The sequence below is a fragment of the Caulobacter sp. GW822-FHT07D08 genome (genome assembly GCF_058798735.1).
In genome coordinates this window covers 337749-446268 of sequence record NZ_JBXAKU010000002.1, presented here as the reverse complement: position 1 = coordinate 446268, position 108520 = coordinate 337749, and the positions used below count along the sequence as shown (strand labels likewise).

The following is a 108520-nucleotide window of genomic DNA, read 5'->3' as shown; positions in this document are numbered from 1 at the left end:
TGCGGCGCCATTCCGGAGAACCTCGTGGAGTCGATCCTGTTCGGCCACGAGAAGGGCTCGTTCACCGGCGCCAGCGACAAGCATCTGGGCAAGTTCAAGGAAGCCGACGGCGGCACCCTGTTCCTGGACGAGGTCGGCGAACTGCCGCTGGACGTCCAGGTCAAGCTGCTGCGCGCGCTGCAGGAGGGCGAGATCGATCCGATCGGCTCAAAGCGTTCGCTGAAGGTCGACGTCCGCATCGTCTCGGCGACCAATCGCGATCTGCAGCAGGCCGTTTCGGTCGGGCATTTCCGCGAAGACCTCTACTACCGCCTGAACGTCTTCCCGCTGGAAGCCCCCAGCCTGCGCGAGCGCCGCGAGGATATCCCGGCCCTCGTCGAGGCGTTCATTCGCCGCTTCAACGTGGAAGAGGGCAAGCGCGTCATCGGCGCCTCGCCCGAGACCCTGCAGCTGCTGACCGCGTTCGACTGGCCCGGCAATGTTCGCCAGCTGGAGAACACGGTCTATCGCGCCATCGTGCTGGCCGACGCGCCTTACCTGCAGCCCTACGACTTCCCGGCCATCTCGGGGCTCGCCGCGCCAGTCGAGGCCGTCGCGACCCCGCCCGCGCCGCCGCCGGCCGCCATGCTGCAAGCCGCCCACGCGGCCATGGCCGCCCCGACGGGCGCGGCCGAGGCGCCCGTGCGCATCCTCGACGACCGCGGCCACCTGCGGACGCTGGAAGACATCGAGCGCGACCTTATTCAGCACGCCATCGACGTCTATGCCGGCCATATGAGCGAAGTCGCCCGCCGCCTCGGCATCGGCCGCTCGACCCTCTATCGCAAGGTTCGCGAGCAGGGCATCGAGGTCGACATGAAGGAGGCTGGCTGATGGCTCTGATGATCTTCCGTCCGGTCTCGCGCGAACAGCGCCTGAAGGCGCTGCTGAAGCCGGCGCGCCCGGCGGTGTCGGCGAAGCCGGCGCGCGCCTGAGGCGTTCAAGACCGAACTAATGTCCGGGAGCGGCCACGCTGAAGCTTGGCCGCTCTTCGACATTCTGGGGGGCCTCCTCGATGCGGACCCATCCCGCGCCGGACCGCCGGGCCATGCCCTCGATCTCCATCTGCTCCAGCTCGCGCCCGACCTGGGCGGGGGTCACCGGCCGGCTCCAGCGGTGATCCAGCTGACGGGCGATCTCCGCCTCGTTCAGGCCCGGCGCCTGGGTCAAGGTGATCAGGATCATGTCGCGGGTGGAGCGCCCCCGTCGGCCACGCTTGCCCGGAGCTGGCGGCGCGAACGGCGCCGGCTCGCCGGCCGACAGCCGCTCGGACATGCCGGCCTGCTTAAGGGCCTCCAGCGCCACGATGATCGCTCGTAGCTCGCCCTCGAACGGCGCCTGGGCGCGCTTCTGAGCCTCAACCATGCGGGTTTCCAACTCCGCCTTGCGGCGCAGCAGATATTGATAGGTGGTCGCCATTATCCTTGATCCACGGAGCCGTGCAGCTCGCTCGACGCCGATCCAGGCTTTCGCCCGCGTACGTCGAGGCTGGAGCCGCGACCCGCCCGCGACCCAGAACCTCACAGCGATGAGTATTTAACTCTTTACAATTATTCACATTTTCAGCCGAGACTCTTACCAAGATCTTAACGTCACTCGGTGAACAATAGTTTTTGGTAAGCCTTTGAGACAAATCTCAGGCTGTTTTTGTCATCTTTTCTCGTGACGCCGCGATCAGGGCGATGGGCGCGCCGACCATGAACAGATGCGCGCCCAGATTGTTCACGAAGGTCGACAGCACGAAGGGTCCGCCATGCGGGGCCCGCGACAGCGGCAGGACCGCATAGTTCATCACCGCATAGGTCGCCAGGCCATAGGCCAGGCCCATGACGATCGGGCGCTTGGTCAGGATCGGCAATCTCGGGCCGGCCAGCACATAGCAGGCGACCATCACCGCCATGATGCCGAAGTGGGCCGCGAGCCCTAGCGCCGCCGCCGGCGCGCCGCCGGTGAAGGCCGCCTTGCCCAGCAGGCCGCTGGCCACGCTCTGGAAGACCCGCTCCGGCGCCACGCCCTTGGTCACGCCCCAATAAACGCAGGCCTCGGTCATATCCAGGGTTCCGGCCACCGCCGTTCCCAGCAGGATGGTCAGCGCGACGTGGCGCGGCGACTTGGTGTCTGCCATGGTTTTCCTCCCGGTTTCCTGGGGAGGAAGGCTAAGCGCGAACCGCGCGTCTCCAGGCCTGGCTTGGTCGCGTCGGAATCAGTCTTCGTCGCTTTCCGGCGCGGGTTCTGGCTCGCGACCGCGCCGCGCAAAGCCCTTGCCGCGCTTCATCGGCTTGGCCTCGCCCTTGGCCTTGCGGGCGATTTCCTTGAGCTTGATGGCCTGGTTGCCCGACAGGGCCTGACCGCGCGCGCCCTTCTCGGGATCGGCGAAGGCCCGCCCATAGGTCTCGACGCGCTGGGCGACGCTGGTCAGGAACTCGCCCTCCCATTCGGAGAGTTCAACGCCCGACTTCTCGGCCGCGCGCCGGGCCCGCTTGAGGGCGTTCAGCGCGGCCTTCTTGGCCTGTGCTTTCGGATCGGGCGGCTTGGCGCGCATGTCGCGAGGACTATCCCCGACCCCGCGCGCCAAAACACTACCTAAAAAATGCGCGCCCGGTAAAAACTCAGATCTCGCCGATGGCCGAGAGGTACAGGTCGAGGATCGCGTCCTCTTCCTGGCGCTTGGCGCGGTCCTGCTTGCGCAGACGAACCACCTTCTTGAGGATCTTCACGTCGAAGCCATTGCCCTTGGCCTCGGCATAGACCTCCTTCATCTGCTCCATGATCTCGGTCTTTTCGACCTCGAGGCGCTCGACGCGGTCGATGATCGACTTCAGCTGACCCTGGGCGGTCGAGTTCAGAACGTCGGCGTGGGGAGTGGCGTCGTCGGCCATGCGGAAAGTCTCGCGAGAGGCTGGAATTGGGAGGCGCGGAACCTAGTGCGAACGCGCGCCCCTGGGAAGCGCGATTCAGCGACCTTCCACTACCTTCCTTCGACCCTGGCTCGCGCGACTTCGGCGAGAGCGGCCAGGTCGAGGTCCTTGTCCGGTCCGCCCAGCAGGGATTCCAGGCTGGCCTCGGCCAGATCGGCCAAAGGCATCGACAGGCCCTTGGCCTCGGCGGCGTCCAGCACCAGGCGCACGTCCTTGAGGCCAAGCTCGGCGGCGAAGCCCGGCGGGCTGTAACGGCGCTCGGCGATCATGGCCCCGTAGATCTTGTAGATCGGCGCTGCGAACAGGGTGCTCGACAGCATGTCCAGCAACTCGGGCGCCTCGACGCCATAGGCTTCACCCAGCGCCACGGCCTCGCCCATGCTCTCGATGGCCGAGACGATCATGAAGTTGCCGGCCAGCTTCAGGGCGTTGGCGCGGACGGGATCCTCGCCCAGCGGCCAGACCTTGGCGGCCAGCAGCTCCAGCACGGGCATGGCGGCGGCCACGGCCTCAGGCGCGCCGGCGGCCACGACGTTCAGCCCCCCGGCCTGGGCCACGGGCGGACGGCCGAACACCGGCGCGGCGACATAGCCCAGACCCAACTCGGCGTGCAGGACCGACAGCTCGGCGGCCAGGGCGGTCGAGATGGTGGCCAGGTTGATGTGGACGACGCCCTTGCGGGCCTTGGCCAGCGCGCCGCTGTCCAGCAGCACCTCACGCACGGCCTGGTCGTGGGCCAGCATGGTCAGCACGATATCGGCGGCGAAGGCCTCGTCGACGCTGGCGGCCGGGTTCGCGCCCTCGGCGGCCAGTTCGTCGACGATCGTGCGCGAGCGGTTCCACACCGTCACCTGGACGCCCTTGCCCAGCAGGTTGCGCACCATGGCCGCGCCCATGGCGCCGAGGCCGATGAAACCGACGTTCATGCGAGATCTCCCTGACTTGGGAACTAGAGCAGACCGTGCCGCTCGACGGCGGCGCGCAGCTGCGCCGGATCGGTGAAGTGGTGGGTGTGGAAGCCGATGTCCATGGCCGCCTGGATATTGGCGGCGCTGTCGTCGATGAACAGCAGGTCCGAGGCCCGCAGGCCCGTCCGCTCCAGTACGATCTCGTAGATCCGGCGGCCCGGCTTGATCACCTGCTCGTCGCCCGAGACGATCGCATCGCGGAAATGGCCGAAATGGGCCGGCGACATCGCCTGGACCGCGGGCCACTTGCTCTGGGGCATGTTGGTCAGGGCGAATTGCGGCACGTCAGCGGCCGCCAGGGCTTCGATCACGGACGCCGTTTCAGGGATCGGCCCCGACAGCATCTCGCCGAACCGCTCGTCCCAGGCCCGGATCTCGGCTTCATGCTCGGGGAAGCGCGCGATCAGCGGCGCGGCGTTCTCCGGAAAGCCGACGCCCTTGTCGTGCTCGACGTGCCAATCCAGCGTGCAGACATGCGAAAGGAACCGGTCGAGATCGGCCGGTTCCTTGAACATCTTCGCGTACAGTGCGCGGGGATCCCAGCGCACGATGACGTTGCCGACATCCCAGAGAACGGCTCTGGGAGACGACAAGGTCATTAGCCTTGCTTGGCTTTGAAGCGCGGGTCGGTCTTGTTGATGATGTAGATGACGCCCTTGCGACGCACCATCTTGCAGTCGCGGTGGCGACCCTTCAGCGACTTCAGCGAGCTGCGAACCTTCATGACCGGTCTCTGTACTTCGGCGGAGAGGTTCGGGCGCGCAGAATACGGCCAGAACTTCCGGGGTGTTTCGGAGGCGGTGCGTATAAGTGCGACGCGGACCGGAGTCAATGCGCTCGACGCCCTTTCGCCCAAATGCGCGTGGGGATTTCGCGGGAACTTCACCCGTCTGGCGCGCTTGTGATTGAAGGCTTTACTCGAACCCCGGTAGCTTCCCCCGCATGGCCATCGATCGTCGCGTCTTTCTCGTTCTCCTGCTCGCCGGTTGCGCGGACACGTCTCCACAAGGTCCGCTGACGGCGATCACCCCGCCGCAACCCGCGCCCAAGCCCCAAACTCCGGCCGCGCCGCAGCCGGTTCCGGCGACGCCCGTGCCCGCCGGCGAGCTGGCCTTCGACACCTGGCTGCGGGACTTCCGAGGCCGCGCCCTGGCCGCCGGCCTGTCGCCCGCCCTGCTGGATCGCGAGCTGGCCGGCGTGACGCCCGATCCCAAGGTCATCAGCCTGGACAGCCGCCAGCCGGAGTTCTCCAAGCCGGTGGGCGACTACATCAAGGGCGTGATCAGCGACGACCGCGTGGCGGTGGGCCGCCGCAAGCGGGAGGAGTTGGCCTACCTGCCGACCATCGAGGCCCGCTACGGCGTGCCGCGCGACATCCTGCTGGCCGTCTGGGCCATGGAATCGGCGTTTGGCCAGCTGCAGGGCAATTTCGACGTCGTCCGCTCGATGGTCAGCCTGGCCGCTGACGGCCGCCGCCGCGCCTGGGCCGAGGGCGAGCTGATCGCCGCGCTGAAGATCATCGATTCGGGCGAGGTCGCCCGGGCCCAACTGCGCGGCTCGTGGGCCGGGGCGATGGGCCAGACCCAGTTCCTCCCCTCCAGCTACCGCTCGACCGCCGTCGACTTCGACGGCGACGGCCGCCGCGACATCTGGGGTTCGGACGCCGACAGCCTGGCCTCGGCCGCCAACCTGCTGGTCAAGGGCGGCTGGAAGCCCGGCGCGGGCTGGGCCAAGGAGGTGATCCTGCCGGCCGGCTTCGACTATTCGGTGACCGAAGTCGACAAGCAGATCCCGGCCTGGTGGGAAGCGCGGGGCGTGCGCCGCGCCGACGGCCTGCCCTGGACGGCGGCCGACGCCGCCTCGCCGGCCATGCTGCTCCTGCCGGCGGGCGCGGCGGGTCCGGCCTTCCTCGCCCTGCCGAACCATTTCGCGATCCGCACCTACAACAACTCGACGTCCTACGCCCTGGGCATCGGCCTGCTGGCCGACCGCTTCGGCGGCGGCGAGGCCCCGATCACGCCCTGGCCGGTCGAGACCCCGTTGTCGATGTCGGACCGCATGGCCGCCCAGATCGCCCTGGCCCGCGTCGGCTTCAATCCAGGTCCGGCCGACGGCGTCATCGGCGCCGGCACCCGCAAGGCCCTGCGCGCCTGGCAGCAGAGCCAGCAACTGCCGGCCGACGGCTACATGTCGAACGACATGGTGAGCAGGCTGAAAGCCCAGGCCGGGATTACGCCGTAGCCACTTCCATCCAGATCGACCGGCTCTCACCGGGCTGAAGCGTCACCACGCCAGTCTCCCCTTCCCCGAACGGATTGGGGCGGCTGGCGCAGGGCTCGACGCAATAGTGGTCCTCCCCCGGCGGGACGTAGACGTGCAGCCAGCGGCAATCGGCCGAAGCGGTGACGACCGTATCCCGCTGGCCCGGCGCGCTCAGCACCGCTCGCTGGTCCCAGCCTGTGTAGCAATGGTCGATCAGCGCGTGGCCCTCGACCACGGCGCCAGCGGCCCAATCCGGTCCCCAGACGCCCGGATGGCGCACCGTCGGCAGCACGTCGGCGTCGATCATCCAGACGCCGTCATTGGCCGCCGTCAGGACCTCGCCCTCGCGACGCGGGAAATAGGGGTGGAAACCCAGGCCGGCCGGCATGGCCGCGTCGCCGGTGTTGGTCACGGTCAGCTCGATGCGCAGCCCGCTCTCGGACAGCACGAGGCGCTGCTCGGCGCGATAGGCCCACGGCCAGGCGTCCGCCGCGTGTTCATAGGAGAGCACCGCTTCACCCCCCTGCGCCTTCTCCACCGTCCAGGCGTTGCGCCAGCCCTGTCCGTGCAGGGTATGCGGATGGCCGGCCAGGTTCGGCGGCAGCACGACCTCGCGGCCTTCGAACGCGAAGCGGCCGTTCGGGATGCGGTTGCAGAACGGGACCAGCGGAAAGCTCGCCGTCAGCAGGGCGTCGGTCGCGCCAGCCGCCATCGGCCGCAGCACGTCCCGGCCGCCGATCGTGAACGCGGCGATCGCGCCGCCGACCTCCGGCGCGAGCGCCAGGCGGGCCGGGCCCCGTTCGATCACGGTCATGATGGCTCCTCCCTAGATGTTAGCGGTCTCACTGCCTTGCGCCCGGTCCCGACGCAAGTTCAACTAGAGCCATGGCCGAGACCCTCTCCGCGAAGGACGCGCGACGCATCGCGCTGGCGGCGCAGGGCTTCGGGCGACCGCGCCCGACCGCGCCGGGCAAACGCCACCTGCTCTCGACGATCGAGAACCTGGGCGTCGTGCAGATCGACTCGGTCAATGTCGTCTCGCGCTCGCACTATCTGCCGCTGTTCTCGCGCCTGGGGGCCTACGACCGGTCGCTGCTGGAGGCGATGGCCTGGGGCAAGACGCCGGACCTCGCCGAATACTGGGCGCACGAGGCCTCGCTGACGCCGCTCTCGACCCACCCCCTGCTACGCTGGCGGATGCAGGACGCCCTTGATGGCGTCGGGGTCTGGAAAAATGTCTCGGGCTTCCTGCGCAGCCACGCGGACTTCATCGACAAGGCCCTGGCCGCCGTCGCCGAGCGTGGCCCGCTGGCGGCCTCCGAACTGGAGCTGGGCGCCAAGGGCGAAGGCGGCTGGTGGGGCTGGAGTGAGGGCAAGCGGGCCATGGAATGCCTGTTCTGGACCGGCCGCCTGACCACCGCCACCCGTCGCAACAGCTTCGAGCGCGTCTATGGCCTGCCCGAGAAGGTGCTGCCCAGCGCGATCGTCGAGACCCCCACGCCCGACCGCGCCGAAGCTTGCCGCGAACTGCTGAAGATTTCGGCCCGCGCCATGGGCGTGGCCACCGAGCGGGACCTGCGCGACTACTTCCGGCTGGGCGTGACCGACGCTCGCGACGGCGTGGCCGCGCTGGTCGACGACGGGACCCTGACCCCGGTCGCCGTGAAGGGCTGGGAGCAGCCCGCCTATCTGTGGCCGCAGGCGCGGCGGCCACGTGCGGTGAAGACCGCCGCCCTGCTCTCGCCGTTCGACAACCTGATCTGGTTCCGCGAGCGCACCGAGCGGATGTTCGGCGTCCGCGTGCGGCTGGAGATCTACACCCCCGCCCACAAGCGCACCCACGGCTACTACGTCCTGCCGTTCCTGCAGGACGAGGCGATCACCGCGCGGGTCGACCTGAAGGCCGATCGCAAGGCCGGCAAGCTGCTGGTCCTGGCCGCCCACGCCGAGCCTGACGCCGATGACGAGACCGCCGACCGGCTCGCCGGGGAACTGGCGCTGATGGCGTCCTGGCTGGGACTTTCCGGCGTCGAGGTTCGCCCCACGGGCGATCTCGCCCCCAAGTTGGGTTCGATCATCCGGGTCGCCGCATGAATGCTCGCTCGACCCGAGTGTAAAGCATTGTAAAAATGCCGCCTGAAGGCGAGCAACCGGGGGCGGGGCGCGATAACAATGAATAGCTGGTCGCCTGCTCGTCACCCCACCGACATCGGGCGTCCCGCGGCGCGTTCCGCTCCCCCGCGGGACGCGCCACTTCCCAGTATAAGTGAGCGCATGAAAGTCGCCCTGCTCGACGACGACCAAAGCCATAATGCGCTTGTCGCTTCGGTTCTGGATCCTGCAGGCTTTGTCTGCACCAGCTTCACGACGCCCTCGCGCCTGTTGGCCGAGCTGCGCAAGCAGACGTTCGACCTGATCATTCTCGACTGGAACATGCCGGAGCTGTCCGGTGTCGAGACCCTGCGCCTGCTGCGCGAGGATCCGACCACCGCCCCGCCGGTGCTGCTGCTGACCAGCCGCTCGGTCGAGGCGGACCTCGTGGAAGGCCTGAACGCCGGCGCCGACGACTACATCGTCAAGCCGCTGCAGCCACAGGTGCTGCTGGCCCGCGTCAACGCCGTGGCCCGCCGCATCCACCGGCCGCCGGTCTCGCCCCAGGTCGAGCAACATGGTCCCTATCGCCTGGACCCGGGCGCCCAGACGGCCAGTTGGGCCGGCCATGTCGAGGCCCTGACGCCCAAGGAATTCCAGCTGGCGTCCCTGCTCTTCAACAACCTGTCCCGCCCCCTGTCGCGCGAGTACCTGCTCCGGCGCATCTGGGGCCAGCGGCCGGATCTGGAGACCCGCACCCTGGACGCGCACGTCTCGCGCCTGCGCGCCAAGCTGCACCTGCGGCCCACCAACGGTTTCCGACTCAGCACGGTCTACGGTTTCGGCTATCGTCTCGAGGCCTGCGATCCCGAGACGGCGGGCGGGGGAGAGTAGACATGACCAGGGCTGCCGGAGCGGGCCTCCTTTTTCTGGCGGGGCTGATGCTCGCGAGCGCGGCCAACGCCCAGACCGCCGCGCCGGAGCCGCCGGTGGCCTATGTGGTCAAGCCGGGCGACACGCTGATCGGTCTCGCCAGCCGCTACATGAACCGGCCTGGCGACTACCGGGCGGTGCAGAAGGCCAATCGCGTGACCCAGCCCACACGCCTGCGGCCGGGCTCGCAGCTGAACATCGACCCGAACCTTTTGAAGTCGACGCCGATCGCCGCCAGCCTGTCGGCGTTCACCGGCCCCGTCACCGTCGAGACCAACGGCCAGCGCACGCCGGCGCGGGTCGGCATGCCGCTGTCCGAGGGCCAGGTGATCAGCACCGGCCCCGGCGCTTTCGCCACCTTCGAGCTGGAGGACGCCTCGCGCGTCACCCTGCCGTCGAACACCCGCGTGCGGATCTCCAAGCTGCGTCAGGTGATGATCAACAATGCGCCCCAGCGGGTGTTCCAGCTGGACCAGGGCAAGAGCACGATCTCGGCGACGCCGACCCAGACGCCGGGCGCCCGGTTCGAGGTGCGCACCCCTGTCTCGGTCTCGGCCGTGCGCGGCACCGAGTTCCGGGTCGGCGCCAGCGGTGACGGAGCCCAGACGGAAGTCCTGAAAGGCGCGGTCGGGGTCGACGCCGGCCAGGTGGCGACCGGCGGACCGCCGGTGGCGGCGGGCTTCGGCGTCAGCGCCTCGGCCAGCGGCGTCGGCGCGCCCGTCGAACTGCTGCCCGGACCGAAGATGGGTCCCGGCGGCCAGACCCAGAACGAGGCGATCGTCCGCTTCACCGTCGAGCCCGTCCAGGGCGCGGCCGCCTATCGCCTGCTGCTGGCCCGCGACGCCGGCTTCATGGACGTCTTCGCCGAGGCCAGGACCCAGACCACGACCCGCGAGCGCCCGACCGCCGATTTCAGCCAGCTGGCCAACGGCACCTATTTCGTCCGCCTGACCGCGATCGACCCGGGCGGCCTGGAAGGCTTCCCGTCCGACTACAGCTTCGATCGCGACCTCAACACGCTGGAAGCCGGCGCGCCGTCCGACAGCCGCGAGGGCAAGCATCGCAAGTTCCTGTTCCGCTGGAGCGCGGCGGGCGACGGGGTGCGCAACTATCGCTTCCAGCTGTTTTCCGACGCCGAGGCCAAGGTCGCGATCGTCGACCAGCCCGGCCTGACCGAACCCCAGCTGACCCTGACCGACCTGCCGCCCGGGAGCTATTCCTGGCGCGTGGCCGCCGTGCGCTTCAAGGATGGCGCGGTGACCGAGAAGGTAGGGACGCTGCAACAGCTGCAGATCGGGAAGTGACGAACGACGCGCCCCGCGCGCCGCGCCCGAGCGGGCGGCTGCTGTCCTGGCTGCTGCTGGCCATCGTCTCCAGCCTGCTCATGGTGGTCTTCGCCGTCCTGCCGCCCAAGCGGCTGGACAACGTGCTCTACGACATCCTGGCCCGCGCCAACGGCCGGCCGGCCGATCCCTCGATCCTGATCATCGACATCGACGACCGCAGCCTGGCCCAGCTGGGCGCTTGGCCGTGGTCGCGCGAGACCCACGCCAGGATGGTCGACCGCCTGACCGAGGCCGGCGCGCGGACCATCGTCTACGATGTCCTGTTCAGCGAAGCTGGCGATCCGGCCCAGGACCAGGCGCTGGGCGAGGCCATCAAGCGCTCGGGCCGGGTCTACCTGCCGCAATTCCTGGCCGACGCGGGCGCGGACGCCCCACCGCGCGTCGTGGGCTCGGTGCCGGCCATCGCCCAGGGCGCGGCCGGCGTCGGTCTGGCCCATGTCCGCTTCGACGACGACGGCGTCGTGCGCCGCATGGCCCCGTTCGAGATCAACGGCGCCAGCCTGACTCCGGACCTGGTCACCGTCGTCCATCGCGCCACCCGCCCGGCGGGCGGGCGCGACGTCACCCGCGGCTTCGACCAGACCCTGCTGATCCCGTTCGCCGGCCCGCCGTCGATCTATCGCCACGTCAGCTTTTCCAGCGTGCTGGACGGCGAGGCGCCGCCGTCGCTGATCGCCGGCCGCACCGTGTTCGTGGGCCTGACCGCCCCGGGCCTGGGTCCCGCCTTCCCGACGCCGGTGACGCCCGACGCCGCCAGCATGACCGGCGTGCAGTTGCAGGCCAGCATCCTGGACGGCCTGCGCAGCGGCCTGATGGTCAAGCCCGCCGGCCCGTGGAGCCGCGCGGCCTTCACACTCACCCTGCTGTGGCTGCTGATGGTCGGGTTCCTGATCCTGCCGCCGCGCGCCAACCTGATGCTGACGATCGGCCTCTGCCTGGTCGGTGTGGCCTATTCGGCGGCGATGTTCTGGCTGGGCCAGGTCTGGCTGTCGCCGATCGCCACCGTGCTGGGCCTGCAGATTATCGCCCTGGTCTGGGGCTGGGGACAGCTGGGCCGGGTCAACGACCTGCTGAGCCGCGAACTTGCGCGGGTGCGTGGCATCGTGCGCGGACGCGGAACCGCTCCGGCCGACTTCGAAAGCGACGTCGTGGCGCGCCAGGCCTCGAACCTGGGCGAGGCCATCACCCGCATGGACGACCTGCGCCGCTTCTCGGCCGACGCCCTGTTCAGCCTGCCCGACGCCACCCTGGTCGCCGACGCCCACGGCCGGGTGATCGCCGCCAACGCCGCCGCCCAGGCCCTGTTCAAGCCCGGTCAGATTCAGCTGACGGGCTCGTCCCTGGCCGATCTGATCAACGCTCTGGAACCGCTGGGCCATCGCTTCGAGCTGGACTGGCCCCCCACTCCCCCCCCTTTGGCCAACGAGCGGCACGAGCCGATCGACCTGCATCTGCCCGACGGCCACGCCTTCCAGCTGCAGACCGTGTTCCGCAGGGACGAGGCCGGCGCGCCGGCCGGCTGGATCGTCCGCCTGGCCGATATCTCGATCCTCACGGCCGCCATGCGCCAACGCGAGCAGGCCCTGCAACTGCTGACCCACGACATGCGCTCGCCGCAGACCTCGATCCTGGCCCTGCTGGCCACGACGCCGGACGTCCCGCCCGAGCTGTCCGACCGCATCGCCGCCTACGCCAAGCGGACCCTGGCCCTGGCCGACGGCTTCGTGCAGCTGGCGCGGGCGGAGGTGACGCCGGTCCATCTGGAGCCAGTCGACCTGGCCGACATCGCCGTCGAGGCCATCGACGAGGTCTGGCCGCAGTCGGTGCAGCGCAAGATCCGTATCGAGCAGGTCGGCGACGACGCGCCGCTGACCGTGCTGGGCGACCGGGGCGTCCTGGCCCGCACCCTGGTCAACCTGCTGGGAAATGCCGTGAAGTACAGCCCGGAGGGCTCGACCATCACCGTCAGCCTCTCGGAGCAACCTTCGGCCAGCGGCCCGACCGCCAATGTCTCCATCGCCGACCAGGGGCCGGGCTTCTCGCGCGAGGAGGCGGCCACCGCTTTTAGGCCCTTCCAGCGGTTCGAGCGGCCGGGTCACGACTTCACGGTCAATGGCGCGGGCCTGGGCCTGGCCTTCGTGCAGGCCGCCGTCGCCCGCCACGGCGGCGAGGTTTCGTGCCGCAGCGCGCCGGGCGTCGGGGCGGAGTTCACCGTCCGCCTGCCGCGCCACACCGTCGGGCTGGCGAACTAGCTGTCGGAGCCTAGCCCTTGGTGGAAGGCCGCAGGGCCGCGACCAGCAGGTCGGCCACGGCCGCCGGCTCGCCTTTGCGCACCCGGATGGAGGACCAGGCGACGGTCTTGCCCGTACCGGCCTCGACCACCGCCAGGGTGACGGTGCGGGCCGGACCCTTGCCCTGCCACGGTCGCCACCAGGGACGGCGCTCGGCAGGACTGCGCCAGGCCTTGTCGTCCAGAGTCCCGGCGGCGCTGGAGACCCCGACGCTCAAAGGCGCCACCGCCACGCCGACCTGGACGAGGTAGGCGGGCTTGCCGCCGCCGCTTCCGCCCAGGGCGTCGATCGCCCGCGCCTGGACCGCCTTGGCGAAGGCCGCGTCGGCGCCGTCGGCCGAGCTGGAATAGGGGGCCAGACCCTTCAACCCGGTGACGTCCCCCTGTCCCATGGCGCGAGGCGAGGCGCAGGCGGCAAGCAGCGTCAGACAGGCTCCGACCAGCAAAAAGCCGCGTGCGCGCATGGTCGTTCGCCCCAGGTGGTCCAGCTAAAAGATGATAACGCCGCGCGCGCCGAAGGTCACGCGAGCCAGGCGCTCAGGGCGCACCAGGCCAGGATGATCATCGCCCAGCTCAGCACCGCCAGGCCCACGGCCACCACGAACCGGCCGGGGCGAAGGCGACGCGGTCGGAATCGGTGGCCGACGGTCGCGACCGTCGGCGCCATCACGCTGGACCGTTCCATGTTCCGCGCTCCCCAATCGCGTTTTTTCAACTTAGACGACAAGAGTTCGACGCCGACCAGGGACCACGTCTCTGATTTTACAATGGATTACATTGCCGACGTCGGCCGCATGCGGACGATCGCCTTGAAGCGACGCAAAAACTGATCGTTCCTTTCAAGTTTTCTTCGAGCCGAAGGCGCAAGGTGACGGGGTCTCGCAAGGACAAGGCCCGCCCCTCCCCCAAGCAGGGCCTGACATCGCCGCCCTTCTCCCCCCGTTCAGCGGAGGAGGGCGGTCCCCACTTCACGCGGAGATTTCGATGCGCGCTAAGACGGCGCCGCCTCACGCCGTCCGCGCCGCGACATTTCGCCACATAAGTCCAGGCATCGCCACCGTTCGTCGAGGACGCCGCCATTCAGGCGGCGAGACTTGACCATGAAAAGCCGCCGTTATTTGAACTTTCGCGGGTCTTTGGACCATCGACAGCCTCGCGCCCGCTCCGCGTCTGACTTGAGGATCGGTCGCAACAAACGATCGTCTTTCCGCCAAAAAGATGGATAGTGCTGCGCCGTGACGGGGCGGTTTTTGGCGGACGTGGGTGATCTTTTGGGCGTGACGAGCTCGGACAAGGCCACTCTGCTGGGCCTGTACGAGGAAAAGCGCGCCAATCTGGTGCGTTTCTTCTCCGCGCGCCTGGGCTCCCGCGCCGAGGCCGAGGACCTGGTCCAGGACCTCTACATCCGCATCAGCGGCATGGAGTCGATCGGCCCGGTCGACAATCCGTCGGCCCTGCTGCACCGGATCGGCTCGAACCTGATGCTGGACCGCCTGCGCAGCCAGAAGCGGTCGGGGACGCGCGACAGCGACTGGCGCAGCGTCAACACCACCGTGGTCGCCGGCCACGAGATCGCCGACGAGCCCACCGCCGACGAGGTGGTCGCCGGCCGCCAGCGGCTGAAGGCCTTGGTCGAGGCTGTCGAGGATCTGCCTGAAAAGACCCGTCAAGCTTTCCAGTTGCACAAGCTGGAGGGTCACAGTCACATGGAAACCGCCCGACGCATGGGCATCAGCGTCAGTACGGTGGAAAAGCACATTAGCGCCGCCCTAAAGACCCTGACGAGGCGGCTCCGGTGATTTATGCAAGTTCGCATGGGGGACGGGTCTCGTCGGCGCCGTCAGTTTTTAAGGGGATGATGGATCCTCGTCGGAGCACCACCGGATGAGCCGGTCAGCGCAACACCTGCAAGAGGCGGCCGATTGGCTGACCCGATTGCAGCGGCCGGAGGTCGAAGAGACCGACTGGCTGGCGTTTGACGCCTGGCTCGACGAGCCCGGTGCGCGGGAGGCGTATGACGCCATCCAGGCCGTCGACGAGGAGATCTTCCAGCGAGGCGCGGCCGTCCGGGGGGAATTGGCCGAGCCGAAGCGCGCCGCGGCGAAGCGTGTGTTCTCGATCGACTGGCGTTGGCTGGGTGGTCTGGGCGCCGCAGGCGCCGCGGCGGCCGTCGCCTTGGTCGTCGCGCCATGGAGCGAGCTCCTGCCCGCCTCCGACACGCTCTACACCACGGCCAAGGGCGAGAACCGCGCCATCGCGCTGGCCGACGGCAGCCACATCGACCTGAACACCGACTCGCATCTGTCCGTCCGCCTCGAGAAGGACGCCCGCCGCGTCACCGTCCATGACGGCCAGGCCCTGTTCGACGTGGCGCACGACGCCGCCCGCCCGTTTCTGATCACCGCCGGCGACGAGACCGTGCGCGTGGTCGGCACCAAGTTCGACGTCCGCCGCCGCGACGGCCAGCTCACGGTCACCGTGCTGCGCGGCCTGGTCGAGGTCTCGACCGATGGTGACGACACCCCCGTGCGGCTGCGCCCGGGCCAGATGCTGGAACATGTCGAGGGCGCTGCCGGCGTCAGCGTGCGCGGCGTCGCGGCCGAGGACCAGGTGGGCTGGCGCTCGGGCCGGCTGATCTATCGCAACGAGCCGCTGACGCGGATCGTCGGCGACATGAACCACTATTTCGACCGGCCGCTTCGCCTTGAAGGTGAAAACACCGCCAACCTTCGGTTCTCCGGCGTATTGATCGTGGATGGTCAGGATGCGATGGTCCGTCGCCTGACCAGCCTCATGCCGATTTCGGCGACGCCGAGCGATGATTCGATTGTCCTGCGCGGAAGGCCGTCCGCTCCCAACTGACGTTCTTGACCGGGTCCGACCCTGAATCGGGCTTCGCTACTGCTCGCCGCCAGTCTTCTGGGTCTGGGCGCCAGCGCGCATGAAGCCGCCGCGGCGGAATCGCGCGTCCGCCTAGACATCCGCAAGGCCACCGCCGCCGAAACCCTGATCGAGCTGGGCGTCCGCATGGGTACGACCATCGGAGGCGTCGAAGCCTGCAAGGGTCCAGGCGTCCCGCTGATCGGAACCTTCAGCCTGCGCGAGGCCCTGGATCGCGTCAGCCTGGGCAAGGGCTGCGCCTACAGCTTCGTCGACGCCCGCACGGTTCGCTTCTGGGTCGCTCGCCCGTCCCCGCCGGCGCCGCGCCCCGTGGTCGCCGGCCGGCCGGCCGTCGTCGCGCCAGAGCCGATCGCGCCCCTGACCCCGCTGGTCATCAACGCCGGCAAGCGCTCGCCGCGCCTCGGAGCCCTGGCCGGCGGCGTCAGCGTCATCGGCTCGCCGCAGCTGCAGGACACCGGGGTCGGCGAAACCGGCTCGGTGGCCCGCCAGACGGCCGGCTTCATGACCACCAACCTGGGCGCGGCGCGCAACAAGATCCTGCTGCGCGGTCTGTCGGACGGCACTTTCACGGGCCGCACCCAGTCGACGGTCGGCACCTATCTCGACGACATCCCCGTCAACTACAACGCCCCCGACCCGGACCTGCGGCTGATCGATGTCGCTCGGGTCGAGGTGATGCGCGGTCCGCAGGGGGCGCTCTACGGCGGCGGCTCGCTGTCGGGCATCTATCGTGTCGTCACCCGCCAGCCGGAGCTGGGACGCTATTCAGCCTCGGTCGGCTCGACCATCGCCACCACCGAATCCGGCTCGAACAGCTATCGCGCCGAGGGCGTGATCAACGCGCCGCTCGGCCAGATCTCCGCGATAAGGGCGGTCGCCTACTACGACGTCGACGGCGGCTATCTCGACGACGTCAATCTGCGCCTGTCCAACGTCGACAGGACCCTACGCCGCGGCGGCCGCGTGGCTTGGCGCGCGGACCTCGGGGATTGGCGGATCAAGCTGGGCACGGCGCTGCAGAGCGTCTCGTCCAAGGATACCCAGTACGTCACCCTGACGCCGGGCGGCCCGCGCCGCGCCAACCAGATGCGCGAGATCCACCGCAACCGCCTGTCCCAGACCTCCGTCAAGATTAGCGGCTCGGGCGACTGGGGCCAGTTCGAGTCGGTGACCGGCTATGTCACCCACCGCTACGCCAGCCGCTACGACGCCACCGTCTCGCTCAAGCAGTTCTCGAAGGAGGCGCTCGAGCTCGGCTTCTATGACGAAGCCGCGCGCGTGCGCATGGCGGTTGAGGACATGATCTACACCGCGCCCGCCCTGGGCCGGCTGCGCTGGATGATCGGCGGCTTCCTGGCCACCAGTATCGAGGACGGCGACGCCAATCTGCGCGCCCGCGCGGGCAATGTCACCCGCAGCTTCTACGACGAAAACCGCAAGGACCGGCTGAACGAGTACGCCCTCTATGGCGAGGCGACCTACGACCTGGGCGGCGACTGGAAGGTCGCGCTGGGTGGGCGGGCGTTCAAGACCACGGTCCACACCCGCTCCTACGTCCTGGCGCCGCCGCCAGGCCAGTCGCGCGACCTCGACCGCGAGGCCTCATTCAACGGCTTCTCGCCGAAGATCTCGATCCAGCGCGACTTGGCGCGCGGCGGCATGATCTACGCCCTGAGCTCGGAGGGCTATCGCGCCGGCGGCTTCAACTCAGGGGGCCTGACAACGCCGTCCGAGGCGAGGCGAGTGTTCCATCCCGACCATCTGCGCAACTATGAGGTCGGCGCGACGCTGAGTCCGCTCGACGGCCGGGTGAACCTGCGGGCGGCGCTGTTCTATGATGACTGGCGCGATATCCAGACCGACCAGTATTTCGCGTCAGGCCTGTCCTACACCGCCAATATCGGCGACGGTCGCAACCGGGGCCTGGAGATCGAGGCGGGCTGGAAGGCGACGCCGCGCCTGACCCTGAAGGCCAACGCTCTGTTCAACGAGCCGAAGCTGACCCGTATCGCGCCCGGCTATGGCATCACCAACACCGCCAGCCTGCCCGGCGTGCCGGACGTCTCGTTCGGCAGCCTGGTGACCTATCAGCGCCCCATCGCCGGCGCCACACTGATGCTGACGGCCGAGACAGGCTATATCGGCGAGTCTCGCCTGACCTTCGACCCGCGCTTCTCGCCGACCATGGGCGGCTACTACACCGGCAAGCTGTCGGCCCAAGTGATGACCGACCGCTGGCGCGCGGCCGCGTTCGTCAGCAATCCCTGGAACAGCTCCAGCGACACCTTCGCCTACGGCAACCCGTTCAGCTTCGGCCAGGTCCGCCAGGTGACGCCGCAGCGTCCGAGGACGTGGAGCCTGGCCCTGTCGGCCAACTTCTAGTCATCCCGACGCCCCAGGCCGCGCCGGTAGTTTGTTGCAAAGCTTACATATTTGTCATCCCCCGGGGGGAGGTCGCGCACGGCGGCGTCTTACTATCAAAGCGACCGCGGGGGCGTGGTCGTTCGGTCGAGGACATGTGATGGCCAAGCTTTCGGCCCTGCTCTGCGTGCACAACGAAGAACAACGCCTTCCGGCGTGTCTGGCGGCCCTGTCGTTCTGCGACGAGATCGTCGTGGTCGCCGACCGTTGCAGCGATGGCTCCGAAGCCATCGCCCGCCACTACGGCGCCAAGGTCGTTTCGGGCATCTTCCCGATCGAAGGCCCGCGCAAGCACGCCGGCATCGCCCGCTGCACCGGCGACTGGGTCCTTGAACTGGACGCCGACGAAGGCGTCACCCCGGCCTTCGCCGAGGAGATCCGCCAGACCATCGAGCGCGACGACGCCGCCGACTGGTACCAGATCCCGATCGACAACTATGTCGGTCAACAACTGGTCCGCCACGGCTGGGGCGGGTCCTTCGGCACCGCCTCGGCGGCCCGACTGTTCCGTCGCGGCGTCAAGTCGTGGAAGACCGAGCGCGTCCATCCGGGCGCCAAGCTCGAGGGGGTCTACGGCGGCCGTCTGACCCACCCCCTGCAGCACATGGTCGACGAGGACATCGCCGACATGTTCGCGCGCCTGGGCCGCTACACCGCCCTGAAAGCCCAGGACCTGGCCGACAGCGGCAAGATCACGAGCCTCGGCGACGACGCCTTCCGCGGCTTGCGCCGGTTCTTCAAGTGCTACGTCTCGCGCAAGGGCTACAAGGAAGGCGACCTGGGCTTCCTGATCTCGCTGATGGCCGGCCTGTATCCGATCCTGTCGAACCTGCGGGCGCGCGAGATCCTGCGCGCACGCGCCCAGGCGACCGAGGCCGGGCGTCCGGTGATCGCCCCCGCCCCGCTGCCGCTGCGCCGCGCCGAGGCCAACGGCCAGTAACGCTCAGCGCCAGTATGTCCCGACCGCCGCTCGCCTTCCGTCTGGTCCTGGGGCCCGAGCTCGCGCTCTGGACCAAGGCCGGCCATGCGCCGGTCCTGTGGTGGCGCGATGACGACGCCCGCGTGGCGACCGACGGGCTGGAGCGGCTGCTAGCCCTGTCGCGCCGTCACGCCGCCCCGCTGACCCTGGCGGCCATCGCCGGGCCCAGCCTGTCGCTGCTGGTGCGCCGCCTCGAGACCGAGCCGCACGTCGAGCTCGCCGTCCACGGCTTCAAGCACGTCAACCGCCAGCCGGAAGGCCAGGGCTCCGGCGAGATCGTCGACAGCGACGACGTCGACTGGGTGCGGGCCCAGTTGCGCGCCACCGTCGCGCTCTTCCATCGCGCGGGCGTGACGCCGACGCTGTTCGTGCCGCCATGGAACAATATCAGGCCTCGGCTTCTGGAGGCCTTGCCCGACTCGTCGATCGCGGTGGTGTCAGGCTTCGACCAGACCAGCGGCGTACGCGACGGCGTCACGCGCCTCGACGCCCACCTGGACGTGCTGCGCTGGAAAGGCGGCGGCCGGTTCCGCGGAACCTGGCGCTTCCTGTCACGGATGCGACGGCTGATGAGCCAGCGGCGCAAGACGGGTCAATGGAACGAGCCGATCGGCCTGCTGACCCACCACCTGGATCATGACAAGGCGACCTGGCTGTTCCTGGAGCGCTTCCTGGCGACGTTCCCCGTCACGGCGCGCCGTCAGCTGACGGGCGAAGCCGCCGTCCAGTCCGAAGCGCTCAGCGCTTAAGCCAGCTCGGGGCGGTCGCGCAGGCACTCGCCGATGGCGCGGGCGCAGCCCGGGATGCCGAGGGCCCCCACGAAGGACATGGCCACGGCGCAGACCAGCATGATCGGTTGGAAGATGCGCATCTTGGAATCTCCACGCGGGCGTTCGTCTTGGGCACTGTGCCGGAACTGTAAGACGGAAACTTGACGGTTGTTCCGCGTCCGAATGAAAAAACTCAGGGTGCGGTGTTTTTAGCGCCGTTCGGTCCAAGGGCGTAGGCCACGCGGGCGGCCTCGATCCGGCCAAGTTTCTCGGTAAGCGGACCCCAGTCATCGCTCTGCGCGATCGGCGCCCACAGGGCCTCGACCTCCTCGATGATCAGCTCCTCCGGCTCCGGACGCTGGAATACGGGATCGGCCAGGCGCTCGGGCCGATCGGGCTCGAAGGCGGCCAGCCGGCGACGGAACGTCTCGAACGTCTCCGTGCGGTAGAGGTCGGCGCGCGGACCGCCCAGCGCCCGCGCCTCGGACGCCGCCCCGCCGAACCAGTCGAAGAAGAACGGCTCCCAGCGCAAGGCGTCGCCCCCTTCGGCCAAGGCCCGGAACGCGCTGTTGACCAGTTCGACATCATCGTCCGGGTCGCGGCTCTTCACGGCCAAGCGGTCCAGCATCGCGCCGCGCAGGGCCAGACGATAGGCGTCGGAGAAGCCGTTCAGCGCCGCCAGCAGCCCGGCCTGGTCGGCGACCAGGGTCAGGCAGGCGGCCAGCTGCTGCAGGTTCCAGAACACCGCCTCGGGCTGGCGGCCAAAGCTGTAGAGCCCCTGGTGGTCGAAGTAGGCGGCCGTGAAGTTCGGATCGTTGCGGGGCAGAAACCGCCAGGGGCCGTAGTCGAAGCTCTCGCCCGTCACGACCATGTTGTCGGTGTTCAGCACCCCGTGCACGAAGCCCGCCGTCATCCAGCGCGACAGCAGCCTGGCGCTGGCGCTCACCGTCTCCCCCATCAGCGCCGCCGCCCGGTCGGGCGCGTCGGCCAGATGCGGGAAATAGGTCTCGACCACGTGATCCACCAACTGGACGATCAGGTCGCGCTGGTCGAAATAGGCCAGGCGCTGGAAGGTCCCGAAGCGGATATGGCTGTGCGACAGCCGGGTCAGCACCGCCGAGCGGGCCGGGCTGGGCTCGTCGCCGCGCGTCAGGGCTTCGCCGGTCTCGACCAGCGAGAAGGCGCGCGAGGTCGGAACGCCCAGAGCCTCCAGCATCGTCGCGGCCAGGATCTCGCGCACCCCGCCCTTCAGGGTCAGACGGCCATCGCCGGCCCGCGACCACGGCGTCTGGCCCGAACCCTTGGTGGCGAGGTCCAGCAGACGATCCGTTCCCCGTTCGCGAAGCTGGGCGAACAGGAAGCCACGGCCGTCGCCGAGGTCGGGATTGTAAACGCGGAACTGGTGGCCGTGATAGCGCATGGCCAGCGGGACGGGCTGGTTGTCCGACAACGGCGCGAAGCGGCCGAAGTGGCGGACCCAGTCGACGTCGGTCAGGCCGTCCAGCCCGACGCTGGCCGCCGCCCTCTGGTTGCGGAATCGCAGGATCGTTTGTGGAAAGTCGGCCGCCTCGACGGGATCGGCGAAATCGCGCCCCAAGGTCTGGAGTCGCGGATCGGGACGGTAGGCGGGCGAGAGGCTCATGAGTGGCCAGATGAGACCCGCCCGCCCCGCGCGCAAGCCTCTTTCGAATTTCGATGACGGCCGGCCAATGCTGTCGCTTCCCGGCAACAGGAATCGCTCGAACCTAGTCGCGACAAGGGATTTTGCTTGCCGAGCGCGCCTGTGGCGCCTAACCCTTGGCTATCCATTCGAACAATCGTTCGACGGAACAACAAAAAAAACGAGCCGGGGGCGGGCAAGCGCTGTCGGCCGACAACCGAGAGGTAGGAAATGCGCTTCACCCAGGTGCTTTGCGGCACTGCGTCCGCTGTTGTCCTCGCCGGCATGGGCGCGGGCGCCGTCCAGGCCCAGCAGGCCGCCCCAGCCCAGAACGAGATCCCCACCGTCGACAGCATCGTCGTCACGGCCCAGAAGCGCGAGCAGAACCTGCAGGACGTGCCGATCGTGGTGACCGCGGTCAGCGCCAAGCAGCTGGAAGGCGCTGGCGTCAAGGACATCAAGGATCTGCAGATCCTGACCCCCGGCCTGAACGTGGCGTCGACGTCGAACGAGACCAACACCACCGTCCGCATCCGCGGCGTGGGCACGGTCGGCGACAACCCCGGCCTGGAATCCTCGGTCAGCGTCGTCATCGACGGCGTCTATCGCCCGCGTAACGGCGTGGCCTTCAACGACCTGGGCGAAATGGAGCGGGTCGAAGTGCTGAAGGGTCCGCAAGGCACCCTGTTCGGCAAGAACACCTCGGCCGGCGTCATCAACGTCCTGACCAAGGCGCCCGAGTTCGAATTCGGCGCCGAGGCCGAGGCGACCTTCGGCAACTACGGCTCCAAGGGCGGTTCGGTCGCCGTGACCGGTCCGATCATCGCCGACAAGCTGGCCGGCCGCCTGTTCGCCGCCAAGCGCGAGCGCGACGGCTTCTACACCATCAAGACCGGCGCGGGTCCGCGCACGGCCACCGACGACGCCAACCAGGACTTCTACACCATCCGCGGCCAGCTTCTGGCGACCCCGACCGACGAGCTGAAGTTCCGCTTCATCGGCGACTACACCAAGCGTGACGAACGCTGCTGCGTGGGCGTGCAGATCGTGACCGGCGCGACCGGCCCCATCCTCGACGCCCTGTCGGCCGACTCGGGCGTGTCCATTCCGGCCAAGCCCTTCGACCGCATTTCCTACGCCAACCGCCCGACCGATCAGCAGATCGAGGACAAGGGCGTTTCGCTGGAAGGCGAATGGACCACGCCGTGGCTGGGCGGCGCGACCCTGACCTCGATCACCGCGGCGCGTGAGTGGACGACCAACAACGGCCAGGACGTCGACTTCTCGACCGCCGACGTCGCCTACCGCAACGGCGACCAGTGGCGCACGCGCTTCAAGCAGTTCAGCCAGGAACTGCGCTTTGCCGGCCGCGCCGAAAAGGGCGAATGGCTGATCGGCGCCTTCTACGCCGACGAGGACCTCGATCAGTTGACGCCGTTCCGCTACGGCTCGGCCTACGAGACCTATCTGGGCCTGCTGCTTTCGGGCGGCGCCAGCCCCACCTTCGTGTCGGCGCTGACCGGCCGCGCGCCCGGCACCTCCTACACGGCGAACTCCGGCTCGCTCGACGCCTACGCGCAGAACTCCAAGAGCCTGTCGTTCTTCACCAACGACACCTACCACCTGACCGATCGGATCGACCTGACGATCGGCCTGCGCCATACGCATGAACTGAAGACCCTGGCGACGCAGTACACCAACCTGCCGGGCAACAACGGCTGCGCCGCCGCCCTGGGCCGCACCGGGACGATCGTCGGCATCGTCGGCGCCGCCAACGCCGCGACCGTGATCGGCAACCTCTGCCTGCCGTGGACCGATCCGGGCTTCAACAACTACAGCTCCAAGCAGAAGCGCAACGAGAAGGAATGGACCGGCACCTTCAAGGTCTCGGCCAAGGTCACCGACGACATCATGTCGTATGTGTCCTGGGCCAAGGGCTACAAGGCCGGCGGCTTCAACCTCGACCGCTCGCGCATCGGCCTGGGCGCGCCGAACCCCGACACCGGCTTCGCGCCGGAAACGGTCGAGTCGATCGAGGTCGGCTTCAAGACCAGCTGGCTGAACCGCCGCCTGTCGGTGAACTCGGCCTTCTTCCACCAGTCGTATGACGGCTTCCAGCTGAACACCTTCACCGGCGTCAGCTACATCGTCACCTCGATCCCGAAGGTGGAATCGTTCGGCGTCGACACCGACCTGCTGTGGTTCACGCCGATCCGCGGCCTCAGCCTGCAGGGCGGCGTCACCTACGCCGAGACCGAGTACGGCCCGTTCATCGCGCCGACCGGGGTCTCGCCGCGCCTGTCCGACGCCCGCCTGTCGTTCGCCCCGCTGTGGTCGGGCTCGCTGGCGGCCAGCTACGAGCATGACCTGGGTTCGTCGCTGCTGTTCCACGCCAACCTGAGCGCCAAGTACAGCTCCAGCTACAACACCGGTTCGGACCTGGCCCCGCAGAAGGTCCAGCCGAAGATGACGGTGATGAACGGCCGCATCGGCATCGGCAGCCAGACCGGCCTCTGGACGGTCGACGCCTGGGCCCAGAACCTGACCAACAAGAAGTACTATCAGGTCGGTTACGACGGCCCGCTGCAATCGGGCACCTACGACGCCTTCCTCGGCGCGCCGCGCACCTACGGCGTGACCCTGAAGGCCAGGTTCTAACCAGCCAGAGTTCTAGCCGGGAGGGGGAACCGGCGGCGGCCTCGAGCCTCCGCCGGCTTTCGGAAGAGGGGAAGGGCGATCCGGGCGACCGGGTCGCCCTTTTCTTTTTCCGTAGGCGAAGGGGTTTTCGATCGCCGCGCATCACCCCAGCATGGCCTTCGGGGGATTCGTTCAACGCCGGAGCCGCGCCCATGAAGACGATCCGCTTCCTCGGGTTCTGGATCTGCCTGGCCATCGGCCTGGCGCTGGGCGCGTGGAGCCAGAGAACCCCCGCGCCCGTACCCGCCAACGCCCCGGCCACGGCCTTCTCCGCCGACCGCGCCATGGCCGACGTCACGACCATCGCGCAGAAGCCCCACCCCACCGGCTCGGCCGAGATCGCCAAGGTCCGCGACCATCTGCGGGAGCGGATCGCGGAGCTGGGGCTGCAAGTCTCGATCCGGTCCGGCGAGGGCTTCTGGACCAAGTCCGACACCGGCCGCGCGCTGACCGTGGCCGCCGTCCAGAACGTGATCGGCGTCCTGCCCGGCAAGGATCCCAGCCTGCCGGCGATCCTGGTGATGAGCCACTATGACTCGGTTCACAATTCGCCCGGCGCCGCCGACGACGCCACGGGCGTGGCCGCCGCGCTGGAGATCGCCCGCGCCCTGAAGGCCGACGGCCCCCACGCCCGCGACGTCATCTTCCTGTTCACCGACGCCGAGGAAGCGGGCCTGCTGGGCGCCGACGCCTTCTTCAACCGCGACCCGACCCTGGAGCGCGTGGGCCTGGTGGTGAACATGGAAGCCCGGGGCGACGCCGGCCGCGCGGCCATGTTCCAGACCGGCCCCGGCAACGGCGCCCTGATGAGCGTCTTCGCCCGTCAGGCCAAGGGTCCGTCGGCCAACTCCCTGGCCTCGACGGTCTACGAGAAGATGCCCAACGACACCGACTTCACCCACGCGGTGAAGAAGGGCCTGCCGGGGCTGAACCTGGCCTTCATCGACGACCAGCTGGCCTATCACACGCCGCTGGCCAGGCCCGACCACCTGGAGCGCGGCAGCCTGCAGCATATCGGCGACCAGGCGCTGCCAACTATCCGCGCCCTGGCCGACGCCCCGACCCTGCCGGCCAAGGCTCCGAACGCGATCTATTCGGACGTGCTGGGCCTGTTCCTGATCAGCTATCCGCCGACCGTCGGCTGGGGGCTGCTGGTCCTCGCCGCGGGCCTGATCGTCTTCACCGCCTGGCGCACGCTCAGCCTCGGCGCCGCCAGCGGCTGGGAGATCGCCCGGGGGGTGGCCGGCCTGCTGCTCACCGCCACCAGCATCGCCACGGTGCTGCACCTGGCCGGCCGGCTGCTGATGATCACGGACGTGCAGCGCTACTACGGCGTCCTGACCCGCTTCGACATGCTGTTGTGGGGCTGCGGCCTGCTGGCCGTGGCGGTCGGCCTGGGCGTCGCCACCGCCCAGGCGCGGGGCGCGCGCCGGATCATCCCCTGCGCCGTCGCCCTGGCCCTGGGCGGGGCGTGCAGCCTGGTCGGCGGCTTCGATCCCATCGGCCTCGGCTTGGGCGTCGCCGCCTGCGTGCTGGCCGCCCTGTCCCTGGGCTTCAAGACCGACGTCCTGGGCGCCTGGATCGGCGGGATGATCGTGCTGCTGGTGCTGGCCACGGCCGCTCAGATCCTGGCCCCCGGCGCGACGGTGATGCTGACCTGGCCGCTGCTGGTCGCCGCCCTGGGCGCGGCCCTGATCATCGGCGTCGGTGGGACGCGCGACCGGCGGGTGGCGCTCGCGCTCACTTGCGCCGTCGGCCTCCTGGCCGTGCTGTCGACGGCCCAGCTGACCGCCTGGGGTTCCTGGACCTTCGCCGGTGTCGGCATGATGGAGCCGGCGGTCCTGGCCCTGTTCGCCATGCTGGCCGCGCCGGCCCTGTCGCCCCTGGCCCACGACTTCGCGGCCACGCGCTGGGCCTGGCGCGCCGCCGGCGTGCTCGCCCTGGCCGGCATCGCCCTGATCGCCAACGCCGCCCGCCTCGGCGGCGAGCCCGGCCGCCCGGCCGTGACCCAGGCCCTGCACGTCGCCGATCTGTCGACCGGCAAGGCCTGGCGGCTGACCGAGGCCGCGCGCCTCGACGCCTGGACCAAGGCCGTCCTGCCCGACGATGGCGGTTCGGCCGCCAAGCAGCAGCCGCTGGCCCCGTTCTGGCGCAAGCCCGTCTGGATGTCCGAGACCCGCGCCGTGCCGGTCGAGGCGCCGCAGTTGACCGTCGATCGCGCCGAGGACCGCCTGCTGGTCCGGCTGATCCCCGCGCCGGGGGCCGAGATGGTCACCCTGCGCCTGCGGCCCAGCGGCGCGCTGGCCTCGCCGCGCCTCAATGGTCGACCGATCACGCTGAAGACCGAAGCCGGCCAGTGGTCGGCCCTGACCTATCACGCCCCCGACCCGAACGGCGTCACCCTGAGCTTCACCACCCAGGGCGCCGGCAAGGTCGAGGTCGCGGCGCTGGAGTATCACGACGGCTGGCCCGCCCTGGCCAAGGCCCCGCCCGCCAAGCCGGCCGACCTGATGGCCATCGGCATGTCGGACAAGACCGCCGTGCTGGTGCGCGGCGGGATGAGCTGGTGACGCGCTAAACGGCGAACACGCCCTCGCCGGGCTGCTTGGCGTACAGCGCCTCCACCCGCTCGGCCCGCCGGTCCAGGGCGCAGCGCTGGTTGACATAGCCCTTGTCGGTGATCTCGCCGGCGTCGATCGAGGGCGGTTCGGTCAGGAGGGTGAAGCGACCGATCCGCCGCGACGAGCCGCCCGCCGCCGCGTTGAAGGCCGCAATTCGTTCCCGCACGATCGCCACAAGCTTCTCCAGCGGCGTCCCCGGCCCCGGATCGGCGACCAACGCCTGAAGGCCCGCCGGCGAGGGCCACAGCATGGCGCCGATGAACGGCTTGTCCTGGCCGGTGATCACCGCGTCGTGGATATAGGGGCTGCAGGCCGCCACCAGGTCGGGGCGCAGCACGCCGACGCTGACCCAGGTGCCGCTGTCCAGCTTGAAGTCCTCGGTCACCCGGCCGTCGAACACCAGGCCCTTGGCCGGGTCGTCCGGATCGACGAAGCGCGCCGCGTCGCCCAGCTTGTAGAAGCCCTCCTCGTCGAAGGCCGCCGCCGTGCGCTCCGGATCCTTGTGGTAGCCGGCCGCCACCGTCGCCCCCTTGACCCGGACCTCGTACTTGGAGCCGTTGGGGGCCAGCTTCAGGGCGATGCCCGGCAGCGGCAAGCCGACCAGGCCGACCCGCTCGGTGATCCAGTGGGTGACGGTGACGCCTTGCGTCTCGGTCGCGCCATACATGGTCGTCAGCGGGATCCGCTGCCCCGTCTCGGCCACGGCCAGGGCCTGGATGCGGTCATAGACGTCGTTGGACAGGGTCGCGCCGCCATAGCCCATGTAGCGCAGGTTCTTGAAGAAGGAGCGGCGCAGGGCCGGATCACTCTCCATCGCCTCGGCCAGCATCGAAAAGGCGATCGGGGCCGAGCCGAACACGATCGGCGAGACCTCGTAGAGGTTCTTGATCGTCGTCTCGAACAGGCCCGGCAGCGGCTTGCCCTCGTCGATGTGCAGCGTGCCGCCGGCCCACAGCACGCTGTTGAAGCCGATATTGCCGGCCGAGATGTGGCTCCAGGGCATCCACTCCAGGCTCTGGGGGACCTCATCGGTGAGCGCATCGGTGCGCAGGCCCTCCTGGCCGGCGATCACGCCCGCCATCATGCCGTGGGTCTGGGGCACGGCCTTGGGCAGGCCGGTGGAGCCCGAGGTGAACAGGTACTTGGCCACGGTCGCCGGACCGAGCGTTTCGCGGGACGCCGCGACAGCCGCGGTCGGCGTCGTCCCGGCGACCTCGGCGAAGGCGATCGTTCCCGCGCTCCCGTCGGCCGTGATCACCACGAGGGTCGGGTCGATGGCCTTCAGGGTCTCCAGCGCCTTGGCGAACATCGCCCCGCTCTGGGCGAAGACGACGCGGGGGGCGACCTTCTCGAAGCAGTGCTTCAGCTTGGCGTGGTCGGTCGAGATCAGGCTGTAGGCCGGGCTGATCGGCGCGGCCGGGACGCCGGCGGCATAGGCGCCCAGGGTCATCAGAGCGTGCTCGATCGAATTGCCCGACAGGATCATGACGCTGTCGGCGTGGGTCAGGCCGCGATCCAGCAACCCGCCTCCCGCCAATAGAAACTGGGCGACGCCCTCGACCGCCCGCTGGGCCTGGCCGTAGGTGACCTCGCGCCAGGGACCATGGCCGGGCTCGCGCTGCTTGATGTAGGGCCGATCCGGATGCTCGGCGGCCCTTTGCGCGATCAGGTGGGCGATCGAGCGCGGACCCTCGCCCGGCGGGTGGTTCGAGGTGATGACGATCGAGCCGTCCGGCCGCCGCTCGACGCTGACGTCGGGCCCCTTCATGGCCAGCGGCTTGAACGGAACCTCGGAGACGTCGCGCGAGGGCGACGCGCCGTCCGGCGGCGTCATGGTCTCACTCCCTCAGATTATCGTTGTTCTTTTGCAAACAACGGTAACGGAAAGCGGACGCGCGGCAAGGTTGCCGTTTGGGGAAGCCTCAGGCCCCGGCGGACTGGTCCAGGGCGCTGACGGCGACGCCGCCTTCCAGGACGCGGACGCCCAGGAAGTGCATCTCGCCGCCGCGATAGCTGATCTGCTCCAGCGGCACGGTGTCGTCGCGACGCAGGCGACGGCCGTCATTCAAGGTCAGCCGCAGGGTCATCTTCTTGGCCGAGGCGCCGGCGGCGATGGCCGCCTCGATCTCGCGACGGAACAGGACCGACGGGGCCTGCGGCGGCGGCTTGGGCGCGGGGCTCTTGCTCACGGGCGACCTCCGAAACCGTGTTCTCCGGTGATGCGGATCTGGCAGGCCTGGCCGGAGTCCTGCAGGCTCCGCGCGCGGCGATGCGCGGCGGCCTTGGCGACTTCCTTGTCGGCGGATTGGCCAAAATGCTCGCCCGCCAGCTCGACGCTCCACGCGCCCTCATGTCGGGCGACAGTGAGAACGGCTCGATTGGTAATTTCTCGCATTTCAGAAGATTAACACAAAATCGAACCCTCCGGGGAATTAATCGTTCGCGATTGGAACCCGACGATTTTCTTGATTGTCCAAAATATTTCAGCCGCCGAAACTCTCGCGAAAACAGACGGAAATCTTGAAATATCCTCCGGACCGCCCCTTGGCTTTCCGTCGAGATTCAGAAGACGCGCGCCTCCCCGGTCGAAACGTGGTATGCTGACGAGGTTCATGTCGACCTGGCGGCTTCCCCAGGCGCCCGGGTTCCCCGGCCGATCGGCGGCTTCGATCACCGATGCATCGGAACGACATGACCCAGGATCCCCCCGTCAGCGACACCCTGTCCGACAGCCAGCTCAACGCCTTGCGGAGCCTGGCCGAACGCCAGCCGGGCCAGGACTCCAACTTCGTCAACATCAGCGCCGCCCAGGCCCTGACCCAGCTGGGCCTGGCGCGTCGCGGCGGCGGGGGCTGGGAGATCACGCCCCAGGGCCGCAACCACCTGCTGCGGGCCGTCTCACGCGACGACGCCGGCGGCGCGGCCAACGCCCGCTAGAGTCAGCGCCGCCCGCGTCGCGCGGGCTTGGCCGCCGCCTCGGCCCGCGTCACCTGGGCGCTGAACGTCTCCAGATCGACGCCGAAACGCCCGCCGCACGCTGGGCAATCCAGCACCGGCAGCACGCGCACGACCTTGATGGTCGCGTGCGCGTGACCGCCGCAATGCGGACAGGGAAATTCGAGTTCTACGCCACCAACGTCCACGCCCGCCATGCCGGTCGCTCCGCTCGTTTCGACTCACACAAGACGTGCAAACGATGACAGTGGCGACCACGGCCGGGCATGTGACGTAACGCCTCCCTGCTCAGCGCTTTTTCCCGAGCTCGGCGGCGATGTCCTTGGTCATCCGGCCGACCTTGCGGTGGGCGGCGGTGATCTGGTCACGAGTGACGCCCCAGCGCTTCATCCAGTACTCGACGGCCTGGCGTTCGGTGAGATCCAGGCGGTCCTTGTCGATGAACCCGCGCTTGTCCTTGAGTCCGGCCATTATTTCTTCATCCAGGGTTTGGAGTCGCCCGCCGCGATGCGCGCGGACTGCTGTCGCTGAAACTTCCCGCCGCGCGGCGCCTTGGGCCGGGCGTCGAGCGCGGCCTGCTTGAGGCGCAGGGCGCGCTGCATGGGGGTTTCGTCGAGAGGCGCTTCGGGGGGCGGCGTGTCGGTGGTCATGGGCGGAGGGTAACTGAATCCCTCTTCCATAGGGAGAGGGAGGGGCCCACCGCGAAGCGGTGGGAGGGTGAGGGGTTACATCCTGTCTGACCGGAGCACGGCTAGGACCTCATCCGCCACCCCACCAGGATCAGTCAGCACCCGCTCGTTGCGGAATCTCAGCACCACATACCCGTACAGCTCCAACACTGCGGTTCTTCGCTCATCGTAGTCTTCCCTCCCCTCGTGCGCCGCCCCGTCCAGCTCCACGATCACCTTCGCCTGCTCGCAGACGAAGTCCGCGAAGTAGCGGTCGATCGGGACCTGCCGCTTGAACTTGAATCCACCCACGCGGCGGTTGCGAACGAGGGTCCAGAGCGCCTTCTCCGCCAGGGTCTGGTCCTGGCGGAGGCGACGGGCGTTGGCGGTCGTGTCCATGGCGGGAGCATGAACTCGGCCCTTGAGTGCGCTCAACAGAAGGAATCAGGATTTTCCGGTTGACGGTGAAACCCCTCACCCTCCCACCGCCTCCGGCGGCGGGCCCCGCCCTCTCCCTATGGAAGAGGGTTTCCGGTGGGCATCCTGCTCGATCTGAAAAGACCTTCCTCCCAGGAAGGGCGCCAGCCTTACATCTCACGGCGAGACGATCGCCGGACTGTCCAGGTCACTCAAGGACGACGCTCCGCGTCGCCGCGGCGCGGCCGCTCGGAGAGCGGTCCTTGACTGACCTGGTCAGTCCGGCACGCTGCAGCCTCCAAGAGATGTAAGGTGGGCGCTGATCCAGCAGGGGTGGATCAGAGCAAGGGGGATACAGGTGCGAGCGCTCAACTGGCTAATCTGGGTATGCGCTGGCTTGCTGATCGCAGTCGCTCTTATTCCAACGCTTACGTATCAAGCTTTTTGGCTACTTTTTACAGGCAAGGACGCCGCCGCTTGGGTTCAAGCATTCGGTTCAATAGCCGCCATTCTGGGCACCGGGCTACTTGGCGTCTTTCAAATCCGCGAAAATCGCAAGGCCGCAAATAGAATTCGCGCTCATGCGCTGGAAGATCAACACAAAGCCTTAGCAGGAATTTGGTCGAGCGCCATTGGGCTCATCGTTAGAGCCGAAGGCTCACTAACCCCGCTTATTGAGCATGCTCGAAACACTGAAGAACGGAAACGCTGGGCGCACGATATCGAGCCAATTGTCGCGACACTTGTCGATGTTCAGGCATTATTGCGCGGATTTCCGAGCTACCTTTTTGCGAACGCCCGCGCAACGCTTGAGCTAACTGCGGTAGTCACCAATCTCCACACCGCTGAAATGGCCACTCGGCGAGTAGGCAAAACGGTAACCCACGAGGCAGACGAAGATGGCAAAGCTCTAGAGGCTATTCTTACTCAGGCTCGTAGTCACATAACCAAGGCCATCGCGAATTTGTACGAGGAATGGGCGGCGGTTGAAGAATCTCATAGGATTTCAGTCGAACAATCTCGCCAATATCTGAACATGAGGTAGTGTACCCCTTAACAAATTCGCGGAAAAAAGGCGGAACCTCCCGGCTCCGCCCTCTCCAAATTCACCTAGCTCAGTACAAACCTACTCCGCCGCCGCCTTCGCCGAGTACCCGAGGATCGCCTTGGTCTCCAGGAACTCCCCGAAGGCGTGATCCCCCCACTCGCGACCGTTGCCGCTCATCTTGTAGCCGCCGAACGGGGCCATCAGGTCGGGGCCGGCGCCGTTGAGGTTCACCTGGCCGGCGCGGAGCTTGCTGGCCACCTTGCGCACCGTCTCCAGGTCGCCGCCCGAGACATAGGCCGCCAGGCCATACTCGGTGTCGTTGCCGACGGTGACGGCTTCATCCACCGTGTCGTAACCGAGGATCGACAGCACCGGGCCGAAGATCTCTTCCTTGGAGATCGTCATGTCGGGCTTCACATTGGCGAAGACGGTCGGCTTCACATAGTAGCCCTTGTCCAGGCCTTCCGGACGACCGACGCCGCCGGTGACCAGGGTGGCGCCCTCGTCGATGCCCTTCTGGATCAGGCCCTGGATCTTGTTCCACTGCGTCTCGGAGACCACCGGGCCCATCTTGTGGTTGCCGTTCGGGTCGCCGACCGTGTGGCTCTCGGCGGCGGCCTTGGCGATGGCGATGACCTCGTCCATGCGCTTGCCCGGCACCAGCATCCGGGTCGGGGCGTTGCACGACTGGCCCGAATTCATCATCATCGAGGCCACGCCGCCGCCCACCGCGCGGGCGAAGTCGGCGTCGTCGAGGATGATGTTGGGGCTCTTGCCGCCCAGCTCCTGGTGGACGCGCTTGACGGTCGGGGCGGCGTTCTTGGCCACCTCGATGCCGGCCCGGGTCGAGCCGGTGAACGAGACCATGTCGACTTCCGGATGGCTGGACAGGGCCGCGCCGACCGTGGGGCCGTCGCCATTGACCAGGTTGAAGACGCCGTGCGGCACGCCGGCGGCGTGCAGGATCTCGGTCCAGATATAGGCGCTGAACGGCGCGATCTCCGACGGCTTCAGCACCATGGTGCAGCCGGTGGCCAGGGCCGGGGCGACCTTGCAGGCGATCTGGTTCACCGGCCAGTTCCACGGCGTGATGAAGGCGCAGACGCCGATCGGCTCCTTGACGATCCGGGTCGTGCCCCGGTCTTCCTCGAACTTGTAGTCCTTGAGCACGGCGACCGCGGTCTGGACGTGGCCGATGCCCATGGCGGCCTGGGCGCGCTGGGCCAGCCAGGCGGGAGCGCCCATCTCCTCGGTGATGGCTTTCGCCATGTCCTCGAAGCGCTTCTGATATTCGGCGATGATGCGCTCGAGCACGTCGATGCGCTCTTCGCGGCTGGTCTGGGACCAGCTGTCGAACGCCTTGCGGGCGGCGCGGACGGCGCGGTCGACATCGACCTCCGAGCCCATCGAGATCACGCCGGCGACCTCTTCGTTGGCCGGGTTGATGACGTCCAGCGTCTTCGGGGCGGCCGGATCGACCCAGGCGCCATCGATATAGAACTTGGTGTACTCGCGCATGCCGTTCTCCTGCCCTTGGATGGTTTGGATAGCCCGCTCTAGTTGGAGAGGCGGCGGGCGGTTTCAAACAAGCATTTAATGTGATCGGCGTTCAGGTGGCTAGCCCTCACCACATCACATCTGCTTCCGCCCCACCCAGCGCCTCGGCGATCCGCCGCCGCGTGGCCTTGGTCGTCTCCTCCGGAAGGTCGTCCGGATCGAACCAGCCGACCGCGTGGATCTCGCCCTCGGCGTCCGAGGCGCAGGGCTCCCAGGTCTCGATACGGTAGAGCAGCACGTGGTCGCCGCGGTGCAGCGCCTCGTTGCTGTGGGCCGAGACCAGGCGCGGCCGCGACAGGGCGCGCACGCCCGCCTCCTCCTGAAGCTCGCGGGCCACGGCGATCTCCGCCGTCTCGCCCCGCTCGACCCCGCCGCCGGGCAGGTACCAGCCCTTGATATAGGTGTGCTGGATCAGCAGGACCTTGCCGGCGTCATTGGTGACCACCGCCCGCACGCCCAGGGTCAGTCCCCGGGTCACGCGGAAGAAGGCGTAGACCAGCGGGCGGGTGAAGGGTTCGATGCGACGGCGCCAGAGCATGAATCCTTGTAGCCATATCGCCGACCCCGAGGGACCGAAAACCTCGTCCTTCGACAAGCTCAGGATGAGGTTTCCTACTGAGCGGCTCAAAAGCAGCCCTCATCCAGAGCCCCGTCGAAGGACGAGGGCGGCCCCACCCTTGCGGTCAGCGGCGCCGGAGGCTAAAGCCGGCTCGACCTTTGTTTTTCTCTTTCCGGAGCCGCGCCATGATCGCGATCGGTGTCATCGCCATTTTCCTGGCTGTCATCCTCGGCCTGAACTTCTTCGAGTTCGGCCGCATCGACTAGGCGATGACGGGCCCCTTCGACTGGCAGACCGCCGCGCCGCACCAGGTTGCGGTGCTGGAAGGCGTCGAGGTTCTGGTCCGTTGCGGGCTGCACCCGTGGGAGCGCCATCCCGAGCGCCCCAACCGGCTGCGCGTCAGCGCGCGGCTGTATTCCCGGACCGAGTTCACCGGTCCGGGGACCTATATCGACTATGATCCGCTGCGCGCCCTGATCGTCGGCTGGCAGGGTCGCGACCATGTCGACCTGCTGGAAACCCTGCTGCAGGAGGCCGTCGACGCGGCCTTCCTCGACCCGCTGGTCGACGCCTGCTGGGTCCGCGTCGTCAAGCCGGAGATCTTCCCGGAAACCCGCGCGGCCGGCGTCGAGTGGTTCAAGGTCCGGCCAGCTTGACGACCGCCCCGCCAAAAGTCGCCCTGGTCACTGGCGCGGCGCGGCGCATCGGCGCCGTCCTGGCGCGGGCGCTGGCCGAGGCGGGCTATGCGGTCGCCCTGCACTATCGCCACTCCGCCGAGGACGCCCAGGCGCTGGCCGACGCCCTGACCGCCGACGGCCATGCCGTGGCGCTGTTTCAGGCCGATCTGTCGACTCCCGCCGCGGGCCAGGCCCTGGTCGCCGCTGTCCGGGCGCGGTTCGGCCGGCTGGACCTGCTGGTCAACAACGCTTCGCTGTTCGAGTACGACACCTTCGAGACCCTGACGGCGGAGCGCTGGGACCGGCATATCGCCACCAACCTGACCGCGCCGGTCTTCCTGATCCACGCCTTCGCCACGGCCCTGGGCGAGGCCGAGACCGGCCTGGTGGTGAACGTGCTGGACCAGAAGGTGCTGCGGCCCAATCCCGACTACTTCTCCTACACCGCCGGCAAGCTGGGCCTGGCCGCCCTGACGCCGGTGCTGGCCCAGGCCCTGGCCCCGAAGGTGCGGGTCTGCGGCCTGTCGCCGGGCGTCACCCTGCCCTCGGGCAAGCAGACGCACGACGATTATGTCCGCGCCGCCCGCGCCACCCCGTCGGGCGTCAGCAGCACTCCGGCCGACCTGGCGCGCGCCCTGCTGTTCATCGTCGACACCCCGGCCTTCTCGGGCCAGACCCTGACCGTCGACGGCGGCGAGAGCCTGCTGGGCCGGGCGCGGGACGTGGCCTACGATCCAGACGTCTAGCGGACTGAGGTCTGGCGAATGGCCGCCGCGCAACTATATTTTGCGCTGCACCTGCTGTTCATGATAAGGGCGCGGCCTCTCTGAAGCGCTCGACTATTCGTCACCGTCGTTTCGCCGAACCGCCCTTCCACATTTGACGCGTTCCGCGCCGCGCTTGGCCAACCCAGCGCAGCCGGTCCAGGTATTCCAGATGCTTAGCCTCGAATTCAATCGCCGGTACTCCATGGCCCACCGGCTGTTGAGCGAACCGTCGTCCAAGTGCAAGACCCCGCACGGCCACGACGAGTACGTGTTCATCCGCCTGCGCCCGGCCACGCGGCTGGACCTGGGCGGCTCGAACATGTCGGCCTCGTTCGAGCGGGCCAAGCGCGCCTGGCACGGCTGGATCGACAGCGCCGTGGACCACGCGTTCCAGGCCAATCTGGCCGACCCGCTGATCGGCTTCTTCCGCGAGCACGAGCCCGAGACCCTGGCGCGGGTCATGACCTTCGACGGCGACCCGACCACCGAGGCCCTGGCCATCGCCATGGCGCTGAAGGCCAAGGCTTTCCTCGCCATCGACGGCCTGTTCACGCTAGAGTCCCTCAGGATCCAGGAAACCCCGACCAACGCGGTCGGCCTGGACGCCACGGACATGGCCGGCCTCGCCGGTTGGGCGCCCGGTCAGTGGTGCCTGCGCGCGGACAACAGCATCAACGACTTCTAGCGAAACCGGATCGAATGGCCGCTCCCGCTTCCCTCGCCGACACCGCGCCCGCCGACGCTCCGACCGACGCCCCCTTGGCGCGGATCATCGTCACCAAGGTCTTCGTCCGTGGCCTGAAGGTCGACGCCGAGATCGGCGTCTATGACCACGAGCACGGTCGCATGCAGCCGCTGGTCGTCGATGTCGAACTCGACGTGGCCGCCAGCCACTGCGAGCGCCTGGGCGACACGGTCAACTACGAGACCATCGGCGAGGCCGCCCGCGCCATCGCCGCCGAGGGCCATATCGACCTGGTGGAGACCTTCGCCGAGCGCCTGGCCCAGGCCTGTTTCACCGATCCGCGCGTCACCCGCGCGCGGGTGCGGGTCGAAAAGCCCCTGGCCCTGGCCCCGCACGCGGCCGCCGCCGGCGTCGAGATCACCGCCGTCCGGTCCTAGTCCATGGCGATCACCCACTGCGCCCGACTGGCCCCCTTCCAGCCCGAGACGGTCTGGACCCTGGAAGCCGGCGCGCTGGTGGAAACGCGCGGCAAGGTCGAGCGCCGCTTTCCGCTGTCCAGCCTGACCCGCTACAGCCTGGCTGTCGACAAGACCGGCGGCCGGCGGCGCGGCCTACTGCTGACCTTCGGCCGGCGCCGCCTGAGCATCGCCTCGCAGAGCTATGTCGGACCCGGTCAGTTCGAGGACCGGCTCTCCAGCTTCTCGACCCTGGCCCGCGCCATCGCCGCCGTCGGCGCGGATCTGGCGCCCCGCGCCCGCTTCGGCCTGGCGCGGTTCGAGGCGCGCGCCGCCCTGACCTGGGTGATGGGCCTGACCGCCTTCGGCGCGGCGGCGATGCTGCTGTTCTCGCTCACGGCGGGCATGGCCTCGGTCGGCGTCGACATGGCCGCGCGGATGAGCTTCGTGCTGATCCTGATGTTCGCCGTCCTGCCCTGGCTGAACCGAGGGACGCCGTTCGATCCCCACGACCCGCCGAGCGATCTTCTGCCTTGAGACCGTGATGCGGGGGAGCATCCGGGTTACGTCGCCTTCATGACGCCACCTTCATTTGCATCCCGCCGCGATCGGCGCGACGATTGGGCCAACGACGTTCTTCTAGGCTCAAGCTCGTGTCCGACCCCACCGCCATCGACCCCGCCGTCCCGCCGCGTCTGCAGGACGACAAGACCCTGCCCGGCGTCGTCTACGCCCTGCACATCGCCGGCGGCGTGACCGGCGGCCTCACCAGCCTGATCGGCGCGATCATCGCCTATATCAGCCGCAAGGACGCGCCCGAGTGGCTGGCCAGCCACTACGAGTTCCAGATCCGCACCTTCTGGCTGGCGCTCGGCTTCAGCGTCGTCGCCCTGCTGCTGACCCCGGTCGGGATCGGCGTCTTCCTGCTGCCCGCCATCGGCGTCTGGCTGGTCGTGCGCGGCGTCGTGGGTCTGTCGAACCTGCTGAAGGGCCAACCCTATCCCACGCCCAAGAACTGGATGCTGTAAGACCATGACCGACACCACCGCCGTCACCACCCCCGACCCCATCGATTCGCGGGCCGAAGAGGACAAGGTCCTGCCGGCCGTCGTCTACGGCCTCTATCTGCTGGGCTTCACCAACGGCCTGACCTGGATCATCGGCCTGATCGTCGCCTATGCGAACCGCGACGCCGCCGGGCCGATCAACGAGAGCCACTACACCTTCGCCATCCGGACCTTCTGGCTGTCGATCGCCTGGTTCCTGATCGGCGGCGCGCTGATCTTCTTCGGCATCCCGATGCTGATCGTGCTGGTCGGCCTGCCGATGATCATCGCCGGCGGCCTCATTCTGGGGGCGGTCGGCCTGTGGTTCGTGGCCCGCTGCGTTGTCGGGATCTACTATCTGTCGCGCGGCGAGGCATATCCGCGCCCGCGCGCGTGGCTGATTTAGAGGCGCCGTTCCCGCCGGGCGCCCGCTGAAGAGCCATCCGCTCGCCCCGCTTCCCCTGCCAGTTGAGACGGCTCGACGGAAGCGGGGCCATCGGATGACCTGTGCGGCCTGGCGGCTGGGACGCCCCGTTTTTCGGGGTTGGCGCCCGTCTTGGGTGAACGTCTGGGGGGACGTGATGCTGGCGCGACTGGTTGGGATCATCTTGGGGCTGATCCTGGCGACGTCGGGATACGTGGTGGCGGGTTGGGGCTCGCTGGGGAATTGGGCCACGAATCTCGATCTCGGACCGTTCGAGCCGCATCGGCCCGCCGTCGGTGTGGCGGCGGCGATGGTGGGCGGGGCGCTCATCGTCGCCGCCCTGCTTCCCCGCCGCAAACCGAAGAAGCGCGCCGCGCCGATGGCCTTTGGCCTGGAGCTGGGGGAGCCGCGAGCCCAGCCGGCAGCCGCCTCGTCGGCTCCGGAGCCCGTTGTGGCCCCGCTGCAATCTCATCCCCAACCTGTGGCTCCGCCGGTCATGACAGTGGCCGCGCCCGTCGCCACGCCGACTCCTCAACCGGCCCCGCCGCCAAGGCCCGCGACCTTCGCCGAACTGCGCGCGCGCCTGGTCTCGCTCAGCCACGGTGAGTCCTGGCACGAGGCCGCGCGCACCCTGTCGGCGATGAAGACCACCGCCCGCACCGACGAGGAGCTGGCGATCGTCTATCGCGATCTCGGCGACTTCGCCCGCGCCCAGGGCCAGATGGACGACGCCGCCGAGGCCTATGACACTTCGGTTTCCTACGCTCGCCAGGTGCGCCAGACGCACGGCAATGACGAGAGCGCCGAGCTGCTGGCCGGTTCGCTGTCGGGCGTCGGCGACGTGGCCGAGGCCGAGGGCCGCCTGGACGCCGCCCTCGCCGCCTTCGAGGAAGCCCTGGCCCTGCGCCGCTCGCGCGGCGGCCGCGAGGCCGGTGACACGGGCGCTCAGCGGGCCTTGTCGGTGAACCTGGAGCGCCTGGCCGACCTGCGCGAGGACCGGGGCCACCGCATGCGAGCCCTGGATCTCTACCGCGAAAGCTACGACATCGCCGGCCGCCTCGCCGCCGCCGACCCGGCGCGGTTCGGACCGGACCTGGCGGCGACGCGCGCGCGCCTGAACGAGCTTGAAGCCAAGATCTCGAGCTGAGTATCTACCAGGTGAAGGTCGTCGCCGCCCGCGCCGGGATGCTGGCCTTGAAGCGGCGAGCGCCCTCGACGATCGCGAAGTCCGCCGGGGCCTTGCCGGTGTTCAGCACCAGCAGCACGCGGCCGCCATCCCGGTTCTGGAACGCCACCGTGCGCAGGTCGCCGACCTTTTCCGGCGAGCCGATCCGCACAGCGCCGGGCTTCACGAAGCGGCTCGCCTGGCCAAAGGCGTAATATTCCTGGGTGCGGGTGATCGCGCCGCTCGTGCTGTCGATCGTCACCACCGGACGACAGTCGCCGCAGCCGCCGGCGTGGGGGCCGAACTTTTCGTCCAGGGCCAGGTTCCACATCAGCACGCCGCGCGCGCCGCGACGGGTGGAGCCGATGATCAGCTGCTCGACCATCCACGAGAAGCTGTCGTCGAAGCTGGGGGCCCATTCGCCGCCCGAGCACTCGGTGAAGAACACATCCTTGTCCGGATGGGCCGCGCGCACCGTCTCCATGGCCTCGACCTGGCCGGCATAGCAGTGCCAGGCGACGCCGGCGACGAAGGCCCTGGCCTTGGCGTCGGCCAGCACGGTCATCGGCTGCTGCGGCTGGTCCCAGTTGTGATCCCAGTCGAGCACCTTGGTCGCGATCTTCTCGCGCTTGAAAACCGGCGCCAAGTTGTCGCCGAAGAACCTGGCGCGGTCGGCGGGCAGCCAGCGCATGCCGGGATAGTTGTCAGGCTCGAAGTCGGGCTCGTTCTGGATGCTCAGATAGTCGGTGGGGACGCCCACCTTCCTGGCTTCCTTGATGTAGCGGGCGAAGAAGTCGGCATAGACCGGATAGGCCTCGGGCTTCAGTTGCCCCTTCACCAGCGAGCCGGTGGTCTTCATCCAGGCCGGAGCGCTCCACGGCGAGGCCATGACCTTCAGCTCGGGATTGATCTTCAGGGCCGCGCGCACGGTCGGGAACACGAATTCCTGCGGCCGCTTCAGCGAGAAATGCTGCAGCGCCGGATCGGCCGCGCCACCCGGCGCGTCGTCCAGGCTGTAGTGGTCCAGCGAGAAGTCCGAGGCGCCGATCGTCACGCGCGTGAAGCTGAAGCCAAGGCCGCCCTCCCCGCGCCCATAGAGCTCGCGCAGCAAGCTGTCGCGCTGGGCTGGGGTCAGCTTGTTCTGGATCAGCCAGGCCGAGGCGTCGGTGATTGCCGCGCCGAACCCGACCATGGTCTGGTGGCGCTCCTTGGCGTCGACGGCGATGACCGGCAGGCTGGCGATCGCGTCGGCCGCCACCGCGACCGACGGCGCCTGGGCGGCCAGGAGCTGGCTCTTGTCGCCCGTGGTCGTCCAGCTGTGCAGCTTGGGCGCGGCGTGAGCGGGGGCCGCCGCGACGACCGCGGCGGCGAGGGTGAGGGAAAGGGTTCGCATCACGGCTTCCGCGACCAGGCCTTGAGGTTGGCCGCGCCGGTCAGGGCCATGTCCCCGGCGTGGCTGCCGACATACAGCGGATAGCTGCCGGCGGGGATCGTCCAGCCCGGCTTGGCGACGTCATAGTCGGCCAGCAGGCGCGGCTCGACGGTCAGGGTCACCCGCTTGGTCTGGCCCGGCGCCAAGTCTACCTTCTCGAAGCCCGCCAGGCGGACCATCGACTTGCGCTTGCCCGCCGTGACGTAGAGTTGCGGTGTGTCGGCGCCGGCGACCTTGCCGGTGTTGGTGACGTCGAAGCTGACCTTCAGCCCCGCCGCGTCCTCGACCTTGAGGTTCTTGTAGGCGAAGGCCGTATAGGAGAGGCCATAGCCGAACGGATAGAGCGGCTGGCGCTTCTCCTGCGCGTACCAGCGGTAACCTACGGCGGCGCCCTCCGGATACTGCACGGCGAAGCCCTTGATGCCGGGAACGGTTTGGCCGGCGCGGCGGGCGTCGTCGATGGCCGCCTGCTCGGCGAAGCCCGGCGCGCTGGCGCGCGGGGCCTGGTCGGCGGATTTCGGGAAGGTCATGGCCAGGCGGCCCGACGGATTGACCTCGCCGAACAGCAGGCGGGCGATGGCCTGGCCGCCGCGCTGGCCGGGATACCAGGCCTGCAGCACCGCGCCGACGCGATCCAGCCAGGGCATGGTCACCGGACCGCCGGTCTCCAGCACGACGATGGAATTCTTGTTGGCCGCCGCGACGGCGTCGATCAGGGCGTCCTGATTGTCAGGCAGAGCGATCGACGGGGCGTCCTGGGCCTCGGTCTGCCAGTGCCAGGCGAAGACGATGGCGACGTCGGCGTCCTTGGCGGCGGCGGCCGCGGCGACCGGGTCCTTGCCGTCGACATAGATCACTTCAGCGCCCGGCGCGGCGGCCTTGATCGCTTCCAGCGGCGAGGAGGCGTGCCAGGTGACCCGGACGAACGAGGCCGCCTCGCCGCCGTCCAGCGGGATCTCGACCGGCGCGCCGCCGACCGAACGCACCTGCGACGAGCCGCCGCCCGAGATCACCCCGACATCGGCATGGGCGCCGATCAGCACGATCTTCTTGGCGGTCTTGGCCAGCGGGAGAAGATTGCCCTCGTTCTTCAGCAGCACCGAGCCGCGCTCGGCCACGGCCTGGGCGACCTTGGCGTGGGCGGCGTAGTCGATCGGCTGGGCGGTCGTCGGGGTCGGGTTGTCCATCAGGCCCGAGGTGATCACCCCGTGCAGGATGCGGCGGACCATGTCATCGACACGAGCCTGGCTGACCTCGCCCTTGGCGACGGCGGCCTTGAGGTCGTCACCGAAGAAGATCTGGGTGTCCAGCTCCTGGCCCGACTGCTGGTCCAGCCCCGCCAGCGCGGCCTTCACCGTGCTGTGCACCGCGCCCCAGTCGGACATCACGAAGCCGGGATAGTTCCAGTCGCGCTTCAGCACCTTGTTCAGTAGGAAGTCGTTCTGGCAGGCCCAGTCGCCATTGACCTTGTTGTAGGCGCACATGACCGAGGCGGGGTTGCTCTTCTCGATCGCGATCTGGAAGGCCAGAAGGTCGCTTTCGCGCAGGTCCGCCTCGCCGATCTGGGCGTCCATCACGTGACGGCCGGTCTCCTGGGCGTTCAGGGCGAAGTGCTTGATCGTCGAGATGATGTGGTTGGACTGCACGCCCTTGATCTGCTCGGCGACCATCTCGCCGGCCAGCAGCGGGTCTTCGCCGAGATATTCGAAGTTGCGGCCCGCCCACGGGTCGCGGGTCAGGTTGACGCCGCCGGCCAGCAGAACGTTGAAGGTCTTGGCGCGGGCCTCGGCGCCGATCATCGCGCCGCCGGCATAGGCCAGCTTGGGCTCGAAGGTCGAAGCCAGGGCCAGGCCCGACGGCAGGGCGGTGGCGACGTCGCCCTTGCGCTGCTCGACCTGGTTGGCCACGCCGAGGCTGGCGTCGCTCTCACGGAGCGTCGGGATCTTCAGGCGCGGCACGCCCGGCACATAGCCGGCCGAGGGGATCATGTCGGCCGGCGCCGGCTTGGTGTTGGGCGGGAACAGCCCGTGCAGGTACGTGATCTTCTCGTCCATCGTCATCTGCTTGACGAGGGCGTCGGCGCGGGCCCAGGCCGGGTCGTTGGCGCGCGGGGCCAGCGGGGCGCTGTCCTTGGTCGGCATGACCTGGGCGAGCGCCCCGGATCCAAAGGCCAGGGACATCGGGGTCAGGGCGAGCAACGCCACGGCGGCGGTGGTCCGGCACAGGATCCGCAAGGCGGATGAAGGCTGGGCGGCGGTCGTCATGGCGTTACTCCGTCGAAAACGTCTAGGGGACTGGAACAGGGGTCGCCGGCAGCGGCGGGGCCTGGCACGCGCGGGCCACGAACTCGGCGTGGCTGGGCATCACGTTCAGGCACTTGCCGATGACGGTCTGGATATTGCCGAGATGGGTGGCGATGGCCTCGTCCGAGTGGACGCGAACCAGCGGGTCGTAGCCGCGCGGGATCACGCCCTGGCCCAGGAACACCTGGATCCAGCTCTCCTCGGTGAACAGCTCGTCGTCCTCGCGGAACACCCGGCCGTTGGCGCGGAACAGGTCCATCTTCCGCTGCAGGGTGGCGGGGACTTCCATGTCGCGGCAGTGGCGCCAGAACGGCGTGTCGTCGCGCTCGGTGGCCTTGTAGTGCAGGATGATGAAGTCGCGGATGCGCTCGTATTCGAAGTCGCTCTGGCGATTGAACTCGTCGACATTGGCCGGGTCGAAGCCAGCGTCCGGCAGCAGGCGAACCATGCGGATCACGGCCGACTGGATCAGGTGCAGGCTGGTCGACTCCAAGGGCTCCATGAAGCCGCTGGCCAGGCCGATCGAGACGCAGTTCTTGTTCCAGATCTTCTTGCGCTTGCCGGTCGTGAAGCGGATGCGCAGCGGGTCGGCGCGCTGGGCGCCGTCCAGGTTTGCCAGCAGGACGCGCTCGGCCTCGTCGTCGTCGATATATTGCGATGAGTAGACGTGGCCGTTGCCGGTGCGGTGCTGCAGCGGGATCCGCCACTGCCAGCCGGCGTCGTGCGCCGTCGAGCGGGTATAGGGCGTGAAGTGCGCCGAGCGCTCGGTCGGCACGGCGATGGCCCGGTCGGCCGGCAGCCAACGGGTCCAGTCCTCGTAGCCGGTCTTCAGGGCCTGCTCGATGATCAGGCCCCGGAAGCCCGAGCAGTCGACGAACAGGTCGGCGGTGATGACCTCGCCGTCGTCCATGGTCACCGACTGGACGAAGCCGTCCTCGGGCCGCAGCGTGACGTCGACGATCTTCCCCTCGCGCCGCTGGACGCCGCGCGCCTGGGCGTAGGTCGACAGGTGCTTGGCGTAGAGGCCGGCGTCGAAGTGGAAGGCGTGGGCGATGTGGCCGATCGGCGACTCGGCCATGTCGGCCCGGGCGCGCATGAACCTGTCCTGCAGCGCCATGGCGTTGTTGATCGACAGGGCGTCGAAGTCCGGGGCCTGGCCCAGCTCCCGCATCCGCAGCCAGTACTGGTGCACGCGCAGCCAGCCCAGGTCCTGGCCCAGCACGCCGAAGCCGTGCAGGTAGCTCTCGCCCTTGCGGAACCAGTCGCGGAACTCGATGCCCAGCTTGAAGGACCCTTGCGTCTTGCGCAGGAAGTCGTCCTCGTCGAGGCCGAGCAGCTCGTTGAATTTCTTGATGGCGGGGATGGTCGCCTCGCCGACCCCGACGGTGCCGATCTGCTCGGACTCGATCAGCACGATCTCGTAGAGACCCTGGAACAGCCGCGAGCACAGCGCCGCTGTCATCCAGCCCGCGGAACCGCCGCCGGCGATCAGTATTTTCTTGAGCGGTTGCAACCACCCGCCTCCCATTGAGCTCGAAGGTCGGGGCCGCCATAGGCGACCCCGCCTCCGTTGGTTCTTGCCTGGCGAGCCCAAGTCGCGGGGGAGCGCGGCTCGGCTCGGCCTTCTGCTTAGAACCGATAGTTCACGCCGAACAGGATCTGACGGCCGTACTTCTCGTAGGTCTCGGGCAGCGAACCGCCGTTCTGGGTCTTGGTGCCGCCGCCGTCGAGGCCCAGGCGCGTGCGGTACGGCGAGTCCGTCAGGTTGTTGACCTGCAACAGGACCCCGAGGTTCTCCAGCGGACCGTCGTTGAAGGTGTAGCCGATCTGGGCGTCCACCTGCTTGTCGGCCAGGATCTCGGTTTCGCCACGCTTGGCATAGAGTTGCACCACTTCGCCCTTGAAGGCCGAGCGGTAGCGCTGGCTGATGCGCGCCTGGAAGCCGCCGCGCTCGTAATAGCCGGTGACGTTGTAGACCGTGCCCGACAGACCTGGGATGCGGACTTCCTGCGTCGGATCGGGGTTGCCGGTCGGGTTCAGGTTCGATTTGGTCAGCGACAGGCTGCCCTGCAGGCCAAAGCCCTTCAGCATGTCGGCGAACTGGCCGAGCTCGACGGCGCCGCTGAACTCGACCCCCTTGACCACGCCGCCGTTGCCGTTGGCCGGCAAGGTGATCTGGCCGATCGGGCTGATGGTGACGTTCGACGGAATCTGGCTGGCCGCCGTGGGTCGCGGGATGCCCGTGAAGTCGAAGGTGCCGGACTGCTGATAGATGTAGGTGTCCAGCTTCTTGTAGAAGCCGGCGATCGAGAAATAGGTCGCGGGGCTGACATACCACTCGTAGGCCAGGTCAGCGGCCTTGGCCAACCACGGCTTCAGGTTCGGGTTCCCGCCCGAGGCGCTCCACGGATTGACCGTCGAGCCGGGGGCGCAGCCGCCCGGTCCAGTGCAAATCAGGGCGTCGAAGCCCGGCGTCACGTTGGCGCGCATGTCGTCCATGCGCGGCCGGGCCATGGTCTTGGACAGGGCCAGGCGCAAGCGATGCCCGCCGCCCAGGTCGTAGATCAGGTTCATGCTCGGCAGGACGTCGGTATAGTCGTCCTTTACCGCGATCTTGGTCGGGACGACCGGTTGGCCCGGCTCGGTGCCGTTGATAACCATGCCGCTCGATTCCTGCTTCTGCTGGACCACCTGGACGCCGACATTGCCGCGCAGGTCGCCGCTCTGGAAGTTGGCCTTGGCGAAGAAGGTCGTGACCTCCTCGGTGATGTCCCAGTTCTTGTCGTAGTAGTTGGCGTCCAGGATCGGGGAGGAGTTGTAGTACTTCTTCCAGACGTCGCCGATCTTGACCGAGAGGACATCGCCGAAGCCGGCGAAGCCGAGGTTGGTCGGCGAGACCAGATCGGCCTGGTCGACATAGACCTGCTGGCGGCCGTTCTTCAGGAACAGGTCGTTGTCCGAGACGGTCTTGCCCTTGTCGCGCTTGGTGTAGTTCACGCCGGCCGACAGCTGGGTGATGAAGCCGTCCATCTCGTGCTCGAGGCGGATGTCGACGGCCTTGACGTCTTCCTTGACGTGCGGATAGCGGATCGCGCCGTCGTGACCCCAGCCGCCCCACGGGGCGCGGTCGCCCAGGGTGACCTTGCTGGCGTCGGCATAGTTCAGGCCTTCGTCATATTGCGAGAACCCGTTGTCGGCGACCTTGAAGCCGATGGTGTCATAGGTGCGGCCCACGTCCGCCGTCGACCCGGTGACCCCGCCCACGCCACGGCCGTAGCCGGCGTAGGTCTCCATGATCTGTTCCTTCCGCTTGTTCGACGAATAGGACAGGTCGGCGACCAGCTTGGTGTTTTCGGTCAGCTGGAATTCGTTGTTGAAGCCGGCCGAGAACAGCTGGTCCTGGCGGGTGTTGTAGTCGTTGCGCACGATCGGCACGCCGTGATTCAGCGTGCCGCCGGTGGCGAACTTCGAGCCGCCCATGTCGGCGGTCGTGACGTTCGAATAGGTCACGCCGTCGGCGTACGGGTTCGAGAACCACTGGGCGCCGCGCGTCGTCTCCTTCTGCTTGAAGGTCGAGTAGTACAGGTCCAGCGTCGAGTGAATCCGGTCGTTCGGCTGGTACTCGAAGATACCGATGACCGCGTCGCGCTTGTTGTTGCGCGAGACGGCCATGATCTCCTGGCCGTTCAGCATCAGGGCGCCGTCGGCGCTGTCCGGCGAGGTCGATTCCGGCGGGAAGGCCTCGTAGCCATAGGCCTTGTAGCGCTTCACCTGCGACGGCGAATCCAGGTGGGCGTAGCCGAGGGCCACGCCGATCGTGCCGTCGGCGAACTGGTTGATGTAGCTGGCGCTGAAACGGCCGCCCGTGTTGCGGGAATCGTCGTTCAGCTTCTTGCCCGAGGTCTTCTCGCCGCGCAGGTTCAAGGCCAGGACGCGCTTGCCGTATCCCAGCGGGCGCACGGTGCGCAGGTCGGCGGTGCCGGAAAGGCCCATGCCCGAGACCTGGGCGTCCGGCGTCTTGTAGATCACCACGCTGGACAGCAGTTCCGACGGATACTGGTCGAACTCGACGGCGCGGTTGTCGCCGGAGCTGGCCTGCTGACGGCCATTCAGCAGGGTGGTGGTGAAGTCGGGCGCGAGACCCCGGATCGAGATCACCTGGGCGCGGCCGTTGACGCGCTGCGCGGCCAACCCGGGAAGACGCGCGATCGACTCGGCGATCGACACGTCCGGCAGCTTGCCGATGTCCTCGGCCGAGACGGCCTCGACGATCGAGGTCTCGTTCTTCTTGATGTTGATCGAGTTCTGGATGCCCGCGCGGATGCCGGTCACGACGATCGCGTCGACCGTGTCGTCGGCTTCCGGGGCCGGAGCAGCCGCCTGCTGGGCAAAGGCCGAGCCGGCCAGGGCCAGCGTGATCGCGGCGGTGGAAGCGGTGACGTAAAATTTCTGGATGGACGGACGCGCGCCGCTCTTGCGGTTTATCATCTAGCTCTCCCCTCTGAAGCCGCTCCTGCGCGAAGCGACGGCCTTTTTTGTCGTGAGGCCAACCTTGGCCGTGGAAGCGCTTCCATGGAAGCGCTTCCACTAGCATGGCAAGCGACAACGTTGTCAAGATCGAAACCGGAAAGCGGGTACGGTCGGCTGGAGCCCTTTAGCTTTAGAGGGAATCATCTAAAGCGGAAAAAGGGCTCTAAATGTTTGATCTAGAGCCTGTTTATCTCGTTTAGATGGTCCCATCCAAACGAGATAAACAGGCTCTAGTGCGCGGCCGTGGTCTGGCGGCGTACGACCGCGTGGTCCAGCTGCTGGAAGACCGGCTCGGAGGCGCTGTTGGTTCCGGTCAGGCGGGCCACCAGCATCTCGACGGCGCGCTGGCCCAGCACTTTCACCGGCTGGTGCACGGTGGTCAGAGGCGGCCAGACGATGGCGGCGACGGGGGCGTCGTCGAAGCCGGTGATCGACAGATCCCGAGGGATGCTGAGACCCCGCGCGTGGGCGGCCGACAGGGCGCCGGCGGCCATGTCGTCATTGGCGCAGACCAGGGCGCTGGGGCTCAGCGGATGGTCCAGCAGCCCCGGCGCCAGGTGTGTGCCGGAGCGGAAGGTGAAGTCGCCGCGCGCCATGATCCAGGCGTCTTCGCCCAGACCCTGCTCGGCCAGGGCGCGCTCGAACCCCTTCATGCGTCGGTCCGCGGAAAGGTGGCCCTCCAGCCCGGCGATGAAGCCGAAGCGGCGATGGCCCAGGCTGAGCAGCTCGCGCGCCATGTCGTAGCCGCCGGCCTCGTCGTCGACTCCGACTCCGTCGGCGATCCCGCGCCCCGGTCCGCCGGGCGACACCGTCACCACCTTGCAGCCCTGAGCCAAGGCCGCCTGGATCAGCGAGACGTCGTCGCTGTAGGGGGGCGACAGGATCAGGCCCTCGCAGCGCTGGCTGGTGATCAGGTCCAGCACCCGCTTCTCGCGGTCGGGCGTCTGCTGCGGGACGTTCTGGACCAGCACCTGGTAGCCCAGGGTCAGGCAGGCGCGCAGGGCCCCCAGCTCCAGAGCGGATTCATAGTAGGAATTCGGATCGTTCTCGAGGTCCGAGGCGAAGACGAAGGCCAGCAGACGGCTGGCCCCGCCGGCCAGGCTGCGGGCCTGCGGATTGACCTTGTAGTCCAGCTGCTCGATGGCTCGCATGACCCGGGTCCGAACCTCGTCGCGGACATTGGGGCCGCCGTTCAGCACTCGAGACACCGTCACGCGCGCCACACCCGAAACGCGGGCGACGTCGTCGATGGTCGGTCTCTTGCCGGTCAAATCACACTCCACTGGATACAGGACCATGGTCGGGAAGCCCCGGTCGCACAAGCGATAGGCGTTCCACAGGCAAGGGTTCGCGCGCAAGGGTTCGCACGAGATGGCTTGGCCGATCAATCAAATTGGTCTGACCAATATGAGGCGTGACATGCCCGTCGCGGCGAAACGCCAGCGCGACGCGCCCCGACTCCATAAGTTTTTGCGACAAAGCAACGACGAGGCCGCGCTAGCGACCCATACTCGACATTCGATAATTCATCATTCGATCAACGAATGCTGAGTATGCCGCCCAAACCCATTTCGCTTTTGCGAAATTGATAGATCCACTCTATCCCGTGGAGAAGTTTTATCAATTTGATCAATCTCGAGTCGGGCCTGTAACAGGGCTCATCTCTTCCAACTGGAGCGCCTCATGTCGCTGATCAACACCGAGATCAAACCCTTCACCGCCCAGGCCTACAAGGACGGCAAGTTCGTCACGGTCAGCGAAGCCGACACCAAGGGCAAGTGGTCGGTCTTCTTCTTCTACCCCGCCGACTTCACCTTCGTCTGCCCGACGGAGCTGGAAGACCTGGCCGACAACTACGACGTCTTCACCCGCCTGGGCGTCGAGATCTATTCGGTGTCGACCGATACGCACTTCTCGCACAAGGCCTGGCACGACAGCTCGCCGGCCATCGGCAAGATCAAGTACACGATGATCGGCGACCCGTCGGGCGTGGTGACCAACAACTTCGAAATCATGCGCCCGGGCGTCGGCTTGGCCGACCGCGGCACCTTCCTGGTCGACCCGCAAGGCGTGATCCAGTTCATGGAAGTCACCGCCGAAGGCATCGGCCGCAACGCCATCGAGCTGCTGCGCAAGATCAAGGCCGCCCAATACGTGGCCAGCCACCCGGGCGAAGTCTGCCCGGCGAAGTGGGAAGAGGGTGAAAAGACCCTGGCCCCGTCGCTCGACCTGGTCGGCAAGATCTAAAGCCTAAGAACTACTCGGACCGCCGGCCGTTCATTCGGACCGGTCGGCGGCCCGGCCTCGATCGTACGCCGCGTTCGATCCTCCTCCCCCGAAAATCGAACGCTACCTTTCTCTCCCCCTAGCCTTTTGGGAGCGCGCCATGCTGGACGCCGGTCTGAAGACCCAGTTGACCACCTATCTGCAGAACCTGCGCCAGCCGATCGAACTGGTCGCCTCCCTCGCGGACGACGCCGGTTCGAAGGAGATGCTGGCCTTGCTGGAAGACGTCGCCGCGACGTCGGACAAGGTCACCCTGAACCTGTCGGGCGACAACGCCCGCAAGCCCTCCTTCGCCATCACCCGCGCCGCCGGCGACGCTTCGGTGCGCTTCGCCGGCCTGCCGCTGGGTCACGAGTTCACCTCGCTGGTGCTGGCCCTGCTGCATGTCGGCGGCCACCCGCCGCGCCTCGACGCCGAGGTCATCGAACGGATCAAGGCGCTGGACGGCGACTACCGCTTCGAGACCTATTTCTCGCAGTCCTGCCAGAACTGCCCCGACGTGGTGCAGGCCCTGAACACCATGAGCGCCCTGAACCCGCGCATCAGCCACGTCGCCATCGACGGCGCCCTGTTCAAGGACGAGGTCGAGGCCCGCCAGGTCATGGCCGTGCCGACCATCCTGCTGAACGGCGAGGCCTTCGGCCAGGGCCGCATGGACGTCGAGCAGATCCTGGCCAAGCTGGACACCGGCGCGGGCGACCGCATGGCCGAGAAGATCAAGACCAAGGACGCCTTCGACGTGCTGGTCATCGGCGGCGGCCCGGCCGGCGCGGCCGCGGCGGTCTACGCCGCCCGCAAGGGCATCCGGACTGGGGTCGCGGCCGAGCGCTTCGGCGGTCAGGTGCTGGACACCATGGCGATCGAGAACTTCATCTCGGTCCCCCACACCGAGGGTCCGAAGATGGCCGCGGCGCTGGAGCAGCACGTCAAGGAATACGACGTCGACATCATGAACCTGCAGAAGGCCGTCGGTCTGGTTCCGGCCAAGACCCCGGGCGGCCTGATCGAGGTCAAGCTGGAGAACGGCGCCAGCCTGAAGTCGCGCACCGTCATCCTGTCGACCGGCGCCCGCTGGCGGAACGTCAACGTCCCCGGCGAAGCCGAGTACCGCAACAAGGGCGTGGCCTACTGCCCGCACTGCGACGGCCCGCTGTTCAAGGGCAAGCGCGTGGCGGTGATCGGCGGCGGCAACAGCGGCGTCGAGGCGGCCATCGACCTGGCCGGCATCGTCGCCCACGTCACGCTGATCGAGTTCGACAGCCAGCTGCGCGCCGACGCCGTGCTGCAACGCAAGCTGGCCAGCCTGCCGAACGTCACCATCGTCACCTCGGCCATGACCACCGAGATCCACGGCGACAACGGCAAGGTCTCGGGTCTGTCGTACAAGGACCGCAACCACGACAGCGTCCACCGCGTGGACCTGGAAGGCGTCTTCGTCCAGATCGGCCTGGTGCCCAACACCGAGTGGCTGAAGGACTCCGGCGTCGCCCTGACCAACCGCGGCGAGATCGAGGTCGACTATCGCGGCGAAACCTCGCTGCCCGGCGTCTTCGCCGCCGGCGACGCGACGGTCACGCCCTACAAGCAGATCATCATCGCCATGGGCGAAGGCGCGAAAGCCTCGCTGTCGGCCTTCGACTACCTGATCCGCCAGGTTCCGGCGAACGAGGAGGCGGAGGCGGCTTAAGCGCCGACGCGGGCGGCGGCGGCGACCATGGCTACGGGTCGCGGCGCCGCTCGGTCGCGGCCCCCTCGCTCCCGGTGGTCTCCACCAGTTCCTCCATGAACAACGCCATCAGCGCGGATTGCGAGCGCACGCCGGCCTTGGCGTAGACCCGGGCCAGTTGGGCGCGCACGGTGCCGGCGGCCGCGCCGCGAAGGGTGGCGATCTCGGCGACGTCACAGCCCTTCAAGGCGAAGAGGGCGACATCCGCCTCGGCCCCGGTCAGCCGCCAATCGGAAAAACGCAGATGCGCGAGGTCGGCCAGGGCGCCCTTGGCCGCGGCCACCGCCGCCTCGTCCCGGCGCGCCCGCAGGACGAGCCAGCGCACCTGGGTCGCACCGAACAGGACGCCGACCAGCAGGGCCAGCGCCGCGCCGCCCTCGGCCAGCAGGTGCGAACCCAGTCCGCCAGCGCGCAGATCGCCGGTGAAGTCGACCAGGAAGAAGATGGTCGCGGCCAGCTGCAGGATCACGATGACCGCGATCATCGTGATCCTGTGCTCGAGGGCTCGACGTCGATTGATCATCGCCAGAGACTTAGCGCCGCCCGGGAAGCATCGCCAAGACTATCCGCCGACCGCTCCGCCGCGTCTCGAAGACGACGCCCGCGATGTGCAGGACGATGAGGCCGTAGAGCAGGTTCACCGCCGCCTCGTGGATCTCGGTCAGCGGGCCCTCCTCGTGCTCTTCGCCGGCTTCCCCGGCCTCTTCGTGGTCATCCCCGTCACGATCGAGCGTCGCGACCACCGCGGCGGGAGAGGCGCCGGCGCGTTCCGGCGCGGCGGGGGCGCTGACCATCAGCACGCCGGTCACGACGATGACGGCCAGTACGCTCCAGATCGCATAGACCATCAGGGCGCCCAGCGGGTTGTGCGAGGCGTGCTCGGTGCGTCGACCGGCGACGATCTCCCGGACATGCGCCAGGGCGCGGCCCGGGCTGGGCGGGAAGGCCGAAAATCGGGCCTCGGCCGGTCCGATGACGCCCCAGATCAGACGCAGGATCAGGGTGGCGGCCAGCGTATAGCCGACCCACAGGTGCGGGGCCGAACCCGCCTCGGTGATCAGGCCGTTGGCGAGGACGGCGGCGACAACGGTCCAGTGCGTCAGCTTGACCACCGGGTCCCAGCGGCGGGGCGCCGGCGTGGTCTCAGTCCCGGTCATGGCGGCGCTCCGCGTCAGGCTTGTCGCCACGCTCGGCGTCGTCACGATCCCTGGACTTGTGGCTGCTGGCCTTGTGGCGGGCGCCATCGTCGTCCGGATCCTCGGCCTTGCCGGGCGCCGGCTTGGACGCGGCGGGGGCGAGCGAGACGACCTTGACCCGAGGAAGCCTGGCCTCCTCCGCGAGGGCGGGGGCGCCCAGGGCCAGGATCACGAGGCTGGCGCCGAATATGGCGAACGAGGGTTTGGTCACTTGCGGTTCTCCCGTGCTTGAGACGAGAGAAGGCGTGCGCCGCGCCAGCCGGCGCGGCCATAGGCGGGAGGCTTACAGGCGCGGGATAAGCGCCTGCTTACGGGCCTCAGGCCGTCTCCAACGCCTCGTTGCGCACCAGCGCCGCGTAGGTGTCCATCAGGTCCAGCGACAGCTTGCCCGGCGTGAACTTGAACTCACCGATCTCGGAGACCGGGGTCACCTCGGCGGCGGTGCCGACGATGAAGCACTCGGTGAAGGTCGACAGCTCTTCCTTCTGGATGTGGCGCTCGACGACCTCGATCCCCTTGCCGCGCGCGATGTCGATCACCGTGCGGCGGGTGATGCCGTCCAGGAAGCAGTCGGGCTTGGGGGTGTGCAGGGCGCCGTCCTTGACGAAGAAGACGTTCGCGCCCGTGGCTTCCGCCACATAGCCGCGATAGTCGAGCATCATCGCGTCGGCGTAGCCGTCCTTCTCGGCGGCGTGCTTGGAGATGGTGCAGATCATGTAGAGGCCGGCGGCCTTGGCCGCGACCGGGGCGGTCTTGGGGTCCGGACGCTGGTACTTGGCCCAGGTCAGGCGGATGCCCTTGGCCTTGGTCGCTGGATCGAAGTAGCTGGGCCACTCCCAGACGGCGATGGCGACGTGGATCTTGGTCTGCTGCGCCGAAACACCGATCATTTCGCTGCCCCGCCAGGCGATCGGGCGGACATAACAATCCTTGAGGTTATTCTTGGCCGCCGTCGCCTTGCAGGCCTCGTCGATCTCGGCCACCGTGTAAGGGATCTTGAAGTCGAGGATCTCCGCCGACTTGAACAGGCGCTCGGTATGCTCGGTCAGCTTGAAAATCTCGCCGCCGTACATCCGCTCGCCCTCGAACACGGACGAGGCGTAGTGAAGTCCGTGGGTCAGTACGTGCACCTTCGCCTCGCGCCAGGGAACGAACTGGCCGTCCAGCCAGATCCAACCGTCACGATCGTCGAAGGGAACCAGAGACATCGGTCCAAGACCTCCTTATTGGAAACCCGGCTCTTAGACGCCCCGAGGACGGGGGCGTCAAATAAAATGGACTCCTCGAGATGATAGCCCCGCTGCAGCCCGGTTCGGACGATCCCCGTCTGATCCTCCGCGAGGAGGAGCTGGACGGCGGGCTGGAACTGATCCTGCTGGCCGAGGCCTCGCTGTGGGCCGCCGTCGACACGGCGCTGGAGGCCGAGCCCCTGGGTCTGGGCCGCTCGCATTGGCGCGCGACCTTCCTGCTGCGCCGCCGGCCGGGCATTGGCGTGCAGGACCTCTCGAAGCTGACCAGCCTGTCCAAACAGGCCGCCAGCCGCACCCTTGCCGACCTGCAGAAGGCCGGCCTGGTCGAGCGCGGCGCGGGCGATCTGGACGGCCGTCGGCGTCCGGCGACCCTGACCCCCGAGGGCGTGGCCTTCGAGCAGCGCACCGCCGAGCGGCTGCGGGCGCTGCTGGCCCGCGCCTACCGCACCGGCGGTCTTGACGGCGTGGCCGGCGCGCGGCGGATCATGGCGGCGCTGGCCGGCCCGCGCCAGGGCGTCGGCGCCCCCCGCCGTCAAACCTGATAGTGTTACGCCATGAGTCCTGAAGAGCGCCGCGAGCGTCACATCCTGGTCGTCGACGACGACGACCGCCTGCGCAAGCTGATCAAGGAATTCCTGGGCCGCGCCGGCTTCCGGGTCACGGCCGCCTCGGACGCGGCCGGAGCCGACCGCCTGTTCGGCGCGCTGGACTTCGACCTGATGGTGCTGGACGTGATGATGCCCGGCGAGGACGGCTACGCCTTCACCAAGCGCCTGCGGTCCAAGGGCGGCGAAAGCGGTCGCACGCCGATCCTGATGCTGACCGCCCGCGACCAGACCGCCGACCGCATCGAAGGTCTGTCCAGCGGGGTCGACGACTATCTGGGCAAGCCGTTCGAGCCGCAGGAGCTGCTCCTTCGCATCGAGGCCATCCTGCGCCGCTCGTCGGCGCGCCCGGTGGGGCCCAAGGCGCTGCTGCTGGGCCGCTGCACGTTCGAGGCCGATCGCGGCGAACTGACCTGTGACGGCGAGGTCGTGCGCCTGACCGAGGCCGAGGTCACTCTGCTGCGCCGCCTGGCCCGCTCGGCTCACGAGCCGGTCGACCGCCTGGAGCTGGCTCGCGACACCGCCGACGCCACCGGCCGCGCGGTCGACGTCCAGGTCACCCGCCTGCGCCGCAAGATCGAGCCGGATCCGAAGAACCCGCGCTACCTCCAGACCGTGCGCGGCGTCGGCTATCGGCTGGCGCCGGACTGATTGATGCGCCTGCGCACCAAGCTGTACGTCCCGCTCTTCATCAAGCGCTGGCTGCCGACGAGCCTGTTCGGGCGCAGCTTGCTGATCATCATCCTGCCGGTGGCGGTGATGCAGATCGCCGTGACATGGGCCTTCTTCGACGCCCACTGGCAGTCGGTGACCAGCAAGCTGTCCGAGGGCCTGGCCGGCGACATCGCCTGGGCCGTGCAGTCCTACGAGGACGATCCCAGCCCCGCCGCCGTCGAAAAGCTGGCCAAGCGGGCCGAGGACTCGATGTCACTGTCGATCGCCTTCCAGAAGGGCCGCAAACTGCCGACCGGACACCGGCCCTCGCTGTTCGCGGCCCTGGATCGTTCGCTGGACAAGGCGCTGGACGATCGGCTCGACAACCCGTTCTGGTTCGATACCACCCGCTACACGGCCTATATCGACATCCGCGTGCAGGTGAAGGACGGGGTCCTGCAGATCTACGCGCTGCGCGACCGCGCCTACGCCACCCAGGGGCACATCTTCATCCTGTGGATGGTGGTGGCGACCATGCTGCTGACGGCGGTGGCCATCCTGTTCATCCGCAATCAGGTGCGGGCCATCGAGCGCCTGGCCGACGCCGCCGACGCCTTCGGCCGGGGCGAGGACCACGACTTCAAGCCGCACGGCGCGCGCGAGGTGCGCCAGGCGGCCATGGCCTTCATGGCCATGCGGGCGCGCATCATCCGCCACATCGAGCAACGCACCGCCCTCCTGGCCAGCGTCAGCCATGACCTGCGCACGCCGCTCACCCGCCTGAAGCTGGAAATGGCCATGTCCGAGCCCAGCGAACAGCTGGAGGCCATGAAGGGCGACCTCTCCGAGATGGAGCACATGATCGACGAGTACCTGGCCTTCGCCCGCGGCGAGGGCGGGGAGGCCGTGCAGGAGGTCAACCTGTCGGAGCTGGTCGAGGGCGTGGTCGCCGACGCCGAGCGCGGCGGGGCGATGGTCGAGACCGAAATCACCCGCGACCTGGAGGCGCGGCTACGGCCCCTGGCCTTCCGTCGGGCGTTGGCGAACCTGATCGACAACGGCGTCGCCCACGCCGACCGGGTGAAGGTGACGGCCACGGCCCGCCTGACGGGCGGCGTCGAGGTGACGGTCGACGACGACGGCCCGGGGATCCCCGAGGACCGCTACGAGGAGGCCTTCAAGCCGTTCTCGCGCCTGGACGAGAGCCGGAACCAGAACGAAAAGGGCGTCGGCCTGGGCCTGGCCATCGCCCGCGACATGGCGCGCGGGCTGGGCGGGGATCTGGTGCTATCGCGGTCGATGATGGGCGGCCTGCGAGCCTCGATCCGGCTGCCGGGCTAGAGCAATTTCCGATCCAATTGGATCGGTGAAATGCTCTAGCATCTTGTTTTAACGCATTTTCTGACGACGAACCGGTATCCACTTCGTCGGAAAATGCTCTAGAACCCCGCCCCGATCTTCGCCAGCCGGTCGGCCATCTGCTTCAGGCGCTTGTCCAGCTCCGCCATCGTCCGGTTCAGCGCGCCTTCGTCGTCCCGCCAGACCTGGACCACGCGGGCCCAGACGGCGGTCATGGCGGCCAGGCGCGGGGCGGTGGCCTCGACGCCGGCGGCTTCCAGAACGGCGCGGGCGATGCGCGGGAAGCGGGTCGCCGAGACGAGGACGCCCTCGGCCTTGGCGATGGCGATCAGGGCGGCGCGATGGGGCTCCATCGCTTCCAGCCGGGCCATGGCGGCGTCGAACAGGCGATCGTGGACGTCGGCGGTCTCGGCATAGTCGACGCCCAGCGCCGCGCGGTCGAAGCGGGCCGAGAGATGGGCCAGCACCGCGTGCTTGCTGTCGGCCAGCCCGTAGAGCTCGGCGAAGGGGACCTCGGCCTTCACGGCGATGTCGCGCAGGGCGATGGCCGGCCACGGCTTGTCGGCGGCCAGGGCGAGGGCCGCGGCGGCGGCCCGGTCGAGGATGTCGTCGTCAGCGGAGATTGGGGCGTCGGTCATGGGAGTCAGATGGCGGCGGAAAGCGACGAGAGCAAGACGCTTAGCCGCCAAGTTCCTTCGAGCGCGCCACGGCCGCGTCCAGCGCCTTCGGCAGCAGGTCTCCGAAGCCGCCCTCGCCCATCAGCACCGCCAGCGCCGCCGCCGTCGTGCCGCCCGGCGACGTCACCTGCTTGCGCAGTTCGGCCGGCTCCTCGCCGCTCTTCTCCATCAGGGCGGCGGCGCCGATGATCGTGGCCCGGGCCAGGCGGGCGCTATCCGCCGCGTCCAGGCCCTGGGCCGCGCCAGCGGCTTCGAGCGCCTCGATGAAGGCGTAGAGATAGGCCGGGGCCGAGCCCGACACGGCGGTGGCCGCGTGCATCAGGTCCTCATTCGGCAGGTCGACCACGGTCGCGACCGGCGCGAACAGGGCATGGGCGGCGGCCCGGGCGTCGCCATCCTCGGCATGGATCGAGGCCGCTCCCCGGCCGATGGCGACGGCGGTGGTCGGCATCACCCGCGCCACGCGACGGCCGCCGAAAACTTCGGAGATGTCCGCCGCGCGGACACCGGCGGCGATCGAGACGATGACGGCGTCGGGGGCCAGGTGCGCAACTACGTCCTTGACCGCCTCGCGCCAGATCTGCGGCTTCACGGCCAGCAGCACGGTCTTGGCGGCGGACAGGGCTTCAAGCGGCGGATTGACCACCGCGCCGGCGAAGGCGTCGGCGTCGGCGTTCGGATCACGCACGATCAGGTCGGCGGCGGCGAAAGCGCCGGCCGCGCTCCAGCCTTCGATCAAGGCGCCGCCCATGCGGCCCGCGCCGAGGAGGAGAATGGGGGTCATGCGCGAACCTCTACCTCTATCCTTCTCCCCTCGCGGGAGAAGGTGGCCTGCGAAGCAGGTCGGATGAGGGGTTTCTCGACGGATCAGCCGCGAAACGGCGAGGCAGCCGCCGTGCGACCCCTCTTCCGTCGCTTCGCGACACCTTCTCCCGCAAGGGGAGAAGGGAAGTCCAGTCTAAATCAAGCCTGGCCGACGGTCTCGAACATGCAGGCGGCCATGGCCTCGTCCGGGGTCTTGGCGCCCTGGAGCAGGAATTCGAAGGCCGGGAAGAAGCGATCGGCGGCTTCCACCGCCGCGTCGATCATCGAGGCGGCCTGGGCCATGGTCGGGCGCTCGCCCGCCGGCAGGGCCAGGGCGTGGCGGAACACCACTTCGCCGTCCTCGGTCCAGACCTCGAAGTGGCCCAGCCAGACGCGCTGGTTGATCAGGGCCAGCAGCTCGTAGGCGTTGGCGCGCTTGGATTTCGGCGCGCGCAGGTCCAGCGACAGGCACAGCTGCAGGCAGTCGGCTTCCGGACGCCAGGCGAACCACAGCTCGTAGTCCTTCCAGTCGCCCTTCAGCGCGAACGCCAGATCGCCGTCTTCCGTGCGGTCGAAGGTCAGGTTTTCGGCCGACAGCACGTGTTCGACCACCTCGAGGGGGTCGAGCGCCATCAGGACGTCGTCGTCTTCCGGTTGGGTGTCCATGAAAAACCTACGTCCCCGCCCGCGACGGCGAGGGTTACCCCCGCCATGAATCGCTCACGTGCCTAGGGACACTAATCTGCTTCGTGACGTTCGTCTCAACTCGCTTCACGCCGTGAGCGAGCGCCGAATCACCTATTCGCCTGGAGTCGCGGTTTTTCCAGAGGCGCTTTTGGCGGGGGCCTTCTTGGCCGCCTTCAGGGTCGCGACCTCTTCGCGCAGGGCGGCGACCTCGGCCTTCAGGGCCTCGAAATCATCGCGGCGGATCAGGTCGAATTCGGCCGCCAGACGATCAGCCTGGGCCCGCATGGCGGTCTTGGCCTCCTCGCCGGCCGTCTGGGCGATGCCCATGGCCGCCTGGGTCAGCTTGGCGAATTCGTCGAGGAAGGGGTTCTGGCTGTGCATCGCGGTTCCGAGTGGCCCGAAGGGTGGGCTACGCCCTTATATGGGAAACGGGGGATGAAAGCGAAGCCCGAAGGCTATACGAGTGCGACCATGTGTCCCGCACGGAGCCGCACGTGATTTTCCCGAACATCGACCCGATCGTGCACATCGGTCCCTGGGCCCTGCAATGGGGTCCGCTGGCCTTGCGCTGGTACGCCCTTGCCTATGTGGCGGGCATCCTGCTGGGCTGGCGTTTCGCCGTCCGGATGACCCGGACCGAGCGCCTGTGGGGCGGCCGTACGCCAACCGCCACGCCGCTGCAGATCGACGATCTGGTGCTGTGGATCACCCTGGGCATCATTCTGGGCGGGCGGCTGGGCTACATCCTGTTCTACATGCTGATGAACGAGGACCAGCGGATCTGGCTGTTCGCGCACCCGCTGGACCTGTTCAAGATCTGGGAGGGCGGCATGTCGTTCCACGGCGGCTTCCTGGGCGTCTGCGCGGCGATCGCCCTGTTCGCCCGCCAGCAGAAGATCGACATGCTGAAGCTGGGCGACCTGATCGCGCCGTCAGCCCCGATCGGCCTGTTCTTCGGCCGCATCGCCAACTTCATCAATGGCGAGTTGTGGGGCCGGCCGACCGACGGGCCGTTCGGCATCATCTTCTGCAACGAGACGATCAAGGCCGCTCACCCACAGCACATTTGCCCGGCCGGCTCATACCCGCGCCATCCCAGCCAGCTCTACGAGGCGGGGCTGGAGGGCTTGCTGCTGTTCCTCATTCTGGTCTTCGCCGTCTATCGCCTGAAGTGGCTGCAGCGGCGCGGGGCGATCGTGGCGACCTTCCTGATCGCCTACGGCCTGTTCCGCCTGTCGCTGGAAAATGTGCGCAATCCCGACGTCGGCATGCCCGACTTCCCGTTCGGCCTGACCATGGGGATGATGCTGTCGACCCCGATGATCCTGGTTGGCGGCTGGCTGTTGTGGAAGGCGCTGCGCGAGCCTGTTCAAGTCGGTCCAGGCGAAGGCGGGCATGAGCCTGCTTGATCGCCTGAAGGCGCAGATCGCCCAGGACGGGCCGATCGGCGTCCCCGAGTTCTTCACCCGCTGCCTGCACGACCCGCGCGACGGCTACTACGCGATGCGCCCCTCTTTAGGTGGTCTTGGGGGCGCGGGCGGCGACTTCATCACCGCGCCGCTGGTCAGCCAGATGTTCGGCGAGCTGATCGGCCTGTGGGTGCTGGAGACCTGGACCCGCATGGGCCGGCCCGCGCCGTTTCGCCTGGTCGAGATGGGCCCGGGCGACGGCACGCTGATGAGCGACCTGCTGCGGGCGGCGCGGCTGGATCCGGACTTCCTGGCGGCGACCGAGGTCTGGCTGGTCGAGGTGTCGGGGCCGCTGCGCGCGAAGCAGGCCGCCAAGCTAGGCGAAGGCCCGCGCTGGGTCGGTCGCCTGGACGAGGTCCCGGCCGGCGCGCCGATGATCCTGGTGGCCAACGAGCTGCTGGACTGCCTGCCCGCTCGCCAGTTCGTCCGGACCAGGGACGGCTGGGCCGAGCGGGTGATCGGGTTGGGCGAGAACGGTCAACTGGCGTTCGGGCTGCGCGGCCTCGGGAAGTCGCCTGACGCCGCGCCGCTTCACCTGCCCGAAGCCGGCGAAGGGAGCGTCTGGGAATCTTCGCCCGCCCAGGCCGCCCTGGCCTCGGACATCGCCCACCGCCTCGCTGCCGACGGCGGCGCGGCGCTGCTGATCGACTATGGCCGCGACGCGCCGGAGGCCGGCGACACTCTGCAGGCCGTCCGCAATCACCAGAAGGTCGACCCGCTGACCACGGCGGGCCTGGCTGACCTCACCGTCTGGGTCGACTTCCCGTCGGTCATCGCCGCCGCGCGGCAAACCGGCGCCAAGGCCGGGCCGATTCTTAGCCAGGCCGAGTTCCTGCTGGCCCTGGGGATCGAGACCCGCGCCCAGGCCTTGGCCGCGGCCCGCCCCGATCACGCCGATCGGATCGCGAGACAGCTTGATCGTCTGGTCGGAGAGGCGCAGATGGGCGCTCTGTTCAAGGTCGCGTGCCTGACCGCGCCCGACCTTTCGCCCCCCCTCTTCGAGGACGCGACATGACCGCGAAGACGCCCGACCTGCCCGCCATCCAGTCGCCCCTGCTGGCCAGCCTGCCAGGGATCAAGCACGCCTTCTTCACGCGCAAGGGCGGAACCTCGACGGGGATCTATGACAGCCTCAACGTCGGGCGCGGCAGCAAGGATGATCCCGCCGACGTTATCGAGAATCGCGCCCGCGCCGCCCGCTGGTTCGGCGGCGATCCGGAAGACCTCAACACCTGCTACCAGATCCACTCCACCATCGCGATCAAGGCCGACGGCTCGTGGGGCGACGCGAGGCCCGAGGGCGACGCGGTGGTGACGAAGACTCCCGGCGTCATCTGCGGGGCCCTGGCCGCCGACTGCGCGCCGGTGCTGCTGGCCGATCCCGGGGCCCGGATCGTGGCCGCCGCCCATGCCGGCTGGCGCGGGGCCCTGGACGGCGTCGTCCAGGCCGCCGTCGACGCCATGGTCGAGCTGGGCGCTCGGCCCGAACGCATCACCGGCGTCGTCGGCCCCTGCATCGGCCCCAAGTCCTACGAGGTAGGGCTGGAGTTCCTGCACAGGTTCGAGGCCGACTGCCCCGGCTCGGGCCGGTTCTTCAAGCCGGGCGCGACCGACGACAAGCGCTTCTTCGACCTGCCGGCGTTCGTGCTGGACCGCCTGGAGACCGCCGGCGTCGAGCGTCGCGAGTGGGTCGGCCGCGACACCCGGGTCGAGGAGGAATGGTTCTTCTCCAACCGCCGCGCCTTCCTGAACGGCGAGGGCGACTACGGCCGCCTGCTGTCGGCGATCAGCCTGGAAGCGTGACCGTCCGGACACGGATGCCAATAAGTCGCCACGTTAACACTTGCCCCTGAGGCGATCGCTGATAGAAGGCCCCGCATCGGCCGCCCCCCACCCCGAGATATCTCCATGAAGCTGCTGTCCGGCAACTCCAACCGCCCGCTGTCCCAGGCGATCGCGGAATATCTCGATATGCCGCTGACGCGCGCCCAGGTGCGCCGGTTCGCCGACCTCGAGGTGTTCGTCACCATCGACGAGAACGTGCGGGGCGAGGACGTCTTCGTCATCCAGTCGACCAGCTATCCGGCCAACGACAACCTGATGGAGCTGTTGATCTGCATCGACGCCCTGAAGCGCGCGTCGGGCAAGCGGATCACCGCCGTGCTGCCCTATTTCGGCTACGCCCGCCAGGACCGTAAGACCGGCGGCCGCACGCCGATCTCGGCCAAGCTGGTCGCCAACCTGATCACCCGCTCGGGCGCCGACCGCGTTCTGACGATGGATCTGCACGCCGGCCAGATCCAGGGCTTCTTCGACATCCCGACCGACAACCTGCTGCCCTCGCGTCTGATGGCCGAAGACATCCGTCGCCACTATCCGATGGGTCCCGACCTGATGGTCGTCTCGCCGGATGTCGGCGGCGTGGTGCGCGCCCGCGCCCTGGCCAAGCGCCTGGAAGACGCCGACCTCGCCATCGTCGACAAGCGCCGCTCGGGCCCGGGCCAGTCTGAAGTCATGAACATCATCGGCGACGTCAAGGACCGCCGCTGCATCCTGTTCGACGACATCGCCGATTCGGCCGGGACGCTGTGCAACGCCGCCCAGGCCCTGATGAGCCACGGCGCCAAGTCGGTCAGCGCCTACATCACCCACGGCGTCCTATCGGGCGCGGCGGCGGACCGCGTCGCCAATTCGGTGCTGACCGAGCTGGTCGTCACCGACTCGATCGAGGCCTCCGACCCGGCCAAGGCCTGCCCCAAGATCCGCTACGTCTCGTGCGCCCCGCTGATCGGCGAGGCCATCCGCCGCATCGCCAACGAAGAGTCGGTGTCGAAGCTGTTCGACTAAGCCCATCGGGCGAGCGCCGAGCGCGAACTCGCCTCGCGCACGGCAACGCTTGTAAAAGTCTGGTTAACGAGGCGAAGTCACAATCTCGCCGACCCGGGCTGCTATGCGCGCCCCAAGACTTGATGGGGATGTTCAGAAAATGCGTTCTTTTTCGCGTACGCGCGTCGTCCTGACGACGACCGTCGTGGCGCTGGCCGCCCTGGTGGCGGCCTGTAGCTCGCCGCCGCCGCCGCCGCCGCCGCTCGTGCAGGCCCCGCCCCCGCCGCCGCCGATCACGCTGTCGGCCAGCATCGTCGAGCGGGCCAGCGCCTTCCGCGGCTATATGGCCCGCGCCGGCGCGGTGTCTCCGACCTTCCAGAACGGCGAGCAGATCCAGGCCTCGCTGAAGATCGGCGCGGCCTATGAGGCCAAGTCGTTCATGAACGGCGCGGTGGCCTACGCCGCCGTCCTGGCCCTGCAGGACCCCACCTTCGTCGCCTCGGTGCGCGAGGTCGCGGCCAATCCGACCCAGCGCCAGGAGATGATCAACAACATCTTCTCCAACCCCTCGTACGCGGCCGTGTTCAAGGGCGCCGACAGCGCCGCCGGCCTGATCATCGATACCGTCGGCCGCGACGGCCTGAAGGTCTACATGGCCGGCAAGGCCGTGAAGCAGGCCGCCTATGACGTGCAGAGGTCGACCTGGTCGAAGAGTTCGGTCGTCGATCGCGACGGTCGCCTGGCCTCGGCCAAGTCGCTGTCGGCGATTCCGGCCCTGGCCGAAAGCGCCGACGTGGCCGTGCTGCAGCAGGCCTCGACCGGCGGCCAGTCGCTGGGCCTGACCCCGCGCGCGGCGCCCGCCCCCTACCAGCCCGTGGTCATCCGCGGCCTGGCGGTCGCGGCCCTGGCCGCCCTGGGCGCGGCCGGCGACAACAACCTGGCCTCGATCGACGCGCTGAGCGGCGACTGGGCGACGGCCAACTGCCTGAACATGGCCAAGCTGAACCTCTACCAGTGCCTGGCCGTGTCCAAGCCGCACTACGAGGACATCTTCTGCCTGGGTCAGCACATCCTGATCGACACCGGCGCGTGCGTGGTCAAGGCCTCGGGCGCGACCCTGCCGCCGGAACCGCCCCCGCCGCCGAAGGCCGAGCCGGTCAAGAAGGCCGTGGCCAAGAAGGCTCCGGCCAAGAAGTCGGCCACCAAGAAGAGCTGATCTTCTCCCCGATTCCAGCCGAAAGGGCCGGGCGTTGCGTCGCCCGGCCCTTTTGTGTATGTAGCGCGACCCCAAAACGATGCTGGCGAGCGTGGCGATACAGCCATAGGCGCCGGGTCACAAAAGAGAGCATCCGGCTCTCTAGAAAGACACGACAATGTCCGAGATCATTCTGAACGTTGAAGTCCGTGAAGGCGCCGGCACCGGCGCGGCCCGCGCCGTCCGTCGCGAAGGCAAGGTCCCGGGCACCCTGTACGGCGGCGGCAAGGCCCCGGTGAACATCGCCGTGCGCGCCAACGAGTTCCGCAAGTCGCTGTACACCGGCAAGCTGCTGGGCCACCTGGTCACGCTGCAACACGGTGAAGACAAGCAATCGGTCATCGCCAAGGCCGTCCAATTCCACCCGGTCACCGATGAGCCGGTCCACTTCGACCTGTACCGCGTCGACGAGCACCAGCTGATCAAGATCGAAGTGCCGGTTCACTTCAAGAACCACGAAACCTCGGTCGGCCTGAAGAAGGGCGGCTCGCTGGAAGTGATCCGTCACACCGTCGAACTGGCCTGCCCTGCCGACAAGATCCCGGAAGAGCTGGTCATCGACCTGACCGACCACGACATCGGCGACACCATCCGCATCTCGGAAGTGAAGCTGCCGGAAGGCGTGAAGCCGGCCGTGGACCGCGACTTCGTGATCGCGACCCTGAAGGCCTCGTCGGCCGCCCAGTCGGACGCCGGCGACACCACGGCCGAGGCCTAATCCGCTCGGTCATCCGACCGAACTGTTTTACGGAACGGGCGGGCCTTCGGGTCCGCCTGTTTTCGTTTGAAGTCTTGAGATCCAAGCGATGCTGATCCTCGCCGGCCTGGGCAATCCCGAGCCCAAGTACGAGAAGAACCGCCACAACGTCGGCTTCATGGCCGTCGACGCGCTCGCGCGGAAATGGGGGACCGCCCCTTGGCGCGCCCGCTTCCAGGGCCTGGCGTGCGAGGGGCAGGTCGGCACGCCCGACGGTCCGGTCAAGCTGCTGCTGCTCAAACCCAAGACCTATTACAATGAGAGCGGCCGCGCCGTGGGCGAGGCGATGAAGTTCTTCAAGCTGGCGCCGTCCGACGTCATCGTCTTCCACGACGAGATCGACATGGCCCCTGGCCGCTTCCGGATGAAGGCCGGCGGCGGGGCGGCGGGCAACAACGGCATCCGCTCGGTGACCAGCCAGGTCGGCGACGCCTTCCGCCGGGGCCGCATCGGCGTGGGCCATCCGGGCCACAAGGACGCGGTCATGCACTACGTGCTGGGCGACTTCCACAAGGTCGAGCACCAGTGGCTGGACCCGATGCTGGACGCCATCGCCGACGCCCTGCCCTTCGCCGCCGCGGGCGACGACGAGCGCTATCAGGCCGAGGTCATGCGCCTGGCGCCGGCGCCCAAGGCCGATCCGCGCAAGCCTGGCAAGGACGACTGACGATGTTCTCGCTTCCCCTGCCGTTGATCGGCCTGTCGCTCCTGATCGCCATCGCCCTGTGCGTCCACGTGGTCCGCACCGGCCAGCAGATGTACTGGCTGTGGATCATCCTGGCGTTCCAGCCGATCGGCGGGCTCGTCTACTTCGTCGCCATCATCGCGCCCGCCTGGTTTGGCGGCCGCACCGCCCAGAAGATGGGTCAGGCGGCCCGCAAGGCCATCGATCCGCAGCGCGAGTACCGCGAGGCCGCCCGCGCCGTCGATGACGCCCCTACGGTCGCCAACCGCGTCCGCCTGGCCGTCGCCGCCACGGAGCTGGGCAAGCACGCCGAGGCCGAAAAGCTCTATGCCGACAGCCTGACCGGCATGTACGCCGACGATCCGCAGCTGCTGCTGGGCCGCGCCAACGCCCTGATCGAGCTGAGCCGTCCGGCCGAGGCCCTGCCCCTGCTGGAAAAGCTGGGCGAGACACCCACGGGCGGCCGCACGGCCCATATCATGCTGGCGCTGGGCCGCGTCTACCACGCCCTGGGCCGGGAGGAGCAGGCCGAGACCGCGCTCTCCTGGGCCGCCGACAACTATCCGGGCTTCGAGGGCATCGCCCGCTATGCCGTCTTCCTGGCCCGCACGGGCCGCAAGGACGAAGCCCGCGCCCAGCTGGCCGAGATCGACAAGCGCCTGTCCAAGACCCACGCCCACTTCCGCAAGGAGGCCAAGGCCTGGCGCGACTTCGCGGCCCAGGGGGTGGGTTAGAACCGCCCGCGCTGGAAATCCTCGAACGCCTGCACGATCTCCTCGCGGGAGTTCATCACGAACGGGCCATGCCAGAAGACCGGCTCGTCGATCGGGCGGCCGGCCAGCAGCAGCACCCGCGCGTCGGTGACGGCCTCGACGCGGACCGTCTCGCCACGACCCAGAAAGACGCCCGACAGCGCGTCGACCGTGTCATGCGCGACGCGGACCTGGCCCTCGTAGACGGCCAGCATGGTGTTGCGGTCATCGCCCACCGGCTCCTCGAACACGGTCCCGGCCGGCAGGACGACGTCGAAATAGAGGGCGTCGACCGCGCCGCCGCCGATCGGGCCGGCCGTGCCAACGTCCGTGACGCCGGAGATCACCTTGACCGTGACGCCGCCGTCGCGGGCCTCGACCGGGATCGCATCGCTCTCGAACTCGCTATAGCCGGGCGCGCTCATCTTCAGCCTGGCCGGCAGGTTCACCCACAGCTGAAAGCCGCGCATCCGGCCCTGCGCCTGCTCGGGCATCTCGGAGTGAACGATGCCCTTGCCGGCCCGCATCCACTGGATCCCGCCCGGCCCGATCACGCCCTCGCGGCCGGTGTTGTCCTTATGCCGCATCCGGCCTTCCAGCATGTAGGTCACGGTCTCGAAGCCGCGATGCGGATGGTCGGGGAAGCCGCCCATGTAGTCGGACGCCTGGTCGTTGTCGAAGCAGTCCAGCATCAGGAACGGATCGAACATCTGGGCTTCCGGCGTGCCCAGCATCCGGGTCAGCCGCACGCCGTCGCCATCCGAGGCGGGCATGCCCTTCACGATCTTCAGGACGGGACGAACGCTCATGGGAAGCTCCTTTGCGCCTTTGATATCTGATCTGGTTGCAGTTCATGCAAGAGGGGTCCGGTTCGCCTTTCCCGACCATCCGTGCTAATCGCCCGCCCAACGAAATCCACGAGAGTTCCATGGCCCTTAAAGTCGCCATCGTCGGCCTGCCCAACGTCGGCAAGTCCACCCTGTTCAACGCCCTGACCCAGACGGCGTCGGCCCAGGCCGCCAACTACCCGTTCTGCACGATCGAGCCCAACACCGGCGAAGTGGCCGTGCCCGAGCCGCGCCTGGACGCCCTGGCCAAGGTGTCCGGTTCCAAGGAAATCATTCCGGCCCGGATCACCTTCGTCGACATCGCCGGCCTGGTGCGCGGCGCGTCGAAGGGCGAGGGCCTGGGCAACCAGTTCCTGGCCAATATCCGCGACTGCGACGCCGTGGCCTTCGTGGCCCGCTGCTTCGAGGACGGCGACATCGTCCACGTCGAAGGCCGCATCGACCCGATCAGCGATCTCGAGATCATCGAGATGGAACTGATGCTGGCCGACCTGGAGAGCCTGGAAAAGCGCGTTCCCGCCCTGGAAAAGCGCGCCAAGGTCGGCGCCGACAAGGACAGCGCCAACACGCTGCGCCTGGCCAATATCGCCCTGGCTCTGCTGCGCGAAGGCCGCCCCGCCCGCGCCGCCAAGATCGACGCCGACGACGAGAAGGCTTGGCACATGCTGCAGCTGTTGACCTCGCTGCCGGCCCTCTATGTCTGCAATGTCGACGAAGGCAGCGCCGACAAGGGTAACAAGTACAGCGACCTGGTCGCCGAACGCGCCGCCAAGGACAACGCCAAGTCGGTGGTCATCTCGGCCCAGATCGAGAGCGAGATCGCCCTGCTGGACGCCGCCGAACGCGCCGAGTTCCTGGAGACCCTGGGCCTGGAGGAGCCGGGCCTGAACCGTCTGATCCGCGAGGCCTACACCCTGCTGAACCTGCAGACCTATTTCACGGTCGGCCCCAAGGAAGCTCGCGCCTGGACCATCCACGTCGGCGACACCGGCCCGCAGGCGGCCGGCGTCATCCACACCGACTTCGAGAAGGGCTACATCCGCGCCGAGACTATCGCCTTTGACGACTTCATCCGTCTGGGCGGCGAAAACGGCGCCAAGGAAGCCGGCAAGATGCGGGCCGAAGGCAAGGAGTACGTCGTCAAGGACGGCGACGTGATGCACTTCCGCTTCAACGTCTAAGCGTTCAGAACAAAGTCAGCGGCCGGAGCGGAAACGCCCCGGCCGTCTCTCATTGGGGAGCACGCCTATGTCCGACACCGTCACCCTGAAGTCCGCCGTCGACGACTTCGCGTTCACCGCCCTGCACGCCCAGCCGAACGGCGCGCGGAAAGGCGGCGTGGTCGTGGTCCAGGAGATCTTCGGTCTCGACCAGTACGTTCAGGAGGACGTCGCGCGCTGGGCGGCCCTGGGGTTCGAGGTGCTGGCCCCGTCGATCTTCGATCGCGCCGAGCCCGGCTTCGTGGCCGAGCACGATCCCAAAGGCTTCCAGACGGGCGTCAGCTATGTGCAGAAGGTCGGGATCGACGCCATGCTGTCGGACATCCAGGCCTGCATCGACGACTTGGCGGCGCGCGGCCCGGTGTTCGCGGTCGGCTACTGCCTGGGCGGCTCGCTGGTCTGGCTGGCGGCGGGCCGGCTGCGGGGTCTGGCGGCGGGCTCGGCCTATTATGGCAGCATGATCGCCGCCAATGCCGAGCTGGCGCTGAAGGCGCCGGTGATCGTGCACCTGGGCCGCAAGGACGCCCATATCGCGGCCGACGAGGTCAAGGCCAAGGTCGAGGCCGCCCATCCCGACGTGCCGGTCCACATCTATGAGGCCAGCGGCCACGGCTTCAACAACGATGGCCGGCCCGACAGCGATCTCGCCGACGCGGAACTGGCCCGCGCGCGAACGCTGGCGCTGTTCGTCGCCAATGGAGCCGCGTGATGGGCCAGCGGATCCCTCTGGCCTGTAGGGAGGACGGCTCGCCGTTCACGGCCTACCACGCCTTACCCCAGGAAGCCCGGCGCGGCGGCGTCGTCATGCTGCACGCCATATGGGGCGTCACGCCGCATCTGCGCGCGCTGGCCGACACCCTGGCCGAGCAGGGCTATGAGGTCATCGTTCCCAGCCTGATGGACGCGGCCGACGCCGACTTCCCCGTCGAAGACATCACGCCGACGATCCTCGACGCGCGGATGGCCATGGGCAAGGCGACCGGCTGGGGCGTCTCCACCCTGCCCCGTGTCCAGGCCTGCATCGACGCCCTGGACGGCCCGGTGTTCGCCATGGGCTTCTGCTATGGCGGCACGACGGCCTGGCTGGCGGCCTGCCGCTGCGACGGCTTGACGGCGGTCTCGGCCTTCTATGGCGGCGACATCGTCGCCTATCGCGACGAGACGCCCAAGGTTCCGACCATCCTGCATTTCGGCAAGACCGACAGTCTGATCCCGCTGGCCGATGTCGAGGCGATCCGCGAGGCGCATCCGGACCTGCCGATCTATCTCTACGAGGCCGGGCACGCCTTCGTGGCCCCCAGCGGCCACCACCCCGACAGCGCCCGCCTGGCGATGCTGCGAACCTTGCAGCTGTTCCAGCGCTCGGGCGGCGGCAAGGGCGAGGCTTGAGCACGGGTCGAGCCCCGCCTAGGCTCAGTGGATGATCCGCTCACTGACCGCTCTCAGCCTGTCGCTCCTTCTCGCCGCCTCGCCGGCCCTGGCCCAGACGGTGGTGATCGTCCGTCACGGCGAGAAGGTCTCGCCCAACGGCGATCCGGACCTGTCGCCGGCCGGCCAGGCCCGCGCCCAGGCGCTGGCGGCCAGCCTCGCCGGGGCCAAGGTGGCGCTGGTGCTGGCGACGCCGCTGAAGCGCACCCAGCAGACCGGCCAGCCCACGGCCGGGGCCGCCGGCTTGAGGATCGTCCCGATCGCCCTGGATGGCGGCGCGGTCGCCCACGCCCAGCGCGTGGCCGAGGCCGCCCGCGAGGCGCCCGCCGACGCCGCCGTGCTGATCGTCGGCCACAGCAACACGGTCACCGACATCGCCCGCGCGCTGGGCGATCCCGCGCCGGAGGTCCTGACCGACTGCGAGTACGACCACATGACTGTCATCCAGCTGGGCGGCGCGGCGCCCAAGGCGATCCACGCACGTTACGGCGCGCCGACCCAGGCTTGCTGAGTCCTTCGGCGGGATCGTCCCCGCCGGCAGGGTGACGGCGATGGCGGCGGTGTCGAGACCATCGCGCGGACGTCATGGCTGAGCTACGCTGGTCCCATGCGTTGCCGCGTACCCGCCCTGGCCCTGTTGCTTTCGCTGCCCCTCGCCGGCGCCGCGCGGGCCGGGGAGACGGCGTGCTGGTTCGAGAACGGAGCCGTGATCGTCCCGGCGGTGATCGCCGACATGGCCGGCGACTATGTTCTCGACCTCTCGGCCCCGCGCACGCTGCTGCACGAGACCAAGGCCCAGATGGAGGGCATCACCGCGCCCGAGCTGACTCTGCCGGTCGAGGTCGCGGGGCTGAAGGCCCCGGGGGTGTCGGTCAGGGTCGCCGATCTGGACGCGCGAGGCGCCGGCTTCGTCACCCCGATCGCCGGGGTCATCGGGATGGACGTCCTGGCCGGCCACAGCATCGAGATCGACTTCGCCCACTGTCGGGTGCGCATCGACCAGCCGTGGAGCGCCCGCCGACAGGTCGTGTTGCCTGTCGAGGTGATCGCCGGCCTGCCGACCCTCGCCGCGGCCGTCAGCGACGGCCCCACGGCCCTGCGCGGGGCCTTCGCCATCGACACCGCCTCGAAGACCATGGCGCGGCTGTCGACACGCGGGGCGGCCGCGACCGGAAAGCTGGATACGAACGCCCGCCATACGGCTCCGGCCCGGCTGCGGGCCCTGTCGATCGGCGGCGTCCTGGCCGAGAATGTCCCCGCGACCCTGGCCGACGACCTGCCGGGCGGCGTCGACGGGACCCTGGGCACGGCGCTGTGGGCCCGTCACCGCCTGCGGCTGTCAGCCGACGCCCGCACCTTGTCGGTCGCGCCCTGAGACCTTATGGCTTGAGGCTTGGACGTAGGAGAGCGCCTTTGATCGTCGTCGCCATTCCGTACAGCCGCCGCGGCGGCGACGCGAGCCTACGCGCCTGACGTCCGTCGCTCGGCCTTCGCGCTGATCCCAGCGCGCCTTCTCAAAGCCGAGACCTTTGATGCTTATTGAAGCCAAGACCCAAGACTTCGCCGCCCTGCTGCGCGGCGAGGCCCCTGCCCCCTATCGCCTGGCCGACAGCCCCGTGGCGCCGCCCGAGGTGCTGGCCATGCTGAGCGATCTGGCCGACCACATCCGCGCGACCTTCAGCCCCAGCGCCTGGATGATCGTGGAAGACGGCGAGGTCGTCGGCCTGATCTCATCCGTCCAGCCGCTGGGTGCCGCCGACCGATCCTTGATGATCGGCTACGGCGTAGCGCCCACCCGCTGGGGTCGCGGCGCCGCCACCCGCGCCGTCGCCGACCTTGCCGCCTGGGCGCGAGAGGATGACCGCGTGCTGGCGCTCACCGCGGAGACCTCGGTCGACAATCCGGCCTCGCAGGCTGTGTTGGCCCGCAACGGCTTCCAGGCCGTGGGCGAGCGCGAGGACAGCGAGGACGGGTCGCTGATCGTGTGGCGGCTGGACCTGTAGCCCGCAAAGAAGAAGGGCCCGGTGCTTCCACCGGGCCCTTCGAACTTCAGTCCTTTTGGCGCTGAGCCTGCTTAGTGCGACTCGTTGCGCCACACGGTCTTGTAGCTGGCGTACAGCAGACCCGAGAGCAGGACGAGGTAGATCAGAACGGCGAAGCCGGTCTGCTTGCGCTCTTCCAGCTTGGGCTCGGCGGCCCACATCAGGAACGCCGAAACGTCCTTGGCCTGCTGGTCCAGGGTCGACTTGGTGCCGTCGTCGAACGTCACCAGGCCGGCCTTCAGCGGCGGGGCCATGGCGATGAAGCCGCCCGGCGGGACGTGCTCGTGGCTACCCGACCAGGCCGAGGTCAGGTCGCCCGGGAAGTACGGGTTGTAGTGACCGCCGGTCGGAACCTTCAGGCCCTTCGGCGGATCCACATAGCCGGTCACCACCGAGTAGATGTGGTTCGGCCCCTCTTCACGGGCCTTGGCCAGCAGCGACATGTCCGGCGGCAGAGCGCCGCCGTTCGAGGCGCGGGCCGCGGCTTCGTTGGCGAACGGCGCCGGGAAGTAGTCCGCGCTGGTGGCCGGACGCTTGATGGCGTCGCCAGTTTCACCGTCGATGTCGGCGACCTCGTAGTCCTTGGCGATCGCCTTGACCCACGGGTTGTCGTTCGAGTTCGGATACTTCTCGCTGTAGAACGGGCCGCCCTTGTCGCCGAGGTTGCGGAACGCCACCAGCTTCATCGCGTGGCAGGCCGAGCAGACCTCGCGATAGACCTTGTAGCCGCGCTGCAGCTGGGCCTGGTCGAACTTGCCGAACGGGCCTTCGAAGGACCAGTGGACTTCCTTGGCCTTCAGCGCGCCGCCGCTGGCGAGCGCCGGACCGGTGACGCCGACCGTCAGGAGACCGACCGCCGCCGCGAGAACCGAGAGTTTGCGGAGCATCGGGATCAACCCTTATGAGCGTCGGCCGAGAGGGCCGGCGAAGCGATCGAGTCCGGAACCGGCAGGGTCTTTTCGACCAGACCCAGGACCGGGAGCACGACCAGGAAGAAAGCGAAGTAGTAGAGCGAGGCGACGCGGCTGAGCCACACGAAGCTGTTCAGGTCCGAACCGCCCAGCTGGAACGTGGTCAGGTGCGGGATCACCGGATCGTCCGGCAGCTTGGCGCCGCAGAAGCCCAGGATGATGCAGGCCACCAGGAAGAACAGGAAGTAGACCTTCGCGGTCGGACGGTAGCGCATCGAGCGCACCTTCGAGGTGTCCAGCCACGGCAGGGCGAACAGGCAGGCGATGGCGCCGAACATGGCCAGCACGCCCATCAGCTTGTCCGGCACGGCGCGCAGGATCGCGTAGAACGGCAGGAAGTACCATTCCGGAACGATGTGCGACGGCGTCACCAGCGGGTTGGCCTCGACATAGTTGTCAGCGTGGCCAAGCGCGTTGGGCATGTAGAAGACGAAGAAGGCGAAGAGGATCAGGAAGACGCTCATCGCGAAGCCGTCCTTCACCGTGGCGTACGGCGTGAAGGCGACGGTGTCGGCCTTCGACTTGGGATCAACGCCGGTCGGGTTGTTCTGGCCGACCACGTGCAGGGCCCAGATGTGCAGGATCACGACGCCCGCGATCATGAAGGGCAGCAGGTAGTGCAGCGAGAAGAAGCGGTTCAGGGTCGGGTTGTCGACCGCGAAGCCGCCCCACAGCCAGGTGGTGATGCTCTCGCCGACCAGCGGCAGGGCGCCGAACAGGTTGGTGATCACGACGGCGCCGTGGAACGACATCTGGCCCCAGGGCAGGACGTAGCCCATGAAAGCCGTGGCCATCATCAGCAGGTAGATCACGCAGCCCAGCAGCCACAGCACTTCGCGCGGCGCCTTGTAGGAGCCGTAGTAGAGGCCGCGGAGCATGTGGATGTAGACGGCGATGAAGAACATCGACGCGCCGTTGGCGTGCATGTAGCGGATCAGCCAGCCGTAGTTCACGTCGCGCATGATGTGCTCGACGGACGCGAAGGCGCCTTGGGCGCTGGGCGTGTAGTGCATCACCAGGATGATGCCGGTGATCAGCTGCGAGGCCAGGCACAGCGACAGGATGCCGCCGAAGGTCCACCAGTAGTTCAGGTTCCGCGGCGTGGGATAGTCGACGAACGAGTCATAGCCCAGGCGGATGATCGGCAGACGAGCGTCGAGCCAACGCTCGATACCGGTCTTGGGTTGATAGGTCGAATGTCCGCTCATCTCGCTTAACCGATCTTGACCTTGGTGTCGGTGAGGAAGGCGTATTCCGGAACCACCAGGTTCAGGGGCGCGGGGCCCTTACGGATACGACCCGAGGTGTCATAGACCGAGCCGTGGCACGGGCAGAACCAGCCGCCGTACTCGCCGCCGCCGAAGGTCGGGACGCAGCCGAGGTGGGTGCAGTTGCCGCCGACGATCAGCCACTGGGCCTTGCCCGGCTTGACGCGCGAGGCGTCCGTGGCCGGGTCCTTCATCGACGCGTGGTCGTCAGCGACCGCCTTGGCGATCTCGGCCTTGGTGCGATTGCGCACGAAGAGCGGCTTGCCGCGCCACTTGATGACGACCTGCTGGCCCTCGGCGACCTTGGTCAGGTCGAACTCGGTCGAGGCCAGGGCCCGCGTGTCGGCGGACGGGTTCATCTGGTCGATGAACGGCCACACCAGAGTCGCTGCGCCGCCGGCGGCGGCCGCGATCGCGGCGATGTGAATGAAGTCGCGCCGGGAGGGATCGCTCCCGTGTTCCGGCTCGGTCGTTGCGCCCACGGCGGTGTCGGCCACCTACGTCACCCTCTAATTCCGCCGGTCCGCGAAAAGCGGTCCGACTTGGAGAAGCGCCTTTCAGCGCCATATCTTGCTCGACCCGCAAGCGGATCTCCGCCACAAGGCAGCGGTCGGATCGTCGTATCGGACGCGCGGACCGAGTCCGCAAGCCCTTTCGATTCCCGGCAAAGCCCCTGCTGCCCTTGTGGTTGGTTCGCTTATTATGCGTATCGCACTTTTTCAACCAGGCATTCCCCAAAACGTCGGTGCGGCCATCCGGCTCTCGGCCTGTTTCGGGGTGGGTCTGGACGTGATCGAGCCTTGTAGTTTTCCCTTGGATGACAAGAGCTTGAAGCGCGCGGCGCTGGATTATGGGCCACTGACGCACCTCACGCGCCACGACAGCTGGGAGGCTTTCCTTAAGGCGCCGGAGCGCGTTGACGGGCGCCTGCTGCTCTTCACGACCAAGGGCGCCACGCCCTTCCACAGGTTTTCGTTCGAACCCGGCGACACGCTGCTGTTCGGCAACGAGAGTCGCGGCGCGCCCGAGGACGTCCACGCGGCGGCGCAGGGCCGCATCGTCATCCCGATCCGGGCGGAGACGCGCTCGATGAACCTGGCGACGACGGCGGCGATGGCGCTGGGCGAGGCCCTACGGCAGACGAGTGGATTTCCGGAGTAGGCGCGTGCTTCGAGGCGCCGCGAAGCGCCTCGAAGCACGCCGGGAGATCAGTGATCCCCGAAGTCCACGTCCCGCCGCGCGGCGACGATCGTCACGATGAAGCCGGCCAGCACGTCCAGCAGCACCATCAGGGTGATCAGGAAGAAGGTCGAGGTCGCGAAGGCCGGAAAGAGCAGGAACTCGACCAGGCACAGAATGAACAGCACCATCGACAGCGAGTGGTTGATGATCGCGATCTTGCGGCTGGTCGTCGATTTCAGCAGTTCGACGAACAGCACCACCAGCGAAGCGGCCAGCAGCAGGTCGCCCAGGCTGACGCCCCACTCGGCGCGCGAGGTCATGTGGATGGTGAACAGCCGGTCGGTCATGCGGACACTGGCGTCCGCGGCCTTGAAGCCGCCCGTCAGGGTCAGGGCGATCAGATTGTAGATGATGACCGGCAAGGCCAGCAGCGGAACCGCAGCGAACATCGAACTTCCCCCTACGGCGGATGCAAGCCGCCGTCTTGGTTAAGGCGTAGCCGGAATCTGGCCGGGGGTGAAGCGGCCTCGCCCGCGACGCTTAAGCTTCGTCCACGCCTTGGGGATCGCGGGCCCGCGACTGCAGCCACATCACGCCCAGCAGGTCGGACACCGAGGCCTTGAGGCGGCCGAAATTGGTGTATTTCGACACCCCGCTCTCGCGGTGACGATGGTTCACCGGCTGGAAGCTCACCTCGTAGCCCTCGCGCAGCATCAGGGCCGGGATGTAGCGGTGGATGTGATCGAAGTACGGCAGGCGCAGGAAGGCCTCGCGACGGAAGGCCTTCAGCCCGCAGCCGGTGTCGTTGGCGGTGTCCTTCAGGAGACGCTTGCGCACCCCGTTGCCGAACTTGGAGGCGAAGCGCTTGGCGCTCGAGTCCTGGCGCTTGACCCGCTCGCCGCCGACCAGGGCCAGGGTCTGGGGGCCGGCCTGCAGGGTCTTGGCCAGGCGCGGGGCGTCGGCCGGATCGTTCTGGCCGTCGCCGTCCAGGGTGACGATGATCGGACCGCGCGCGGCCAGGATGCCGGTGCGCACGGCGCGGCTCTGGCCGGAGTTCTTGCGATGGCCCAGCACCCGCAGTTGCGGGATCTCGGCCTTCAGCGCGACCAGGCGGGCCTTGGTGTCGTCGCGGCTGGCGTCGTCGACGAAGATCATCTCGTAGTTTTCGCCGGCGAAAGCGGTCGCGATCTCGTGCGCCAGCTTCGGAGCGGCCTCGCCTTCGTCGAAGACGGGCACGACGACGGAAAAATCGGGGATGGCGTTCATCGGCTTCTAATAGCGGAAAAATTCGTCAAGGCCTTTCCTTTTCAAAAGCCTACTTTTGAAAAGGACAAAAAGGCCTTAATTCAAAAGGTTAGAGCGCGATTGCCGCCGAAACCGGCCTCCACTTTCGGCTATCGCGCTCTTGCGAAAGGATCGTGCTAAACGTGGCCGCATGACGCTTGAATCTCGCCTGGATGACTGGAGCCGCGGGTGGCGCGGCCCTGTGTTCGCCGCGCTTGTCGCCCTGATCGCCGGCCTGCCCGGCGTATTCGCCATGCCGCCGCTGGACCGGGACGAGTCCCGCTTCGCCCAGGCCACCTCCCAGATGCTGGAGACGGGCGACTACGTGGTCATCAAGTTCCAGGACCAGCCGCGCTTCAAGAAGCCTGTCGGCATCCACTGGCTGCAGGCGCTCAGCGTCAAGGCGTTCTCGGACGCGGAGGACCGACGCATCTGGGCCTATCGCATCCCGTCCCTGCTGGGGGCGATGCTGGCGGCGGCGGCCTGCGCCTGGGGCGCGGCGGCGCTGTTCGACCCGCGCACCGGCCTGCTGGCCGGCTCGATCCTGGGGGCGACCTTCCTGCTGTCGTCCGAGGCGTTCATCGCCAAGACCGACGCGGCCCTGTGCGGAACCACCACCCTGGCCATGGCCGCCCTGGCCCGCGTCTACGCCGCCCAGCTGAAAGGCGAGCCGGCCGGGAAATGGACCAAGCTGGCCTTCTGGCTGGGCCTGTCGATCGCGGCGCTGATCAAGGGTCCGGTCGGCCTGCTGGTGGCGATCTTCGCCCTGGGCGGCCTGGCCCTTTGGGACCGCAAGGCGGCCTGGATGAAGGACCTGGGCTGGACCTGGGGCCTGATCCTGTTCGCGGCCATCTGTCTGCCGTGGGCTATGATGATCACCGTCGCGACCGACGGCGCCTTCTGGGGCGCGGCCGTGGGCGGCGACCTGGCGCCCAAGCTGGCCGGCGGCCAGGAGGGTCACGCAGGTCCGTTCGGCTACCACGCCCTGCTGGCCCCGTTGCTGGCGTTCCCGGCCACCCTGCTGCTGCCGGCTGGCCTGGTCGTCGGCTGGACCCGACGGAATGAACCGGGCGTGCGCTTCGCCGTCTGCTGGCTGGTCCCGACCTGGCTGATGTTCGAGATCCTGCCGACCAAGCTGGTTCACTATGAACTGCCGGCCTACGGCGCCCTGGCCATGCTGATGGCCGCCGCCGTGCGCGAGCCGCTGGGCAATCTGGTCCGCTGGATCGGCGGCGGGCTGTCGGTGCTGATGGGCGCGCTGCTGGCCGCTGTCGCCCTCTATGGCCAGATTCAATTCGGCGCGGGCGGAGATCTGGCCTGGACGGCGGTGGCCGCCGGCCTCGCTCTCGCCGCCGGGATCGCCGGCGCGGTGCTGCTCCTGCGCCGCCACTCGGCCCGCGCCCTGGTCACGGCAGGAGTGTTGGGCATTGGCGCGCACGTCGCCCTGACCGCTGGTCTGATCCCACGCCTGGAGCCGCTGTTCCTGTCCAAGGACGTCGCCGACGCCCTGGACCGCACCCGGCTCTCGCCCCGCTCGGGCGCGGCCGGTCCGGTGGCCGTCACCGGCTATGCCGAGCCCAGCCTGATCTTCCAACTGGGCACGGCCACCGAACTGACCAACGGCGAGGGCGCGGCCCAGGCGGTCGTCGAAGGCCGCCCCGCCGTGGTCGAGGGTCGCGAGGAGAAGCCCTTCCGCGACACCCTGGCCGGCCTGGGCCTGGCTCCGCGTCCCGTCGCCACGGTCGAGGGCCTGAACTATTCCGACGGCGACCAGGAACGCCTGACCATCTACCGCGGCGAGCCCCAGGCTCCTGCTCCTGAAGACGAGGTCCAACCGTGAGCCGCTTCATCCAGATCGTCGAGGTCGGGCCGCGCGACGGCCTGCAAAACGAGAAGCTGTCCCTGTCGGTCGACGAGAAGTTGGACCTGATCCGCAAGCTGGAGGCCGCCGGCGCCAAGCGCACCGAGGTGGTGTCGTTCGTGAATCCCAACCGCGTGCCGCAGATGGCGGGCGCGGAGGAGATCATGGCGGCTCTGCCGGCCGACCTCGATCATTCGCGGATCGGCCTGGTGCTGAACATGCGCGGCTGGGAGCGCTGTGTCGCCGCCCAGTGCGACGAGGCCAATGTCGTGGTCTGCGCCTCCGACGGCTTCGGCTTGGCCAACCAGGGCGCGACGGTGCGCCAGCAGATCGATGCGCTGGCCGCCATCGCCGAGCGCCAGGCGGTCGAGGGCGGCCCGCCGATCACCGCGACCATCTCGGTGGCCTTCGGCTGTCCGTTCGACGGCGAGGTGTCCGAAGACCAGGTCGTGGCCATCGTCCGCGAGGCCGCCGCCCTGGGCGTAGCCGAGATCGCCATCGCCGACACCATCGGCGTCGCCGATCCCTGGACCGTCCGCAAGCGCATCGAGGCCGTGCGCGCCGCCGCGCCAGATGCGCGCCTGCGGATGCACTTCCACGACACCCGCAACACGGGCCTGGCGAACGCCTATGCCAGCGTCGAGGCAGGGGTCGACGTGCTGGACGCCTCGGTCGGCGGCCTGGGTGGCTGTCCGTTCGCGCCGAACGCCACCGGCAATATCGGAACCGAGGATCTGGTCTACATGCTGGAACGGGCCGGCTTCGAGACGGGTTACGATCTGGCGGCCCTGATCGAGATCGGCCGCGAGATCAGCGCCAAGCTGGGCAAGGCCCCCGCCTCGTCCCTGGCCCGCGCCGGAGGCTTCCCCGCATGATCCGCCTCGCCGCCCTACTGACCCTGGGCCTGGCCGCCTGCGCCGCCGCGCCCGTCGACGACGGTCCCGCCGCCCGCTGCGACGTGACGATCAAGTTCGGCAGCTACGGCATGGGGATCGATCAGTCGCTGGCCGCGACGGTGGCCGGCAAGGTCAGGACCGACCCCGACATCGCCCGCTCCGAACGCAAGCCTTGGGGCCGCGAGGGCGAGTTCGACCAGTGCCTGACGGTGAAGGCGGGCCGCGACGCGACGGCGGCGTACCACCGCTACAAGGCTCTGCTGCCGGCGAAGAGTCTGAAAGCCCCGACGTCGATCGAGGGGCCGAATGGGCTGCGGTTCGAGACGATCGGACCGATGTAAAGAACGCCCGGCCTTGAGAGAGGCGTTCGAACCCTAGATCGGCCGTCCCGTCAGCTTCCACAGCAGCGGCCGGCACACGGACATCAGCATGATCGCCGGGGCCAGCAGCACCGCCGCCGCGAACAGCTGCAGGCTGTCGGCGCGCTTGATGAAGTAGCGGGTCAAGCCGACGCCCTTGTGGAACTCGACCTTCAGCGGGTGTTCCTGGCTGGTGTGGCCCAGGTGGATGACCTGAGCGTCGGGCTGGAACAGCACCTGGCCGCCCGAGCGGCGCGCGCGCCAGCACAGGTCGATGTCCTCGACGTGCAGGAAGTAGCCCTCGTCGAAGCCGCCCAGAGCCTCGAAGTCGCCGCGGCGCATGGCGAAGCATGCGCCCGAGATGGTCGGCATTGGCACCGGCGCGCACGGCAGCGGCTCGTTCTCGCGATGAATCTCGAAGCTGGCCAGCTGCGGATGACGACGCGTGAACTGGCCAAAGCTGAGCACGGTGGTCATCGGCGTGACCTCGCCGCGGCGGCCGCCGCGCTGCTCGGAGCCGTCGACGTTCAGCACCCGCGCGCCGACCACGGTCGGGGTCGGCTGGCCCTTGAAGGCCGTCACGAGGGCGGACACGCAGCCCGCCTGCAGATTGGCGTCGGGATTCAGGAAGACGATGTACTCGCCGCCCGCCGTCGAGGCGCCCATGTTGGCGCCGCGGGCGAAGCCGATATTGCCGTGGCCCTGCTTGAGCACGACCCGCGGCTCGGTCAGGGCCAGCGAACGCAGCATGTCCTCGTCGCGCCCGTCCGACCCGTTGTCGACGATGACGAACTCGTCGACCAGCGGCTCGGCCAGGACATGCTTGATGCTCTGGGCCAGCGCCTCTCCCGTCCGATAGACGACCATGACGACGGATACGTTCGGACGGGCCGGACGCGCACCAACGGCAAGGGTCGAGACGGACGGGAGGATGCTGTTCATCAGGCGGTCGCAGCCTCCGGAGCGGGTTTGGCGAGCCCCAGTCTGGCGGCTTCTTGGACGCGGGCGATGTCGGGCGGGGTGGCGTCGGCCTTCAGGACGCGGAGGGCTTCCTCCAGCGGCAGGATATTCTGACCTTCACCGCCAAGGCGACGAAGGGCCAGTTGACCCGTCTCGGCTTCCTTACGACCCACCACTGCGATCACGGGCACCTTGGCGAGGCTGTGCTCGCGAATCTTGTAATTGATCTTCTCATTACGCAGATCCACTTCCGCGCGCATCCCCAAGCTGGTCAATTTCTCGACGACCTCACGGGCGTAGTCATCGGCGTCGGATGTGATCGTGGCCACGACAACCTGCGTCGGCGCGAGCCAAACAGGCAGGGCGCCCGCGAAGTTTTCCAACAAGATGCCGATGAAACGCTCGAAGGACCCCAAGATTGCCCGGTGAAGCATCACCGGACGCTTCTTCGAACCATCCTCCGAAACGTACTCGGCGTCCAATCGTTCCGGCAAAACAAAATCAAGTTGCAGCGTGCCGCACTGCCAGACACGGCCAATGGCGTCCTTCAACGAGAACTCTAGTTTCGGGCCGTAGAAGGCGCCTTCACCTGGTTGCAGCACCAAGGTCTCGCCCGCTGCCTCGGCGGCGGCCGACAGGGCCGCCTCAGCCTTGTCCCAGACCTCGTCCGAGCCGGCGCGCAAGTCCGGACGCGTCGAGAACTTGGTGTCGGCCAGCGTCATGCCCAGGTCGCTATAGACGCTGCGCAACAGTTCGATGAAGCGGGCGCTTTCCTCCGTGACCTGCTCTTCGCGGCAGAAGATGTGGGCGTCGTCCTGCGTGAAGGCGCGCACGCGCATGATGCCGTGCATGGCGCCCGAAGGCTCGTAGCGGTGGCAGGCGCCGAACTCGGCCATGCGCAGCGGCAGCTCGCGATAAGACTTCTGCCCGACGTTGAAGATCTGGATGTGGCCGGGACAGTTCATCGGCTTGACCGCCAGGATCTCGCCCTCGGCGCTCTCGCACATGAACATCGCGTGGCCGAACTTCTCGGCGTGGCCCGACTTCTCCCACAGGCTCTTGTCGAGGATCTGCGGCGTCTTCACTTCCTTGTAGCCGGCCGCGTCGAGGCGACGGCGCATATAGTCCTCGAGCACGCGGTACAGGGCCCAGCCCTTGGCGTGCCAGAACACCATGCCCTTGCCCTCTTCCTGGATATGGAAGAGGTCCATCGTCTTGCCCAGCTTGCGGTGATCGCGGCGCTCGGCTTCCTCGATGCGCTTCAGATAGGCTTCGAGGTCGGCTTCCGACGCCCAGGCCGTGCCATAGATGCGCTGCAGCTGAGCGTTGTTCTGGTCGCCGCGCCAATAGGCGCCGGCCAGCTTCGTCAGCTTGAAGGCCTTGCCGACGTGTTTCGTCGACGGCAGGTGGGGGCCCCGGCACAGGTCCTTCCACTTGTCGCCCTGGTGATAGACCGTGATCGTGTCGCTGGCCGGCAGGTCGCGGATGATCTGGGCCTTGTAGGTTTCGCCCATGGCCTCGAAATCGGCGATGGCGGCGTCGCGATCGACTTCCTCGCGGCGGATCTTCTCGTCGCGGTCGACGATCTCCTTCATGCGCTTTTCGATCGTTTCCAGATCGTCCAGGCTGAACGGCTCGTCGCGCGCGAAGTCGTAGTAGAAGCCGTCCTCGACGTTCGGGCCGATCGTGACCTGCGTGCCGGGGAACAGCTCCTGCACCGCCTCGGCCAGCACGTGGGCCGTGTCGTGGCGAATGGTGTCGAGGACCTCGGGCGCCTCGCGCGTCAGGATCTCGAACTTGCGCTCACCCGCCAGCAGGTCGGGCGTCAGCGGGCGGTCGAGGTCCAGCACCTGGCCGTCCAGCTTGATCAGCAGGGCCTTCTTTTCCAGCGACTTGGAGATGGCGGCGGCGACGTCGCGCCCGCTCGAACCATCGGGGTACTGACGGACGGAGCCGTCGGGGAAAACCAGATCGATCATTCTTCACATATCCACTTGCGTGGCTGGCGCCCCGGCGGCGGCGGGTCATACCCCGAGCCACCTAACGGATTGCAGCGGCAAATCCGTCGCAACGCCAACCAGGACCCCTTGAGCGGGCCATGATCCTTGAGGGCGGCGGCCGCGTACTCCGAACAGCTCGGCGCGAAGCGGCACTGCCGCCCGATGAGGGGCGAGAGCGTCAACTTGTAGGCGCGAAGGCCAAGGTCGACGATGCGGTCGTAGAAGGTCATGCCGGCGCGCGACTTTGTTGCAGTGCGGTTACACACTCCCTGGAGAGAGGGATCAAGCCGCGCCGGCGGTGCTAGTTCGCGTTTCGGAGACAGCTGTGGCCTTCCGGACAGCCTCGACGGTCGCCTCGAACGCTAGCAGCGTCGAGGCGTGACGGGCGGGATAGTCCTTGACCGGCTCCAGCACAGCGAGCTCCGCGAACCGGCCCGCGGGAGGCGAACCGTTCATCTTCAGCATAGCGGCAAGTGAGTCGCGCGCCAACTCGATGTCGGAAAGTTCCGCACCGATGACATTGGCGCCCAGGATCGCGGCGGCGGCCTGGCCCAGGGCGCAGGCCGAGACCTCCTGGGCGTAGTCGACCACCTTGCCGTCCTCGACCACCACGTCGACGACGATCCGGCTGCCGCACAGCTTGGCGTGCTTCTCGGCGCTGGCGTCGGGCGCGGGCAGGCGTCCGGCTCGCGGCATGTTGGCCACGAGCGTCAGGATTCTGGCGCTGTAGAGGTCGTCGATCATTGGAAACTCAAGATGGGGTCTTCTGGCGCTCGGACCAGATGGCCTCGGCGCGATCACGAACGGCTTCGCCCATCTGCGTGAAAGCGGCCCGCAGCTTGCGGCGTTCCTCGCGGCTGACGAACCGCAGCAGCAAGCCCATGAAGAGCTCGCCGTTCGAGAAGGTCGAGTTGCTCGGACCCATGCTCTCGATCTCGAGATAGCGGATGGCCGTCACGAACCCGCCGATCCGGCTGGAGCGCCAGTGCAACTGCTCGTACGGCACCCAGTCCTGAACCACCGGCGTGATCACCGTGGCCGGCTGGCCGGGCAGGTGCTGCTCCAGGGTGAGATTCGTACCGATCTTCAGCTGCCCCTCGGCCTTGCGGTAGAGCGGGTTCCATGTCTCCCAGGACTCGAATTCCGAGACGATCTCCCAGACGATCTCGGCGGGGGCCTGGACCCCGATACGGTGCTCTACGGCGCGCTTCATCGGCTCGCTAACCCTTAGTCCTTCATTCGCCAGGTGGCGCCCGACGGGCCGTCCATGACCACCACGCCCAGGGCGTCGATCTCGGCGCGGATGGCGTCGGCGGCGGCCCAGTCCTTGGCGGCGCGGGCGGCCAGACGCTTGGCCAGCAGGTCTTCGACCTGGGCTTTCAGCTCGTCGGAGGCGTCGCCCTCGAACCAGCTGTCCGGGTCGGCCTGCAGGAAGCCCAGCAGGGCGCCGGCCTCGATCAGGCGGGCCTTGTTGGCGGCGATGGCGACCGTGTCGCCGGCCGTCACGGCCTTCTCGATCAGGCTGGAGACCTCGAAGAAGGCGGACGTGGCCAGCGGCGTGTTGAGGTCGTCCATCAGGGCGGCGACCACCTCTTCCGGGGCTTCCATGGCCTGGTCCAGCGGCACGTCCTTGGCGCGGCGCAGGGCGCCGTACAGGCGGTCCAGCGACTTCTTGGACTGTTCCAGCAGCTCCGGCGTCCAGTCCAGCGGCTGGCGATAGTGGGCCGAGAGCAGCGCCCAGCGGATCACCTCGCCCGGGACGTTCTTCAGCAGCTCGTGCGGGATGACGACATTGCCCAGGCTCTTGGACATCTTCTCGCCGGCCATGTCGAGGAAGCCGTTGTGCATCCAGTAGTTGGCCAGCACCGGCGTCTTGTGGGCGCAGCGGCTCTGGGCGACCTCGTTCTCGTGGTGCGGGAAGGCCAGGTCGATGCCGCCGGCGTGGATATCGATCGTGTCGCCCAGGGTCTTCTCGATCATGGCCGAGCACTCGATGTGCCAGCCCGGACGGCCCGCGCCCCAGGGGCTTTGCCACTCGGGCTCGTTTTCCTTGGACGGCTTCCAAAGCACGAAGTCGGCCGGGTGGCGCTTGTAGGGCGCGACCTCGACGCGGGCGCCGGCGATCATCTCGTCCAGCGGACGGCCCGACAGCTGGCCGTAGTCGGGGAAGCTCTGGGTGTCGAACAGCACGTGGCCTTCGGCGGCGTACGCCGAGCCGTTGTCGACCAGTTTGCCGATCATCGCGACGATCGCGCCGATATGGTCGGTGGCGCGCGGCTCCAGGTTCGGACGCAGCGCGCCCAGGGCGTCGGCGTCGGCGTGATAGGCAGCCAGGTAGCGCTCGGTGATCACCGAGATGTCGACGCCTTCCTCGGCGGCCTTCTTGTTGATCTTGTCGTCCACGTCCGTGACGTTGCGGGCATAGACCACCGCGTCCTCGCCATAGAGGCCGCGCAGGACGCGATAGAGCACGTCGAACACCACCACGGGACGGAAATTGCCGATGTGGGCGTGGTTCCAGACCGTCGGACCGCACACGTACATCGTCACCCGCTGGGGATCGGCGGGAACGAAGTCGCGCTTCTCGCGCGCCAGGGTGTCATGGATCTTCAGGGTCATTGGGTCGCGGCAACCTAACGTAACGGAGGTGTTGCCCCCGAAAGGGGCCGGCCCCATATATCTTCCTGATACGGTAAGGGCCATGTCGCGATGCGTCTAAATCGCTCCCCGCGCCGTATATGAAACGGGTGGCACGCGTAATTCCGGAGCGACAGGCGCTTCGGCGCAACTCAGCCCGTGGAAAGACCTCTGAAAAACATGGACGCTTTGTCCCGCGAGCGAACCCTGATCGGCTCTGAAACCGGTCTTGATCTTGAACCCGCCCAGCGCCCGACCCGAGACGAGGCCATGGCCGCCGTCCGGACCCTGCTGGCCTGGGCCGGCGACAATCCGGACCGTGAAGGCCTGCTCGATACGCCCCAGCGCGTGGTCGACGCCTATGGCGAATGGTTCGCCGGCTATCACGGCGATCCTGCCAAGGAGCTTTCGCGCACCTTCGAGGACGTCCAGGGCTATGACGACATGGTCATGCTGCGCGGCATCGACGTGCAGAGCCACTGCGAGCACCACATGGCGCCGTTCCTGGGCAAGGCCTGGGTGGCCTACATGCCGACCGGCAAGGTCGTCGGCCTGTCCAAGCTGGCCCGCCTGGTCGAGATCTTCGCCAAGCGCCTGCAGACGCAGGAGACCATGACCATGCAGGTCGCCGACGCCATCGAGGACCACCTCTCGGCCGCTGGCGTCGCCGTGCTGATCGACGCCGAGCACCAGTGCATGAGCACCCGCGGCGTCCACCACCATGACGTCTCGACGATCACCACCCAGTTCCGCGGCGTGTTCAAGACCGACAAGGTCCTGCAGCAGCGGTTCATGGACCTGGTGACGCGGAAGTAAAAAACGAGACCTCCTCCCCCAGGCGGGGGAGGAGATGCGTTAAGTCTAGGCCGCGCGCCAGATCCCCTCGCGCAGCCGCGCCACGCAGGCGTCCACCGGGCGGTGGACCAGCGTCACCAGCACGAAGCTGATCAGCATCAGAAGATACCAGGCGCCCATCTTCTCGATCGGCACCAGATGCCAGCCCTGGGCCTGGTTGGGATAGATCCAGGCTCCGGCGAAGGTGCCCAGGTTCTCGGCGAACCAGATGAACAGCGACACCAGGACAAGGCCCATCAGCATCGGCATGCGGCGGGCGACGTGGTCCGGCGTGAACACGAACCAGGTCCGGCCGAACAGGATCGCCGACAGGGCGAACAGCCCCATCCGGAAGTCGACGATGTAGTGGTGGCTGAAGAAGTTGGCGTAGATCAGCACCGCCAGGATGTGGGTGCTCCAGAACGGCGGATAGCGCACGAAGGTAATGTCGAAGAGCCGCCAGATCCGCGCGATGTAGCTGCCGACGCAGGCGTACATGAAGCCGGTGAACAGCGGCACGCCGCCGATGCGCAAGAGACTGGGCTCGGGATAGATCCACGAGCCGTGGGCGGTCTTGAACAGCTCCATGATCGTGCCGACGACGTGGAACATGAAGATGACCAGCGCCTCGTCCCAGCGCTCCAGCTTCAGGGCCAGCAGCATCGCCTGGATGGCGACGGCGGCGATCACCAGAAAGTCGTAGCGCGCCAGCGGCGCGTGCTCCGGCCAGAACAGATGGGTTCCCACCATCAGCGCCAGCATCAGGCCGCCGAACAGGCAGGCCCAGGCCTGCTTCAGCCCGAACAGCAGGAACTCGTAGGCATAGCCGTTCCAGCGCGACTGGCGCGCCCACGGCCTCGCTTTCACGTCCAGCGCCGCCACGCCGGCCTTGATGCGGTCTTTCAGGTTCATCGCGTCCCCCGGAGCGCGACGCCGCGATCCAGCTTTCCAAAAAGCCTGCTCAGGCAGGCTTTGCGGAGTGGGAAACTAGCGCAGGGCCTCGCCCTGCGCCATATGTGGCGCCATGAGCACCGACCTGTTCCCCCAAGCCCACAGCAAGCACGATCTGGAGCGCGGAACCGCTCTGGCCCCACGCTTCAACGCCGATGGCCTGGTCGTGGCGGTGGCCCAGCACGCCGACACTGGCGAGATCCTGATGCTGGCCTGGATGAGCGCCGAAGCCCTGAAGCTGACGGTCGAGACGAACATCGCCCACTATTTCAGCCGCTCGCGGGGCGAGCTCTGGAAGAAGGGCGACACCAGCGGCCAGTTGCAGGACGTCGTCGAGCTGCGGGTCGACTGCGACCAGGACGCGGTGCTGCTGAAGGTGCGCCCGCGCGGCGACGGCGGCGCCTGCCACGTCGGCTTCCGCTCGTGCTTCTACCGTGTTCTTGAAGACGGACAGCTGGTCGAGCGGGAAGCGCCCCTCCATGACCACGCCTGAGGCCCTGATCGCCTTCACCCTGGCCGCGGGCCTGCTGACCCTGACGCCGGGCCTCGACACCGCGCTGGTGATCCGCACCGCCGCCGCCGAGGGACCGCGCCGCGCGACCGGGGCGGCGATCGGGATCGGTCTGGGCTGCTTTATCTGGGGGGCGGCGGCCTCGTTCGGGGTCGGCGCCCTGCTGACCGCCTCGCAAGCCGCCTATACGGTCCTCAAGTGGGTCGGCGCCGCCTATCTGGCCTGGACCGGGATCCGCATGATCCTCAAGCCTCGCGACCAGTTCGAGCCCGGCGAGATGAAGGCCATCGACGCCGGCCCGATCGCGGCCCTGCGGCGCGGCCTCTTGACCAACCTGCTCAACCCCAAGGTCGGGATCTTCTACGTGTCGTTCCTGCCGCAGTTCATCCCGGCCGGCGCCGATCCGGCCCGGTTCGGCCTGCTGCTGGCGGGCATCCACGTGGCGCTGGGCCTGCTGTGGTTCGCCGCCCTGATCGCCGCGACGGTGCCGATCGCCGGTCTGCTGCGCGCCCCGGTGGTGGTGCGTTGGCTGGACCGGGTGACCGGCTGCGTGTTCGTGGCGTTCGGCCTGCGCCTGGCGCTGGAAAGGCGGTAGGTGATTGCTCCTCCCCCTTCATGGGGGAGGTGTCGGCGGAGCCGACGGAGGGGGCCCCGCAGGCGCCCTGCGGGTCGGCCCCATCCACCACTGCGTGGTCCCCCTTCCCCATAAAGGGGAAGGAGAAGCTCATCACGCTTCCTTCAGCGCCTCGACGCCGCCGCCGGCGGCGGGCGTCACGACGAAGCGCTTGAGCACGCTGGTCTCGTATTTCGGCTCCAGGATGGTCGAGACCGCCACCAGGTCGCCCGTCGCCTTGCCGTGTTCCAGGGTCAGCAACACGAAGCCCTTGGCGCTGGCGTGACTGTAGCGGACTTCCTTGTTGCGCTGGACGAAGGCTTCGCCGATCGGGGCGCCGGGCATCAGGTCGCCATAGCCGGGCGAGGTGATCGAGGTCGCGCCGAATTCGACGGCCACCCGCTTGTCGCCGCCGTCGTTCCACAGCTCGTTGGCCCAGAACATGTGGCTGTCGCCGGCCAGCACGATCGGCCGGGCCTGGGCGGCGGTGAAGATGTCGTAGACCCGCTGGCGATCGGCCGGATAGCCGTCCCAGGCGTCGAGGTTCGACGGGATCTCGTAGGCCGACATCGCCACAGACTGGGCGACGCGCTTCCTGGCGTAGTCGGGCAGTTGGGCGACCAGGGCCCCGAACTTCTCCTCGCCCATCGTCTTCTGCAGGTTGGGCGTGGCGACGCGGGCCATGACCACCTGGTTGCCCAGCACCTGCCAGGCCGTGCCGGCCTTGACCGAGGCGCCGACCTGACCGGCCAGCCACCGCTCCTGATCCTGGCCCATCATCCGGCGCGAGGGATCCTTCCACTTGGCGACGAAGGCGGCGACATCGGGCTTGCCGTCGACGACCGGCAGGTCGGTCTCGTAGTCGAGCTGCTGGCTGCGCGCGGTCAGACGCGTCTCGGTCATCAGCAGGGTGACGACGTCGCCGAACTGGAAGCCGCGCCAGGCCGCTTCGGGCAAGGCGCCCGCCGAAGGCTCACGGATCGGCATCCACTCATAGTAGGCCTTCAGGGCGGCGGCCTTGCGGGTCGCCCAGTCACCCTCGGTCTTGGGGGTATGGTTCTCGGCCCCGCCGATCCAGCTGTCGTTGGCGGTCTCGTGGTCGTCCCAGACGACGATCCACGGCGCGCGGGCGTGGGCCGCCTGCAGCATCGGGTCGGTCTTGTAGATACGGTGACGACGCCGGTAGTCGTCCAGGGTGACGATCTCGTGCGGCGGGTCGGGCATGCGCGTCTTGGCGGTCGGCGAGTTCATGCCGTAGTCGCCGGGCGCGCCGCCATACTCGTAGATGTAGTCGCCCAGGTGCAGCACCGCGTCGACGCGCGGCAGCTTGGCGATCGCGTCATAGGCGTTGAAATAGCCGTTCGGATAGAGGCTGCACGAGGCCACCGCCAGGACCACGTCCTTGGTCGCGCCGGTCGGCAGCGTGCGGGTGCGGCCGACCACCGCCTCGCCGACCGGCTGGCCAGCGCGGCTGGCGCGGAAGCGGTAGTGGTACTCGGTCCCCGGCTTCAGCCCGGTCACGTCGACCTTGACCGTGTGGTCGCGTCCGGCGTCGGTGGTGGCGTGACCCTGGCGGACGATGGTCTTGAAGGCCGGATCGCTCGCCACGTCCCAGCGCACGCCGACCGGCAGCTTGGCGCCCGGCGCGGTCACCCGCGTCCACAGGATCACGCGGTCCTGCAGCGGATCGCCCGAGGCCACGCCGTGGTCGAAGCTGACCGGGCCATCGTGCATGCCCTTGACGGTGGCGGCCGCGGCCTCGCCGGCGGCGGCGCCCGACAGGCCCAGCAGGCCCAGAACCTTACGACGATCGATCTGCATGGAACGGCCCTCCGGTGAGCGTACGAAACAATGGAAAACGGGGAGCTGTCGAGCTCCCCCTCAAATCCGATCTTCCCGGCGAAAGCCGGGACCCAGATCCCAAGGCGTTTGGGCTGATTGGAAGAGCGTTGAGCTCTTGGAACCTGCCCTAGCACTCCTCCATCTGGGCCCCGGCCTTCGCCGGGGAAACGGTGGTAAGGTTAGTGACGGAACGTGACGCCAACACCCATGAAGCGCGGCTTGCCGGCGATGAAGGTCGGGATGCCGAAGCTGTCGCCGGTGTTGCCGGCGTCCTTCAGGTACTTCTGGTCGCTGAGGTTCTCCACGAAGGCCTCGACCTTCCAGCGGTCGTCGGCGGCGCCGAAGCCGACGCGAACGTTCAGCAGGCCGTAGGCGTTCTGGTACTCGTCGACCTTGGTGTCGGGGAACAGGCCCGCCGACTGCAGGTCCGAGCGGTCGTTGTCGTCGTCGAAGAACATCTTCGAGCGCCAGGTGTAGGTCGGGGTGAAGGTCAGCTTGCCGCCCAAGGCCTCGTGGCTGAACGCCGCGCCCACCGAGAAGGTGCTGTCCGGCGACAGGCGGAAGTGGTTGCCCTCGCGCAGGCCGGTCTTCAGGCGGGCGTGGTTGTAGCCGTAGGTCGCGAACAGGGTCCAGTAGTCGTCGGCCTGGACGCGGGCCTCGCCCTCGAAGCCGTAGGCCTTGGCCTTGCCGGCGTTCAGGGTCACGACCTGGGCGCCCTGGCGGAAGCTGGTGGCGAAGTTGTCGTAGTCGTAGTGGAACACCGCGCCCGACAGGAACACGCGGCCGCCGGCCAGCTTGGCCTTGGCGCCGCCCTCGACGCTGTTGACCTCTTCGGCGTCGACGACGTTGAAGCGGGCCGAACCCAGGGGCGCGGCGGGGGCGCTGGTCGAGATCACGTCCGGGCGACGGCCGCGGGCGTAGGACGCATAGAAGCTCAGGTCGTCCGAAGCCGCATAGCGACCGACCAGGCGCCAGGTCAGGCCGCTGTCGTCGATCTTCTTGCTGAATCGGTCGCCGTTGTTCGCCGTCGGCTGGGTGATCAGGCCGACCATCGGCAGGGCCGGATTGTTCACCGCGTTCGGCTGGGCGGCCAGGAACAGGTTGGTCGGGGTCGGGGCGGCCAGCAGGATGCCCAGGATCGAACGGCCGTTGTCGACGCTTGAGGTGTAGGCGGCCTCGCGGTCTTCGCTGGTGTAGCGGATGCCGGCCGTGATCTCGAACTTGTCGGTCAGCTTGAACGTGCCATCGGCATAGACGTCGTAGGCGGTGTTCTCGCTGTAGTTGGCGAAGGTCTCGCGGTGGATCGGCTTCAGGTTCGAGACGATCCCCGGCGCGATGGCGGCCGGAATGCCGAAGCCCAGCTGCAGCACCTGCGCCAGATAGGCCGGGTTGGTCAGCACGGCCAGAGGCTGCGGGTTCGGACGGCTGATGCCCAGGGGCGTGTTCCCGGCCAGCAGCGCGAGCACCAGACGCTCGTCATACTGTCCAGGAATCCGCCACGAGCCGGTCTCATGGAAGTAGTTGCCGCCGACGAAGCCCGAGAAACGGCCGCCGTCGTCATAGCGCAGGCGCAGTTCCTGGCTCTGCTGACGGCCCTTGGCGTCCTCGGCGAAGGTCAGGATCGGCAGGCTCGTGCCGTCCGGATCGAACACTTCGTTGGAGTGGAAGGCGCGCGTGGCGGTGATCGACGACAGGGTCAGGCTGTCGCTGAGCTTGTACTCGGCCAGGGCGGTCAGGCCGTAGACCTTGCGGTCCAGGCCCAGCGGCTTGCCGCCTTCGAAGCCGGCGCCCGGCGACAGGGTCGCGGCGGAGGCCACGCCGGTGTCGCCCAGCACCGCGCCGGTGACCGGGTTGGTCGGGTTGAAGGTGTGGCTCTTGAACGAGGTGCCGGTGGTGTCGTCGACCTGGTAGTTGCCGATCAGGTCGAGCTTCAGATTGCCAGGCTCCAGGTGATAGGCGACGCGCACCGCCTGGGTGTCGGTCGAGTTGTAGGGGTCGCCGCCGGCCGCGTCGTCGACATAGCCGTCGACCTGGCGGGTGCGGGCGGCGATGCGCAGCGCGCTGCCGTCGCCGAACGCGAAATTGACCATGGCGTCGCCGGTGAAATAGCCGCCGGTGCCGCCCTCGGCCTTCAGCGCCCAATCGGTCTTGGCCGGGTTGGCCTTGTTCTGCACCAGGTTCACCGCCCCGATCAGGGCGCCGCGGCCGAACAGGGTCGACTGCGGGCCCTTGGCGACCTCGACACGCTCCATGTCGAACAGCTCGACATACGAGCCGCGCGAGCGCGAGATCGACACGCCGTCCTGATAGATCGACACCCGCGCCTCGTCGGCGGACGAGCCGGAGTCGGAGGTGATGCCGCGCATCACGAAGCCGGAGTTGTTGTTCGACTGGTTCTGAACCAGGAAGCCGGGGGTGAAGGCCGACAGCTCCTCGAACGACTTGACGCCGATGGCTTCCAGGAACTTGCCCGAATAGGCGGTGACCGCGATCGGCACCTCCACCGGGTCCTGGGCGCGCTTCTGGGCGGTGATGACCAGTTCGCCCAGCTGGGTGGCCTGATCGTTGTTGGCCGGCGTCTCATCGGCGGCCATGGCCGGAGCGGCGATGGCCAGGGCCAGGAGGCTGGCGGTCAACAGCGTGGTGGTGCGGAAAGCGTGCATCGATTATCCCCTCGGCGCCGTACTAGACCTGGGCCGTAGGCATGGGCCATGTCGGCTACGCGACGAGTGCGTGACGGAGCGATGAAACCCCGGTGGATAGAGTCGAAGACCAGCTGGATGACGACGCCCTGGACGCCGATGCTCCCGAAGCGGGCGCCGGCGAGACGCTGACCGCCGACCTTCCCGACAGCCTGGCCGGCCAGCGCCTGGACAAGGTGCTGGCCCCGCTGTTCCCCGACCTGTCGCGCGCCCGCCTGCAGGCCCTGATCAGCGAAGGCCGCCTCTCCCTGGACGGCCAGCCGATCACCGACGCCTCGCGCAAGGCCAGGGCCGGGACCTACATGCTGTCGGTGCCGCCGCCCGCCCCGGCCGATCCTGAGCCGCAGGCCCTTCCGCTCTCCATCCTCTACGAGGACGAGCACCTGATCGTGGTCGACAAGGCCGCCGGCATGGCCGTGCATCCGGCGCCCGGCACGCCGGACGGCACCCTGGTCAACGCCCTGCTGCACCATTGCGGCGACAGCCTGTCGGGCATCGGCGGCGTGGCGCGGCCGGGCATCGTCCACCGCCTCGACAAGGACACCTCCGGCGTCATGGTCGCCGCCAAAAGTGACGTGGCGCACCAGGGTCTGTCGAAGCTGTTCGCCACCCACGATATCGACCGGCTCTATGTCGCCCTGACGCGCGGCGCGCCGTCGCCGGCCCACGGCACGATCGACACCCTGCTGGGCCGCTCGCTCGGCGACCGCAAGAAGATGGCCGTGCTGAAGTCCGGCGGCCGTCAGGCGATCACCCACTACCGGGTGGAGGCCGCGTTCGGGCCACAAGACAAACCGCTGGCCGCCCGCGTAGCGTGCCGCCTGGAAACCGGCCGCACTCATCAGATTCGCGTCCACATGGCCAGCAAGGGTTCTCCTTGCCTGGGCGATCCCGTCTATGGCGCCAGCCAGGCGGCGGGGCCGGTCCGCGAGCAGGTCGCGGCGGCGGGCCTCAAGCGCCAGGCCCTGCACGCGGCGGTGCTGGGCTTCGTCCATCCCGTGACCGGCCAGATCCTGCGCTTCGAGACGCCCCTGCCCCCTGACATGGCGGCGCTGGAGGCGGGACTGGAAACGCTCTGAACCCGGCCCATATTCACAAGGCGGGTTAAACTTGCGCCCTGGCAACAAAAGCGCCCTAATTGCGCTGGCTTACCGGTCTAGTTCTTGGGCGGTCCAGTTTATCGGCCGGGTCATGTTGGAGCGTCCCATGCGGCATCATCTCGCGATTATCGCCCTGACCGCCGCGAGCATGAGCGCCGCCGTTCTCGCTGGCCCTGCTTTCGCGAGCGAGGACGACGAGGTCATCGCCACCGCCCAGGCCAAGCCCTCGGCCCAGGCCCTGACCGCGACAGCTCCGGCCGCTCCGGCGGCGCCGGCGCCGGTCAGGCAGCTGACCACCCAGGAACAGATCGCCGCCTTCATCGCCGCCAATCCCGGCCCCGAGGTCGACGACGGCCCGCGCGGCCTGCTGCCCGCCGACCGCGACGAGAACGGCAAGCGCAAGGTTCATGGCGAGATGGGCGTATCCGTCGGCACCGGCGGCTATCGCAGCGTCTACGCCTCGGGCCTGTTCCCGGTCGGCGAGAACACCACGGTCGGGGTCGCCGTCTCCAAGACCGACTTCGGCAAGCATGGCGGCGGTTGGTACGACCCCTACTATGGCGGCGGTTATGGTCCCGGTTACGGGTACGGCGGCGGCTATGGCTACGGCCCGGGATATGGTCGCACGCGCGGCGGCGAGAGCCAGTCGGTCGCCCTGTCGATCATGACCGGCAACCGCCGGAGCGGCTCCGACACCCCGGACGGCTGCGCGCCCGGCTTCCGCGATGGCGGCCGTTATGTCGAGCCGCTGTGGGTCGAGGGCATGCGCGACGGAAGCCATCCCTGCGCCGCCGCCGACAGGCGCTGAGCGGGCCGGCGCCAAACAGCCCAGAAACCGTCGAAAGCCGTATCGCCGTTCGCGGATGTTTAACGGCTTGGCCGCCATGGTGCCGGCCTCGGGCGTCTGAGGCAGATTGATGCAGCCGGAAATCATCGCATACCACCATCCCGCGACGGGGACGGTAACCTATCTGATCGTCGATCCCGCCACCTATCTCTGCGCCATTGTCGATCCGGTCCTGGACTTCGATCCCGTCACCGAGGCGGTGGACGCCAGCTTCATCAACCGGATCATCGCCGAAATCCGCGCCCGCGACCTGGGCCCGACCTGGATCCTGGAGACCGGCCTTCACGCCGGCCACGTGTCGGCCGCCGGTCATCTGAAATACGAAACCGGGGCCTCGGTCTGCATCGGCGCCAAGGTCGTCGAAAGCCTCAAGCGCCTGGCCCCCAAGTTCGGCGAGCCCATGGTCGACCTGGACGGCTGGGACTTCGACAAGCTGGCCAAGGACGGCGAGCCCCTGCCGATGGGGGGCTTGCAGATCTCCACGATCGCCGTGACCGGTCGCCTGCCCGGCGCGGTGGCCTACAAGCTGGGCGACGTCCTGTTCACCGGCGACCTGTTGCTGGCCCCCGCCGAGGGCGCCGGCCGCTGCGACATCCCGGGCGCGGACGCGGGCAAGGCCTGGGACGACGCCCGCAAGTTCCTCAAGCTGCCACCACAGACCCGCATCCTGCCCGGCGTCTGCGCCGGCGAGGCGTGCGAGTCGACCGTGGCCGAGGAGAAGGCCGCCAACATCCAGCTGAACGACAAGATCGACCGGCTGGACTTTGTCGCCCTGCGCACCGCCGCCGACGCTATCCTGCCCGACCCGGTGCTGGCCTCCGCCGCCCTGCGCGTCGCCATCCGCTCGGGCAAGCTGCCGTCCGAACCGGAAAGCGGCCCGCGCTTCCCGCCGGTGGATATCTCCAAGCTCTAGGCTTTCGTTTCGCGACGGACCCGCGGCGAAGCGACGGAAAAACCATCGCCGTTTTCCGCTGCACTCAGATGATTCCGCGACCGAAAGGCAGAGAGCCTGTCCGCTTCGGATGTCCCATCCGAAACGGATAAACAGGCTCTCTTTCAAGAGTTTGGAGCATGGCGGTCGCCGAAACCGGCAACCACTTTCGGCTGTCATGCTCCAGGCGGAAAAAAGCTGGGAAGAAGGGCTTGCGTCCCAGCGGCGACGCCGCTAGGTATCGCGCCCTCGACCTCGGGCGGTTCCAAAAACCGCTCGGAACGGCGGCCTGGAGAGGTGGCAGAGTGGTCGAATGTACCGCACTCGAAATGCGGCGTGCCTGGAAGGGCACCGTGGGTTCGAATCCCACCCTCTCCGCCACCACCCTGGATTAAGCGACTGTTTTCCCTGCAGATTTCAAAGGCGCAGGCCACTTGGCCCCACCTTGGGCCCCACTTTTGATTCGCGATCCTATGGGGTCAGCCAGAATCGAGCTCGACCCCCATATCCAACAACCCGGCGACGCGGGCCTCATCTGGCTAGTTTCGGGTGCTGACCCGTATCGACGCTTACGCCCGGCTTTCCGCCTCACGGCGCAGCACTGCCAGGTAAGGATGCTGCGGTAGCAGGGGTTCCAGCGCGGGCTCCAACACCGTCCGCCGGTTCGGGTCTTCCTCGCAAAGCTGGTGCAGGACAGCGCCGACCAGCCGCAGGTCGGGATTGGCCAGCCGGTCACGTTGCATTTCGAGGCGCTGGAGATACCGGCGGTCGGGCGTATCCGGAAAGGCGTCGATGCTGGATTGAACGTCCTGGGCAAGTTCACTCAAGCGAACACCGAGGCCGACTATCATGGCCGCGTCGAGAAAGGTTTGGATTTTCTGGAGCATGCGGGCTCTTAGCAAGCTTAACCATATGGCGCGCCAAAAAAGTCGCTTGGCCCGCGACTTTCGGATGACGGCGTTATCATCGGCGCGCCCTGCGTGCGGTCCGCTAGGCTAGCGGCAACCGGAACGCAAGATTTGCGTGGCATGCTGCACGCATGGCCCTCGCCTTCACGCCCGTGAAAGATCGTTCCACCGACCGCCGCCGCGCGCCACGTCAACGCACGTTGCTCGCGGCGCGGTTCTCCTACGGTGAGCCGGCCCAGACCGCCGCCTGCGGCGTACGCAACCTGAGCCCGGCGGGCGCGCTCGTCGAACTCGAAGGCCCCGTCTTGCTCGTGCCACCGTTCCGGCTGCTGCTCGCCCGCACAGGCACGGTCTATGACGCCACCTTGGTGTGGCGGCACGGCCTCCGGCTCGGCGTGGCGTTCACGGGCGCGCATGATCTCACCCAGCCTGTCGATCGCCAGGTGCAGATGCTCCAGGCGATCTGGCGAGAGATGGCGTTGCGCTGACATCGGATGCGTGGGCCGCGCGTGGCGAGACGACTTGACCCAAGCCTAACCGATGGCGGCTGGAAGTGCCGGTGCGAGAGACCCAGGAGACCCAAACGCAGCAAGGGGTATCCCGGCCCCGGCGCTCTACAGGATCAGGAGCGGCGAAGAGGGCGCCCGCGCGACCACGCGCGGCCTTGGTCGTAGTAGTCTCGCAACGCGCGCCAGGAGTTGGGCGTCATCAAAGGGCTTGGTCAGAAAATCTCGCGCACCGAGCGCTAGGGCGCGCTGTACGTCGCCGGGGGCGTTGCGAGCGGTCAGCACCATGACCGGTATCGGCGCGAGCGGGAGCTTCTTGCGCAAGGCATCCAGAACGCCGAACCCGTCGAGGCTGTGCATGTTGATGTCCAGCACGACGGCGGCCGGGCGCGTCTGCTGGATACCTTGAACGGCTTCCCAACCGTCTCGACCATAGGCGGTGTCGTAGCCGGCGAGCGTCAGGCGGGTGACGATCAGGTCGAGAACGCCGCGATCATCCTCGGCCACGAAGACCCTCCCCTTGCGCGCTTCAGGCTGCGTCATCAAGGGGATCCTCCGGCCAAGCCATGGCTTTGGCGATCGCCGTCAATAAATTCACCCCTGTCAGGGGTTTGCCAACCATGCCATCGAACAGACCCGTGGCTTGGGCCTGATCGACGTCCGCCGAGAAGGCGAGGATCGGAATGGTGGCGTTGGGCCCGTCCTCGGTGCGGATGCACCGGGCCGCGCCCGCGCCGTCAAGGCCTGGCATGCGAAGATCCATCAGGATGATGTCGAACGGCGCCGTGCTGGCGACCGCCACGGCGCCCAGTCCGTCCGCGACCTCGGTGAGTTCGACGTCAAACGGCGAGAGCATCGCCCGGACGAGATCGCGGTTGATCCGATTGTCATCCGCCACGAGGATTCGGCAGCCGGCGGGCAGCACAATCTGATCTTGTGGCGGAGCGGCGATGGGCGCGGCGACGTCCAGTTCGGGAGCTGGAATTGTAAACCAGAAGCAGGACCCTTCACCGACCTTGCTCTGCGCTCCGATGTCGCCGCCCATGGCTTCGGCGAGGCCCTTGCAGATCGCCAAGCCAAGACCGGTGCCGCCGTGTTTGCGGGTCGAGGACGCATCAACTTGGGAGAAACGTTGGAACAGCTGATCGGCGCGATCCTCGGGAACGCCCGGGCCAGTGTCTGTCACCGCGAATGACAGGAATCCGCCAAGCGGCTCGAAGATGGCGTCAACGCGGACGCTGCCGACCATCGTGAATTTCACGGCGTTGCCGATCAGGTTGAGCAATATCTGGCGCATCCGGTCGGGGTCGGCCCGCACGGTCCGTGGCAGAGTCTCCAGCCCGCCCAGGTGAAGCTCAATCCCCTTCTCGGCGGCCTGGGTCGCAAAGAGGTCGAGGGTTTCGGCCGCCAACTTCGCGGGCGACATCGGTCGTGGCGCGATCTCGACCTGGCCGGCTTCGAGCTTGGAGAAGTCGAGAATGTCATTGACCGTCAGAAGCAGGGCCTGGCCGGCGTTGCAGGCGCGCTTTAGATAGCCGCGCGTGGTGTCCGACAACTCCGGCTGCTCCTCAGCCAGCCGCGAGAACCCCAGCACCGCTGTCAGCGGCGTGCGCAACTCGTGGCTCATGTTGGCCAGGAACTCCGACTTCACGGCGGCGGCGGCCTCGGCCTCGGCGCGCGCCGCTCGCAACTCCGCTTCCAGCACTCTACGGGCGGAGATGTCGCGCACGACATCGGTGATCCCGGTGATGGCGCCGGTCTCTGGGTCAAAGGCCAGGGTCGGGCGGGCTTCCAACCACAGCTCGCGTCCATCCTTGTGCCGCACGCGATATTCCACGGCGATCGGCGGTTCCGCGCCTCGCGATTTGAACTGTTTGGCGACGGCGGCTTGCACGCCGGGTACGTCTTCGGGGGCGATCCAATCGAGGATGTTGGTCCCGACCAACGCCTCGGGCGCATAGCCGGTCGTGGGGAGGATTGACGGCGAGACATAGGTCACCTGCCCCTTGACGTCGCTGTGCATGATCAGGTCGCTGGCGTTTTCCGCCAGGAGCCGATAGCGCGCTTCGCTCTGAGCGAGGGCGGCCTGCGCGTGTTGCTGCTCGGTGACGTCGCTCATCGTGCCGACCACGGCGACTACTTGGCCATCGGCGTCCTTTTGGACCAGCATGTTTCCAGTAATGTCTCGCAACTGGCCGTCCGCCCGAATGAGGCGGAAGACGGCCTCCATCGTCGGCTGGCCCGTGGTGAGGGCGCGGTGCAAGCGCTGGCTGGACTCGGCTTGATCGTCCGGATGGGTCATGGCCAGGAGGGCGTCGAGGTCGAGCGGCAAGGCGGGGTCGAGACCGTAGATCTGGTACATCTGTTCGGACCAGGTCACCGACCGCGTCGCCACCTCCAGCCGCCAGTGACCTAGTCCGGCCATGCGCTCGGCCGTTGCCGCTCTCTGGGCCTGTTCTCGGGCCTCATCGCGCGCGGCGATCGTCGCGTCCTCAAGCGCCTTGCGGTCTGTCGCGTCGCGGATTACCGCCACGATCTCGAGCGGCTGATCCTGTTTGTCCCGCACCAATCGGAAGCTGGTCTCGACCCAGACGGTCCGCCCATCCTTGTGGATCGCTCTGTGTTGAAGGGTCTTTTGCTCCAAACCTTGGGCCATCTGTCCGAATATCGCCAGGATCTGGGATCGGTCGTCTTGGTGGACAAAGTCCTGAGCTGAGCGACCGGTCATCTCCTCAGGTCGATAGCCGAGAAGCCGCTCGATCGTCGGCGAGATGTAGCCGCTGCCGCCGTCCAGACGGATGCGCGTGACGACGTCGCTCATATTGTCGGCGAGCAACTTGTAGCGACGTTCGCTGCGCTTGATCGCATTCAAGATGCGTGTCTGATCGGTGATGTCCTGGAATACGCCGAACACCGCCGTCGCCTCGCCGTGCTCATCGAGTTCGCACACGCCCCTGGAGATCACATCGCGAATCTCGCCGTCTGGACGGTTGATGCGCAGTTGAGCTTCAAAAGAGCCCTTGGCGGCCACGGCCTCCCTGACGCAGGCCGTCAACTTGGCCCGGTCGTCGGGATGATAGAGGGCTAGCGAGTTCTGGAGGTCGGGTTCAAAGTCTTCGCGGCTGACCCCATGGATCGTATAGACCATGTCCGACCAGCCCACATCGCCGGCTCCGACCTCAATGCGCCAATGGCCGACGCCCGACACGCTCTCGGTCAGTTCCAGCAGACGCTGCTTTTCGCTGGCCAACCGATGCGCGCGCGCCAGTTCCAGTTCATCAACGACGATCCTGGCCAGCATCTTCAGGCGGTCGAGCTTGGCGGGTCGCAGGCGATGGCGCGGTCGGGTGTCGATGACGCACAGGGTGCCGAGGGGTCGGCCGTCGCGCGTGGTCAGCACCGCGCCAGCATAGAAGCGGATATTGGCGGCGCCGGTGACGAGGGGATCGGCGGCGAAGCGCGGGTCCTCCATCGCATCCTCGACGACCAGCAGGGCATTGGGGCCCATGAGAAGAGCCTCGGCGCTGAACGTCCAGGCCTGCGGCGAGCTGTTGGCGGCTACGGCGGGCATGGATAGGGGCGATGAGCCGTCGACCTCGATCAAGGACACCAGGGCGAGCGGGGTCTTGAAAAGGTCGGCCGCCAAGGCCGTCACAAGCCCGAACCGTTCTTGGGACGGCCGGTTCAGCGCCTCAAGTATCTGAAGCGCTTCAAGACGCCGCGCTTGCGCTCCTTGCATGGCCTACCGTTTCTCCGTTTTGGCCCTTCTCGCACAACAGCGTTACCGCAAGGGTTAATCATAAGCGCGACAATCGAGCGCAGGCTCCTTCACGGGGGGCGAGCCGCTCTGGCGGATGGCAGCGTGCCGCTGCGGCTCTCGCCTGGCGGTACCGCTCCAACAGATGGCTCCCATCGAACCTAGTTGAGCGTCAGCGTAGCGCCATCTCCCGCCAAATCGCCTTGAGCAGCGCCACCTGCGGATCCACGGCGGGGTTAAGATCGTGGGCGATACCGAACGGCGCGTCCGCCGAGGATCTCGCAGAACGGTTCCAGCGCGTTGCTGACCCCTTCACCGCCCTGGTTCTGGCCTTTGGGTCCCTATCAGCTTGGCGGGCGTCCGCCGAGGATCACCCGCAAGTCCGGTACGACAGCGTCCCCCGCGCCAGGCGGCGCCGTAAGCGCTTCGGCCAGGAGTTCCAGGAGCTTGCCAGACACAGCTCCGCTGTGGGCCCGAGCCACGCGAGTCAGGGCGTCCGCGGCCTCCGAACTGGTCACGACGCCCTTGACCGAGAGCAGCGAATACAAGGTCATGAACAGCCCTGTTTGGTATTTGAAGAGTTCTTCCAAGTGGCTATCGGTCATGATGTACTTTCCTGATCTGCCCCAAATTCACCGACCTTGATAGATTTTCCTACAAACGCCCCTATGCCCGGAGTACCCAACGCTTTGCACCACGTTCAGGCCACCGAAGACCAGGCGCGGTAAGGCAAGTTGAGAGCCGGACAGACGATCTCCCCGGTAGGGGCTTCGGCGATGGGCGCCACCATCGGACCGCTGAGGAATGGCGCCTTGAGGCGGCGACACAGGTCCAGTTCACGCAAGCTGGCCACGCCCGCGACGCCTTGCCACACTTTCTTGCCCCGATAGGCGTCAGGGTCCGTCAGGAAGCGAGAAATCGTCGCCAACCGCGCGCGCTCGTCCTGTCCTTCCAGGACTAGGGTGACGCTGTTGACGGCGCTGGCGGGAAGACTTTCGATCCGAAATCCTGGATCCTTCACGTGCAGATCGATCAGGGAAAAGTGAGGGCGCAGAAAGGCCCTGATCTGGCTGATCGCCCCATAGGAGGGCTCGCGCGGGACATCATAGACATTGGCCGCCAGACTGGGTCGCGCAGCGGGCGGCAGTAGATCAAGCTGCGGACTATAGATCTCGCGCATCGACGGTTTGACCAGCGACGAAAAGCTGAACGGCAGGAACATGTATCCCTTAGGGCCACCCGCCAAGGCGTCACGCGCCGCGGCCAGGCAGCCCAGGTCTCGGACCGTGACGTCCGCGTCCTCGACCGCGCCCATATGCCCGCCCTCCCACGCCGCGCGCCAATCGACGCCGCTGCCGACGAACCGTTCCTTGAGGAGATAGTAGACGCCCCACCATCCCGTTGTCGGCGTCGGGACATCCAACAGCCCGGCGACGCCGCCCATTGGCGGTTCCGGCTCGATCGCCGCCAGTTCCTCGGCAGGGGGCACGCCCTCCACGGGACCGCCGGGCGGGAGAAGACTCGTTACGCCCTCTGGCGTGATCTTGCACACCCGGCCCGCGAAGGTTCCGTCATCCTCGCCCGAGATCAAGGCCCTGAGGGCTTCGGCATGGGTCCCGGCGAACCGCATGACATCGCTCTGGTCACCTTCGAACATCAGCAAAGTGATATCGCCCGCGCCCTTCTCGCCGAACAGCTTGATCTGGAGGTCGGCGGCGAGCGTTTGCAGCTCGCGGGCGTCAAGACGCGTGGCGCGAGGATCAGCCAGAACGAAGGAGAACGGCGCCACCAGGCCATGGCGGCGCGGCCAGACCCAAGTGGTCTCCAGATAGGCGCCGGCCACCTTAGCCACCAAGGCGGCCATAGTTTCGGAATCGGCGAACCGCAGTTCCTTGCCGACGAAGATTTTGAGGCAGGCGATCGCGGTCATGATTTCGGCTCGACGATTGGAACATCAAAATAGCAAGTGTCGCCGCCGGATAAGCTGTGGCGCGGCGCCGCGCTCAACGCCGCGAACAGGCCAGCACTAGGTGGCCAGGGTATGAACCGACGTCGCCAAGTTCGCGCCAAAACGTCCCGCCACAGAGCCATCCTTGTTCGGATCGAACACCGCCAAGCGCACGAGCGTCTGGTTCAAGAGGATGTAGGCGAACTCTCCAAAGGTCACCGGTCCCACGAAGCCACCAGCCGTGCGTCCCTCAAGTCCGGCATAGAGGTAGTTCAAGATGCAGTTGCAGGAGAGCATGGTCGCCGCTTCGTCCGGAGGACCCGCGTGAGCATAGGGTAAAGCGTGTTCACCAACGGGACGCGCCAGCCGGTAGGTTACGCCAGGCACGACCGGGGCGTAGAGCCGCACCTGCCCGATCTCGGCGTCGACCTCCTGGAACGAGACATTGATCACCGCGCCGGCATAGTCGGCGACCAGGGGAGATCGGGTGTCGAATCGGCCCTCGCTAAGATAGCGCGCGAAATTGGCGGGCTTCCCGTTGATCAAGCAGTCGCCAACCGTAAAGCCAGCTTCCATGAAGCTGACAACATCACCGTCGCCCTCGGCGAACAAGTTGACGATGTCTAGGTCGGCCTCAAGCGCGAGCGGAAGTTCGACCCACAGCGTCGCCAGACCGTCGCAGGCGGCCAGCCCCGTCGCGCCGTCAAAGACCTTGGGTAGATGAGTCCCCGTTTGCTCTTGGCGCACGCCAGCGACCCAACCAAAGACCGGTTGGTCGTAGAGCGCCGGCAGCGCGGGTCCTTCAAGCGCATAGCGCTGGTGCGTCTCGCTGAAGGCCGGGGCGATGATGCAGGTCAGGCCATGACCGAACCGCCCCTCCGTGAGCCCCCCGAGCTTGTCCGCCGACAGGATCGCGGTGCGCGCCCGCAGAGCTTCATCGAAGACGGTACAGAACAATCGATCGTCACATGTCACGCCGCCCGCCTCAGTGATGAAGTAGGCGGTCGTACCGCCGATCCAACGCCCCTTGGGTAAGCTTCGCAGCAGTACTTCAGGGCCGGAGATGAACGCGACGACGCCAGATGCGACAAGATCGGCGGCGGCCGCCACCGTCAGGAAGAGATTTTTCATCGGGAGCCTTCCTTGGCTTTTGTCATGCCAGCGTAAGCCGCCGGACTCGCCAATTGGCTAAATTGGGCCGGACCCATTGTCGCAGACGATCGCTGATTCTCTGCCGTCGCGCCGTCCCGTCACCGCTGCCGCGACCAAACGCCACGGGTTGAGAAGGCGGACTCACACACCCTATTAGCGATGTTCGTGAAAGGCTAGCTCACCGCAAAGGTGAGGCCCAGCCATGAACTTCACAAATGTTGTCGCCCTCAATATCGCCGCGGAGTGCTCGTCGGTCTTGGACGACGCCGAGGTGGCGCTACGCGGCACGCTGGCCGATGCGCCTGTTCCAGTCGTGTTGATGGATCTTGAACTTCGACCCGTGCTCTTCAGCATCGGTTGGACGTCCGAGCGCGTAACTCCCGTGGATCTTGATCCAGACACCCTACGATCGTTCTTCCTCGGAGATGAGTTTGTCGAGGCGGCGACGCGCTGCCTTGAGATGGGCGGCATGCAGACCTGCCGCGTCGAAACACCGGCCACCCCGGAAGGGCCGGCGCGCTGGTTTGAACTCAGTATCAGTCCCTGGCCGCGAGACGGTTCGCCCGCCCGCCGCGTTGTCGCCTCGGGGCGTGAAGTGACCGAAGCGGTGCTCGCCGCACGCCGAGCCGAAGAGACGCAAGCGTTGTTGGCCGAACAGGTCGCCCGCCTCGACGCGGCCCTAAGCAACATGCCGCACGGCCTTTGCATGTTTGATGAGGCCACGCGCCTCATCCTGTGCAATGTCGCTTACGCCCGGCTCTACGCTCTGCCCGAGGCCTTAACTCGGCCAGGAACACCCCTGGACAGCATCTTGGAGCACCGCGTCGCCACGGGAAGTGGACCGCGCAACGCTGGAGCCTATTTCGACGCTCGGACCGAGGCCTCGCTGACCGGCGAGGCCGCCGGCCGCGACGTCGAATTGACCGACGGTCGCACCATCCGCGTCACCCACAATCCAATCGTCACGGGCGGCTATGTGGCCACCCACGAGGATGTCTCAGAAGCGCTTCGCGCCGCGGCTCAGATCCAATTCTTGGCCTTTCGCGATCCGCTCACCAGCTTGCCCAATCGCGCCGCTTTTCAACAGGCCTATGACCTGGCCGTGACCGCCGCCGATCAGGCCGGCGAGATGTTTGGCCTGATCATGATCGACGTCGATCACTTCAAGGACATCAACGACACGCTTGGCCATGACGCCGGTGACGCCCTGCTCAAGGCTCTGGCGGTCCAGCTTAAGCGGGCCTTCCGGCGCGGCGACACCGTCGCGCGCCTGGGCGGCGACGAGTTCGCCGTCGTGCTGCGCGATCTGAAGGGCGAGCACGACCTGGCGCGTCCCATCGAGGTGCTGCAGGGCTTCCTGCGCGCCCCGATCCAACATGCCGGACAGAGCTTCACGATCTGCGCCAGCATTGGCGCGGCGGTCCACGCTGACCTCGACGCCGATCCAGCTCACCTGCTGAAGAACGCCGACGTCGCCCTCTATCAAGCCAAGGCCAATGGCCGCAATCGCGCGGTCCTATTCCAGCCGGCCATGCGCAGCGAGGTCGAACGCCGCGTCGAGTTGCTGCGCGACGTCCGAGTCGCCATCGCTCAGGGCGAATTTGACCTGTACTATCAGCCGCTCGTCGATCTGGCGTCTAACACGGTGGCCGGCTTCGAGGCGCTGATGCGCTGGAACCATCCCGAGCAGGGCGTCCTGCCGCCGGCCGCCTTCATGGCCGCCTTTGACGACAACGACCTTTCGCTGCAATTGGGCGAGGTCGCTTTCGAACGCGCGCTGGCCCAGATGCGGGCCTGGCTGGACGATGGCGTCGAGTTTGGCCGGGTGGCGATCAACATCTCCTCCAGCCAGTTTCGCACCGGCCGCTTGGCTCTGGATATTGAGGAGAAGCTCAAGCGCTGGAACGTCTCGCCCGAACACCTGACTATCGAGGTTACCGAGAACGTCTATATGGGCTGGGGCGCCGAGGTGGTCAGTGAAACCGTGCGCCGCCTGCATGATGCCGGCGTTCTGATCGCCCTGGACGACTTCGGCACCGGCTATGCCTCCCTGGCCAATCTGCGGCAGTTCCCGATCGACCGGCTGAAAATCGACAAGTCCTTCGTCCAGAACGCCGAAGACGACGCCATCGTCCGGGCTGTCTGCACCCTGGGGGCCAGCATGGGCATGAAGGTGGTGGCCGAGGGCGTCGAGCGTCCCGACCAGTTGGCCACCCTGACCGGTTACGGTTGCGATCAGGTCCAAGGCTACCACTTCGCCAAGCCGATGCCGGCGGCCGAGGTGGCCGGATTCCTGCGCGGTTTCGCCAAGCCCTGAACAACCCGACGGCAAGAGAGGAGCGCGCCGATGTTCCAAGCCGACCCCAGGACACGCAAGATCGTGGCGGCGGCGCTGCGGCGGGTGCTGATCCTCGATCCCAACCCAAACGCGGCGCGCCTGCTCGCCGATCAGATGCGGGCGTTGGGTGAGGTCCAGATACAGAGCGCGGCCACGCTCGGCGATGGGCTGGCGCTAGCCCGGTTCCTGCGTCCGGACATCATCTTTGTTGAACACGCCAGCGCCGGCCTGGACGGCCTGGCTTTCACTCAGCAGCTACGGCGCGGGCGCCTGGAATGCCGCGAGGCGGCGGTCGTGATGTGCACGGCCGAAACGACACCCTCGACGATCTTCGGGGCCCGAGACGCCGGGATCCATGAATTCCTGCGCAAGCCATTCACGCTGGGCGACCTGGAGCGACGGCTGGCGGCGGTGACGCTCAAGCCCCGTCCCTGGATCGAGGCCGTGGGCTATGTCGGCCCAGATCGCCGCCGGTTCAACTCCGCCGAATACAAGGGTACGACGAAGCGACGCTCGGATGCCAAGGGCGGCGGGACCGCGGCGCAGCTGTCGCAAGCGCTGCGCATCGTTCGCTCGGCCGCGCAGCATCTGGACAGCGACCCGACCCAAGCGCGCCGCGCGCTTGCCGCCCAGGCCAGGGATCTGATCCGGATCGCAGGGGTGATGGGCGACACGCGGTTGGCCCAGGCCGCCACAGCCCTGATGCAATCGGTTGGCGAGGCGGCGCCTCTGGATCGCCGGACCCTGGTTCGCATCATCGACGATCTGATCGGCTTGGTTCCGGCCAGCCAGCTGGCGGCTTGAGACAACTCACCAGCAGCTCGGCGACGAGAGGGCTTTGTTAGGTCACCTGCCAGACGCGAGCGGACGATCTTCGTATTGGGCCAGGGTTGTAAACCTGAACCAAAACGCCACTAATGCGCGCAAGTCTGATCACGCCAAGCCGGTGATCGAGACGGCTGAACCGATAATGAGCGCGAGGACCGAGATTTCGGAGGGCGAGCAGCATGAGCGAGACTTCCGTGGAACGGGCCCTACCTCGGGCAGCGTCCGTCGTCATGATCGCCGTCGCGCTCATCGGCGGAGCCTTGCTGGCGATCGGCCCTGGAGACTATCCCGACCTCCACACGATCCTGGACACCAGCATAGCGCTGCTGTTGGGCGTGGCGGCGTTGTTGCTTTGGAACATGGGCCAGCACGCGGGAAGGGCGTTTCCCAAATGGCTCGCCATTAGCTTCGCCGCGACCTGCGTTCTGGCGACCATTCATGTGCTGGTAACCGTGGAGTGGTCTGGGCCACTGGCGGGGATCGCACGCTCGAAGGGCGTTCTGCGCCCCGCCACCTGGCCGCCTGCCACCCACCTGCTGCCAATCGGGGTCGGCTGGGCGTTGTGGCGATTGCGGCGCGGCGTCACTGGTGGAGTGCTCGGCTACGCCGTGGTTATCGTGGCCTTGGGCGTTGGGTTGTTCGCCGCCTTCCAACGCTTGCCAACCTATCTGCCCCCCGGGCCATTGGGCATCACCCGGCCTATTTTGATCCTGGCTCCGCTTCTGTGGGGATGCGTCGGTGTGGCGGCTTGGCGGCTGCGCGCCCAGGACCGCTTGGCGGCGCCGCTCACCTGGATGGCGGGCGCGCTTTGCGTGGCCAATATCGTGATGCTCTATTCGCGCGCGCCGGCCGATGGACCGGCGATGGTCGCCCATCTTGGCAGGGTCGGCGGCTTTCTGGTTCTGCTGCTTTGGGCGATGCAGATCGCCGCGCGCGACATGCGCGACCGCGCCAGCGCCGAAGCGGCTCTATTGCGACTCAACACCGAGCTGGACCAGCGCGTGGCCGAGCGAACCGCGCAGTTCGAAACGGCGAACGCGACCTTGGAAGCCGAGATGCAAGCGCGCCGCCAAAGTCAGCGGCTGCTCGAGGCGATCATCGAGAACTCGCCCGCCGTAATCTACGTCAAGGACCTCGATGGACGCTACCTGATGGTCAACCGCCGCTATGCCGACATTTTCCAGATCGACCGCGACGCGATGATTGGCAGCACCGACCACGACA

112 protein-coding genes, 1 tRNA gene and 2 pseudogenes (2 of these 115 only partly in view) are annotated in these 108520 nt (G+C 67.8%); 61 read left to right on the top strand and 54 right to left on the bottom strand.

The features are described from left to right. Together AC1RJ9_RS05955 and AC1RJ9_RS05950 are read left to right on the top strand one after the other, a co-directional pair. On the top strand, nucleotides 1–873 hold the 3' portion of the coding sequence (locus AC1RJ9_RS05955) for a sigma-54-dependent transcriptional regulator (protein WP_492836821.1). Its footprint begins 600 nt before the window's first position; 873 of the gene's 1473 nt are visible here — the last part of the coding sequence; its start codon lies off the left edge, out of view; its stop codon occupies nucleotides 871–873. Further along, nucleotides 873–974, top strand: coding sequence for a hypothetical protein (locus AC1RJ9_RS05950; RefSeq protein ID WP_492836820.1), 102 nt, complete (start codon nucleotides 873–875; stop codon nucleotides 972–974). The genes AC1RJ9_RS05955 and AC1RJ9_RS05950 overlap by 1 nt, the downstream gene beginning before the upstream one ends. 16 nt (nucleotides 975–990) lie before the next feature. Here the strand turns inward: AC1RJ9_RS05950 and AC1RJ9_RS05945 are convergent, their stop codons facing one another. The 7 genes from AC1RJ9_RS05945 to ykgO form a co-directional block, all read right to left on the bottom strand. Continuing rightward, a complete protein-coding gene (locus AC1RJ9_RS05945; protein ID WP_492836819.1) occupies nucleotides 991–1458 on the bottom strand; it encodes a hypothetical protein in 468 nt (155 codons plus the stop codon). Between the two features lie 217 nt (nucleotides 1459–1675). Beyond that, entirely contained in the window at nucleotides 1676–2164 is a 489-nt protein-coding gene (locus AC1RJ9_RS05940; RefSeq protein WP_492836818.1) for a hypothetical protein, read from the bottom strand. Between the two features lie 78 nt (nucleotides 2165–2242). Next, on the bottom strand, nucleotides 2243–2581 hold the full coding sequence (locus tag AC1RJ9_RS05935) for a hypothetical protein (RefSeq protein ID WP_492836817.1): 339 nt from the start codon (nucleotides 2579–2581) through the stop codon (nucleotides 2243–2245). Nucleotides 2582–2648: 67 nt separating this feature from the next. After that, nucleotides 2649–2918 carry a nucleoid-associated protein GapR gene (gene gapR / locus AC1RJ9_RS05930; protein WP_099581374.1) on the bottom strand — a complete coding sequence of 90 codons (270 nt, stop codon included), beginning with the start codon at nucleotides 2916–2918 and terminating at the stop codon, nucleotides 2649–2651. An 89-nt stretch (nucleotides 2919–3007) separates the two neighbouring features. After that, nucleotides 3008–3883 carry an NAD(P)-dependent oxidoreductase gene (locus AC1RJ9_RS05925; RefSeq protein ID WP_492836816.1) on the bottom strand — a complete coding sequence of 292 codons (876 nt, stop codon included), beginning with the start codon at nucleotides 3881–3883 and terminating at the stop codon, nucleotides 3008–3010. Nucleotides 3884–3906: 23 nt separating this feature from the next. Beyond that, nucleotides 3907–4524 carry an HAD family hydrolase gene (locus tag AC1RJ9_RS05920; protein WP_492836815.1) on the bottom strand — a complete coding sequence of 206 codons (618 nt, stop codon included), beginning with the start codon at nucleotides 4522–4524 and terminating at the stop codon, nucleotides 3907–3909. After that, the gene (ykgO, locus tag AC1RJ9_RS05915) at nucleotides 4524–4649 is read right to left on the bottom strand and encodes a type B 50S ribosomal protein L36 (protein ID WP_004616427.1); all 126 of its coding nucleotides are present in this window, start codon (nucleotides 4647–4649) and stop codon (nucleotides 4524–4526) included. The genes AC1RJ9_RS05920 and ykgO overlap by 1 nt, the downstream gene beginning before the upstream one ends. A 218-nt stretch (nucleotides 4650–4867) precedes the next feature. Here ykgO and AC1RJ9_RS05910 point away from each other — a divergent pair, with 218 nt between their 5' ends. Then, on the top strand, nucleotides 4868–6166 hold the full coding sequence (locus AC1RJ9_RS05910) for a lytic murein transglycosylase (protein WP_492836814.1): 1299 nt from the start codon (nucleotides 4868–4870) through the stop codon (nucleotides 6164–6166). On the opposite strand, the gene AC1RJ9_RS05905 is transcribed toward AC1RJ9_RS05910, so the two are convergent. Further along, nucleotides 6156–7001, bottom strand: a complete 846-nt coding sequence (locus AC1RJ9_RS05905; RefSeq protein ID WP_492836813.1) for an aldose 1-epimerase — start codon at nucleotides 6999–7001, stop codon at nucleotides 6156–6158. The genes AC1RJ9_RS05910 and AC1RJ9_RS05905 overlap by 11 nt on opposite strands. Before the next feature lie 71 nt (nucleotides 7002–7072). Between AC1RJ9_RS05905 and AC1RJ9_RS05900 the strand changes: the two genes are divergently transcribed. From AC1RJ9_RS05900 to AC1RJ9_RS05885, 4 genes are all read left to right on the top strand, one after another. Beyond that, on the top strand, nucleotides 7073–8281 hold the full coding sequence (locus AC1RJ9_RS05900; protein ID WP_492836812.1) for a winged helix-turn-helix domain-containing protein: 1209 nt from the start codon (nucleotides 7073–7075) through the stop codon (nucleotides 8279–8281). Between the two features lie 78 nt (nucleotides 8282–8359). Further along, nucleotides 8360–9172, top strand: a complete 813-nt coding sequence (locus tag AC1RJ9_RS05895; protein ID WP_492836811.1) for a response regulator transcription factor — start codon at nucleotides 8360–8362, stop codon at nucleotides 9170–9172. Next, nucleotides 9139–10515: a FecR domain-containing protein gene (locus AC1RJ9_RS05890; protein WP_492836926.1), complete on the top strand. Its 1377-nt coding sequence runs from the start codon at nucleotides 9139–9141 to the stop codon at nucleotides 10513–10515. Before AC1RJ9_RS05895 ends, AC1RJ9_RS05890 begins: the two co-directional genes overlap by 34 nt. Next, nucleotides 10512–12809, top strand: coding sequence for a CHASE2 domain-containing protein (locus AC1RJ9_RS05885; protein WP_492836810.1), 2298 nt, complete (start codon nucleotides 10512–10514; stop codon nucleotides 12807–12809). The genes AC1RJ9_RS05890 and AC1RJ9_RS05885 overlap by 4 nt, the downstream gene beginning before the upstream one ends. 10 nt (nucleotides 12810–12819) lie before the next feature. On the opposite strand, the gene AC1RJ9_RS05880 is transcribed toward AC1RJ9_RS05885, so the two are convergent. Next, nucleotides 12820–13311, bottom strand: coding sequence for a hypothetical protein (locus AC1RJ9_RS05880; RefSeq protein ID WP_492836809.1), 492 nt, complete (start codon nucleotides 13309–13311; stop codon nucleotides 12820–12822). 56 nt (nucleotides 13312–13367) lie between these two features. Then, entirely contained in the window at nucleotides 13368–13532 is a 165-nt protein-coding gene (locus tag AC1RJ9_RS05875; RefSeq protein ID WP_492836808.1) for a hypothetical protein, read from the bottom strand. Between the two features lie 592 nt (nucleotides 13533–14124). Here AC1RJ9_RS05875 and AC1RJ9_RS05870 point away from each other — a divergent pair. The 5 genes from AC1RJ9_RS05870 (at nucleotide 14125) to AC1RJ9_RS05850 (ending at nucleotide 19897) form a co-directional block, all read left to right on the top strand. Then, the gene (locus AC1RJ9_RS05870; protein WP_492836807.1) at nucleotides 14125–14646 is read left to right on the top strand and encodes an RNA polymerase sigma factor; all 522 of its coding nucleotides are present in this window, start codon (nucleotides 14125–14127) and stop codon (nucleotides 14644–14646) included. Nucleotides 14647–14731: 85 nt separating this feature from the next. Next, nucleotides 14732–15709 (top strand): FecR family protein, encoded by a 978-nt coding sequence (locus tag AC1RJ9_RS05865; RefSeq protein WP_492836806.1) that lies wholly within the window; start codon nucleotides 14732–14734, stop codon nucleotides 15707–15709. A gap of 165 nt (nucleotides 15710–15874) precedes the next feature. Further along, nucleotides 15875–18130, top strand: a complete 2256-nt coding sequence (locus AC1RJ9_RS05860; protein ID WP_492836805.1) for a TonB-dependent receptor — start codon at nucleotides 15875–15877, stop codon at nucleotides 18128–18130. 139 nt (nucleotides 18131–18269) lie between these two features. Beyond that, entirely contained in the window at nucleotides 18270–19109 is an 840-nt protein-coding gene (locus AC1RJ9_RS05855) for a glycosyltransferase family 2 protein (protein ID WP_492836804.1), read from the top strand. Between the two features lie 14 nt (nucleotides 19110–19123). Continuing rightward, nucleotides 19124–19897 (top strand): polysaccharide deacetylase family protein, encoded by a 774-nt coding sequence (locus tag AC1RJ9_RS05850; protein WP_492836803.1) that lies wholly within the window; start codon nucleotides 19124–19126, stop codon nucleotides 19895–19897. Here the strand turns inward: AC1RJ9_RS05850 and AC1RJ9_RS05845 are convergent. Continuing rightward, a complete protein-coding gene (locus tag AC1RJ9_RS05845; RefSeq protein WP_099581400.1) occupies nucleotides 19894–20019 on the bottom strand; it encodes a hypothetical protein in 126 nt (41 codons plus the stop codon). The two genes, AC1RJ9_RS05850 and AC1RJ9_RS05845, sit on opposite strands and share 4 nt — an antisense overlap. Nucleotides 20020–20111: 92 nt before the next feature. Further along, nucleotides 20112–21560, bottom strand: coding sequence for a protein adenylyltransferase SelO (locus AC1RJ9_RS05840; protein WP_492836802.1), 1449 nt, complete (start codon nucleotides 21558–21560; stop codon nucleotides 20112–20114). 249 nt (nucleotides 21561–21809) lie between these two features. Here AC1RJ9_RS05840 and AC1RJ9_RS05835 point away from each other — a divergent pair, with 249 nt between their 5' ends. Together AC1RJ9_RS05835 and AC1RJ9_RS05830 are read left to right on the top strand one after the other, a co-directional pair. Then, nucleotides 21810–24236, top strand: a complete 2427-nt coding sequence (locus AC1RJ9_RS05835) for a TonB-dependent receptor (RefSeq protein WP_492836801.1) — start codon at nucleotides 21810–21812, stop codon at nucleotides 24234–24236. 191 nt (nucleotides 24237–24427) lie between these two features. Then, nucleotides 24428–26845 carry a M28 family metallopeptidase gene (locus AC1RJ9_RS05830; protein ID WP_492836800.1) on the top strand — a complete coding sequence of 806 codons (2418 nt, stop codon included), beginning with the start codon at nucleotides 24428–24430 and terminating at the stop codon, nucleotides 26843–26845. A gap of 4 nt (nucleotides 26846–26849) precedes the next feature. Here AC1RJ9_RS05830 and AC1RJ9_RS05825 read toward each other — a convergent pair whose 3' ends face one another. Then, the gene (locus tag AC1RJ9_RS05825) at nucleotides 26850–28730 is read right to left on the bottom strand and encodes an AMP-binding protein (RefSeq protein WP_492836799.1); all 1881 of its coding nucleotides are present in this window, start codon (nucleotides 28728–28730) and stop codon (nucleotides 26850–26852) included. Nucleotides 28731–28818: 88 nt separating this feature from the next. Next, on the bottom strand, nucleotides 28819–29085 hold the full coding sequence (locus tag AC1RJ9_RS05820) for a hypothetical protein (protein WP_492836798.1): 267 nt from the start codon (nucleotides 29083–29085) through the stop codon (nucleotides 28819–28821). A 17-nt stretch (nucleotides 29086–29102) separates the two neighbouring features. Here AC1RJ9_RS05820 and AC1RJ9_RS05815 point away from each other — a divergent pair, with 17 nt between their 5' ends. Both AC1RJ9_RS05815 and AC1RJ9_RS05810 read left to right on the top strand, forming a co-directional pair. Further along, nucleotides 29103–29420: a hypothetical protein gene (locus AC1RJ9_RS05815; protein WP_492836797.1), complete on the top strand. Its 318-nt coding sequence runs from the start codon at nucleotides 29103–29105 to the stop codon at nucleotides 29418–29420. Nucleotides 29421–29587: 167 nt separating this feature from the next. After that, the gene (locus AC1RJ9_RS05810) at nucleotides 29588–29833 is read left to right on the top strand and encodes a hypothetical protein (protein ID WP_492836796.1); all 246 of its coding nucleotides are present in this window, start codon (nucleotides 29588–29590) and stop codon (nucleotides 29831–29833) included. A gap of 2 nt (nucleotides 29834–29835) precedes the next feature. Here AC1RJ9_RS05810 and AC1RJ9_RS05805 read toward each other — a convergent pair whose 3' ends face one another. From AC1RJ9_RS05805 to AC1RJ9_RS05790, 4 genes are all read right to left on the bottom strand, one after another. Then, nucleotides 29836–30048: a hypothetical protein gene (locus AC1RJ9_RS05805; protein WP_492836795.1), complete on the bottom strand. Its 213-nt coding sequence runs from the start codon at nucleotides 30046–30048 to the stop codon at nucleotides 29836–29838. A 91-nt stretch (nucleotides 30049–30139) separates the two neighbouring features. After that, nucleotides 30140–30322, bottom strand: coding sequence for a DUF3606 domain-containing protein (locus AC1RJ9_RS05800; protein WP_010918311.1), 183 nt, complete (start codon nucleotides 30320–30322; stop codon nucleotides 30140–30142). Next, complete coding sequence (locus AC1RJ9_RS05795; RefSeq protein ID WP_492836794.1) at nucleotides 30322–30501, bottom strand: hypothetical protein; 180 nt, start codon at nucleotides 30499–30501, stop codon at nucleotides 30322–30324. The genes AC1RJ9_RS05800 and AC1RJ9_RS05795 overlap by 1 nt, the downstream gene beginning before the upstream one ends. Before the next feature lie 75 nt (nucleotides 30502–30576). Next, nucleotides 30577–30918: an endonuclease domain-containing protein gene (locus tag AC1RJ9_RS05790; RefSeq protein ID WP_492836793.1), complete on the bottom strand. Its 342-nt coding sequence runs from the start codon at nucleotides 30916–30918 to the stop codon at nucleotides 30577–30579. Nucleotides 30919–31333: 415 nt separating this feature from the next. On the opposite strand from AC1RJ9_RS05790, the gene AC1RJ9_RS05785 reads away from it, so the two are divergent. After that, nucleotides 31334–31981, top strand: a complete 648-nt coding sequence (locus AC1RJ9_RS05785; protein ID WP_492836792.1) for a hypothetical protein — start codon at nucleotides 31334–31336, stop codon at nucleotides 31979–31981. Nucleotides 31982–32062: 81 nt separating this feature from the next. On the opposite strand, the gene AC1RJ9_RS05780 is transcribed toward AC1RJ9_RS05785, so the two are convergent. Both AC1RJ9_RS05780 and AC1RJ9_RS05775 read right to left on the bottom strand, forming a co-directional pair. Further along, complete coding sequence (locus AC1RJ9_RS05780) at nucleotides 32063–33502, bottom strand: aldehyde dehydrogenase family protein (RefSeq protein WP_492836791.1); 1440 nt, start codon at nucleotides 33500–33502, stop codon at nucleotides 32063–32065. 106 nt (nucleotides 33503–33608) lie between these two features. After that, nucleotides 33609–34079 carry an NUDIX domain-containing protein gene (locus tag AC1RJ9_RS05775; RefSeq protein WP_492836790.1) on the bottom strand — a complete coding sequence of 157 codons (471 nt, stop codon included), beginning with the start codon at nucleotides 34077–34079 and terminating at the stop codon, nucleotides 33609–33611. Nucleotides 34080–34285: 206 nt separating this feature from the next. On the opposite strand from AC1RJ9_RS05775, the gene AC1RJ9_RS05770 reads away from it, so the two are divergent. The 9 genes from AC1RJ9_RS05770 (at nucleotide 34286) to AC1RJ9_RS05730 (ending at nucleotide 39301) form a co-directional block, all read left to right on the top strand. Beyond that, nucleotides 34286–34366 carry a hypothetical protein gene (locus AC1RJ9_RS05770; RefSeq protein WP_492836925.1) on the top strand — a complete coding sequence of 27 codons (81 nt, stop codon included), beginning with the start codon at nucleotides 34286–34288 and terminating at the stop codon, nucleotides 34364–34366. A 3-nt stretch (nucleotides 34367–34369) separates the two neighbouring features. After that, a complete protein-coding gene (locus AC1RJ9_RS05765; RefSeq protein ID WP_492836789.1) occupies nucleotides 34370–34756 on the top strand; it encodes a dihydroneopterin aldolase in 387 nt (128 codons plus the stop codon). Then, nucleotides 34753–35523 (top strand): SDR family oxidoreductase, encoded by a 771-nt coding sequence (locus tag AC1RJ9_RS05760; protein ID WP_492836788.1) that lies wholly within the window; start codon nucleotides 34753–34755, stop codon nucleotides 35521–35523. Before AC1RJ9_RS05765 ends, AC1RJ9_RS05760 begins: the two co-directional genes overlap by 4 nt. A 190-nt stretch (nucleotides 35524–35713) precedes the next feature. Beyond that, nucleotides 35714–36229, top strand: coding sequence for a 6-pyruvoyl trahydropterin synthase family protein (locus tag AC1RJ9_RS05755; protein ID WP_492836787.1), 516 nt, complete (start codon nucleotides 35714–35716; stop codon nucleotides 36227–36229). 14 nt (nucleotides 36230–36243) lie between these two features. Further along, complete coding sequence (gene folB, locus AC1RJ9_RS05750) at nucleotides 36244–36666, top strand: dihydroneopterin aldolase (RefSeq protein WP_492836786.1); 423 nt, start codon at nucleotides 36244–36246, stop codon at nucleotides 36664–36666. 3 nt (nucleotides 36667–36669) lie between these two features. Further along, nucleotides 36670–37221, top strand: a complete 552-nt coding sequence (locus AC1RJ9_RS05745) for a hypothetical protein (protein WP_492836785.1) — start codon at nucleotides 36670–36672, stop codon at nucleotides 37219–37221. Nucleotides 37222–37337: 116 nt separating this feature from the next. Then, the gene (locus AC1RJ9_RS05740) at nucleotides 37338–37712 is read left to right on the top strand and encodes a DUF4870 family protein (RefSeq protein WP_492836784.1); all 375 of its coding nucleotides are present in this window, start codon (nucleotides 37338–37340) and stop codon (nucleotides 37710–37712) included. 4 nt (nucleotides 37713–37716) lie between these two features. After that, entirely contained in the window at nucleotides 37717–38136 is a 420-nt protein-coding gene (locus AC1RJ9_RS05735; RefSeq protein ID WP_492836783.1) for a DUF4870 family protein, read from the top strand. A gap of 175 nt (nucleotides 38137–38311) precedes the next feature. After that, complete coding sequence (locus tag AC1RJ9_RS05730) at nucleotides 38312–39301, top strand: tetratricopeptide repeat protein (protein ID WP_492836924.1); 990 nt, start codon at nucleotides 38312–38314, stop codon at nucleotides 39299–39301. A 4-nt stretch (nucleotides 39302–39305) separates the two neighbouring features. Here the strand turns inward: AC1RJ9_RS05730 and AC1RJ9_RS05725 are convergent, their stop codons facing one another. From AC1RJ9_RS05725 to AC1RJ9_RS05705, 5 genes are all read right to left on the bottom strand, one after another. After that, on the bottom strand, nucleotides 39306–40712 hold the full coding sequence (locus AC1RJ9_RS05725; RefSeq protein ID WP_492836782.1) for a glycoside hydrolase family 30 protein: 1407 nt from the start codon (nucleotides 40710–40712) through the stop codon (nucleotides 39306–39308). Then, nucleotides 40712–43015 carry a beta-glucosidase family protein gene (locus AC1RJ9_RS05720; RefSeq protein ID WP_492836781.1) on the bottom strand — a complete coding sequence of 768 codons (2304 nt, stop codon included), beginning with the start codon at nucleotides 43013–43015 and terminating at the stop codon, nucleotides 40712–40714. The genes AC1RJ9_RS05725 and AC1RJ9_RS05720 overlap by 1 nt, the downstream gene beginning before the upstream one ends. Nucleotides 43016–43037: 22 nt before the next feature. After that, nucleotides 43038–44567 carry a tryptophan halogenase family protein gene (locus AC1RJ9_RS05715; protein WP_492836780.1) on the bottom strand — a complete coding sequence of 510 codons (1530 nt, stop codon included), beginning with the start codon at nucleotides 44565–44567 and terminating at the stop codon, nucleotides 43038–43040. A gap of 116 nt (nucleotides 44568–44683) precedes the next feature. After that, nucleotides 44684–47542, bottom strand: a complete 2859-nt coding sequence (locus AC1RJ9_RS05710; protein ID WP_492836779.1) for a TonB-dependent receptor — start codon at nucleotides 47540–47542, stop codon at nucleotides 44684–44686. Between the two features lie 272 nt (nucleotides 47543–47814). Further along, a complete protein-coding gene (locus tag AC1RJ9_RS05705) occupies nucleotides 47815–48855 on the bottom strand; it encodes a LacI family DNA-binding transcriptional regulator (RefSeq protein WP_492836778.1) in 1041 nt (346 codons plus the stop codon). A gap of 412 nt (nucleotides 48856–49267) precedes the next feature. On the opposite strand from AC1RJ9_RS05705, the gene ahpC reads away from it, so the two are divergent. Both ahpC and ahpF read left to right on the top strand, forming a co-directional pair. Beyond that, a complete protein-coding gene (ahpC, locus tag AC1RJ9_RS05700) occupies nucleotides 49268–49831 on the top strand; it encodes an alkyl hydroperoxide reductase subunit C (RefSeq protein WP_099581443.1) in 564 nt (187 codons plus the stop codon). 139 nt (nucleotides 49832–49970) lie between these two features. Beyond that, a complete protein-coding gene (ahpF, locus tag AC1RJ9_RS05695; RefSeq protein WP_492836777.1) occupies nucleotides 49971–51557 on the top strand; it encodes an alkyl hydroperoxide reductase subunit F in 1587 nt (528 codons plus the stop codon). A 31-nt stretch (nucleotides 51558–51588) separates the two neighbouring features. Here the strand turns inward: ahpF and AC1RJ9_RS05690 are convergent, their stop codons facing one another. The 4 genes from AC1RJ9_RS05690 to AC1RJ9_RS05675 form a co-directional block, all read right to left on the bottom strand. Beyond that, nucleotides 51589–52119, bottom strand: coding sequence for a helix-turn-helix transcriptional regulator (locus tag AC1RJ9_RS05690; RefSeq protein WP_492836776.1), 531 nt, complete (start codon nucleotides 52117–52119; stop codon nucleotides 51589–51591). A 10-nt stretch (nucleotides 52120–52129) separates the two neighbouring features. Beyond that, complete coding sequence (locus AC1RJ9_RS05685) at nucleotides 52130–52753, bottom strand: cytochrome b/b6 domain-containing protein (protein ID WP_492836775.1); 624 nt, start codon at nucleotides 52751–52753, stop codon at nucleotides 52130–52132. After that, entirely contained in the window at nucleotides 52740–53003 is a 264-nt protein-coding gene (locus tag AC1RJ9_RS05680) for a hypothetical protein (protein WP_492836774.1), read from the bottom strand. Before AC1RJ9_RS05680 ends, AC1RJ9_RS05685 begins: the two co-directional genes overlap by 14 nt. A gap of 106 nt (nucleotides 53004–53109) precedes the next feature. After that, nucleotides 53110–54000: a branched-chain amino acid aminotransferase gene (locus AC1RJ9_RS05675; RefSeq protein ID WP_492836773.1), complete on the bottom strand. Its 891-nt coding sequence runs from the start codon at nucleotides 53998–54000 to the stop codon at nucleotides 53110–53112. 80 nt (nucleotides 54001–54080) lie between these two features. Between AC1RJ9_RS05675 and AC1RJ9_RS05670 the strand changes: the two genes are divergently transcribed. Genes AC1RJ9_RS05670 through AC1RJ9_RS05660 form a run of 3 tightly spaced genes read left to right on the top strand, consistent with a single transcriptional unit; the run spans nucleotide 54081 to nucleotide 56642 of the window. Next, nucleotides 54081–54584 carry a MarR family winged helix-turn-helix transcriptional regulator gene (locus tag AC1RJ9_RS05670; protein WP_492836772.1) on the top strand — a complete coding sequence of 168 codons (504 nt, stop codon included), beginning with the start codon at nucleotides 54081–54083 and terminating at the stop codon, nucleotides 54582–54584. A 12-nt stretch (nucleotides 54585–54596) separates the two neighbouring features. Continuing rightward, nucleotides 54597–55298, top strand: coding sequence for a response regulator (locus AC1RJ9_RS05665; protein WP_492836771.1), 702 nt, complete (start codon nucleotides 54597–54599; stop codon nucleotides 55296–55298). Nucleotides 55299–55301: 3 nt separating this feature from the next. Further along, nucleotides 55302–56642 (top strand): sensor histidine kinase, encoded by a 1341-nt coding sequence (locus AC1RJ9_RS05660; protein WP_492836770.1) that lies wholly within the window; start codon nucleotides 55302–55304, stop codon nucleotides 56640–56642. Nucleotides 56643–56740: 98 nt separating this feature from the next. Here the strand turns inward: AC1RJ9_RS05660 and AC1RJ9_RS05655 are convergent, their stop codons facing one another. From AC1RJ9_RS05655 to AC1RJ9_RS05640, 4 genes are all read right to left on the bottom strand, one after another. Then, a complete protein-coding gene (locus AC1RJ9_RS05655) occupies nucleotides 56741–57298 on the bottom strand; it encodes a TetR family transcriptional regulator (protein WP_492836769.1) in 558 nt (185 codons plus the stop codon). A 40-nt stretch (nucleotides 57299–57338) separates the two neighbouring features. After that, the gene (proC, locus tag AC1RJ9_RS05650; RefSeq protein ID WP_492836768.1) at nucleotides 57339–58121 is read right to left on the bottom strand and encodes a pyrroline-5-carboxylate reductase; all 783 of its coding nucleotides are present in this window, start codon (nucleotides 58119–58121) and stop codon (nucleotides 57339–57341) included. Nucleotides 58122–58300: 179 nt separating this feature from the next. Beyond that, nucleotides 58301–58807, bottom strand: a complete 507-nt coding sequence (locus AC1RJ9_RS05645) for a type III secretion system chaperone family protein (protein ID WP_125156682.1) — start codon at nucleotides 58805–58807, stop codon at nucleotides 58301–58303. Nucleotides 58808–58939: 132 nt separating this feature from the next. Next, a complete protein-coding gene (locus AC1RJ9_RS05640) occupies nucleotides 58940–59209 on the bottom strand; it encodes an accessory factor UbiK family protein (RefSeq protein WP_492836767.1) in 270 nt (89 codons plus the stop codon). Between the two features lie 113 nt (nucleotides 59210–59322). On the opposite strand from AC1RJ9_RS05640, the gene lgt reads away from it, so the two are divergent. From lgt to AC1RJ9_RS05600, 8 genes are all read left to right on the top strand, one after another. Beyond that, entirely contained in the window at nucleotides 59323–60237 is a 915-nt protein-coding gene (gene lgt, locus AC1RJ9_RS05635) for a prolipoprotein diacylglyceryl transferase (RefSeq protein WP_492836766.1), read from the top strand. Continuing rightward, nucleotides 60224–61312, top strand: coding sequence for a class I SAM-dependent methyltransferase (locus AC1RJ9_RS05630; protein ID WP_492836765.1), 1089 nt, complete (start codon nucleotides 60224–60226; stop codon nucleotides 61310–61312). Before lgt ends, AC1RJ9_RS05630 begins: the two co-directional genes overlap by 14 nt. After that, nucleotides 61309–62100 (top strand): peptidoglycan editing factor PgeF, encoded by a 792-nt coding sequence (pgeF, locus tag AC1RJ9_RS05625; RefSeq protein WP_492836763.1) that lies wholly within the window; start codon nucleotides 61309–61311, stop codon nucleotides 62098–62100. Before AC1RJ9_RS05630 ends, pgeF begins: the two co-directional genes overlap by 4 nt. A gap of 105 nt (nucleotides 62101–62205) precedes the next feature. After that, the gene (locus AC1RJ9_RS05620; protein WP_492836762.1) at nucleotides 62206–63144 is read left to right on the top strand and encodes a ribose-phosphate pyrophosphokinase; all 939 of its coding nucleotides are present in this window, start codon (nucleotides 62206–62208) and stop codon (nucleotides 63142–63144) included. 139 nt (nucleotides 63145–63283) lie between these two features. Continuing rightward, nucleotides 63284–64339, top strand: coding sequence for a hypothetical protein (locus AC1RJ9_RS05615; protein ID WP_492836760.1), 1056 nt, complete (start codon nucleotides 63284–63286; stop codon nucleotides 64337–64339). Nucleotides 64340–64496: 157 nt separating this feature from the next. After that, nucleotides 64497–65096 carry a 50S ribosomal protein L25/general stress protein Ctc gene (locus AC1RJ9_RS05610; RefSeq protein WP_492836758.1) on the top strand — a complete coding sequence of 200 codons (600 nt, stop codon included), beginning with the start codon at nucleotides 64497–64499 and terminating at the stop codon, nucleotides 65094–65096. 88 nt (nucleotides 65097–65184) lie between these two features. After that, nucleotides 65185–65802 carry an aminoacyl-tRNA hydrolase gene (gene pth / locus AC1RJ9_RS05605; RefSeq protein ID WP_492836756.1) on the top strand — a complete coding sequence of 206 codons (618 nt, stop codon included), beginning with the start codon at nucleotides 65185–65187 and terminating at the stop codon, nucleotides 65800–65802. Between the two features lie 2 nt (nucleotides 65803–65804). Further along, on the top strand, nucleotides 65805–66554 hold the full coding sequence (locus tag AC1RJ9_RS05600; protein ID WP_492836754.1) for a tetratricopeptide repeat protein: 750 nt from the start codon (nucleotides 65805–65807) through the stop codon (nucleotides 66552–66554). Here the strand turns inward: AC1RJ9_RS05600 and AC1RJ9_RS05595 are convergent. Then, nucleotides 66551–67381 carry a pirin family protein gene (locus tag AC1RJ9_RS05595; RefSeq protein WP_492836752.1) on the bottom strand — a complete coding sequence of 277 codons (831 nt, stop codon included), beginning with the start codon at nucleotides 67379–67381 and terminating at the stop codon, nucleotides 66551–66553. The two genes, AC1RJ9_RS05600 and AC1RJ9_RS05595, sit on opposite strands and share 4 nt — an antisense overlap. 119 nt (nucleotides 67382–67500) lie before the next feature. Between AC1RJ9_RS05595 and ychF the strand changes: the two genes are divergently transcribed. The 6 genes from ychF (at nucleotide 67501) to AC1RJ9_RS05565 (ending at nucleotide 72071) form a co-directional block, all read left to right on the top strand. Continuing rightward, nucleotides 67501–68601 carry a redox-regulated ATPase YchF gene (gene ychF, locus AC1RJ9_RS05590; RefSeq protein WP_492836750.1) on the top strand — a complete coding sequence of 367 codons (1101 nt, stop codon included), beginning with the start codon at nucleotides 67501–67503 and terminating at the stop codon, nucleotides 68599–68601. Nucleotides 68602–68668: 67 nt separating this feature from the next. Continuing rightward, nucleotides 68669–69349, top strand: a complete 681-nt coding sequence (locus tag AC1RJ9_RS05585) for a dienelactone hydrolase family protein (protein WP_492836748.1) — start codon at nucleotides 68669–68671, stop codon at nucleotides 69347–69349. Then, nucleotides 69349–70029 (top strand): dienelactone hydrolase family protein, encoded by a 681-nt coding sequence (locus tag AC1RJ9_RS05580; protein ID WP_492836746.1) that lies wholly within the window; start codon nucleotides 69349–69351, stop codon nucleotides 70027–70029. Before AC1RJ9_RS05585 ends, AC1RJ9_RS05580 begins: the two co-directional genes overlap by 1 nt. A 31-nt stretch (nucleotides 70030–70060) precedes the next feature. After that, nucleotides 70061–70579 (top strand): SixA phosphatase family protein, encoded by a 519-nt coding sequence (locus AC1RJ9_RS05575; RefSeq protein ID WP_492836744.1) that lies wholly within the window; start codon nucleotides 70061–70063, stop codon nucleotides 70577–70579. Nucleotides 70580–70675: 96 nt separating this feature from the next. Next, nucleotides 70676–71443 (top strand): pepsin/retropepsin-like aspartic protease family protein, encoded by a 768-nt coding sequence (locus tag AC1RJ9_RS05570; RefSeq protein WP_492836742.1) that lies wholly within the window; start codon nucleotides 70676–70678, stop codon nucleotides 71441–71443. 157 nt (nucleotides 71444–71600) lie between these two features. After that, entirely contained in the window at nucleotides 71601–72071 is a 471-nt protein-coding gene (locus AC1RJ9_RS05565; RefSeq protein WP_492836740.1) for a GNAT family N-acetyltransferase, read from the top strand. Between the two features lie 71 nt (nucleotides 72072–72142). Here the strand turns inward: AC1RJ9_RS05565 and AC1RJ9_RS05560 are convergent, their stop codons facing one another. From AC1RJ9_RS05560 to petA, 3 genes are read right to left on the bottom strand one after another with little or no spacing between them, the layout of a single operon-like run. Next, nucleotides 72143–72997, bottom strand: coding sequence for a cytochrome c1 (locus tag AC1RJ9_RS05560; protein WP_492836738.1), 855 nt, complete (start codon nucleotides 72995–72997; stop codon nucleotides 72143–72145). A gap of 5 nt (nucleotides 72998–73002) precedes the next feature. Further along, a complete protein-coding gene (locus AC1RJ9_RS05555) occupies nucleotides 73003–74289 on the bottom strand; it encodes a cytochrome b (RefSeq protein ID WP_492836736.1) in 1287 nt (428 codons plus the stop codon). Between the two features lie 5 nt (nucleotides 74290–74294). Continuing rightward, entirely contained in the window at nucleotides 74295–74846 is a 552-nt protein-coding gene (petA, locus tag AC1RJ9_RS05550; RefSeq protein ID WP_492836734.1) for a ubiquinol-cytochrome c reductase iron-sulfur subunit, read from the bottom strand. A gap of 205 nt (nucleotides 74847–75051) precedes the next feature. Between petA and AC1RJ9_RS05545 the strand changes: the two genes are divergently transcribed. After that, nucleotides 75052–75510, top strand: a complete 459-nt coding sequence (locus AC1RJ9_RS05545) for a tRNA (cytidine(34)-2'-O)-methyltransferase (RefSeq protein ID WP_492836732.1) — start codon at nucleotides 75052–75054, stop codon at nucleotides 75508–75510. Between the two features lie 47 nt (nucleotides 75511–75557). On the opposite strand, the gene AC1RJ9_RS05540 is transcribed toward AC1RJ9_RS05545, so the two are convergent. Both AC1RJ9_RS05540 and AC1RJ9_RS05535 read right to left on the bottom strand, forming a co-directional pair. Beyond that, entirely contained in the window at nucleotides 75558–75980 is a 423-nt protein-coding gene (locus tag AC1RJ9_RS05540; protein ID WP_492836730.1) for a hypothetical protein, read from the bottom strand. A gap of 91 nt (nucleotides 75981–76071) precedes the next feature. Further along, on the bottom strand, nucleotides 76072–76797 hold the full coding sequence (locus AC1RJ9_RS05535; protein WP_492836728.1) for a glycosyltransferase family 2 protein: 726 nt from the start codon (nucleotides 76795–76797) through the stop codon (nucleotides 76072–76074). Between the two features lie 169 nt (nucleotides 76798–76966). Here AC1RJ9_RS05535 and AC1RJ9_RS05530 point away from each other — a divergent pair, with 169 nt between their 5' ends. The 3 genes from AC1RJ9_RS05530 to AC1RJ9_RS05520 are packed head-to-tail and all read left to right on the top strand — an operon-like array spanning nucleotide 76967 to nucleotide 79913. Further along, a complete protein-coding gene (locus AC1RJ9_RS05530) occupies nucleotides 76967–78655 on the top strand; it encodes an ArnT family glycosyltransferase (RefSeq protein ID WP_492836726.1) in 1689 nt (562 codons plus the stop codon). Then, nucleotides 78652–79551: a hydroxymethylglutaryl-CoA lyase gene (locus AC1RJ9_RS05525; protein ID WP_492836724.1), complete on the top strand. Its 900-nt coding sequence runs from the start codon at nucleotides 78652–78654 to the stop codon at nucleotides 79549–79551. The genes AC1RJ9_RS05530 and AC1RJ9_RS05525 overlap by 4 nt, the downstream gene beginning before the upstream one ends. Beyond that, nucleotides 79548–79913, top strand: coding sequence for a hypothetical protein (locus AC1RJ9_RS05520; protein WP_492836722.1), 366 nt, complete (start codon nucleotides 79548–79550; stop codon nucleotides 79911–79913). The genes AC1RJ9_RS05525 and AC1RJ9_RS05520 overlap by 4 nt, the downstream gene beginning before the upstream one ends. 33 nt (nucleotides 79914–79946) lie before the next feature. Here the strand turns inward: AC1RJ9_RS05520 and AC1RJ9_RS05515 are convergent, their stop codons facing one another. From AC1RJ9_RS05515 to cysS, 6 genes are read right to left on the bottom strand one after another with little or no spacing between them, the layout of a single operon-like run. After that, nucleotides 79947–80873 (bottom strand): glycosyltransferase family 2 protein, encoded by a 927-nt coding sequence (locus AC1RJ9_RS05515; protein ID WP_492836721.1) that lies wholly within the window; start codon nucleotides 80871–80873, stop codon nucleotides 79947–79949. After that, nucleotides 80873–82870 carry a threonine--tRNA ligase gene (gene thrS / locus AC1RJ9_RS05510; protein WP_492836719.1) on the bottom strand — a complete coding sequence of 666 codons (1998 nt, stop codon included), beginning with the start codon at nucleotides 82868–82870 and terminating at the stop codon, nucleotides 80873–80875. Before thrS ends, AC1RJ9_RS05515 begins: the two co-directional genes overlap by 1 nt. After that, nucleotides 82867–83121 (bottom strand): membrane protein insertion efficiency factor YidD, encoded by a 255-nt coding sequence (yidD, locus tag AC1RJ9_RS05505; RefSeq protein WP_492836717.1) that lies wholly within the window; start codon nucleotides 83119–83121, stop codon nucleotides 82867–82869. The genes thrS and yidD overlap by 4 nt, the downstream gene beginning before the upstream one ends. 52 nt (nucleotides 83122–83173) lie before the next feature. Then, on the bottom strand, nucleotides 83174–83635 hold the full coding sequence (locus tag AC1RJ9_RS05500) for an iron-sulfur cluster assembly scaffold protein (RefSeq protein ID WP_492836715.1): 462 nt from the start codon (nucleotides 83633–83635) through the stop codon (nucleotides 83174–83176). 7 nt (nucleotides 83636–83642) lie between these two features. Beyond that, nucleotides 83643–84104 (bottom strand): SRPBCC family protein, encoded by a 462-nt coding sequence (locus tag AC1RJ9_RS05495; RefSeq protein WP_492836713.1) that lies wholly within the window; start codon nucleotides 84102–84104, stop codon nucleotides 83643–83645. Between the two features lie 14 nt (nucleotides 84105–84118). After that, the gene (cysS, locus tag AC1RJ9_RS05490) at nucleotides 84119–85510 is read right to left on the bottom strand and encodes a cysteine--tRNA ligase (protein WP_492836711.1); all 1392 of its coding nucleotides are present in this window, start codon (nucleotides 85508–85510) and stop codon (nucleotides 84119–84121) included. Nucleotides 85511–85708: 198 nt separating this feature from the next. Here cysS and folE point away from each other — a divergent pair, with 198 nt between their 5' ends. Continuing rightward, nucleotides 85709–86344: a GTP cyclohydrolase I FolE gene (folE, locus tag AC1RJ9_RS05485; protein WP_492836709.1), complete on the top strand. Its 636-nt coding sequence runs from the start codon at nucleotides 85709–85711 to the stop codon at nucleotides 86342–86344. 45 nt (nucleotides 86345–86389) lie between these two features. On the opposite strand, the gene AC1RJ9_RS05480 is transcribed toward folE, so the two are convergent. Beyond that, a complete protein-coding gene (locus tag AC1RJ9_RS05480; RefSeq protein ID WP_492836707.1) occupies nucleotides 86390–87274 on the bottom strand; it encodes a DUF817 domain-containing protein in 885 nt (294 codons plus the stop codon). A gap of 112 nt (nucleotides 87275–87386) precedes the next feature. Between AC1RJ9_RS05480 and hisI the strand changes: the two genes are divergently transcribed. Together hisI and AC1RJ9_RS05470 are read left to right on the top strand one after the other, a co-directional pair. Continuing rightward, a complete protein-coding gene (hisI, locus tag AC1RJ9_RS05475; protein WP_492836705.1) occupies nucleotides 87387–87806 on the top strand; it encodes a phosphoribosyl-AMP cyclohydrolase in 420 nt (139 codons plus the stop codon). After that, nucleotides 87793–88419, top strand: a complete 627-nt coding sequence (locus tag AC1RJ9_RS05470) for a LysE family translocator (protein ID WP_492836703.1) — start codon at nucleotides 87793–87795, stop codon at nucleotides 88417–88419. Before hisI ends, AC1RJ9_RS05470 begins: the two co-directional genes overlap by 14 nt. 132 nt (nucleotides 88420–88551) lie before the next feature. On the opposite strand, the gene AC1RJ9_RS05465 is transcribed toward AC1RJ9_RS05470, so the two are convergent. Both AC1RJ9_RS05465 and AC1RJ9_RS05460 read right to left on the bottom strand, forming a co-directional pair. Continuing rightward, complete coding sequence (locus AC1RJ9_RS05465; RefSeq protein WP_492836701.1) at nucleotides 88552–90258, bottom strand: alkaline phosphatase D family protein; 1707 nt, start codon at nucleotides 90256–90258, stop codon at nucleotides 88552–88554. Nucleotides 90259–90458: 200 nt separating this feature from the next. After that, nucleotides 90459–92942 (bottom strand): TonB-dependent receptor, encoded by a 2484-nt coding sequence (locus tag AC1RJ9_RS05460; protein WP_492836699.1) that lies wholly within the window; start codon nucleotides 92940–92942, stop codon nucleotides 90459–90461. A 92-nt stretch (nucleotides 92943–93034) separates the two neighbouring features. Between AC1RJ9_RS05460 and AC1RJ9_RS05455 the strand changes: the two genes are divergently transcribed. The 4 genes from AC1RJ9_RS05455 (at nucleotide 93035) to AC1RJ9_RS05440 (ending at nucleotide 96240) form a co-directional block, all read left to right on the top strand. Then, nucleotides 93035–94060, top strand: coding sequence for an RluA family pseudouridine synthase (locus tag AC1RJ9_RS05455; protein WP_492836697.1), 1026 nt, complete (start codon nucleotides 93035–93037; stop codon nucleotides 94058–94060). A 127-nt stretch (nucleotides 94061–94187) separates the two neighbouring features. Then, the gene (locus AC1RJ9_RS05450) at nucleotides 94188–94889 is read left to right on the top strand and encodes a hypothetical protein (RefSeq protein WP_492836695.1); all 702 of its coding nucleotides are present in this window, start codon (nucleotides 94188–94190) and stop codon (nucleotides 94887–94889) included. A 106-nt stretch (nucleotides 94890–94995) separates the two neighbouring features. Beyond that, nucleotides 94996–95841, top strand: a complete 846-nt coding sequence (locus AC1RJ9_RS05445; protein WP_492836693.1) for an MBL fold metallo-hydrolase — start codon at nucleotides 94996–94998, stop codon at nucleotides 95839–95841. A gap of 309 nt (nucleotides 95842–96150) precedes the next feature. After that, a tRNA-Ser gene (locus AC1RJ9_RS05440) sits at nucleotides 96151–96240 on the top strand. A 188-nt stretch (nucleotides 96241–96428) separates the two neighbouring features. Here AC1RJ9_RS05440 and AC1RJ9_RS05435 read toward each other — a convergent pair. Beyond that, nucleotides 96429–96746 (bottom strand): hypothetical protein, encoded by a 318-nt coding sequence (locus AC1RJ9_RS05435; RefSeq protein WP_492836692.1) that lies wholly within the window; start codon nucleotides 96744–96746, stop codon nucleotides 96429–96431. A gap of 152 nt (nucleotides 96747–96898) precedes the next feature. Between AC1RJ9_RS05435 and AC1RJ9_RS05430 the strand changes: the two genes are divergently transcribed. Beyond that, on the top strand, nucleotides 96899–97255 hold the full coding sequence (locus AC1RJ9_RS05430) for a PilZ domain-containing protein (protein WP_492836690.1): 357 nt from the start codon (nucleotides 96899–96901) through the stop codon (nucleotides 97253–97255). A gap of 126 nt (nucleotides 97256–97381) precedes the next feature. Here AC1RJ9_RS05430 and AC1RJ9_RS05425 read toward each other — a convergent pair whose 3' ends face one another. From AC1RJ9_RS05425 to AC1RJ9_RS05405, 5 genes are all read right to left on the bottom strand, one after another. Then, nucleotides 97382–97780: a response regulator transcription factor gene (locus AC1RJ9_RS05425; RefSeq protein WP_492836688.1), complete on the bottom strand. Its 399-nt coding sequence runs from the start codon at nucleotides 97778–97780 to the stop codon at nucleotides 97382–97384. 22 nt (nucleotides 97781–97802) lie between these two features. After that, nucleotides 97803–101012: a PAS domain-containing protein gene (locus tag AC1RJ9_RS05420; RefSeq protein WP_492836686.1), complete on the bottom strand. Its 3210-nt coding sequence runs from the start codon at nucleotides 101010–101012 to the stop codon at nucleotides 97803–97805. A gap of 362 nt (nucleotides 101013–101374) precedes the next feature. Then, the gene (locus AC1RJ9_RS05415) at nucleotides 101375–101635 is read right to left on the bottom strand and encodes a hypothetical protein (RefSeq protein ID WP_492836684.1); all 261 of its coding nucleotides are present in this window, start codon (nucleotides 101633–101635) and stop codon (nucleotides 101375–101377) included. Nucleotides 101636–101730: 95 nt separating this feature from the next. Further along, on the bottom strand, nucleotides 101731–102960 hold the full coding sequence (locus tag AC1RJ9_RS05410; RefSeq protein ID WP_492836682.1) for a hypothetical protein: 1230 nt from the start codon (nucleotides 102958–102960) through the stop codon (nucleotides 101731–101733). Nucleotides 102961–103056: 96 nt separating this feature from the next. Then, nucleotides 103057–104109 carry a DUF6976 family protein gene (locus AC1RJ9_RS05405; protein ID WP_492836680.1) on the bottom strand — a complete coding sequence of 351 codons (1053 nt, stop codon included), beginning with the start codon at nucleotides 104107–104109 and terminating at the stop codon, nucleotides 103057–103059. 223 nt (nucleotides 104110–104332) lie between these two features. Here AC1RJ9_RS05405 and AC1RJ9_RS05400 point away from each other — a divergent pair. From AC1RJ9_RS05400 to AC1RJ9_RS05385, 4 genes and pseudogenes are all read left to right on the top strand, one after another. After that, a pseudogene (locus AC1RJ9_RS05400) lies at nucleotides 104333–105136 on the top strand (PAS-domain containing protein); the annotation flags it as partial. Between the two features lie 18 nt (nucleotides 105137–105154). After that, nucleotides 105155–106447: pseudogene (locus AC1RJ9_RS05395) on the top strand (putative bifunctional diguanylate cyclase/phosphodiesterase); the annotation flags it as partial. Between the two features lie 30 nt (nucleotides 106448–106477). Continuing rightward, a complete protein-coding gene (locus tag AC1RJ9_RS05390) occupies nucleotides 106478–107272 on the top strand; it encodes a response regulator (protein WP_492836678.1) in 795 nt (264 codons plus the stop codon). A 203-nt stretch (nucleotides 107273–107475) separates the two neighbouring features. Beyond that, nucleotides 107476–108520: the 5' portion of a hybrid sensor histidine kinase/response regulator gene (locus tag AC1RJ9_RS05385; RefSeq protein ID WP_492836676.1), read on the top strand. It continues 1925 nt past the right edge of the window; 1045 of the gene's 2970 nt are visible here — the first part of the coding sequence; the start codon lies at nucleotides 107476–107478; its stop codon lies off the right edge, out of view.

Coding starts and splice junctions, on each gene's coding strand:
- AC1RJ9_RS05690 (WP_492836776.1), bottom strand. CDS start 52,119: ATGATCAATCGACGTCGAGCCCTCGAGCACAGGATCACGATGATCGCG.
- AC1RJ9_RS05795 (WP_492836794.1), bottom strand. CDS start 30,501: ATGACCACCGACACGCCGCCCCCCGAAGCGCCTCTCGACGAAACCCCC.
- AC1RJ9_RS05595 (WP_492836752.1), bottom strand. CDS start 67,381: ATGAGCGTTCGTCCCGTCCTGAAGATCGTGAAGGGCATGCCCGCCTCG.
- proC (WP_492836768.1), bottom strand. CDS start 58,121: ATGACCCCCATTCTCCTCCTCGGCGCGGGCCGCATGGGCGGCGCCTTG.
- cysS (WP_492836711.1), bottom strand. CDS start 85,510: ATGACCCTGAAGATCCATGACACCCTGGCGCGCGAGAAGCGCGACTTC.
- AC1RJ9_RS05585 (WP_492836748.1), top strand. CDS start 68,669: ATGTCCGACACCGTCACCCTGAAGTCCGCCGTCGACGACTTCGCGTTC.
- AC1RJ9_RS05800 (WP_010918311.1), bottom strand. CDS start 30,322: ATGGCCGGACTCAAGGACAAGCGCGGGTTCATCGACAAGGACCGCCTG.
- AC1RJ9_RS05835 (WP_492836801.1), top strand. CDS start 21,810: ATGCGCTTCACCCAGGTGCTTTGCGGCACTGCGTCCGCTGTTGTCCTC.
- AC1RJ9_RS05620 (WP_492836762.1), top strand. CDS start 62,206: ATGAAGCTGCTGTCCGGCAACTCCAACCGCCCGCTGTCCCAGGCGATC.
- AC1RJ9_RS05430 (WP_492836690.1), top strand. CDS start 96,899: ATGGCCCTCGCCTTCACGCCCGTGAAAGATCGTTCCACCGACCGCCGC.
- AC1RJ9_RS05405 (WP_492836680.1), bottom strand. CDS start 104,109: ATGAAAAATCTCTTCCTGACGGTGGCGGCCGCCGCCGATCTTGTCGCA.
- AC1RJ9_RS05575 (WP_492836744.1), top strand. CDS start 70,061: ATGATCCGCTCACTGACCGCTCTCAGCCTGTCGCTCCTTCTCGCCGCC.
- AC1RJ9_RS05725 (WP_492836782.1), bottom strand. CDS start 40,712: ATGCGAACCCTTTCCCTCACCCTCGCCGCCGCGGTCGTCGCGGCGGCC.
- ahpF (WP_492836777.1), top strand. CDS start 49,971: ATGCTGGACGCCGGTCTGAAGACCCAGTTGACCACCTATCTGCAGAAC.
- AC1RJ9_RS05685 (WP_492836775.1), bottom strand. CDS start 52,753: ATGACCGGGACTGAGACCACGCCGGCGCCCCGCCGCTGGGACCCGGTG.
- AC1RJ9_RS05745 (WP_492836785.1), top strand. CDS start 36,670: ATGGCGATCACCCACTGCGCCCGACTGGCCCCCTTCCAGCCCGAGACG.
- AC1RJ9_RS05770 (WP_492836925.1), top strand. CDS start 34,286: ATGATCGCGATCGGTGTCATCGCCATTTTCCTGGCTGTCATCCTCGGC.
- thrS (WP_492836719.1), bottom strand. CDS start 82,870: ATGATCGATCTGGTTTTCCCCGACGGCTCCGTCCGTCAGTACCCCGAT.
- AC1RJ9_RS05655 (WP_492836769.1), bottom strand. CDS start 57,298: ATGACCGACGCCCCAATCTCCGCTGACGACGACATCCTCGACCGGGCC.
- AC1RJ9_RS05780 (WP_492836791.1), bottom strand. CDS start 33,502: ATGCGCGAGTACACCAAGTTCTATATCGATGGCGCCTGGGTCGATCCG.
- AC1RJ9_RS05925 (WP_492836816.1), bottom strand. CDS start 3,883: ATGAACGTCGGTTTCATCGGCCTCGGCGCCATGGGCGCGGCCATGGTG.
- AC1RJ9_RS05435 (WP_492836692.1), bottom strand. CDS start 96,746: ATGCTCCAGAAAATCCAAACCTTTCTCGACGCGGCCATGATAGTCGGC.
- gapR (WP_099581374.1), bottom strand. CDS start 2,918: ATGGCCGACGACGCCACTCCCCACGCCGACGTTCTGAACTCGACCGCC.
- AC1RJ9_RS05410 (WP_492836682.1), bottom strand. CDS start 102,960: ATGACCGCGATCGCCTGCCTCAAAATCTTCGTCGGCAAGGAACTGCGG.
- AC1RJ9_RS05645 (WP_125156682.1), bottom strand. CDS start 58,807: ATGGACACCCAACCGGAAGACGACGACGTCCTGATGGCGCTCGACCCC.
- AC1RJ9_RS05600 (WP_492836754.1), top strand. CDS start 65,805: ATGTTCTCGCTTCCCCTGCCGTTGATCGGCCTGTCGCTCCTGATCGCC.
- AC1RJ9_RS05875 (WP_492836808.1), bottom strand. CDS start 13,532: ATGGAACGGTCCAGCGTGATGGCGCCGACGGTCGCGACCGTCGGCCAC.
- AC1RJ9_RS05560 (WP_492836738.1), bottom strand. CDS start 72,997: ATGCTCCGCAAACTCTCGGTTCTCGCGGCGGCGGTCGGTCTCCTGACG.
- AC1RJ9_RS05545 (WP_492836732.1), top strand. CDS start 75,052: ATGCGTATCGCACTTTTTCAACCAGGCATTCCCCAAAACGTCGGTGCG.
- AC1RJ9_RS05910 (WP_492836814.1), top strand. CDS start 4,868: ATGGCCATCGATCGTCGCGTCTTTCTCGTTCTCCTGCTCGCCGGTTGC.
- AC1RJ9_RS05810 (WP_492836796.1), top strand. CDS start 29,588: ATGACCCAGGATCCCCCCGTCAGCGACACCCTGTCCGACAGCCAGCTC.
- AC1RJ9_RS05450 (WP_492836695.1), top strand. CDS start 94,188: ATGCGGCATCATCTCGCGATTATCGCCCTGACCGCCGCGAGCATGAGC.
- AC1RJ9_RS05390 (WP_492836678.1), top strand. CDS start 106,478: ATGTTCCAAGCCGACCCCAGGACACGCAAGATCGTGGCGGCGGCGCTG.
- AC1RJ9_RS05865 (WP_492836806.1), top strand. CDS start 14,732: ATGAGCCGGTCAGCGCAACACCTGCAAGAGGCGGCCGATTGGCTGACC.
- AC1RJ9_RS05830 (WP_492836800.1), top strand. CDS start 24,428: ATGAAGACGATCCGCTTCCTCGGGTTCTGGATCTGCCTGGCCATCGGC.
- AC1RJ9_RS05535 (WP_492836728.1), bottom strand. CDS start 76,797: ATGAACGCCATCCCCGATTTTTCCGTCGTCGTGCCCGTCTTCGACGAA.
- AC1RJ9_RS05480 (WP_492836707.1), bottom strand. CDS start 87,274: ATGAACCTGAAAGACCGCATCAAGGCCGGCGTGGCGGCGCTGGACGTG.
- AC1RJ9_RS05570 (WP_492836742.1), top strand. CDS start 70,676: ATGCGTTGCCGCGTACCCGCCCTGGCCCTGTTGCTTTCGCTGCCCCTC.
- AC1RJ9_RS05905 (WP_492836813.1), bottom strand. CDS start 7,001: ATGACCGTGATCGAACGGGGCCCGGCCCGCCTGGCGCTCGCGCCGGAG.
- ykgO (WP_004616427.1), bottom strand. CDS start 4,649: ATGAAGGTTCGCAGCTCGCTGAAGTCGCTGAAGGGTCGCCACCGCGAC.
- AC1RJ9_RS05500 (WP_492836715.1), bottom strand. CDS start 83,635: ATGATCGACGACCTCTACAGCGCCAGAATCCTGACGCTCGTGGCCAAC.
- AC1RJ9_RS05665 (WP_492836771.1), top strand. CDS start 54,597: ATGAGTCCTGAAGAGCGCCGCGAGCGTCACATCCTGGTCGTCGACGAC.
- AC1RJ9_RS05850 (WP_492836803.1), top strand. CDS start 19,124: ATGTCCCGACCGCCGCTCGCCTTCCGTCTGGTCCTGGGGCCCGAGCTC.
- AC1RJ9_RS05900 (WP_492836812.1), top strand. CDS start 7,073: ATGGCCGAGACCCTCTCCGCGAAGGACGCGCGACGCATCGCGCTGGCG.
- AC1RJ9_RS05935 (WP_492836817.1), bottom strand. CDS start 2,581: ATGCGCGCCAAGCCGCCCGATCCGAAAGCACAGGCCAAGAAGGCCGCG.
- AC1RJ9_RS05470 (WP_492836703.1), top strand. CDS start 87,793: ATGACCACGCCTGAGGCCCTGATCGCCTTCACCCTGGCCGCGGGCCTG.
- AC1RJ9_RS05805 (WP_492836795.1), bottom strand. CDS start 30,048: ATGGCGGGCGTGGACGTTGGTGGCGTAGAACTCGAATTTCCCTGTCCG.
- AC1RJ9_RS05720 (WP_492836781.1), bottom strand. CDS start 43,015: ATGACGACCGCCGCCCAGCCTTCATCCGCCTTGCGGATCCTGTGCCGG.
- AC1RJ9_RS05530 (WP_492836726.1), top strand. CDS start 76,967: ATGACGCTTGAATCTCGCCTGGATGACTGGAGCCGCGGGTGGCGCGGC.
- folB (WP_492836786.1), top strand. CDS start 36,244: ATGGCCGCTCCCGCTTCCCTCGCCGACACCGCGCCCGCCGACGCTCCG.
- AC1RJ9_RS05730 (WP_492836924.1), top strand. CDS start 38,312: ATGCTGGCGCGACTGGTTGGGATCATCTTGGGGCTGATCCTGGCGACG.
- AC1RJ9_RS05675 (WP_492836773.1), bottom strand. CDS start 54,000: ATGTCTCTGGTTCCCTTCGACGATCGTGACGGTTGGATCTGGCTGGAC.
- yidD (WP_492836717.1), bottom strand. CDS start 83,121: ATGACCTTCTACGACCGCATCGTCGACCTTGGCCTTCGCGCCTACAAG.
- folE (WP_492836709.1), top strand. CDS start 85,709: ATGGACGCTTTGTCCCGCGAGCGAACCCTGATCGGCTCTGAAACCGGT.
- AC1RJ9_RS05765 (WP_492836789.1), top strand. CDS start 34,370: ATGACGGGCCCCTTCGACTGGCAGACCGCCGCGCCGCACCAGGTTGCG.
- AC1RJ9_RS05415 (WP_492836684.1), bottom strand. CDS start 101,635: ATGACCGATAGCCACTTGGAAGAACTCTTCAAATACCAAACAGGGCTG.
- AC1RJ9_RS05735 (WP_492836783.1), top strand. CDS start 37,717: ATGACCGACACCACCGCCGTCACCACCCCCGACCCCATCGATTCGCGG.
- AC1RJ9_RS05920 (WP_492836815.1), bottom strand. CDS start 4,524: ATGACCTTGTCGTCTCCCAGAGCCGTTCTCTGGGATGTCGGCAACGTC.
- AC1RJ9_RS05495 (WP_492836713.1), bottom strand. CDS start 84,104: ATGAAGCGCGCCGTAGAGCACCGTATCGGGGTCCAGGCCCCCGCCGAG.
- AC1RJ9_RS05610 (WP_492836758.1), top strand. CDS start 64,497: ATGTCCGAGATCATTCTGAACGTTGAAGTCCGTGAAGGCGCCGGCACC.
- AC1RJ9_RS05580 (WP_492836746.1), top strand. CDS start 69,349: ATGGGCCAGCGGATCCCTCTGGCCTGTAGGGAGGACGGCTCGCCGTTC.
- ahpC (WP_099581443.1), top strand. CDS start 49,268: ATGTCGCTGATCAACACCGAGATCAAACCCTTCACCGCCCAGGCCTAC.
- AC1RJ9_RS05660 (WP_492836770.1), top strand. CDS start 55,302: ATGCGCCTGCGCACCAAGCTGTACGTCCCGCTCTTCATCAAGCGCTGG.
- AC1RJ9_RS05640 (WP_492836767.1), bottom strand. CDS start 59,209: ATGCACAGCCAGAACCCCTTCCTCGACGAATTCGCCAAGCTGACCCAG.
- AC1RJ9_RS05710 (WP_492836779.1), bottom strand. CDS start 47,542: ATGATAAACCGCAAGAGCGGCGCGCGTCCGTCCATCCAGAAATTTTAC.
- AC1RJ9_RS05460 (WP_492836699.1), bottom strand. CDS start 92,942: ATGCACGCTTTCCGCACCACCACGCTGTTGACCGCCAGCCTCCTGGCC.
- AC1RJ9_RS05755 (WP_492836787.1), top strand. CDS start 35,714: ATGCTTAGCCTCGAATTCAATCGCCGGTACTCCATGGCCCACCGGCTG.
- AC1RJ9_RS05840 (WP_492836802.1), bottom strand. CDS start 21,560: ATGAGCCTCTCGCCCGCCTACCGTCCCGATCCGCGACTCCAGACCTTG.
- AC1RJ9_RS05630 (WP_492836765.1), top strand. CDS start 60,224: ATGAGCCTGCTTGATCGCCTGAAGGCGCAGATCGCCCAGGACGGGCCG.
- hisI (WP_492836705.1), top strand. CDS start 87,387: ATGAGCACCGACCTGTTCCCCCAAGCCCACAGCAAGCACGATCTGGAG.
- AC1RJ9_RS05565 (WP_492836740.1), top strand. CDS start 71,601: ATGCTTATTGAAGCCAAGACCCAAGACTTCGCCGCCCTGCTGCGCGGC.
- AC1RJ9_RS05540 (WP_492836730.1), bottom strand. CDS start 75,980: ATGTTCGCTGCGGTTCCGCTGCTGGCCTTGCCGGTCATCATCTACAAT.
- AC1RJ9_RS05555 (WP_492836736.1), bottom strand. CDS start 74,289: ATGAGCGGACATTCGACCTATCAACCCAAGACCGGTATCGAGCGTTGG.
- AC1RJ9_RS05520 (WP_492836722.1), top strand. CDS start 79,548: ATGATCCGCCTCGCCGCCCTACTGACCCTGGGCCTGGCCGCCTGCGCC.
- AC1RJ9_RS05775 (WP_492836790.1), bottom strand. CDS start 34,079: ATGCTCTGGCGCCGTCGCATCGAACCCTTCACCCGCCCGCTGGTCTAC.
- AC1RJ9_RS05855 (WP_492836804.1), top strand. CDS start 18,270: ATGGCCAAGCTTTCGGCCCTGCTCTGCGTGCACAACGAAGAACAACGC.
- AC1RJ9_RS05670 (WP_492836772.1), top strand. CDS start 54,081: ATGATAGCCCCGCTGCAGCCCGGTTCGGACGATCCCCGTCTGATCCTC.
- AC1RJ9_RS05825 (WP_492836799.1), bottom strand. CDS start 28,730: ATGACGCCGCCGGACGGCGCGTCGCCCTCGCGCGACGTCTCCGAGGTT.
- pth (WP_492836756.1), top strand. CDS start 65,185: ATGCTGATCCTCGCCGGCCTGGGCAATCCCGAGCCCAAGTACGAGAAG.
- AC1RJ9_RS05950 (WP_492836820.1), top strand. CDS start 873: ATGGCTCTGATGATCTTCCGTCCGGTCTCGCGCGAACAGCGCCTGAAG.
- AC1RJ9_RS05790 (WP_492836793.1), bottom strand. CDS start 30,918: ATGGACACGACCGCCAACGCCCGTCGCCTCCGCCAGGACCAGACCCTG.
- AC1RJ9_RS05515 (WP_492836721.1), bottom strand. CDS start 80,873: ATGAACAGCATCCTCCCGTCCGTCTCGACCCTTGCCGTTGGTGCGCGT.
- ychF (WP_492836750.1), top strand. CDS start 67,501: ATGGCCCTTAAAGTCGCCATCGTCGGCCTGCCCAACGTCGGCAAGTCC.
- pgeF (WP_492836763.1), top strand. CDS start 61,309: ATGACCGCGAAGACGCCCGACCTGCCCGCCATCCAGTCGCCCCTGCTG.
- AC1RJ9_RS05895 (WP_492836811.1), top strand. CDS start 8,360: ATGAATAGCTGGTCGCCTGCTCGTCACCCCACCGACATCGGGCGTCCC.
- AC1RJ9_RS05945 (WP_492836819.1), bottom strand. CDS start 1,458: ATGGCGACCACCTATCAATATCTGCTGCGCCGCAAGGCGGAGTTGGAA.
- AC1RJ9_RS05880 (WP_492836809.1), bottom strand. CDS start 13,311: ATGCGCGCACGCGGCTTTTTGCTGGTCGGAGCCTGTCTGACGCTGCTT.
- AC1RJ9_RS05465 (WP_492836701.1), bottom strand. CDS start 90,258: ATGCAGATCGATCGTCGTAAGGTTCTGGGCCTGCTGGGCCTGTCGGGC.
- AC1RJ9_RS05615 (WP_492836760.1), top strand. CDS start 63,284: ATGCGTTCTTTTTCGCGTACGCGCGTCGTCCTGACGACGACCGTCGTG.
- AC1RJ9_RS05940 (WP_492836818.1), bottom strand. CDS start 2,164: ATGGCAGACACCAAGTCGCCGCGCCACGTCGCGCTGACCATCCTGCTG.
- AC1RJ9_RS05845 (WP_099581400.1), bottom strand. CDS start 20,019: ATGCGCATCTTCCAACCGATCATGCTGGTCTGCGCCGTGGCCATGTCC.
- AC1RJ9_RS05860 (WP_492836805.1), top strand. CDS start 15,875: ATGGGTACGACCATCGGAGGCGTCGAAGCCTGCAAGGGTCCAGGCGTC.
- AC1RJ9_RS05420 (WP_492836686.1), bottom strand. CDS start 101,012: ATGCAAGGAGCGCAAGCGCGGCGTCTTGAAGCGCTTCAGATACTTGAG.